The organism is Aquincola sp. J276 (assembly GCF_024700035.1).
GTDB classification, from domain to species: Bacteria; Pseudomonadota; Gammaproteobacteria; order Burkholderiales; family Burkholderiaceae_C; genus Aquincola; species Aquincola tertiaricarbonis.
In genome coordinates this window covers 2203231-2316862 of record NZ_JAJONC010000001.1, presented here as the reverse complement: position 1 = coordinate 2316862, position 113632 = coordinate 2203231, and the positions used below count along the sequence as shown (strand labels likewise).

Below are 113632 nucleotides of genomic sequence, written 5' to 3'. Positions count from 1 at the left end.
CACTTTCTGCGGGCCGCCGCCGGGCAGGTCGTCGCACTCGCCGGTGATGCTCATCAGGCCGCCCAGGCCCTGGATGGCGTAGTCGTAGCCAGCGCGCTCGCTGTATGGGCCGGTCTGGCCGAAGCCGGTGACCGAGCAGTACACCAGCCGCGGGTTCAGCTGCAGCAGCGTGGCCGAATCCAGCCCGTAGCGGGCCATGTCGCCCACCTTGTAGTTCTCGACGAAGACGTCGCAATCGGCCACCAGCCGCCGCACCAGCCCCTGCCCGGCGGCCGAGGCGATGTCGATGGTGATCGAGCGCTTGTTGCGGTTGGCGCCCAGGTAGTAGGCGGCTTCGGCGGTGTCCTGGCCTTCGCGGTTCTTCAGGAAGGGCGGACCCCAACCGCGGGTGTCGTCGCCGCCCGGGTGGCGATCGCCGGGCGGGCGCTCCACCTTGATCACGTCGGCGCCCAGGTCGGCCAGCGTCTGAGTGCACCAGGGGCCGGCCAGCACGCGGGACAGATCGAGCACGCGCACGCCGTTGAGCGCGCCGGCCGGGGCAGGAGAAGGAACAGCTTGGGTCATGGCCTGATGCTAAGCGGCCACCCGGGATAATGTGCCGTGACCTTCCTCCGTTCCTCCCTGCGCCTGGCGGCCGCGCCGCTGGCTGCCGCCGTGGTGCTGGCGGCTTGTTCCCCCTCGCTGAACTGGCGGCAGTGGCGCCCGGAGGGCGCGCCCTTGCTCACCCTGTTTCCCTGCAAACCCAGCGGGCCGACCCGCAACGTGCCGCTGGCGGGCGCGCCGTCTGCGGTCACCGTGGTGTCGTGTGATGCGCAGGGCATGACCTTCGGCCTCACCTTCGCCGACGTCGGTGATCCGGCTCGGGTGGGCCCTGCGCTGGAGGCGTTGGCGTCCGTTGCGGCAGGCAACGTCGGTGCGCCGGTGCCTGCCGCGCCGGCGTCGGCTGCCGTGCCAGGCGCGACGCCGAATCCTCGCGCCGGCCGTCTGAGCCTGGCCGGCCGCCGACCGGATGGCGGAACCATCCAGGTGCAGCTGGTGCTTTTTGCGCATGGCACGCAGGTATTTCAAGCGACGGTGCTGGGCAGCCGGCTGGATGCGGAAGCGGTGGATACCTTCTTCGGCGCGCTGCAGCTCGGCGGCTGAAGGCGGCCTGGCGAATGTCGGCGATGCGCAGGCCGCTAGCGTTTCCAAGGATCCTGTGCCGCCCCCACGTGGCTACGCCGCCCCGGTCCCCCTTGTCTTGACGGGTTTGCACCTAGCCTGATGGTGCTCAGTGCAATCCCGAGTACGCTCCACCCCCCATGATTCCCGGTCTCGTCATCCTCGCCCACGCGCCGCTGGCCTCCGCGCTGCGCGCCGTGGCGCAGCACACTTTCCCGGAGTGCGCCGCCCGCATCGAGGTCGTCGACGTGACGCCCGACATGTCACCGGATGAGGCGGAAGGCCTCGCACGGGCGGCACTGGCCCGGGCGCGCACGCCGCAGGCCCTGATCTTCACCGACGTCTTCGGGGCAACGCCTTGCAACGTGGCCCAGAAGCTGTCCGACGGCGTCCAGGTCCGGGTGGTCACCGGCGTCAACGTCCCCATGCTGTGGCGCACGCTCTGCTACGGGGAAGAGCCGCTGGAGAACCTCGTCACGCGCGCCCTGGCAGGCGCGACGCAGGGTGTGATGCCGGTGGGAAACACCCGTCCGCAGAACCAGGCTCATCCAACCCACTCAGATGCTCAAGACCAAGCTCATCATCAGCAATAAGCTGGGCCTTCACGCCCGTGCTTCGGCCAAGCTCACCAAGCTGGCCGGCAGCTTTGCCAGCGAAGTCTTTCTTTCCCGCAATGGCCGACGGGTCAACGCCAAGAGCATCATGGGCGTGATGATGCTGGCCGCCGGCATGGGCGCCGAACTGGAGCTGGATGTGGAAGGCCCCGACGAGCAGCAGGCCGTCGACGCCATCACGGCGCTGGTCGACGACAAGTTCGGCGAGGGTCAGTAAGCACTTCCCTTGCGCCTACGGCGCGGCATTGGCCGCGACGTCGCCCCCAGGGCTGATACCAGCTTCGCCTGGCATGGCCGCTGCTACATTCGTTGAATGAGCATCCAGGTGTTCGGTTTGCCGGTATCCCGAGGCGTTGCCATCGGGCGCGCGGTGTTGGTGGCGTCGAGTCGCATCGACGTTGCCCACTACTTCATCGAAGCTTCGCAGGCCGATGCGGAGGTCGAGCGCCTGCGCGTCGCGCGCGACCAGGTCGCCGCCGAACTCACTGCGTTGCAGCGCGATCTGCCGCCGGATGCGCCGGCCGAGCTTTCCGCCCTGCTCGACGTTCACCTCATGCTGCTGCACGACGACATGCTGGCGTCCGCCACCAAGCACTGGGTGCGCGAGCGGCACTACAACGCTGAATGGGCGGTTTCTGCCCAGCTCGAGGTACTGGCCCGCCAGTTCGATGAGATGGAGGACGACTACCTCCGTGAGCGCAAGGCGGACATGGAGCAGGTCACGGAGCGCTTGCTTCGTGCGCTGGCCCGCAAGAGTGCGTCCGGCGTCGTCGCGCCGCCACAGGGCGTGCGTGATTTCGGCGGCGAGGATCCGCTCGTGCTGGTGGCCAGCGACATCGCGCCTGCGGACATGCTGCAGTTCCGCCGCAGTGTCTTCACCGGCTTCGTCACCGATGTCGGTGGCAAGACCTCGCACACCGCCATCGTTGCCCGCAGCATGGACATTCCGGCCGTCGTCGGCGCCCGGGAGGCCAGCCGTCTCATCCGTCAGGACGACTGGGTGGTGATCGACGGCGACAACGGTGTCGTCATCGTCGACCCGTCTCCGATCGTCCTGGAGGAGTACCGCTTCCGGCAGCGCCAGAGCGAGCTGGAGCGTGCCCGGCTGCACCGGCTGCGTCACACGCCGGCGGTCACGCTGGACGGCCAGGCCATCGACCTTCTCGCCAACATCGAGCTGCCGAGCGACGCCGCGGCCGCCGTCGAGGCGGGTGCCGTCGGCGTCGGCCTGTTCCGCAGCGAGTTCCTGTTCATGAACCGCGCTCCGAACGACCTGCCCGGCGAGGACGAGCAGTACGAGGCCTACCGCGATGCCGTGCTCGGCATGAACGGGCTGCCCGTGACCATCCGCACCGTCGACATCGGCGCCGACAAGCCCATCGAGCGCATGAGCGTCAACGAACTGCGGCATGAGCACGTGCTGAACCCCGCCCTCGGCCTGCGCGCCATCCGCTGGAGCCTCGCAGAGCCCGCCATGTTCCGCCAGCAGTTGCGCGCCATCCTGCGCGCAAGTGCACACGGCAAGGTGAGGCTCCTCATCCCCATGGTTGCCCACCTGTCTGAAATCCGACAGACGTTCGAGTCCATTGCACGCGCAAAGCAACAGCTCACCGATGCCGGCAAGCCGTTCGTTGATGTCGAAGTCGGCGCGATGATTGAAGTGCCCGCGGCGGCGCTGATGCTCAAGCGCTTCCTGAAGTACTTTGACTTCGTGTCGATCGGCACCAACGACCTCATCCAGTACACCCTGGCCATCGACCGAGCCGACGAGCACGTGTCTCATTTGTACGACCCTTGGCATCCCGCGGTGCTGAAGCTGGTGGCGGACAGCATCGCCATCGCCAACGCGGCCGGCAAGGATGTGAGCGTCTGCGGGGAAATGGCCGGTGACGTCGCCTTCACGGAGCTGTTGCTGGGCATGGGTCTGCGCAGCCTGTCGATGCATCCTGCGCAGATCGCCTCCGTGAAGCACAGGGTTCTCCGCGCAGACACACGGCGCTTGGCAGCTGGGCTGGACGCGGTGCTCCATGCTGACGATCCCATGCAGGCGGCACAGGAGGCGTTCAAGCGCGTCGAGGTCGCTGCCGTGCCGCCTGCCGTGTCGCTGCCGCTGCAGTAGGTTTCTAAAGCTCAACGCAAAAAGTTGACCGCCTCAAAAATCCCATGCTATAGTGCAAGGCTTCGCTGATCACAGCGCGGTTGTTTCGAAGGAAGCGGCGGCGAATGGCAAGCGAAGCGGATCGAAAGACCCGGCAGTTGACAGGGATTTAAAAAGAACGTCATAATCACTGTCTTCGCTGATTACTGCAAACGAAATCAGCAGCGACCTGCAAGGGCCGCAGTTCTTTAAAAAGTTACAGCCGATAAGTGTGGGCGTTTGAAGGCGAGCACCGTCAAGCCGCAAGGCAACGGGGTTTTCGGACCTCAAACGCTCATGGAAGTGAAGTTCACTTCAATTCTTTGAGTGATTAAACAAGATCGAACTAAAGAGTTTGATCCTGGCTCAGATTGAACGCTGGCGGCATGCCTTACACATGCAAGTCGAACGGTAACGCGGGGCAACCTGGCGACGAGTGGCGAACGGGTGAGTAATGCATCGGAACGTGCCCAGAAGTGGGGGGATAGCCCGGCGAAAGCCGGATTAATACCGCATGAGACCTGAGGGTGAAAGCGGGGGATCGCAAGACCTCGCGCTTTTGGAGCGGCCGATGTCAGATTAGCTAGTTGGTGGGGTAAAGGCCTACCAAGGCGACGATCTGTAGCTGGTCTGAGAGGACGACCAGCCACACTGGGACTGAGACACGGCCCAGACTCCTACGGGAGGCAGCAGTGGGGAATTTTGGACAATGGGCGCAAGCCTGATCCAGCCATGCCGCGTGCGGGAAGAAGGCCTTCGGGTTGTAAACCGCTTTTGTCAGGGAAGAAACGCTCTGGGCTAATACCCTGGGGTAATGACGGTACCTGAAGAATAAGCACCGGCTAACTACGTGCCAGCAGCCGCGGTAATACGTAGGGTGCAAGCGTTAATCGGAATTACTGGGCGTAAAGCGTGCGCAGGCGGTTATGCAAGACAGATGTGAAATCCCCGGGCTCAACCTGGGAACTGCATTTGTGACTGCATGGCTAGAGTGCGGCAGAGGGGATGGAATTCCGCGTGTAGCAGTGAAATGCGTAGATATGCGGAGGAACACCGATGGCGAAGGCAATCCCCTGGGCCTGCACTGACGCTCATGCACGAAAGCGTGGGGAGCAAACAGGATTAGATACCCTGGTAGTCCACGCCCTAAACGATGTCAACTGGTTGTTGGGAGGGTTTCTTCTCAGTAACGAAGCTAACGCGTGAAGTTGACCGCCTGGGGAGTACGGCCGCAAGGTTGAAACTCAAAGGAATTGACGGGGACCCGCACAAGCGGTGGATGATGTGGTTTAATTCGATGCAACGCGAAAAACCTTACCTACCCTTGACATGTCTGGAATCCTGAAGAGATTTGGGAGTGCTCGAAAGAGAGCCAGAACACAGGTGCTGCATGGCCGTCGTCAGCTCGTGTCGTGAGATGTTGGGTTAAGTCCCGCAACGAGCGCAACCCTTGTCATTAGTTGCTACGAAAGGGCACTCTAATGAGACTGCCGGTGACAAACCGGAGGAAGGTGGGGATGACGTCAGGTCCTCATGGCCCTTATGGGTAGGGCTACACACGTCATACAATGGCCGGTACAGAGGGCTGCCAACCCGCGAGGGGGAGCCAATCCCAGAAAACCGGTCGTAGTCCGGATCGCAGTCTGCAACTCGACTGCGTGAAGTCGGAATCGCTAGTAATCGCGGATCAGCTTGCCGCGGTGAATACGTTCCCGGGTCTTGTACACACCGCCCGTCACACCATGGGAGCGGGTTCTGCCAGAAGTAGTTAGCCTAACCGCAAGGAGGGCGATTACCACGGCAGGGTTCGTGACTGGGGTGAAGTCGTAACAAGGTAGCCGTATCGGAAGGTGCGGCTGGATCACCTCCTTTCTGGATAGTCTGGTGCTTTAATTCTTGCGCCCACGCTTATCGGCTGTACTTGACGGCAGATTGGGGTCTGTAGCTCAGTCGGTTAGAGCACCGTCTTGATAAGGCGGGGGTCGTTGGTTCGAATCCAACCAGACCCACCACCTATTGGGGGGTGTAGCTCAGCTGGGAGAGCACCTGCTTTGCAAGCAGGGGGGTCATCGGTTCGATCCCGTTCACCTCCACCAATGAAGATTGTTCAGGCCAAGAACTGATGAGTTCTTGGCCTGTGCGATCCGTGTGGTTGCCTGTCGTTCTTTAACAATTCAAAGAGTCGAAATCAGTAATTGTTGTCGACGCATTGGATGCAGTGAAAGCTGTTTCCGAAGCGAAGGTGACGTTCAATGATTGCGTCAAAACAAACTTCAAGAATTGAAGTTCGGCATAACGCGTAAATACTCAAAGTCAACAGATAGTTGATTTTCAGTCCTTGACGACGCCTCAAGCGTGAGGTGTCAAAGTTATAGGGTCAAGTGACTAAGTGCATGTGGTGGATGCCTTGGCGATTACAGGCGACGAAGGACGTGATAGCCTGCGATAAGCTTCGGGGAGCTGGCAAATTAGCTTTGATCCGGAGATTTCCGAATGGGGAAACCCACCCTTAGGGGTATCGCATGATGAATACATAGTCATGCGAGGCGAACCGGGTGAACTGAAACATCTCAGTAGCTCGAGGAAAAGACATCAACCGAGATTCCGAAAGTAGTGGCGAGCGAAATCGGAAGAGCCTGCACGTTTTAGCAGCTCACTTATCAGAACAGTCTGGAAAGGCTGGCCATAGCGGGTGATAGCCCCGTATGAAAAAAGTAGGCTGTGGAACTAGGCGTGCGACAAGTAGGGCGGGACACGTGAAATCCTGTCTGAAGATGGGGGGACCATCCTCCAAGGCTAAATACTCGTAATCGACCGATAGTGAACTAGTACCGTGAGGGAAAGGCGAAAAGAACCCCGGGAGGGGAGTGAAATAGATCCTGAAACCGCATGCATACAAAAAGTCGGAGCCGCAAGGTGACGGCGTACCTTTTGTATAATGGGTCAGCGACTTACATTCAGTGGCGAGCTTAACCGAATAGGGAAGGCGTAGAGAAATCGAGTCCGAATAGGGCGTTCAGTCGCTGGGTGTAGACCCGAAACCAGGTGATCTATCCATGGCCAGGATGAAGGTACCGTAACAGGTGCTGGAGGTCCGAACCGACTAGTGTTGCAAAACTAGCGGATGAGCTGTGGATAGGGGTGAAAGGCTAAACAAACCTGGAGATAGCTGGTTCTCTCCGAAAACTATTTAGGTAGTGCCTCAAGTATTACCATCGGGGGTAGAGCACTGTTATGGCTAGGGGGTCATGGCGACTTACCAAACCATTGCAAACTCCGAATACCGATGAGTACAGCTTGGGAGACAGTGCACCGGGTGCTAACGTCCGGACACAAGAGGGAAACAACCCAGACCGCCAGCTAAGGTCCCTAAAATTGGCTAAGTGGGAAACGAAGTGGGAAGGCTAAAACAGTCAGGATGTTGGCTTAGAAGCAGCCATCATTTAAAGAAAGCGTAATAGCTCACTGATCGAGTCGTCCTGCGCGGAAGATGTAACGGGGCTAAGCCAGTTACCGAAGCTGCGGGTGCATCGCAAGATGCGCGGTAGGAGAGCGTTCTGTACGCCTGTGAAGGTGGATCGTGAGGTCTGCTGGAGGTATCAGAAGTGCGAATGCTGACATGAGTAGCGTTAAAGGGGGTGAAAAGCCCCCCTCGCCGAAAGCGCAAGGTTTCCTACGCAACGTTCATCGGCGTAGGGTGAGTCGGCCCCTAAGGCGAGGCAGAGATGCGTAGCTGATGGGAAACAGGTCAATATTCCTGTACCGACGTGCAGTGCGATGTGGGGACGGAGAAGGTTAGCTCAGCCGGGTGTTGGATATCCCGGTTCAAGCATGTAGGCGTGCCCTCTAGGCAAATCCGGAGGGCTTAGCTGAGGTGTGATAACGAGGAGGCTTGCCTCCGAAGTGAGTGATACCCTGCTTCCAGGAAAAGCCACTAAGCTTCAGCTGCACGCGACCGTACCGCAAACCGACACTGGTGCGCGAGATGAGTATTCTAAGGCGCTTGAGAGAACTCTGGAGAAGGAACTCGGCAAATTGACACCGTAACTTCGGAAGAAGGTGTGCCTTTAGTAGGTGAACCATTTACTTGGGGAGCCCAATGAGGTTGCAAAGAATCGGTGGCTGCGACTGTTTATTAAAAACACAGCACTCTGCAAAGACGAAAGTCGACGTATAGGGTGTGACGCCTGCCCGGTGCTGGAAGATTAAATGATGGGGTGCAAGCTCTTGATTGAAGTCCCAGTAAACGGCGGCCGTAACTATAACGGTCCTAAGGTAGCGAAATTCCTTGTCGGGTAAGTTCCGACCTGCACGAATGGCGTAACGATGGCCACACTGTCTCCTCCAGAGACTCAGCGAAGTTGAAATGTTTGTGATGATGCAATCTCCCCGCGGAAAGACGGAAAGACCCCATGAACCTTTACTGTAGCTTTACATTGGACTTTGAACAGATCTGTGTAGGATAGGTGGGAGGCTTTGAAACCCAGTCGCTAGATTGGGTGGAGCCGACGTTGAAATACCACCCTGGTGTGTTTGAGGTTCTAACCTTGGCCCGTGATCCGGGTTGGGGACAGTGTATGGTGGGCAGTTTGACTGGGGCGGTCTCCTCCCAAAGTGTAACGGAGGAGTTCGAAGGTACGCTAGGCACGGTCGGAAATCGTGCTGATAGTGCATTGGCATAAGCGTGCTTGACTGCGAGACTGACAAGTCGAGCAGGTACGAAAGTAGGACAAAGTGATCCGGTGGTTCTGTATGGAAGGGCCATCGCTCAACGGATAAAAGGTACTCTGGGGATAACAGGCTGATACCGCCCAAGAGTTCATATCGACGGCGGTGTTTGGCACCTCGATGTCGGCTCATCTCATCCTGGGGCTGTAGCCGGTCCCAAGGGTATGGCTGTTCGCCATTTAAAGAGGTACGTGAGCTGGGTTTAAAACGTCGTGAGACAGTTTGGTCCCTATCTTCCGTGGGCGCTGCAAGATTGAGAGAGCCTGCTCCTAGTACGAGAGGACCGGAGTGGACGCACCTCTGGTGTATCGGTTGTCACGCCAGTGGCATTGCCGAGTAGCTAAGTGCGGAAGAGATAACCGCTGAAAGCATCTAAGCGGGAAACTCGTCTCAAGATGAGTCTTGCCGGGGCCTTGAGCCCCCTGAAGAGTCGTTCGAGACCAGGACGTTGATAGGCTGGGTGTGGAAGCGCAGTAATGCGTTAAGCTAACCAGTACTAATTGCTCGTGAGGCTTGACCCTATAACTTTGACAACACGACCGTCAAAGATCACGTTATGCCAAACCTTGGCGCAATCGTTGAATACTGATTACACTCTTTGAATTGGCTGGGCTGACCCAACAGGCGTCAACCCGGCAACCCGTCAAGCCTGATGACCATAGCGAGGTGGTCCCACTCCTTCCCATCCCGAACAGGACAGTGAAACGCCTCAGCGCCGATGATAGTGCGGGTTCCCGTGTGAAAGTAGGACATCGTCAGGCTATTTACCCAGCGCATGCCCCCGCATAACGAATAGTTGTGCGGGGGTTTTGCCTTTGGGGGACGAGACATTCCTGGCTCCGACAAAGAAAACGGCCCCGAAGGGCCGTTTGGCGTTATACGACGACTGAATCAGTCGGCGTACTGACCTGCAGCCTTGATAACCGGCGTCCATTTGTCGATTTCGGCTTGCACAAACTTCTTGTGCTCGGCAGAACCCACACGGTTGTCGGTGACGACGACGGCGCCCAGCGCTTCTTGGCGCTTGACGAAGTCAGCGTCCTTCAGCGCGGTGCGCAGCGAGGCGTTGACCTTCTCCAGGATGGCGGCCGGAGTGCCCTTGGGGGCATAGAGGCCGTGCCAGATGGTGACGTTGAAGCCCTTCAGGCCGGATTCATCCAGAGTAGGCAGCTTGGACAGCGCCGGCGTCGTGAGGCGCTGCGTGGTGGTGACGGCAAAGGCCTTGACCTTGCCGGCCTCGATCTGGCCCGAGGTGTTGGTGGTCTGGTCGCACATGATGTCGACCTGGCCGCCCAGGATGTCGTTCATGGCCGGCGCGGTGCCCTTGTAGGGCACGGTGGTCATGTCGCTCTTCATCGTCGACTGAAGCAGCAGACCGCACAGATGCGAGGCCGCGCCCAGGCCGGCATTCGCCAGGTTGACCTTGCCCTTGTTCGACTCCAGCCACTTCACCAGCTCGGCGTAGTTGTTGGCCGGCAGAGTGGGGCGGCCGATCAGGGTCATCGGCACCTCGTTGACGAGACCGAGGTACTCGAAGTCTTCCATCGTCTTGTACGGCAGGCTGCGGTACAGGGCGGGCGAGGTGGCCATGCCGATGTGGTGCAGCAGCAGGGTGTAGCCGTCCGGTGCGGCCTTGGCGACCTTGGCGGCGCCCAGCGTGCCGCCGGCGCCACCGACGTTTTCAATAATGATGGTGCCGCCCAGCGGCTTGCGCAGGGCTTCAGCGAGGTCACGCGCCACCTTGTCGGTGGGGCCACCGGCGGTGAACGGGACGATGATCGTCACCGGGCGGGTGGGGTATTGCGCAAACACTGCGGCGCTCACCGCAGCCAATGCGCCGCCAATCAAAAACTTTTTCATCATGGAACGAAGCTCCTTGGTTCGAGGTGCATGCGCACGGTGCGTGATGCTAGACAAGCACGCGCCGCCGGGTCGTCGGGGACTACGTAGGGAGTGGCCCGATGTCCACCCCTCATGCGACGAAATCCGCACCTTGCGCTGCGCTCAGCGGTAGCTTCGCTTGTCCTCGATGACCACACCGTCGTTGGGCAGGCTGCCGTCGGCCACCAGCTGCACATCGGCGCGCAGCTTGGTAACGTCGCGCACGCTGGCCGCCAGCTGTTCGGCCAGCGGGCCGCTGGGCCCCCTCCTCGGTCACCTCGGCATGCAGCGTCATGCGGTCGTTGGCCATCTCGCCCTCCACCACCAGCCGCGCGCGGCCCACGGCGGGGTGGCGCCGCAGCACCTCGGCCACTTGGCTGGGATGCACGAACATGCCGCGCACCTTGGTGGTCTGGTCGGCACGTCCCATCCAGCCGCGGATGCGGGTCTGGGTGCGGCCGGTGGGACAAGGGCCGGGCAACACCGCGCTCAGGTCGCCGGTGCCAAAGCGGATCAGCGGATAGTCGGCGTCGAAGGTGGTGACCACCACCTCGCCCACCTCGCCGTCGGCCACCGGGTCACCGGTGCCGGGCCGCACGATCTCGACGATGACCTCTTCGTCCAGCACCAGGCCTTCCCGCGCCTCGGTTTCATAGGCGATGAGGCCCAGGTCGGCAGTGGCATAGCACTGGAAGGCCGCCACGCCGCGTTCGTGCAGCCAGTCGCGCAGGGACGGCGGAAAGGCCTCGCCGCTGACCAGTGCCTTGCGCAGCGACGGCAACGCCAGCTGCTGCTCGGCGGCCTTCTCGAGCGCGATCTTGAGGAAGCTGGGCGTGCCGCAGTAGCCATGAGGCCGCAGCTCGGCCATCGCCTGCAGCTGCAGCTCGGTGTTGCCGACGCCGCCAGGGAACACGGTGCAGCCGAGCGCCAGGGCACCTTCTTCCATCATGGCGCCGGCGGGGTGTGAGGTGGTAGCTGAAGCTGTTGTGCACCAGGTCGCCGGCGCGGAAACCAGCCGCATGCATCGCACGCGCCAACCGCCAGGAATCGCTGCCGCGGCCCTGGGGCTCGTAGAGGGGGCCGGGCGACTGGAACACCCGCTTGGCCGGGCGAGGCAGGCGCAGGCCGTTCCAGCCCGCAGCGGCAAAGCCGGCGAAGGGATCGCCCGCCGCCACACCGTCCGCAAGCGCATCGGGCCGCGCCTGGCGGTGAGCCTGCTGCAATGCCAGCAGTTCATGCTTGCGCAGCACCGGCAGGCGGGCGAGTGCCTCGCGCGAGGTCACCGAGGCGGCGTCGATGCCGGCCAGCCGCAAAGCCTGGGCCGGGCTTTGCGCTTTCGCCTGCGCCAGGTGCGCGGGCAGCGCGGCCATCAGCGCGGCTTCGCGCTCGGCAGGGTCGCGTGTTTCCAGTGCGTCGAAATGCTCGGCAGCCTTCATTCGTCGTCGCGCCAGCGCGCCAGTTGGGATTTCACGTGGTCGACGAAGCGCCGCACGTCGGCGCTGGACGCCAGCCGGTGCGTCGTCCACTCGGGCGTGCGGGCGGGCCGCCTGACCAGGCGCGCTTCCAGGGTGGTGTCGGTGGCGGCCAGCTCGGCCACGGCCAGGCCGGCCAACTCGTAGCGGTCGCCGCGTTCGGTCAGGCGCAGGTCGCGCAGCTGGCGCTTGAGCTGCACCAGCGCCTCCGCCGGCTTGAAGGCCGGCAGGGCGAAGAAGTCGGGGGTGTCGGACATGGGCTGCAGCCCTCCAGGAAAGTTCAGGCCAGCCAGCGCTTGCGGCGCTTGTAGCTCTTGACGTCGCGGAAGCTCTTGCGCCCCTCGCCGCCGGTGCCGAGGTAGAACTCCTTCACGTCCTCGTTCTCGCGCAGCGAGGCGGCGGGGCCGTCCATCACCACGCGGCCGCTCTCTAGGATGTAGCCGAAGTCGGCATAGCGCAGGGCCATGTTGGTGTTCTGCTCGGCCAGCAGGAAGGTGACGCCTTCCTTGGTGTTGAGGTCCTTCACGATCTCGAACACCTCTTCCACGATCTGCGGCGCCAGGCCCATCGACGGCTCGTCCAGCAGCACCATGCGCGGGTTGGCCATGAGCGCGCGGCCGATGGCGCACATCTGCTGCTCGCCGCCCGAGGTGTAGGCGGCCTGGCTGGTGCGGCGGGTCTTGAGTCGCGGGAAGTAGGCGTAGACCTTCTCCAGCGTCTCGGCCACCGCGGCGCGGCCGTCGCGCCGGGTGTAGGCGCCGGTCATCAGGTTCTCCTCGATGGTGAGGTGGGCGAAGCAGTGCCGGCCCTCCATCACCTGGATCACGCCACGGTCCACGAGGCTGGCTGGCGTGAGGTTCTCGATGCGCTCGCCGCGCAGCGCGATCGAGCCCTTGGTGACCGCGCCGCGCTCGGCATGCAGCAGGTTGGACACCGCGCGCAGCGTGGTCGTCTTGCCGGCGCCGTTAGCGCCCAGCAGCGCGACGATGGCGCCTTCCTCCACGCGCAGCGACACGCCCTTCAAGACGAGGATCACATGGTTGTAGATCACCTCGATGCCGTTGACGTCGAGGAAGTCGCGGCGGCCGGCTTCGGCCTGGGGCATGGCTGCGGGTTGCATGCGATGGCGCTCAGCAGCTGCGGGGCTTGATGTTCTTGTCCTTGGCGTACTTGGCGGACATCTCCTTGACCAGCGGGTCGATCAGCGATTGATCGGCCTGGTACCAGTCGGAGGTGATGTTCCACTTGCCGCCGTCCCACTGGACGATGCGGGCCCAGTCGGTGCCCATGTGGTTGCTGCACGAGGTCTTGACCGGCCGCATGATCTCGCCGAAGCCCAGGGCCTTGAGCCGGTCGGCGCTGAGGTCCAGGTTCTCGAAGCCCCACTTCACCTGCTCGGGCGTCAGCGTCTTGCCCTTGCCGTACTTCTCCTGGGCGGTGCGGATGGCTTCCACCTGCAGCATCGAGATCATCATGCCGCGGGTGTGGGCCATCACGCCCACGCTGCTGTCGTTGCTGGCGGTGCCCTGGCCCTTCTCGTAGACGAACTTCTTCAGGTCGTCGTGCACCTTGTCGCGGGCCGCGCTGTTGTGCACGGTGATGGCGTTGTAGCCCTTGGCACCGGCACCGATGTCCTTCACGTCGTGGTCGGAGCCGGCCCACCAGATCGCGTACATCTTCTCCCGCGGGAAGCCGCTGGCCTGCGCCTCGCGGATGCCGGCGGGCGTCATCACGCCGGCCGACCAGAACAGCACATAGTCGGGCCGCTGCTGGCGGATCTGCAGCCAGGTGGACTTCTGCTCGACGCCGGGCGGCGTGACGGGGAACAGCGCCAGCTCGAAGCCGTCCTTGGCGGCGCGCTTCTGCAGCAGCGGGATCGGTTCCTTGCCGTAGGGCGAGTCGTGGTAGACGAGGGCGATCTTCTTGCCCTTGAGGCTGCCCATCTCCTTCTTCAGGATGTCCTGGATCATCACGTCGGCGGCCGTCCAGTAGGTGCCCAGAAGCGGGAAGTTCCACTCGAACACCGTGCCGTCCACCGACTGCGACAGGCCATAGCCCAGCGTCTGGATGGCCACCTTGTCGTTGAAGGCCTTGTCGGTCACCGCGAAGGTGATGCCGGTGGACTGCGGGTCGAAGCCCGAGGCGCCGGTGCCCTTGGTCTTCAGCCGCTCGTAGCACTCCACGCCCTTGGCGGCGTCGTAGGCGGTCTCGCATTCCTCGAACACCAGCTTCACGCCATTGACGCCGCCGTCACGTGCATTCACCAGCTTCAGGTAGTCCTGCTTGCCGTCGGCCCAGGGAATGCCCAGCGGCGCGAACTGGCCGGTGCGGTAGACCAGCAGCGGCACGAACTGCTCGGCTGCCTGCGCCTGCACGGCGGTGGGTGCGGTGCCAAGCGACAGAGCGGCAGCGAACGCCGCAGCGGTGAGGGAGAAGGAAGCGAACTTCATGGTGGTCGGTCTCCGGTGTGTGTCTGTTATGGGTCTGGCAGGAATCAATGGGGGAAGGGCCACAGGCGCAGCTTCTCGCGGGCGGTGAGCCACAGGCGCGCCAGCCCGTGCGGCTCCACGATCAGGAAGAACACGATCAGCGCGCCGAAGATCATGTGCTCCAGGTGCGAGGCGGTGGCGGTGGACAGCGGCAGCCCCAGCCAGTGCGGCACGTAGTTCAGCAGCAGCGGCAGCAGCACGATGAAGGCCGCGCCGAAGAAGGCGCCCGAGATGGAGCCCAGCCCGCCGATGATCACCATGAACAGCAGCTGGAACGAGCGGTCGATGCTGAAGGCGGCCGGCTCCCACGAGCCCAGGTGCACGAAGCCCCACAGCGCACCGGCCACGCCGACGATGAAGCTGCTGACCGCAAAGGCCGACAGCTTGGCGTACACCGGCCGGATGCCGATCACGGCCGCGGCCACGTCCATGTCGCGGATGGCCATCCACTGGCGGCCGATGGCGCCGCGCACCAGGTTCTTGGACAGCAGCCCGAACACCACCACGATGGCCAGGCACAGCAGGTACTTCTGCGCCGGGGTCTCGATGGGCATGCCGAGGATGGACAGCTCGCGCACGCTGACCGAGCCGGACGACGAGTTGTTGGTGACCCAGGGCACGCGGTTGGTGAACCAGTCGGTGAAGAACTGCGCCGCCAGCGTGGCCACCGCCAGGTACAGCCCGCGGATGCGCAGGCTGGGGATGCCGAACAGCACGCCGAACACCGTGGCGCACACGCCGCCGCCGATCAATGCCAACAGCAAGGGCATGCCGTCGATGCGCACCTGCAGGTTGTAGGCGGCATAGGCCCCGATGGCCATGAAGGCGCCGGTGCCCAGCGAGATCTGGCCGCAGTAGCCCACCAGGATGTTCAGGCCCATCGCCGCCAGCGACAGGATGAGGAAGGGGATGAGGATGGCGCGGAAGGCGTAGTCGCTGGCGACGAAGGGCACCGCGACGAAGGCCAGCACCAGCAGCAGCTGGATCGCCACCTTGTCCTGCAGCACGGGGAAGATCTGCAGGTCGGTGCGGTAGGTCTGCTTGAACTGACCGTTCTCACGATAGAGCATGGAGGTCTCCGGTGGGGGTCAGACGCGGTCGATGATCTTGTCGCCGAACAGGCCTTGCGGGCGGACGAGCAGGAAGCCCAGCGCCAGCACGTAGGCAAACCAGTTCTCGATGCCGCCGCCGAGGAAGGGTCCGAGGTAGATCTCGGACAGCTTCTCGCCCGAGCCGATGATCAGGCCGCCCACGATGGCGCCGGGCACCGAGGTGAGGCCGCCGAGGATCACCACCGGCAGCGCCTTCAACGCCACCAGCGAGATGCTGAACTGCACGCCCAGCTTGCTGCCCCAGATGATCCCGGCCACCAGTGCGACGATGCCGCCGATGGACCACACGATGACCCAGATGCGCGACAGCGGGATGCCGATGGACTGTGCGGCCTGGTGGTCATCGGCCACGGCACGCAGCGCGCGGCCGGTGGCCGTCTTCTGGAAGAACAGCGACAGGCAGGCCACCAGCACCGCCGACACCAGCGCGGCATACAGGTCTTCCTTGCTGAGCAGCAGGCCGCCCTGGAACGTGTTCTCGAACAGGATCATCGGGTCCTTGGGCATGCCCACGTCGATCTTGTAGGTGGCGCTGCCAAAGATCAGCTGGCCCGCGCCGTCGACGAAGTAGGTGATGCCCAGCGTGGCCATGAGCAGCGCGATGGGCTCCTGCCCGACCAGTTGCCGCAGGGCCAGCCGCTCGATCAGCCAGGCCAGCACGATCATCACGCCGATGGACACGATGATGGCCAGCACGTTGGCCAGCAGCGCGCTGCTGAAGCCGAACCACTGCGGCAGCCACTCCGAGAAGCGCGCCATCGACAGCGCCGCGAACAGCACCATCGCGCCCTGCGCGAAATTGAACACGCCGCTGGCCTTGAAGATGAGCACGAAGCCCAGCGCCACCAGTGCGTACAGCATGCCGGCCATCAGGCCGCCGAACAGCGTTTCAAGAAAGAAGCCCATGCCTACTCCTGGCAGAACGAGCGTTGACCAAGCGGCCGCCGCGGAGCCGGCTTTGCCGGGCCGCTGGCGGCGCCCCCATGAGGGGTGCGCCGAAGGCGCTACGGGGGTGGTTCATCAATGGGAGGTGCCGAGGTAGGCACGCACGACGTCCTCGTTGGTGCGCACCTCGTCGGGCGTTCCGTCGCCGATCTTCTTGCCGTAGTCCAGCACCACCACGCGGTCGGAGATGTCCATCACCACGCCCATGTCGTGCTCGATCAGCACGATGGTGGTGCCGAACTCGTCGTTCACGTCGAGGATGAAGCGGCACATGTCCTGTTTCTCCTCGACGTTCATGCCGGCCATCGGCTCGTCGAGCAGCAGCACCTGCGGCTCCATCGCCAGCGCGCGGCCCAGGTCCACGCGCTTCTGCAGGCCATAGGGCAGGCGGCCCACCGGCGTCTTGCGCCAGGCCTGGATCTCGAGGAAGTCGATGATGCGTTCCACCTTCTCGCGGTGGGCGATCTCCTCGCGCTCGGCCGGGCCCCAGCGCAGCGCCTGCAGGAAGATGTTGCTCTTCATGCGCAGGTTGCGGCCGGTCATGATGTTGTCCAGCACGCTCATGCCCTTGAACAGGGCCAGGTTCTGGAAGGTGCGGGCCACGCCCATCTCGGCCACCTGGCGCGAGTTCATGTGCTTGAAGGTCTGGCCGCGGAAGGTGATGGCGCCTTCCTGCGGCTGGTACACGCCGTTGATGCAGTTGAGCATCGAGCTCTTGCCGGCGCCGTTGGGGCCGATGATGGCGCGCACCTCGTGCTCGCGCACGTTGAAGCTGATGTCGGTGAGCGCCTTCACGCCGCCGAAGCGCAGGCTGATGTTGCGCACGTCCAGGATGACCTCGCCGATGCGGCGGCCGCCGGTGTCCGTCGGCTGCTGCGCCGCCGGCAGCGCGCCGCTGCCTTGTGCGGGCGGCTGCGTGGTGAACATCGCACCCGGTTCGATCGCTTGTGCCGCGTGGCTCATCAGGCTGCCTTTCCAACGGGTGCGAAGGTCTTCGCGTCGATGATCTTCAGGGTGGCCGAGACCACGCCGGTGCGCCCGTCCTCGTACTTCACCGCCGTCTCGATGAACTGCTCGGACTTGCCGCCGTACAGCGCATCCACCAGCACCGCATAGCGGTCGGCGATGAAGCCGCGGCGGACCTTCCGGGTGCGCGTCAGCTCGCCGTCGTCGGCGTCCAGCTCCTTGTGCAGCACCAGGAAGCGGCTGATCTGCGAGCCGGCCAGGCGCTCGTCGCTGGCCAGGTCGGCATTGACCTTCTCCACGCAATCGCGGATCAGCTCCGTCACCTCGGGCTTGGCGGCCAGGTCGGTGTAGCCGGCATAGGGCAGGTTGCGCCGCTCGGCCCAGTTGCCCACCGCCTCAAAGTCGATGTTGATGAAGGCGCACACGCGGTCGCGGCCATCGCCGAAGGCCACCGCCTCCTTGATGTGCGGGAAGAACTTCAGCTTGTTCTCCACGTACTTGGGCGCGAACATCGCGCCGTCGTTGGGGCCGCCGGCAATGCGGCCCACGTCCTTGGCGCGGTCGATGATCTTCAGGTGGCCGCCGGCGTCGATGAAGCCGGCGTCGCCGGTGCGGTACCAGCCGTCCGGCGTCAGCACCTCCGCGGTGGCGGCGTCGTTCTTGTAGTAGCCCTTGAGCAGCCCGGGCGAGCGCACCAGGATCTCGCCGCTGGGCGTCACCTGGATCTCCACGCCATCGATGGGCACGCCCACGGTGTCGGCCTTCACCTCATGGTCGGGCTGCAGGCACACGAACACGGCGGTCTCGGTGCTGCCGTACAGCTGCTTCAGGTTGATGCCGATCGAGCGGTAGAAGCTGAACAGGTCGGGCCCGATGGCCTCGCCCGCGGTATAGGCCACCCGCACCCGCGACAGGCCCAGCGTGTTGCGCAGCGGGCCGTACATCACCAGGTCGCCCAGCTTGTACTTGAGCTTGTCGAGCGCGCCCACGGGCTGCCCGTCCATCAGCGCCGGGCCCACGCGCTTGGCCAGGGCCAGGCAGCGGTGGAACAGCCAGCGTTTGAGGCGGCCGGCGTCCTCCATGCGGATCATCACGCTGGTGAGCAGGCCTTCGAAGATGCGTGGCGGCGCGAAGTAGTAGGTGGGGCCGATCTCCTTCAGGTCGATCGTCACCGTGGCGCTGGACTCGGGACAGTTCACCACGTAGCCGCAGGCCAGCCACTGCGCATAGCTGAAGATGTTCTGGCCGATCCAGGCGGGCGGCAGGTAGGCCAGCACCTCTTCCTGCGCCGTGAGCTTGTCGAAGCTCTGGCCGGCACGCGCGCGGTCCAGCAGCGAGGCATGCGTGTGCACCACGCCCTTTGGATTGCCGGTGGTGCCGGAGGTGAAGAACATCGCGGCCACGTCGGTGGCCTGTGCCTGCGCCACCTCGGCATCGAAGAAGGCAGGCTGGCGCTGGTTGAAGTCCTGCCCTTCGGCCAGCAGATCGTCGAGCGAGGCCATGCCCGGCTCGGCGTAGCTGCGCAGGCCGCGCGGGTCGTCGAACCACAGGCGGGTGAGCTGCGGGCACTGGGGGCGGATCTCGATGAGCTTGTCGAGCTGCTCCTGGTCTTCCACCACCGCGAAGGCGATCTCGGCGTTGTTGATCGGGAAGACGAACTCCGCGCCCACCGCGTCCTGGTACAGCGGCACCGGCACCGCGCCGATGCTCTGTGCGGCCAGCATGCTGGCATACAGCCGCGGCCGGTTCTCGCCGATCACCACCAGGTGCTGGCCGCGGCGCAGGCCGGCCGCATGCAGGCCCGCGGCCAGCGCACGCACCATGTCGGCCAACTGCTGCCAGGTGAGCGTCTGCCAGATGCCGTATTCCTTCTCGCGCAGCGCCGGCGCCGTGGGGCGCTGGCGTGCGTGTCCGAGCATCAATCGCGGAAAGGTGTCTTCCAAGGCATGTCTCCTTGTGTTGAATGCACTGTAGGAAAGAAATTGACGCCCGCTTGTCGTTCTGACGACAATCCTAGGGACAGCCCGCCCCGGTGCTTTCCCGCATGAACCCGTCCAGCGCCCACCATCGCCCCGGCTCCGCCTTGCGTGCCCGCGCCCGCGCCGCGACCGCGGCCGAGCTGTCGATGGTGCCGTGGCTGCAGGTGCTGGATGACCAACACCGCGCCCGCGTGGTGGCCGACCTGGAGGTGGCCGATGCCGACCCCGGCGACCTGGTGTGCAAGATCGGCCGCCGCGCCAACTACTGGTTCGGCGTGGTGGATGGGCTGCTCAAGATGACCAACGACGCCTCGGTGGAGGCCGCCATCACCTATTCCGGCCTGCCGCCAGGCGCCTGGTTCGGCGAGGGCACGCTGCTCAAGCGCGAGAGCTACCGCTACAACATCGAGACGCTGCGCCGCAGCGTGGTGGCCGGCCTGCCGATCGACACCTTCGAGTGGCTGCTGGAGCGCAGCATTCCCTTCAACCGCTACTTGATGAACCAGCTCAACGAGCGGGTGAGCCAGTTCATCGCCGCGCGCGAGACCGACCGCCTGACCGACCCGGACAGCCGCGTGGCACGCAGCCTGGCCGGGCTGTTCCACCCGGTGCTGTTTCCCGGCGTGGGCACGCTGCTGCGCATTACGCAGCAGGAGCTGGCCTACCTGGTGGGCCTTTCGCGCCAGCGGGTGAACGAGGCGCTGCGCGTGCTGCAGGCCGCCGCGCTCATCCGCGTGGAATACGGCGGCGTGCAGGTGCTGGACCTGGAGGCGCTGCGCCGCTACCGGCGCTAGCCCTGCAGCCCGTACTTGCGGATCTTGTCGTTCAGCGTGGTCTTGGCCACGCGCAGCGCCTTGGCGCTGTGGGCGATGTTGCCGCCGTTGCGGGCCAGCTCGGCCGCGATCAGGCTGCGCTCGAAGCCCTCCACCATCTCCACCAGCGACGCACTGGCGTCCGCATGCTCGCCAACTGCGGCGGGGCCGGCGCCCAGCACATCCTTGCGGATGCCCAGCACCAGGCATTCGGCCACGTTGCGCAGCTCGCGCACGTTGCCCGGCCAGGAATGAGCCATCAGCCGCTGCATCTGCTCCACCGTCACCGGCGGCTGGGTGCGGCCATAGCGGCTGGCGGCCAGCAGCATGAAGTGCTCGGTCAGCAGCGGGATGTCCTCGCGCCGCTCGCGCAGCGGCGGCAGCTCGATCTGAACCACGTTCAGCCGGTAGTACAGGTCGGCGCGGAAGGCGTTCTCGCTGGCGCGCTGCAGCAGGTCGTCCTTGGTGGCGGCCACCACGCGCACGTCCACCGGCACGCTGTGGTTGCTGCCCAGCCGCTCGATGCGGCGGTCCTGCAGCACGCGCAGCAGCTTGATCTGCATGCCGATGGGCATGCTCTCCACCTCGTCCAGGAACAAGGTGCCGCCGTTGGCGTATTCGATCTTGCCCACGCGGCGCTTCTGCGCGCCGGTGAAGGCACCCGCCTCATGACCGAACAGCTCGCTGTCCAGCAGGTTGTCGGGCATGCCGCCGCAGTTCAGCGCCACGAAGGGGCCTGCCTTGCGCACCGACATCTCGTGCAGGCTCTGCGCCACCACCTCCTTGCCGGTGCCCGTCTCGCCATGGATCAGCACGTCCACCGGGCTGTCGGCCACCTCGCGGATCAGCTGGCGCACCCGCTCGATCTGCGGTGAGCGGCCCATCAGCCGGCCTTCCAGCCCGCTACGGGTGTCCAGCATGCGGCGCAGCGTGGCCACTTCCATCGTCAGCGCGCGCTTTTCCATCGCGCGGCGCACCACCTCGGTCAGCGTCTCTGGCGAGAACGGCTTGGGGATGAAGTCGTAGGCGCCGCTGCGCATGGCCTCCACCGCCAGGCTCACGTCGCCGTGGCCGGTGATCATGATGACCGGCAGGCCGTCGTCGATCTCCCGGCAATGCCGCACCAGGGACAGGCCGTCGGCGCCGGGCAGGCGCATGTCGGTGACGATGACGCCGGCAAATCCTTCCTGCACACGCTGCAGCGCGGCCTCCGCGTTGTCCACCGCATTGACCGGCAGGTCGGCCAGCTGCATGGCCTGCACGCAGCCCAGCTGCACATGCGGATCGTCCTCGACGATCAGAACGGATAGATCGTTGGTCATGGAATCGATGTCTCCTGCACGGTGGCAGCGGCCGGCAGCCGCAGGCTGAAGCACGCACCGCCGTCCGGGTGGCCGTGGGCCACGATGTCGCCGCCGAACTCGCGGGCAATGTCCCGCGAGATGGCAAGCCCCAGGCCCAGCCCGGCGCCTTGTGTCTTGGTGGTGAAGAAGGGCTCGAACAGATGCGACAGGATGGCGGGGTCCAGCCCCGCGCCGCTGTCGATCACGTCGATGCGGGCCCAGCGCTCCACCGCATCGCCGGGCGCCGCTTCCTCGTAGCCGGCGGCCAGCGTCAACGTCTTCACCGGCTGGCCGTCCATCGCGTCGATGGCATTGCCCACCAGGTTGATCAGCACCTGCTCCAGCCGGTTGGCGTCGCACCAGGCGGTCACCACGCCGGTCTCGCAGAGGTTGACCACCTCCACATGTTCCTTGCGCAGCCGCAGGCCGAACAGGAACAGCGCATTGCCGATGGCCACCGCCACGTCGGTGCGCGCCGGCAGCGGCTCCGACTTGCGGGCGAAGCCCTTGAGCGGATGGATGATGCCGCCCATCTGGTCGGCCAGCCGGGCGATGATGCCCAGGTTGCCCGACAGCGTGTTCATGTCGCCGCGCTTGAGGAACTCGATGGCATTGCCCGACAGCGTGCGGATGGCGCCCAGCGGCTGCGTCAGTTCATGCGTGATGCCGGTGGCCAGCTGGCCCAGCACGGCCATCTTGCCGGCATGCACCAGCTCGCTCTGCGTGGCGCGCAGCGTCTTCTCGGCCTGCTCGCGGTCGGCCACCTCCTTGCGCAGCCGGTCGTTGGCTGCGGTGAGGTCCAGCGTGCGCATGGCCACCTTCTGCTCCAGGTCGGCATTGGCACGCTCCAGCAGCGCACGCGACTCCAGCCGTTGGCGCTGGATGCGCCGGCGCTGCGCGATGAACAGCGCCAGCAGCAGCAGGAAGGCCGCCACCACCGAGGCCATCATGCCGTTGAGCGCGGCGGCGGTGCGCACTTCGCGCAGGTCCAGGAACAGCATCACCCGCCAGTCCATGCCGTCCAGCGGGCGGCTCATCACCAGCATGCCGGTGCCGGTGGCCCGTCGCAGCATCTGCTGCTGGCCGCCGGTGCCCGGGCCGTCCAGCAGCTGGCCGTCCTCGCCGATCCACAGCATCGGCGACAGGGGAAACGCCCGGATGCGCATGCTGTTGTACATGCGGGTGAGCAGCAGGTCCACGCGCCGCTCCACTGGCAGATCCACCAGCGCGGTGTAACGCCAGCCGGGTTGGGACGAGTGGATCACCACCTGGTTGGCATCGGCCAGCAGCGCCGGTGCGCCCACCATCTGCCAGGTCTGGTCGATGGGCTCGAGGCTGATCTTGATGGCGGCCACGCCGATGACGCGCGCGCCGTCGCGGATGGGATGGGACACGAAGTAGCCCGGCTCGCCGCGAACGCCGATGGCGAAATGCCGGCCGACACGGCCGGACAGGGCTTCCAGGAAATAGGGGCGGAAGGACACGTCCTCGCCCACCCGGCTGTCGTCGCTGCGGTCGGCGTTGCTGGAAGCCAGCACCACGCCGCGGTCGTTCAGCACGAAGGCCGACATGCTGCCCACGTGGGCATTCAGCCGGCGCAGGTAGCTGTCGGCGGCCTGCACGCGGCGCGGGTTGCCCGGCTCGCGCAGCAGGTTCAGCACGTCATGGCTGAGCTGGATGGTGGCCGGCACATGCTCCAGCCGCTTGACCATGCCCTCCACCGCGGAGGCGAACAGGTCCAGCCGGTGGTTGGATTCGGCACGCAAGGTGGCAATGCCGCGGTTCTCGCTCAGCGTGAAGCCGAGCCAGGCACTGCACACGATGAGGCCGACGGCCACCGCACCCCACAACAATCGGCGCCATACCGGCAGGACGAGCCTGCCAGGCGCCTCGGGTCCGATCACTTCTCTGCGTACTCTTCCATCGGCTTGTCATTCGGATTGGCCCATGCCGCCTTGGTGGCATCGGATGCCGGCAGGCCCACCTTGGTGTTGGTGGGCGGGATCGGCTGCATGAACCACTTGTCGTACAGCTTGGCCACGTCGCCCCGGGCGATCTGGGCCTTGATGCTGTCGTCGACCGCCTTCTTGAAGGCCGGGTCGTCCTTGCGGATCATGATAGCGATCGGCTCGACCGACAGCACTTCACCCACGATCTTGAAGTCGGCCGGCGCCTTGGACTTGCTGATGTTGCCCGCCAGGATCTGGCCGTCCATCACGAAGGCATCGGCGCGGCCCGATTCCAGCAGCAGGAAGGAGTCGGAGTGGTCCTTGCCCATCACCTCCTTGAACTCCAGCCCGCTGGCGCGGCGGTGCTTGCGCAGCGTCTGGACCGAGGTGGTGCCGGTGGTGGTGGCGATGGTCTTGCCCTTCAGGTCCTCGATCTTGTTGATGCCCGAGTTGGCCTTGACGGCGATGCGCACCTCTTCCACGTAGGTGGTGACGGCGAAGGCCACGTCCTTCTGGCGCGTGGCATTGTTGGTGGTGGAGCCGCACTCGATGTCCACCGTGCCGTTGGTCACCAGCGGGATGCGGTTCTGCGAAGTGACGGGCTGGTACTTGATGTCCAGCTTGCTCATGCCCAGCTGCTTCTGCACGTCCGCCAGCACGTTCTGGCAGATGTCGTAATGGAAGCCGGTGTACTTGCCGTCGCCCAGCGTGAAGGCCAGCGCGCCGGACGACTCGCGGGTGCCGACGGTCACCGTGCCGGTGTCCTTGATCTTCTTCAGCGTGTCGGCGTGTGCGGTGCCCAGCGCCAGCAGCGCAGCGATCGCGAACAGGGTCTTGGTCATGGGAGTCTCTTCTTTCGTCTCAGGGGTCGGTGGAGGGGGTCACAGGGGCTTGTCCGACGGGGATCGGTACAGCTCCAGCAGGGCATCGGAAGGCGGCCAGTTGAGGTTCAGCCCCTTGGGTGGAATGGGCCGCTGGAACCAGCGGGCGTAGATGCGCAGGGCCTCGCCGTCCCGCATCAGGCGGGTGAGCTCGCGGTCGACGATGCGCTTGAGCGTCACGTCGCCCCGGCGCATCATGCAGCCATAGGCCTCGGCGGACATCGGCGTGCCGACCACGATCCAGTCCTCGGGATGCTGGGCCTTGGCCCGCTCGCCGTAGAGCAGCGCGTCGTCCATCATGAAGGCCTCGGCACGGCCCACCTCCAGCAGCTGGAAGGACTCGCCATGGTCCTTGGCCACCACGATGTTGATGGTGCCGCCCAGCCTCTCGTTGTAGGTGCGCAGCAGCCGCTCGGAGGTGGTGGCGGCGGTGACCACCACGCTGCGCCCGGCCAGGTCGGGGAAGTCCTTGATGCCGGAGCGGCGGTTGGTCATCAGCCGGGTGCCGATTACGAAGATGGAGGTGGAGAACGCCACCTGGCGCGCCCGTTCCTCGTTGTGGGTGGTGGAGCCGCATTCGATGTCCACCGCGCCGTTCTGCACCAGCGGTATGCGGTTCTGCGGCGTCACCGGCACCAGCTTGATCGTGAGCGCCGGCAGCTTCAACTCGGTCTTGATGGCGTCCAGCAGCTGCAGCATCAGCTCGTGCGAGTAGCCCACCACCTGGCGCTTGCCGTCGTAGTACGAGAAGGGCACCGACGACTCGCGGTGGCCCAGGCTGATGGTGCCGGTCTCGGAGATCTTGGCCAGCGTGTCGTTCTGCGCCCGCAGCGGCAGGGCCAGGGCCCATCCACAGCACAACACCAGCACGGCACGAAAGACGGTTCCAGACATCGACGACACGACCACGGCAGCTCAAACCCACGACGGACGCATTGTGTGCACGAGGCGTGCCAGCGCCGGGCGGGGGGACATGAAGCCGCTTTCCCAGGGATATCCCTTGGCTGCCGACCGCCATGCCGGCCCAGGCGGCACGACCTGCTCTGCGGCGGCCGCGCGGGCCGGACGGAAATCCGTCGCGCCCTGGCGGCAGGTGTCGGAAAACCGCCTGAGGCACGCCGCCGGTAAAGGCCGGCCGGCAAGGCCTGCCAAGGCATCCGGGGCCGCCGCAAGCGGCCGGCCCTGCAGCCCGCCTGTCACTTGGCTGTCATAGGCAAACAGGGTGTGCAGTGCCCGAGTTGTCTAGACAAGTGGAGCGGCACTGCTGCGATGCAGCGTGAAGGCGCTGTGAAGCATCGTGAAGCACTTGGCACAGTTCGAGCAATGCAGTGCCCATCGGCCGCCCGGCCGTCGATGCCGTTGCGGTGTCGTTCCATAGCCTTGGAGATGGGAACTGATGTTCAAGCCGACCTGCCCCTCGAAGCTGTCCGCAGCGCTGGCGCTGGCCTTTGCCAGCATGGCGATGCCGGCGCACACCGCGGACTCGCATGCCCATGACGACGGGGGTGCGGTCCTGTCGATCATCGTGCCGTATGCCAACGAGAACCAGCTGGCCTTCGCCACCAAGCTGCTCGACCATCCGTACGTCGACCAGAAGAAGATGCAGATCCATGCCGAGGTGGCGCCGGCCGAGATGGAGGCCTTGAAGGCCGCCGGCATGGCACCGCAGATCAACGAGGCCGAGACCGCCCGCATCCAGCACTTCATCCAGTCGCGCGCCCAGGACGTGAAGTCCGGCGGCATCGCGCGCGCGCTGGGCGTGGCCAAGCCGAGCAGCATCGCCAACGGCGTGCATGCCTGCTACCGCACGGTGGAGCAGATCTACCAGACCTACGACGAACTGGCGGCGAAGTACCCCAAGCTGGTGAAGATCCAGACGCTGGGCAAGAGCTGGATAGGCACGGAGCAGGACAAGTCGGCTACCAGCCGGCCTACCTTCTACGACCTGCTGACGAAGTACCTTCCCGAGTCCGCGCTTGCGTTGTTCGACAAGGCCTTGCTGCCCGCCGATGCGAGCCCGATCAAGGCCATCATCGTCGGCAACTTCGAGAAGCAGGACGCGCAGACGGAGCGGCCGCCAAACATGGTGTGGACCGGCGGCATCCACGCGCGTGAATATGCTCCGCAGGAAGTTGGCATGAAGTTCATCGAGTGGCTGCTGGCCAACTACGAGTCCGATGCCAATGCCCGCATGATGGTCGACACCAACCGCTACCACTTCATCGTGCATAACCCTGACGGCCGCAAGTTGGCCGAGCAGGACGCGAACGCCCGTCAGCGCAAGAACATCAATTACGAAACAGCGGAATGCACAACGGCGGGTAGCGACGGGATCCCGAGGACCCTTGATTCGGGCGTCGATCTCAACCGCAACTATCCATTCGGTTGGGCCACGGGCGGAACAGGCGGCTCGGACAGCAATGTGTGCGGCGCCACTTACCGCGGCGTCACCCCGGCTTCCGAGCCCGAGACCCAGGCCGTGCTGAACTACATGCGTGGCACGTGGAACCAGGCGGCCTGCAAGTGGGAAGGCGGCGCGCTGCCCGACGGCCGACCGAAGAGCGCGGAGTACTGCAACCCCGAGAACCGCAGCAGCAACACCGGCGAGCTCGACTGGAAGACCGGCGCCAGCGACGAGTACGGCGGCGGCGTGTTCATCGACCTGCACAGCAATGCCCGCGCGGTGCTGTGGCCCTGGGGCGTGGAGCGCACCGAGAACGACTTCAACACTCACACGCCCAACAACAAGGGCATGGCCGTCATCGCGCAGCGCCTGGCGTACCACAACAACTATTCGTCGCAGCAGCTGCTGAGCTACAACACCGAGGGCACCACCAAGGACGCTGCCTACGGCTACCTGGGCGCGCCGGCCTACACGGTGGAGATGGGTCGCTCCTTCTACGAGGACTGCGGCGTCTTCGAGCGTGAGACCTACCCCGAGAACTTCAACGGCTTCCACTACCTGAGCCGTGTGCTGCACCGCGTGTACAAGCTGCCCTTCGGCCCCGACACCGTCAACGTGGTGATGGGTGCCAGCTCGGTGCAGTCCGGCAACAAGGTGGCGGTGACCGCCACCGTGGACGACAACCGCTACCGCTACAGCAACGCCGGCCAGTCGACCATCAAGCCGCCGCCGTATCCGGTGGTCTACAACATCGCCAGCGCCAAGGCCTACGTCAACAAGCTGCCGTGGGAAGCCGGCGCCGTGGGAGTGGAGATGAAGCTGAGCGAATCCGCCCAGGCCCGCTCCGACTTCCCCGATGCCACCAAGACCGCCACCGGCGAGATCGACACCACGGGCCTGCCTGCGGGGCGACACATGGTCTACGTGCAGGGCACCAATGCCGACGGCAAGCCCGGTGCGGTGTCGGCCGCCTTCCTCGACGTGACGGCCGCGCCGGCCGACGCGGATGACGACGACAGCGGCGGTGGTGCGCTGGGCTGGTTCGACCTGGCCGCCCTGGCCGCCGGCCTGGGCGCGATCGCCGGCCTGCGTCGCCGCCGCAACCACTGATCTCCAAGAACACGAGGACAAGCCATGAATCTGACGAACAAGCGCCTGCTGAACGCGCTGTGCCGCGCATCGGTCGCCGCTTCCGTGCTGTCGCTGGCCGCCTGTGGTGGCGACGGCGATGACGACAACAACACCGCACCGCCGCCGCCTGCGCCCACCGCGCAGCTCAGCGGCGTGGTGCTGGACGGCGCGCTGGCCAATGCCAAGGTGTGCCTGGACCTCAACGACAACCGCGCCTGCGATGTCGACGAGCCCAGCACCACCACCGCCGCCGACGGCAAGTTCACGCTGACGGCCGAGGAGGCGAAGCTGCCGCTGCACACGGTGCTGGCCGTGGCCACCGCCGGCACCACTACCGATGCCGACTACGGCGCCATCACCCAGGGCTACACCCTGGCGGCGCCGGCCGGCAAGGGCGCGGTGATCACGCCCTACACCACGCTGCTGGTGTCCGAGCTGGACGGCGGCCGCGCCGAGAACCTGGTGCAGGCCGAGCGCGACCTGCTGGACCGCATGGTGGGCATCGCCGGCGACGTGGGCGGCCTGACGGTGTACGACAGCTTCCTGCCGGTGGCCGACGAGGTGGCGGCGCAGGCCACCAAGCGGGCCAAGATGTATGGCGTTGCACAGCTGCTCGCACGCGGCTTTGCCGAGACAGCGGCCACCTCCGGCCTCACCGGCAAGGCCGCCAGCGGCGCGCTGGGCATGGTGGCCACCGGCTCGCTGCAGCAGGTGGCGGCGCAGGTGTCGGCGCCGCTCACGGCCGAGCAGCGCGGCACGCTGTTCACTGCGGTGAAGGACAGCCTGGTGCCCACGCCTGCCACGCTGGCCGCCAGTGCGGCCGCGGCCGCCAAGACGGCCGCCGCGCCGATCGAAGGCGCCTGGACGGGCACCAGCACGCTGCCCACCGGCGAGAGCGTGAAGGAGCTTTATGTGTTCGCCGGCGACGGCACCTACGTGCATCGCGTCATCGAAACCAGCGCGCCCACCACGGCCACGCAGTTCGACAACGGCTTCGGCTACCGCTATGGCCGCTACACCTATGCGGCCGGCACGCTCACCACCACGGTGATCGAGGCGCAGGAGGTATCGGGCCCGAAGGCGGGCGCCGTCACCGGCGTGACGGTGGCCGGCGACACGCTCACCGGCCCCAATGGCCTGAGCCTCACCCGCGTGGCCAGCGCCACCGATCCGCTGGTGGGCGCCTGGGTGCGGCCGGACGGCAGCAGCGAGCCCGAGGTGCTGGTGATGTTCGGTGACGGCACCTACGTGCACAGCACCTTCTACTACCAGAACGATCCGCAGACCGGCACCGCCAGCCCGCTGGAGACCGCCAAGTCGGCCGGCATGCGCAAGGGCGCCTATGCCCGCGAAGCGGCGGGCAGCACGGTGGTGAACTTCGGCGAGACCACGGTGGCCTTCAACGGCAACCTGGCCATTCCCAGCAACCCGGGCGTGGGCACGGTACAGCCGGACGGCAGCTTCTCCATGACCGGCCTGCGGCTGGTGAAGCTGGGCACGCCCGCCGGCGCCAAGGCGGTGACGGGCCTGTCGGAAGCCACGCGTTCGCGCCTGTGGTCGGGCCGGTACTTCAGCCGCACCGTGAGCGTTGGCGGCGCCAACCGGCTGCAGTTCCTGTACGTGCGGGGACCCAACGACGTGCTGGGCTTCTTCCAGGCGCCCACCGGCAGCGACCTGACGGCAGCCTGCAACACGGCGGCCGACAACGGCGCGGTGCGTGACTTCACCTCGGTGGACCCGGCCGACGGCAAGCTCAAGCAGTTCGTCATCGGCAGCAGCGTGAATGCCTCGGCCGGCTATGACCAGCGCCGGCTGAACGTGGGCGTGCCCGGCAGCGTGGTGAGCTACACGCCGGTGGCCCGGCCCACGGCCGCCGCCACGGGCAACAACACCGCGCGCTGCGTGGCACCGGTCTAGCTTGTCTAGACAGGCTCGGGCGGCCGCACCAGCGTGGCGCCCGGCAGCGGCGCCACCAGCAGGTTGGTGACGCCCGACGCCACGTGCCCCGCCGGCACGTGGCTCGCCGCGTTCTCGATGTGGCCGGTCTGGTCGTCGAAGAAGAAGTCGGGCTCGAACTCGCGCAGGAACTCGCCCTTGGGCAGCCCGCCGAGGAACATCGCGGCATCGACATCGATGTGCCAGTCCATCAGCGTGCGGATGGCACGTTCATGCGCCGGCGCACTGCGCGCCGTGACCAGCGCGGTGCGGATGCGCATGCCGGTGGCCGGCGCCTGTTGCTGCAGGTTCTGCAGCGCCATCAGCAGCGGCTTGAACGGGCCGGCGGCCAGCGGCGTGACCGCATGCTCGCGCTCGTGCAGCTGGAAGGCGTGCAGCCCGCCGTCGCGGAACACCCGCTCCGCCTCGTCGGAGAACAGCACCGCATCGCCGTCGAAGGCGATGCGCACCTCGTTCGGATGGGCGTCGGAAGCGCGCTTCGAATGCGGGAACACCCGCGCCGCCGGCACGCCGGCTTCCAGGGCCGAGCGCACGTCCGCCTCGTTGGTCGACAGGAACAGGTGGGCGTTGAGCGGCCGCAGGTAGCGCCAGGGGCTCTCCCCGCGGGTGAACACGCCGCGCTCGATGGGCAGGCCGTAGTGCTGCGCCGAGCGGAACACCCGCATGCCCGAGACGGGATCGTTGCGCGAAAGGATGACGACCTCGGTCAGCCGCCGCGTGGGATCGTCGCCATTGAAGGCCAGCAGCTTGTGCACCAGCGAGAAGGCCACGCCGGGCCGCGCCGGCTGCTCCAGCCGCTCGAGCTGCAGCTGCATGTAGGCGCGGTCGTCGTGCGCCTCGAAGATGCGGTTCTCTTCCTCGAAGTCGAACAGCGCGCGGGAGGAAAGGGCCACCACCAGGCGGCCGTCGAGGGTGGCAGGCATGGCGTGATCATAAGGACCACGCCATGTGCGCAGGCGCCTAGTGGTGGAAGCCGATCGGCGCGCGGCGCGGGTTGGCGCCGGGCAGGTCGCGCAGCTCGATGCGGTCGCGCTTGTCCAGCCGGGCATTGCCGAAGGCGGCCATCCAGGCGCGGCGCATCTCGCGCGGCGCCATCTCCGACATGCGCTCCAGCACCGCGTCGATGGGCTCCGGCTCGAAGCGCCTGCCCCAGTCGTGCGCACCGCGGATGCCGGTGTACAGCCGCAGCGCGATGCTGCGTGCCGCATCGCGGTCGGGCGCCTGCACCTCGTACACGTTCATGCGGTTGAGGATAGGCTCGGGGATGGCGCGTTCGTCGTTGGCGGTGGCCACCCAGATCACCTGGCTGGCGTCGATCGGCACCTCGGCGAACTCGTCGGTGAAGCTGTGCGCGGTATCGTGCTCCAGCAGGCCGTAGAGCGCGCCCAGCGGGTCGTAGGCATGCTCGCCGCGGGCCTTGTCGATCTCGTCGACCACCATCACCGGGTTGGCATAGGCGCCGTCCACCAGCGTCTCGAATACCTTGCCCGGCCGCGCACCCTTCCATTGCGACGAGGCGCCGGACAGCACCCAGCCGGCGGTCAGGCTGCTCATGGAGACAAAGCCCATGCCGGTGCCCAGCAGCTGCGCCACCTCCCGCGCGAAGTGGGTCTTGCCCACGCCCGGCGGGCCCAGCAGCAGCATCGGCATGATCTCCAGCGCGTCGCGGCTGTCGTGGCACAGGGCCAGCTGGCGCTTCACGTCGTCCAGCGCGTCATGGAAGTTGGGCAGCTCGCCGTACAGGTGTTCCATCGCCGGCAGGCCGGACGGTTTCACCTGGAAGCGCTGCGCGCCTTTTTCCAGCATGCGCTCGTAGGTGGAGCGCAGGCTTTCATGCTCCTTGGCGGGCAGCTTGGCCAGCTTGCGTTCCACGTCGTCGACGCGGTAGACGCTGCGCATCTGCGCGAGCGGGATCGATGTTCCGGACGGGACCGGAACCAGGTCGGTGGCGGGTGACAGATCGCCCATGGAAGCCTCCTTGCTGTGCAGCTTGATTGCAGCGCAGCCGAGACCACCCCAGGGGGCGATCAACGGCGCAAACACACCGCAATTGCCTTGTTGCTGGGAGCAAGTATCGCGCCCGGTGTTCCGCGGCGCTTCAGGTCCCCACCCGATTGCGCCCGGCCTGCTGGGCGCGGGACAAGGCCTGCTCGGCCTGCTCCATCAGGTCGTCTACCGAATCGGCGTTCCCGGCCACGGCGGTGGCCACGCCCACTGTCACCCGCAGGGCGGGCGGCTCGGCCACGCCGGCCAGCGGCAGCACCAGGCCGGCGACGGCGGTGCGCACCCGCTCGGCGATGGTCACCGCGGTGTCGCTGCCGGTGTGCGGCAGCAGCACGGCGAAGCTGTCGCCGCCGTGTCGGGCCAGGGTGTCATAGTCGCGCAGGTCGCCGCGGCAGGCGCCGGCCACGGCCAGCAGCACCTGGTCGCCGGCGGCATGGCCATGCGCATCGTTGATGTGGCGAAGGCCGTCGAGGTCGATCACCAGCACCGACATCGGCACCTGCGCGCGCCGGCTGCGCGCGAATTCGGCTTCCGCGAACTGGAAGAACTGGCGGCGGCTGGCCACGCCGGTCAGCGGGTCGATCAGTGCCAGCCGCTCGGCTTCGCCGCGGGCCTCTTCCAGCTCATGCAGCAGCCGCACCAGCAGGCGGGCGGCCGAGGGCGCGGCCAGTGTGGCGGGCAGGGCGGCGCCCAGCAGCGGCCAGGCCCAGGCGTCCACCGGCACCCGGGCCAGGGCCAGCACGGCGGCGGCGATCAGGGCGGCCAGCGGCGCGGCCAGCAGCACCGCCAGCAGCGCCGCGCCGCGCGGGCCCAGGCGCAGCAGCCAGTGCCGGTACGGGCTGGCGGCCGCGGCGCTCACTTGACCCAGGTGTTGAGCTGGATGATGGGCAGCAGCACCGCCAGCACGATGAGCATCACCACCAGGCCCATGGCCACGATGAGCAGCGGCTCCAGCAGCGTGGCCAGCGCCATGGCGCGGCGCTGCACCTCCGCGCTCATCTGCGCGGCGGCGCGGCCCAGCATGGCGGGCAGGGTGCCGGTCTGCTCGCCCAGGCGGGCGAACATCGACAGCAGGCCGGGAAAGCGCTTCTTGCCGGCCATGGCCGAGGCCAGCGGCGCACCTTCGCGCACCCGCACCAGCGCATCCATCGCATCGGCGCGCATCGCGCGGTTGGACAGCGTCTCCGCCGCCGCCTGCAGCGCCTTCAGGATGGGCACGCCCGCGCCGGCCAGCATGGCCAGCGTGCTGGCGAACCGCGCGGCGTTGTAGCCGCGGGAAAGCCGGCCGATCAGCGGCAGCGTGAGCCAGCCGGCATCGAAGCGCTCGCGGAAGCCCTCGTTGCGCAGCGCCACGAACAGCGCGCCGGCGCCGCCCAGCAGTGCCAGCAGCGCGATCCAGCCCTGGTGGCGCACGAAGTCGCTGATGGCCAGCATGGCCACCGTCAGGCCCGGCAGCGCCCGCTTGCTGTTGGTGAACACGGAAGCCACCTGCGGCACCACGTAGGTCACCAGGAAGATGACGATCACCACCGCGATCAGCGACACGATGGCCGGGTACAGCGCCGCGCCGATGAGCTTGGCGCGCAGTGCCTGGCGTTCCTCCAGGTCGTCGGCCATCTTCTCCAGCACGATGCCCAGCGCGCCGCTCTGCTCGCCGGCGGCCACCACGGCGCGGTACACGTCGTCGAAGTCCTTGGGCGCGCTGGCCAGCGCGCGGGCGAAGCTGGCGCCGGCATTCACCTCGCTCTTGAGGTGGGCCACCAGCTCGCGCTGGCGGTTGTCGTCGGCCTCGTCGGCCAGCGCGGTGAGCGCGCGTTCCAGCGGCAGGCCGGAGCCCACCAGGCCGGCCAGCTGGCGCGTCCACACCGCCAGGCCGGTGCTGTTGAACACCCGCCGGCCGGCCCGCGCGCCGCCGCCTTCCAGCGTGGAGGTGGTGGCCTGCGCACCCACCTGCGTGACGGCCAGCGGCACCAGCTGCTGCGCCCGCAGCTGCGCACGCGCGGCGCGGGCGTTGTCGGCCTCCAGCAGGCCGGTGGACTGCTTGCCGGCGGCGTCCAGCGCCTCGAAGCGGTAGGCAGGCATCGGTGCTACGAGCGCGTGACGCGCACCACTTCTTCGGGCGAGGTGATGCCCGCAGCCACCAGCCGGTCGCCGTCCTCGCGCATGGAGCGCAGGCCGGTGGTGCGCGCAGCGGCGGTGAGCTCGCTCTCGGCGGCGCGCTCGTGGATCAGCGCGCTCACCTTGCCGTCGGCGGCCATCAGCTCGTACACGCCGGTGCGGCCCTTGTAGCCGCTCATGCTGCAGGCCGAGCAGCCCACCGGGTGCCACTGGCCATGCTCGTCCTGCCGCTTGCAGGCCGGGCACAGCTTGCGCACCAGGCGCTGGGCCAGCACGCCCAGCAGGCTGGAGCTGAGCAGGAAGGGTTCCACGCCCATGTCGGTCAGGCGGGTGACGGCGCTGGGCGCGTCATTGGTGTGCAGCGTGGCCAGCACCAGGTGGCCGGTGAGCGAGGCCTGGATGGCGATCTGCGCGGTCTCGAAGTCGCGGATCTCGCCGATCATGATCACGTCCGGGTCCTGGCGCAGGATGGCGCGCAGGGCCTTGGCGAAGGTGAGGTCGATCTTGGCGTTGACCTGCGTCTGGCCGATGCCCGGCAGCTCGTATTCGATCGGGTCTTCCACCGTCAGCACGTTGGTGGTGCTGGTGTCCACGCGGGCCAGCGAGGCATACAGCGTGGTGGTCTTGCCCGAGCCGGTGGGGCCCGTGACCAGCACGATGCCGTGCGGCTGCTTGATCAGGCGGTCGAAGGCCGAGAGCACGTCGCCGCTCATGCCCAGGCCTTCCAGCGTGAACTTGGATTCGGTCTTGTCCAGCAGCCGCAGCACCGCGCGCTCGCCGTGGGCGCTGGGCAGGGTGGACACCCGCACGTCGATGGCGCGGCCGCCGATGCGCAGGCTGATGCGGCCGTCCTGCGGCATGCGCTTCTCGGCGATGTCCAGCTCGGCCATGATCTTCAGCCGCGAGATCAGCGCCGCATGCAGCGCGCGGTTGGGCTGCACCACCTCGCGCAGCGTGCCGTCCACCCGGAAGCGCACCGAGCTGCTGCGCTCGTAGGGCTCGATGTGGATGTCGCTGGCGCCGTCCTTGGCGGCCTGCGTCAGCAGCGCATTCAGCATGCGGATGATGGGCGCGTCGTTGGCCGCTTCCAGCAGGTCTTCCACCGCGGGCAGGTCCTGCATCAGCCGGCTCAGGTCGACCGCGCTTTCCACTTCGCCCACCACCGTGGCGGCGCTGGATTCGCCGCCGGCATAGGCGCTGGCGATGCGCTGCGACAGCGTGGCGCTGGGCTCGCGCTCGAAGGCGGCGATGTCGTACAGCCGCACCACTTCCGACAGCGCGGTGGCCGGCGAGGTGTCGCCGCAGTACAGCGTCAGCTGCTCGCCGTTGTCTTCGAGCAGCAGCGTATGGGCCTTGGCAAAGGCATACGGAAGGGGGTGCCTCGCGCTCATCGCGACTCCTTGATGTTCAGCGCGGCGCGGAGGCCGCGCCTTCCGGCGGCAGCACGCCCTGGCCCAGCGGTGCCGGCACGGGGCGGCCGGCTGCGGCGGCAAGGCGGGCAGCACCGGCGCCTCGTTCACCGGGATCACCACGCTGGGCGTGGGCTGGCCGCTCTGCTGCAGCGCGCGGATGGATTCGTAGCGGTCGATGGTCAGCGAATTGGCAGTGGCCTGGTCGCGGATGACCACCGGGCGCAGGAACACCATCAGGTTGGTCTTCACGCGCTTGCGCTGCTCGTTGCGGAACAGGTTGCCCACCACCGGCAGGCCGCTCAGGCCGGGGATGCGGTCCTCGCCGTCGGTGTACTCGTCCTTCAGCAGGCCGCCCAGCACCATGATCTGGCCGTCGTCCACCACCACGCTGGTCTCGATGCTGCTCTTGTCCGTCGTGGGGCCGGCGGTGGAGCTGGTGGACAGCACCGACGAGTTCTCCTGGTAGATCGTCATGCGGATGGTGCCGCCTTCGCCGATCTGGCTCTTGATGCGCAGCGTCAGGCCCACGTCCTGCCGTTCGATCGTCTGGAAGGGCGTGACCGTGCTGCTGCCGCCGGTGTTGGCATAGGTGCCGGTGACGAAGGGCACGTTCTGGCCGATGACGATCTTGGCCTCTTCGTTGTCCAGCGAGATCAGGTTTGGCGTCGACAGCAGGTTGGCGCCCACGTTGTTCTCGAGGAAGTGCGCCACCGCGCCCAGCGTGAAGGTGCTGCCGATCTTGCGGATCACGCCGACGTTCAGGCCGCTGGCAATGGAGCCCACCGCACCCGCCACGCCCTGCACGCCGCCCGCGGTGGCCGCCGTCAGCGCCAGGATGTTGTTGCCGCCCACCGAGGAGTTGGTGCCCAGGCCCAGCAGCGTGCTGTCGCCCGTGTTGCCGAACAGGTGCTGCCACTGCACGCCGAACTGGCCCAGCTTCTCGGCATTCACCTTCACGATCATCGACTCGACGTAGATCTGCGCGCGGCGCGAATCCAGCTGGTCGATGGCCGCGCGCACCTGTCTGTACAGGGGCTCGGGCGCCGTGATGATCAACGAGTTGGTCGACGGGTCGGCCTGGATGAAGCCGCCGGTGGAAGGCCCCTGGGAGGCCTGCAGCGGCGCCGTGGCCGCGGAGTTGCCCAGGCCACCGCTGCTGCCGCTGCTGCCGCCGCCGAGGCTGTTGCTGCTGGACAGGCCGCCGGTGTTCTGCAGGCCGCTGAGTGCGCCGGTGCCGGCATTGCCGGTGTTGGACAGGCCGCTGCTGCCGCCACCGCCGCCGCTGTTGGGCGAGAAGGCGGCGCGCAGCACCGTGGCCAGCTTCACCGCGTCGGCATTCTTCAGGTACACCACCCAGATGTTGCCGGCGGGGCCGCCGCTCTTCATCGGCTGGTCCAGGCGCTGGATGATGGAGCGGATCTGCGCCAGCTTCACCGGGTTGGCCGCCCGCACGATCAGCGAGTTGCTGCGCGGATCGGCCAGCACCGAACCGCTGCCGGCACCGGCGCCGCCGGGGGCCACCGGCACGCCCGGCACCGCCGCGCCGCCGCCGCCGTCGGCCAGCCGCTGCACCAGCGCCGCCATGTCGCTGGCCACCGCATGCTGCAGCGGCACCACTTCGATGTCGGTGTTGGCCGGCTGGTCCAGCGCCGAGATGATGCGGCCGAGCCGCTGCAGGTTGTCGGCGTAGTCGGTGATGACCAGCGTGCTGTTGCTGGGGTTGGCGTTGATGGTGTTGTTGGCGCTGATCAGCGGCCGCAGGATGGCCACGAGGTTGTTGGGGTTCTCGTGGCTCAGCTTGAAGATCTGCGTGATGACCTGGTCGCCGCGCGGCTGGCCCTGGCCGATGGTGACGGTGCCGGTCTGCAGCTTGGCATCGGCCTCCGGCACCACCTTGAGCAGGCCGCCGCTTTCCACCACCGCGAAGCCCAGGCCGCGCAGCGCGGCCAGGTAGTTCTGGTAGGCCACGGTGACGGGCACCGGCTGGTCGCTGTAGACGGTGATGGTGCCCTTGACGCGCGGATCCACCAGGAACTGGCGGTCCAGGATGGCGCCGATGGCGCGGGTCACCGCCTCGATGTCGGCATTGACGAAGTTCAGCGTGACGGGCGTGCTGGCCCGCGCGGCGGCGGCCGAAGCGGGGCGGGTGGGCTGCTGGGCCAGCAGCGGCGGCGGCAGCACCATGCCGGCACAGGCCAGGGCGCCCACCAGCGCGTGGACTCGATAATTCATGAAGTCATCCGATCGAGATGACGGACGACGCACCTTGGCGTCGCCCGACGATGTTCAGCAGATTGGACAGCGCCCCCTCCTGGCCTTCGGCAGCCCGGAGTTCGCCGCGAAAACGCAGCCGCCCTTCGCCCCACTGCCCCTGGCCGCTGGCCTGCAGCGCGCCTTCGAGCGTGGTGAGCGTGATTGTGGACGCGGCGCCGCTGGCGGCGTCGCCGCGCAGCAGCACCTGGTAGCTGCCCAGCGTGTCCAGCGGGGCCAGCGGCGTGGCCGCATTGCCCAGTTCCAGCGTGGCTTCGCCGGTGAAGCGGGTGCGGCCGGCCACCTGTTCGATGGTCAGGCCCGGTGTGCGCAGGCGCACGGTGCCGCTGAGCTGCACCGCGTTCCAGGGCGTGCCCAGGCCGGCCAGCCAGGCCGCCGGCCATTGGCCCACCAGGCCGCCGTTGGGCGGCGGCAGCACCGTCACCTGCATCTGTCCCAGGCCGGGGCGCAGCTGCAGCACCAGCGGCGCGGCCAGGCAGCAGGGCTGGCGCACCTGCAGCTCCAGCGTGCGGCCGCGCCAGTGCAGCGACCATTCCAGCCGGCCGGGCAGCGACAGCGCGGTGCGGCTTTCCGGCCCGGCGGTGAACACCGGCAGTGCGCTGCCGGACCACACGGTGCCGCGGGTCTGCGTCAGCAGTAGGTGCTCGTCGGTGGCCGATGACAGGGCCCGCGACAGCCAGGCCGCCGGCGCGAAGGCCACCACGCCGGCCAGCAGGCCCAGGGTGGCGCCCAGCACCGCCCAGCGGCGCGCGCGGTGCGGCCGGCCGGTCTCGGGCATGGCCAGCGTCGCCGGCAGGCGGGCGGCGCGGCGTGGACGAAGCGCGTTCCAGCGCGTCATGGATTGCTGCCCGGCAGCGCCACCACCAGCGTGCCGGAATGGCCTTGCGGGCCACGGGTTAGGTTCGCTTCCACCGGCCGCGCGCGGGCGCCGCTGCGGGCCTCGGCCAGCCAGCGCCGCAGCTGCTCGCCGTTGGCATTGGCCAGCGTGAGCGTGGCGCGGTCGCCGATGACCTGCAGCTTGCCCACGTCGCCCAGCCGTTCGGTGCTGGCGCGTAGGGCTTCGCTGGCCTGCGCCAGGTTCAGCCGGGGCGCGGCGCGCAGCTGCTCGCTCTCGGCGGCCTCGCGGCGCATCTGCTGCAGCTGGGCTTCCAGCCGGTCGATCTCGGCCGGCGCGGTGCGCAGCGTGGTCCAGGCCGGCTGCACGAACAGCAGCCACACCAGCGCCACGCCAACGACCAGCGCCAGCGCGGCGATCAGCCGGCGCTCCCGCTGCCCCAGGCTGCGCCAGCGCGCCCGCAGCTGTGCACGCACCGCGGCCAGGCCGCCTTGGGCGGGGGTGAGGACGGCATTCATGACGTCTGCCTCCCGCTCGGGGAGAAGCCGGGCCGCCCAAGGGCCCTGAGGCGGATGTGGCTCATGACGTGCGCCCCGTGGGTGCGCGGCTGACGGTGAGGGTGCCGGCGGACTCTTCCACCTGCCAGCCCGCGGGCCGCAGCTGGCCGCGGAACTCCTCGATTTGCTGCGGGCCCCAGTCCAGCGCGGTGAAGCTGAGCCGGCCGGGCTCGAAGCGCAGCGAAGCGGCGGGCGCCGCGCCCACCGGCCAGGCCGATGCCGCCACGTTCAGCAGGCCCTCCAGGTCGGTCTCGCCCGGCTTGCCTGCGGCCACGCGCAGTTGCTCGGTCTCGCGCGCCATCTGCAGCGGCGCATCCAGCACCGCCCGCACCTGCGGATGCGCGGTGCGCAGCACCTGCAGCATCGCCAGGCGGCGGCTTTCGATCTCTCCCCCGTTCATGCCAGGCCCACAGGTTCAGGCCCACGATCTGCACCACCACCAGCGATGCCAGGCCCCAGCGCACCGGCCGGAAGGCGGGGCTCATGAAGCGGCGCCACGCCTCCCGCACAGCCTGCATGCCGCGGTGCCGGGGCGCCAGGTCGAACTGCCGCAGGTTCCAGCGGGAGCGCACCGCCTGCAGCGCACGCTCGTCGTCCGACAGCACCTGCACCGGCGCGCCCAGCCATTGCTCGGCGGCGCCGGCAGCGCCCGGCGTGGCACTCCAGCGGGCCGCGGTGGCCTGCCATTGCGGCAGCATCTGCCGTGCGAGGCCGCCGTTCAGGCCCAGGGTGAGCACGCCATCGGCATCGGCCCAGGTGAGCACCGGCGCGGCATCGGCATCGCCCTGCAACGGTTCCGCCAAGTGGCCCAGCGCCGCTTCGTCGGGCCAGGCCGCCGGCAGCACCCGCTCCACGCTGAGGCCCGCGGTCTCCAGCGTGGCCAGGTGCAGCGCCAGCCAGGCACGCGGCATGGCCGCGATCCAGGTGGGCTGGCCGGCGGCCGCGCCGGGCGCCACCGCCAGGTGCAGCGCCTCGGCATCCTCCAGCAGGGCTTCCTCCAGCACGCCCACCAGCGCGGCGCGCAGGCGGGCGGCCGGCGCACGCGGCAAGGTGATGCGCTGCCAGCTCACGTCGGTGTCGGCCAGCACGGCCACCACGGTGTCGGCCTTGGGCAGCAGCGCCGGCGCACAGCGCCCGGCACCGGACACGGCCAGGCCATCGCTGCTCAGCACGTAGGCGTATTCACTGGCCGTTCGCTCCACCGGCTCGGCGCGCCCCGGCTGCAGACGGTCGCGGGGCGGGATCTTGACAACAAGAATGGACATGGGTGCCTGAGGCTAACGTCTTTGAATGACAGCAGCAATTGGAAAAGGAAAGCGATTCCGTTTCTGCTTGGTGCTCGCCGCAGCGTGCATCATGAGCCGAAGGTCTCGTCGAGGGCCCGGCGTTCCTCGCGGCGCACGACCACCGTGCGCGGCGTGCGCTCGAGCAGCCATGCCTGGCGGGAGTATTCGTCGCCGATGCGCAGGGAGGCATCCACCTCGAACCAGTTGGACTTCACATCCAGTGCGATGGTCTTTTCCAGCACCTCCTTGCCCAGGATCTCGGTGATGCGCGCGGTGTTCTCGAACCCTTTGTTGCCTGGCGAGCGGCTGCGTTCCTGCTCCAGCCGCTGCGCGCTGCCGATGTCGATGTTGAGCGCGGCACTCAGCACCATCGCCGGCGCTGTGTTGATGTTCAGCGACGTGCGCACCGGCAGGATGTCCACCCAGGGCCGCAGCGCCTTGATGGCGCCGGGCTCCACGCCCAGCCAGCTCAGCTGCGACAGGTGCACCGGTGCCACCGCTGCATCCGGCTGCACCGCCTGCTGCGACCAGGCCCGCAGCAGGCCTTCGGCGATGCGGTCGGCCATCTCGGCCGGCAGCCCCGCGTTGCTGCAGAGCCGCCGCAACGCGTTGTGCTGCAGCGGGTCCAGCTCGTTCTTGTCGGTCACCAGGTTGTAGAGGTTCAGCCGGCCCTGCACGTCGGTGATGCCGCCACGCACGAAGGCACGCATCACCGGCTGCTCGGTGGGCGAGCGGTCGTTGCCGGCGATCAGGGACGACAGCTCCGTCTCGGGCAGCCGGGTGGCCCAGCCTTCGCCCAGGTGGTCGGTGGCCGCGCTGCTCACCGTGTCGCGGCGCAGGATCCAGCGTGCCATCTCCAGCGCACCGCGCGCGACGCGGGCCGTCTGCTCATGTGCCCGCTCGGCGGCCTCCACCCGGATGGCGCGGTCCTGCTGGTACATCATGCCGGCCGCCAGCGTGGCCACCAGCGTGAGGATGATCATGGCCATCAGCAGCGCCGCGCCATGCTGGCGGCGGCGCGGTTGTCTAGACAGGTGGCGGAGCGGCGGCTGGCGCATGGTCAGTTGGTGGCTTGCACGCCCGGCAGCGGAATGCGCGGCAGCGCAGTGTCGCGCGTCACCTGGCCGCTCAGCTCGCCCTGCAGCTGCATCTCCAGCCGCACCGCCAGCGGCACCGCCGATTCCTGCGTGGATTCGCAGTTGTTCAGGCCCGGGCCGCCGTCGCTGCAATAGGTCTGCCAGCGGGCGACGCCCTCCAGCAGCGTGAGCTGGGCGCTCTCGTTGCCCATCAGCTGCTGGCTGCGCAGCCAGTACTCCTGCAGCTCGGCCACCCGCGTGGTGGAAGGGCTGGCCCAGCGCTGCAGCCGGCCGGCACGCACCTGCCACACCACCACCTGCACGCCGGTGGGCGTGGTGCGCGCGAAGCGGGCCACCTGGTTGGCCAGGTACAGCGGCGGAATGCTGCGGGTGGCATGCAGCGCCTGCAGGTCGGCCTGCCACTGCGCCAGCACTGTGCCCAGGCGCAGCGTGCGGTCCACGCTGGCCTGCGCCACGGTGCGCGAGCGGGAGATGGCGTCCACCCCCTGCCACGCCATGCCCGCCATCACGGCCATGATGAACATCGCCACCAGCACCTCCACCAGGGTGAAGCCGCGCTGGCCGAGGGCAGGCCGGGTGCAGTGGCGCCGCATGGTCAGTACCGGTACATGCCGGTGGACAGCGTGACCAGCGGGACGTCGTTCTCGTTGGCCACCACCGCCTCCACCACCCGCAGGTCGGCATTCATGGTGGCGCGCACCACCAGCCTGCCGCGGTACACGCGGCCCAGCTGCTCGCATTCGAACCGCGTTTCGCCGATGCCCGGATAGGAGCCGGTGCGGGTGGTGATGGTGACCAGCTGGTTGTCCGCGCACCATTGCGCGGCCATCACCTCCGACAGCCGCTGCGCGTTGTCGGTCAGCGAGGCCGCGGCCTTCAGGCCGGTGCCCACCGCCACCGCGACGATCACCAGGGCCACCAGCACCTCGATCAGCGTGAAGCCGCGCTCGGCGCGCCGGTTCATGGTGCCGCGTCCGTTGCGATGGCAAAGGGGCCCAGGCCGTCGGTGGCCAGGGTGATGCGCTGGTCTTCCAGGCCCAGCACGATGCGCTGGGCGCCGATCAGCGGCTCCGGGCCCAGCACCACCACGCGGCTGCCCACGATGTCGGCGGTGACGCCCGGCGTCATCCAGCGCATCTCGCGCACCCGCTCGCGCGGATCGCCGGGCAGGTTCACGAAACGGAAGTCGGTGCCATCCGCGTTGGGGCCGCTGCTCAGTTCCCAGCGCACCGCCAGCTGGCCGGCACGGGCCTGGGCGCGCGCGCCCTCCAGCAGCGCGGCCAGGCGCTCGGCCTCGCGCTCCAGCCGCACCTGTGAGCCATCACGCAGCGCCAGGCTGGCCACGCCCACGGCGATGGCGATCAGCGCCACCACCACCATCAGCTCGATCAGCGTGAAGCCGCGTGCGCGAGCGGCCCGGCGTTGCCGTGCCATGCCGGGCTCACTGCCAGGAGCCGATGTCGGCGTTGTTGCCGTCACCGCCGGTCTGGCCGTCGGCGCCGTAGCTGAAGACGTCGATCTCCGACTTCACGCCCGGGTTGACGTACTGGTAGGGCCGGCCCCAGGGGTCGTTGGGCAGCTTGTCCAGATAGGGCTTCCAGTTGTTGGGGATGGTGCCCACGGTAGGCTTGCGCACCAGCGCTTCCAGGCCCTGCTCGGCGGTTGGAAAGCGCTGGTTGTCCAGCTTGTAAAGCTTGAGCGCCTGCATCAGGTTGTTGACGTCGGTGCGGGCGGCCGTCACGCGGGCGTCGTCGGCCCGGTCCAGCACGTTGGGGACGATCAAGGCGGCCAGCACGCCGATGATCACCAGCACGACCATCAGCTCGATCAGCGTGAAGCCGCGGCCGGCACGGCGGCGGTGGAGGTGGGAACGCAGGGTCGGGGGCATGACTTCCAAAGGGCCGGTGACGGCGCACGAGGCGAAAAACCGATCGATCATAATCGCCGCATGACGGCACGACTGTTGGCCTTTGCAATCTGGGCAGCCACCGCAGCCACCGCGGTGTTCTGGGGCATGCGGGTATTCGTGGCCACGCCGCAGGTGCCGGGCCATGCCCAGCCGGCCGACGGGGCTTCGTTGCCGCCGGCCGACCTGTCCCGCGTGCTCGGCCAGGAGCCGGTGATCGTGGAAGCCGCACCCCTTGCGCCCGAGGTGGCCAGCCGCTTCCAGCTGGTAGGCGTGGCCGCGCCGCGCAGCACCGACCGACCCGGCGGCGTGGCCTTGATCGCGGTCGACGGCAAGCCGGCCCGCGCCTACCGCGTGGGCACGGCCATCGAGGCCGGTATCGTGCTGCAGGCGGTGCACGCCCGCGGCGCCGTGCTGGGCCCGCGCGGCGAGCCGCCGCAGGTGCGGCTGGAACTGCCGCCGCTGCCGCCGCCCAACACCGGCACGCTGCCGGTGGAGGACTACGGCGCCACCACGCTGCCTTCGGTGCCGCAGCCGCCGGGCGGCATGCCCGCTGCCACCTTCCGTCCGCCGCCGATGACCGGCGCGCCGATGATGCCGGGCCAGCAGCCCTCGCGCATGCCCTTGCCGCAGCCGGTGCCCGCGCAGCCCATCCAGCCGGCGCAGGAAGCGCCCGAAGGGCAGCAGACGAACTGAGTCGGCCGCCTGGCGCTTACAGCGGCAGGTCCGGCGCGTCCAGCGGGCCGGGGCGGGTGGCGTCGTCGCCCGGCACGGTCAGCGGGCCTTCCGCAGTGACCATCACCTGCGGGCGGGAAGGACCCGGGTCCTCCCCTTCGGCCACCTCCGTCAGCAGGGCCGCGGCAGCACGCAGCAGCGGCCAGGCCACCGTGGCACCGGTGCCGTCGGTGCTTTCCATGCCCAGCTCCAGCAGCGCGGAGGCGCGGAACAGCGCCAGCGCCTGGTCCAGCCCCTGGTGCGAATGGCTGCGGCAGAACACGCAGTAGTCGGTCACCGGCGCGGCGATGCGCGAGGCGACCATCAGCGCCGCGCAGGCGGCCATGCCGTCCACCATCACCAGGTGGCGCTTGCTGGCCGAGACCAGCATCACGCCCACCATCATCGCGATCTCGAAGCCGCCGAAGGCGGCCAGCACCTCGACCGGGTCGCTCGTCTCGCGGTGGCGGCCCTGCGCGCCCTGCACGATGGCCATCAGGTGTGCCAGGTCGTCCTGGTTCATCTGCGGGCCTTCGATCAGCAGCTCGCGTATCGAGGAATCGCTCAGCCGCGACAGCACCAGCGCGGCACTCTCGTGGCTGCCCACGCCAATGCCGGCGCAGGCCACCAGGTTGCCTCGCAGCGCATCGCCGATCTCCATGCCCGCGCGGATGGCGGCATGCGCCTGCTCGGTGGTCATGGCCGGGCCGACCCGGGAATTGCGCGTGCCGTGCGCGATCTTGCGCATCAGCAGGCGGTCATGCGGCAACAGCGTCTCGGCCACGCCGCAGTCCACCACCGACAGCTCCATGCCCTGGATGCGTGCGAACACCGCCACCGGCAGCTGCGCGCTCAGCAGCTGCAGCACCTGCTCGCGCGTGCTGCGCAGGTGGGGATGGTGCAGGCCGTCCACCGCCAGGCCGTGGTCGGAGGCAAACAGCACCACCTGCGGATCGCGCAGCCGGGGCTTCAGCGTGTTCTGCATCAGCCCCAGCCGCACCGCCAGCGGCTCCAGCTCGCCGAGGCTGCCGGTGGTCTCGCTGCGCCGCAGCAGCTTGTCGCGCAGGGCACTTTCCAGCAGGGCACTGGAGGTGGGCGAGATCAGCGAGCGGTTGACGGGCATGGGCCCAGTTTAAGCACGCCTACCGCAGGAACATCCGGTACACCGGGTTGTCGGTTTCGTCGACGAAGGGGTAGCCCAGCCCATCGATGAATTCGCGCAGCGCCTTGCGGTCGGCCTTGGGCACCTGCAGGCCCACCAGGATGCGGCCGTAATCGGCGCCCTGGTTGCGGTAGTGGAACAAGCTGATGTTCCAGTTGGGGTGCATGGCCGCGAGGAAGCGCATCAGCGCCCCGGGCCGCTCGGGGAACACGAAGCGGTAGAGGTGCTCGTCGCGGGCCAGCTCGGTGCGGCCGCCCACCATGTGCCGCACGTGCTGCTTGGCCAGCTCGTCGTCGGTGAGGTCCAGCGTCTTGAAGCCCTGGCGCTCGAAGCTGCGCGCCAGCGTGGCGGCTTCTTCGCGCTTCTGGGTGGACACCCCGACGAACACGTGCGCCGTCTCGGCGTCCGAGATGCGGTAGTTGAACTCGGTGACGCTGCGCGGGCCGATCAGCTCGCAGAAGCGCTTGAAGGAGCCGCGCGCTTCGGGGATGGTGACGGCGAACACCGCTTCGCGCTCCTCGCCCACTTCCGCGCGTTCGGCGACGAAGCGCAGGCGGTCGAAGTTCATGTTGGCGCCGCAGGTGATGGCCACGAAGGTCTTGCCCCTGGGCTTGTGCGTGTCCACGTACTGCTTGATGGCGGCCACGCCCATCGCGCCGGACGGCTCCAGGATGCTGCGGGTGTCCTGGAACACGTCCTTGATCGCGGCGCAGACGGCGTCGGTGTCCACCACGATGAAGTCGTCCACCAGCTCGCGCGCCAGGCGGAAGGTTTCCTCGCCCACCAGCTTGACCGCGGTGCCGTCGGCGAACAGGCCCACGTCGTTCAGCGCCACGCGCTTGCCGGCCTTGACGGAGCGCACCATGGCGTCGGAGTCGGTGGTCTGCACGCCGATCACGCGGATTTCCGGCCGCACCGCCTTGATGTACGAGGCCACGCCCGAGATCAGCCCGCCGCCGCCGATGGCGACGAACACCGCGTCGATCGGCCCTTCGTGCTGGCGCAGGATCTCCATCGCGATCGTGCCCTGGCCGGCGATCACGTCCGGATCGTCGAACGGATGGACGAAGGTGAGGCCGCGTTCGGCCTGCAGCTGCTTGGCGTGCTCGGCGGCGTCGGAGTAGCTGTCGCCGAACAGCACCACGTCGCCGCCCAGCGCCTTGACCGCGTCCACTTTCACACGGGGCGTGGTCACCGGCATCACGATGACGGCCTTGGCGCCCAGCTTCCGGGCGCTCAGCGCCACGCCTTGCGCATGGTTGCCGGCCGAGGCGCAGATGACGCCGCGGCCCAGCTGCTCGGCCGATAGGTGCGCCATCTTGTTGTAGGCGCCTCGCAGCTTGAAGCTGAACACCGGCTGCTGGTCCTCGCGCTTGAGGAAGACCTGGTTGCCCAGCCGCTTGGACAGGCTGCGCGCGGCATCCAGCGGCGACTCGATCGCCACGTCGTACACACGCGCGGTGAGGATCTTGCGCAGGTAATCGGGGTGGGGGGAGGAGGTACTGCCGCGAGAGGGTCGCTGGGGGCGGGCGCCGGCCATGGTGACGGTCGTCTTTCTTATGATGCGGCGCCGCATGATAAAGAAAAAGGCCCCGAGGCTTGCGCCTCGGGGCCGAATCCACCAATGGAGGAGGTGGAGGAGACAACCGGTGGGTTCAGCACTCACTGAACCGGTGGAAGTCACTCTAGCAAAGGACTTGCTGCACTGCAATATGGCGGCGACGGAAAATTGCCGTTCCGGTCGGCGCGGCGTCGGTTCGCGTTGCAAAATCAACATCACATAGGCACTAATGCACCGCCCAGGTGCAAAACAGCGATGGAATGCACGATCAACTGGATGCCCGCTACGGGCATGGGCTTCGTGGCCGAGACGGGCAGTGGCCATCTGCTGACGATGGACGGCGCACCCGACGGCGGCGGCCGCAACCTGGCGCCGCGGCCGATGGAAACGCTGCTGGCCGGCGCCGGAGGCTGCACCGCGTATGACGTCGTGCTGATCCTCAAGCGAGGCCGCCACGAGGTCACCGGCTGCGAGGTGAAGATGCAGGCCGAGCGCGCGCCGGCGGACCCCAAGGTGTTCACCCGCATCCACCTGCACTTCAAGGTGAGCGGCCGCAACCTGCCGGAAGCCGCGGTGGCGCGCGCCATCGAGCTGTCGCACGAAAAGTACTGCTCGGCCACCATCATGCTGGCCAAGACGGCGGAGATCACCACCGGCTTCGAGATCGTCGCGGCCTGACCAGCCGCGAGGGCGCGCCGCTGCTAGATGCGGTGAGCGGTGAAGGTCATCACCTTGCTGGCCGCCCGCATCAGCCCGGTGACGGCGCGCGGCAGCCTCTGGGCGCCGGCTTCCTCGGCATGCTGGGCGTGGCGGGCCTCGTCGATCTTCATCTGCGCGACGATGGCGCGCGACCGTTCGTCGTGCGCCGGCAGCCGGTCGAGGTGGCCGTCCAGGTGCTGTTCCACCTGGCGTTCGGTCTCGGAGAGAAAGCCCAGGCTTACCGCGTCGCTGGCGCGGCCGGCCACCAGGCCGATCGCGAACGCGCCCGCATACCAGAGCGGATTGAGCAGGCTGGGCCGGTCGCCCAGCTCCTGCAGGCGCTGGCTGGTCCAGGCCAGGTGGTCGATCTCCTCACGCGCCGCGCGATTCATCGCCTCGCGCAGCGCCGGGTCTCGCGCGGTGAGGGCCTGCGCCTGGTAGAGCGCCTGCGCGCAGACCTCGCCCACGTGGTTGACGCGCATCAGCGCGCCGGACAACCGGCGCTCTTCCGGCGTGAGCTCGCGGCCCGCGGCCTCCGGCACGTCGGGCGCGGGTCGGGCGGCACGGGCGCCGCCCGACAGGGTGCGCAGCGCGGTGTCGGCGGCGTTCAGCAGGGCATCGGCTTGGATCATGATGGGGCCAAGCATAGCGAAACCGGGTGTTGCAGCCGCCGCGCCCGCCGTCGACGGCCGTTGCGCGCAGCCAACACAAGCTGGCTTTCCGTGGTCAATTCTTTGCATCGCACCGGGTGGTCTGGTGCAATCCGCCCAGCTTCCGCAAAGGAGGTTGGCCTGCGCGGCAGTCTTGATTCACGTGATCGGGCAGAAGTCGTGAGCGGGACCTCTTGTTCAACTTAGGAGATCGATGCAATGAAAAAATCTCTGTTCGCTCTGGCCGTTCTTGGCGCCTTCTCGGGCATGGCCGCTGCGCAATCGTCCGTCACGCTGTTCGGTATCGTTGACGCCAACGTCCGCTGGACCGACAACAACGGCACCAAGCTGACCGAACTGGGCAACAGCGGCCTGGCTTCGAGCCGCCTGGGCTTCCGTGGCGTCGAGGACCTCGGCGGTGGCCTGAAGGCCGGCTTCTGGCTGGAATCGGCCGTCAACAACGACGACGGCACCAGCAACGCCACCCGCTTCTGGCATCGTCGTTCGACCATCAGCCTGATGGGCGGCTTCGGTGAAGTGCGTCTGGGCCGCGACCTGGTCCCGACCTTCACGGGCTACGCCGACTTCGATCCGTTCGGCACCAACGGCGTCGCTGACGTCGGCCGTCTGCACACCAACCTGGCTTCGCTGCCCGCCGCTTCGCGTCCGGCTGTCGACACCCTGGTGCGTGCCGACAACATGGTCAGCTACTTCCTGCCCAGCACGCTGGGTGGCTTCTACGGCCAAGTGTCCGTCGCCGCTGGCGAAGGCACCGTCGGCAAGAAGTACATCGGTGGCCGTCTGGGCTACTCGGCTGGTCCCCTGAACGTCGGCGGCTTCTACGGCCAGACCGAATCGACCGGCGACGAAGACTTCAAGACCGGCGGCATCGCTGCCATGTACGACTTCGGCGCCTTCAAGCTGAACGGCATCGTGTCGGAAAACAAGTTCCTGTCGGCCAAGGAGCGTCATTTCACGTTCGGTGGCTCGGTGCCCGTGGGCGCTGGCCTGATCCGCGCTTCCTACACCAAGGTGCAGGGCCGTGGCTCGATCGACGGCAGCGACGCCGACCAGTTCGCGCTGGGCTATGTGCACAACCTGTCCAAGCGGACCGCCGTGTACACCACCGTGGCCATCATCAAGAACGATGGCAACGCGACCTACAGCGTCGGCGGCCGCAACACGGCCCTGGTGCGTGGCGGCGAAGACGACTCGAAGGGTTTCGAACTGGGTGTTCGTCACTCGTTCTGATGGACCGGCTGCCGACAGGCAGCTTGTTCTCAGTCAAAAAGCCGCCTTCGGGCGGCTTTTTCGTTTCCGGGTAACGCAGGTGACAGGGTTGATAGGGGTTTTTTCCTGTGCAAGGCCTGCAACAGAGCGACGCGTGAGATTCACGTGCTGGCAATAATGGCCCACGCTGAGTGACAGACAGGCGAATCCATTCGCTGCACGGAGAAACTAAATGAAGCAAACGATTCTTGCGGCCGCCGCCGCTGCGACGATGCTGGCCTTTCCGGCGCATGCACAGTCCACGGTGGAAATCTACGGCACGCTGGACATGGCGGTGGATACCACCGACCGCACCACCGGTGTGTCCTCCGTGCTGCCCAGCCGGGTGGGGCGGCAGGAGCGCCTGGCGCCCAGCATGGCATCGATCAGCGCGCTGGGCTTCCGCGGCACCGAGGACCTGGGCGGTGGCCTGAAGGCCGCCTTCGTGCTGGAAATGCAGCCGACGCCGGACACCGGCACCCTGGGCAACGACGGCCGCGCCTGGGGCCGCCAGGCCTATGTGTCGCTCACCACGCCTTACGGCGAGATCCGCCTGGGCCGCCAATATGCGCCGTTCTTCTACGCCAAGGCGTTCTCCACCACCGAGCGCCTGGCCGGCACCGACCTGTTCACCGGCCTGCTCACCATCAACCAGCTGCAGGTGCGGCAGGACAACCAGGTGAGCTACTGGGCACGGGTGGGCCAGTTCACCGCCAGCGTGGCCGCATCGCCGAATGCCGGCGTGAGCCGCTCCGGCGTCACCGGCGCCGCACGCGGCGTCACCAACGGTGGCGCCCAGATCCTGGGTGGCCAGTCGGCAGGTGCCGAGGGCGCCGGCCGCACCTGGGGTGCGTTCGTCAACTGGGCGCAGAGCCCGCTGCCGGGCGGCCCGGGCGCCAGCGTCTCGGCGGCCTACCACACCAACCGCTTCAACGTGCCGCTGTTCCTCGGCGCCACGCCGCTGGCGGTGCTGGACGACTATCGCAGCTACGTGGTGTCGGGCCGCTACATCTCCACGACCGGCTGGGCAGTGGCCGCCGCCTACGGCGAGGGTTCCTACGACGTGAAGTCGACGCCCATCGCCGCCCTGCGCGACGGCATGGACATCCGTTCGTTCGCCGTCGGTGCCCGCTACCTGATGGGCAACTGGCAGGTGGGCGCGATGTACGGCGTGCAGCAGTTCAAGAACTTCACCGAAGGCAAGGACACCGCCTTCGTGCTGGGCGCCGACTACATGCTGAGCAAGCGCACCATGCTGTACACCCGCCTGGGCTGGCTGAAGGACGACGAGGGCAATTCCATCCTGGTGGGCCCGGGCGCCCGCCTGAACGGTGGCCCCGAGCCCTTCCTGGTGGCCACCGGCCTGCGTGAGGTGCCGGTGTGGAACGGCGTCGGCGTGAACTCTGGCGGCAAGTCCAACACCATCGGCATCGGCATCCGTCACACCTTCTGATCTTCTCGGCGGCCTGTCCGCCGAATCCAAGCGATACCGGCCCCGTGCCGGTATCTTCGTTTCAGGCATTCGGACTTACCCGCCTTGGCGGGCGGCACGCATTTTGCGGATGATCCGGGCTCTTTACTTTCCAGGAGTGCCCAAGGTGGTGCAATTCAAGACATCGGCGCTGGCGCCGGTGGTGCTCGCGGCTGTATTTGCAGCGCTGCCTGTTCAGGCCAAGACTTTGAAATGGGCCAGTGCCAGTGATATCCCTACCTGGGATATTCACTCCCAGAACAATGCGCTGGCCAACGGCGTGCACGCGTCGGTTTACGAATCACTCTTTTATTACAACGCCAAGTTCGACCTGGAACCGATGCTGGCCACGGGCTGGCAGCAGGTCAGCCCCACGCAGGTCCGCATCAAGCTGCGCACCGGCGTGAAGTTCCACGACGGTGCGGCCTTCACCGCCGACGACGTGGTGTTCTCGCTCACCCGCGCGATGGAGAAGACGTCGAACTACGGCGTGTTCACCCAGGGCATCGACAAGGTGGTGAAGGTGGACGACTTCACCGTCGACATCCTCACCCGTGGGCCCAACCCGGTGCTGCTGCGGCAGCTGACCGAGCTGCGCATGATGGACCGCGACTGGGCCGAGAAGAACAAGTCGCTGCAGCCCAAGGACATCAAGACCAAGGAAGAGAACTTCGCCCACCGCAACGCCAACGGCACCGGCCCCTTCATGCTCAAGAGCTGGGACCCGGACGTGAAGCTGGTGCTGGTGAAGAACCCCAACTGGTGGGGCAAGTCCGAGAGCAACCTGACCGAGATCGTCTACACCCCCATCAAGGCCGAGGCCACGCGCGTGGCCGCGCTGCTGTCGGGCGAGGTGGACATGGTGCTCGACCCTTCTCCCGCCGACCTGCCGCGCCTGCGCAGCGCCGGATCGCTCAAGGTGCTGGACGGCGCCGAGAACCGCACCATGTTCCTCGGCATGGACCAGTTCCGCGACGAACTCGCCGGCTCCAACATCAAGGGCAAGAACCCGCTGAAGGACGTGCGGGTGCGCAAGGCGCTGTACCAGGCCATCGACATCAACACCATCCAGCGCGTGACCATGCGCGGCCTGGCCCAGGTCACCGGCACGCTGATCGCGCCGCAGGTCAACGGCTGGACCAAGAAGGTGGACGCACGCTGGCCCTACAGCCCGGACGAGGCGCGCAAGCTGCTGGCCGAGGCCGGTTATGCCGACGGCTTCGAGGTGGACTTCGCCTGCCCCAACAACCGCTACATCAACGACGAGGAAATCTGCCAGGCGATCACCGCCATGTGGGCGCGCGTGGGCGTGAAGGCCAAGCTGCGCACGCTGCCGCTGGTGACCTACTTCCCGATGATCCAGCGGTATGAGGCCAGCATCTACATGCTGGGCTGGGGCGTGCCCACCTTCGACGCGCTGTACTCCCTGCAGTCGCTGGTGCGCAGCGTGGGTGCGCAGGGCGACGGCAACTACAACGTCGGCCGCTACAGCAACCCGCAGATGGACGCGCTGATCGAGCGCATCAAGAAGGAAGTGGACCAGAAGAACCGCAACCTGCTGATCGAGCAGGCGCTGCAGCTGTCGCACGACGACGTGTCGCACATTCCGCTGCACAACCAGGTGATTCCCTGGGCGATGAAGAAGAATGTGAACATGGTCCATCGGGCGGACAACCGGATCGACATGCGCACCGTGCGCATCGACTGACCGCCCTCCACCCCAGCGCCGCGGCGGTTCCAGGATGCAGCCGAAGGAACCTGCCGCCGGCCCGCCTGCCCGGCGCCCACCGTACCGCACCTGAAGGATTGCCGGCCCCTCGCAGGGCCCATGCAACACGCTGCACATGCTTGTTTTCATCTTCCGCCGCCTGCTGCAGGCCATCGTCGTCATGCTGACGGTGGCCTTCATCGCGTTCATGCTCTTCCAGTACGTGGGAGACCCGGTCACCAACCTGCTCGGCCAGGACGCCACGCCCGAGCAGCGCCAGCAACTGCGCGCCGACCTCGGCCTGGACAAACCCTTCCCGGTGCAGTTCGCCGCCTTCGTCGGCAATGCGGTGCAGGGCGAGTTCGGCCTCAGCCTGCGCCAGGGTCGCAAGGTCTCGTCGCTGATCGCCGAGCGCTTCCCGGCCACGCTGGAACTGGCGCTGGCCGCGGCCGTCATCGCGCTGGTCATCGGCGTGCCGATGGGGGTGTATGCGGCGCTGCGGCGCGGCAACTTCCTCAGCCAGGCGCTGATGACGTTCTCGCTGCTGGGCGTGTCGCTGCCCACCTTCCTGATCGGCATCCTGCTGATCCTGGTGTTCGCGGTCACGCTCAAGGTGCTGCCCAGTTTCGGCCGTGGCGAGGTGGTGTCGCTGGGTGGCTGGACCACCGGCTTCCTCACCGTGGACGGCCTCAAGCACCTGGTGCTGCCGGCCATCACGCTGTCCATCTACCAGCTCACGCTGATCATGCGCCTGGTGCGCTCCGAGATGCTGGAGGTGCTGCGCGCCGACTACATCAAGTTCGCCCGCGCCCGTGGCCTGCACACCCGCGCGGTGTACTTCGGCCATGCGCTGAAGAACACGCTGGTGCCGGTGATCACCATCACCGGCCTGCAGCTGGGCGGCCTGATCGCCTTCGCCATCATCACCGAGACGGTGTTCCAGTGGCCCGGCATGGGCCTGCTGTTCATCCAGGCGGTGCAGTTCGCCGACATCCCCGTGATGGCGGCCTACCTGTGCCTGGTGGCCCTGATCTTCGTCCTCATCAACCTGCTGGTCGACCTGCTGTACTTTGCAGTCGACCCGCGCCTGCGCATCGACGGCAGCACCGCTGGCCATTGAGCGTTTTCCGTTTCCCTCAGGAAGTCATCACCATGCAGTTCAAGCCCACCCTGATCGCCGCCGCCCTGGCCCTGGCCTGCGGCCTGGCCCACGCCGTCACCTTGCGCGTGGCCGACGTCGGCGACGTGCAGTCGATGGACCCGCACTCGCTGAACGAAACCCTGCAGCTGAGCTTCACGCAGAACATCTACGACCCGCTGGTCAGCCGCGGCAAGGACATGTCGCTCAAGCCCGGGCTGGCCACCAAGTGGACCCAGACCTCGCCCACCGTGTGGCGCTTCGAGCTGCGCAAGGGCGTCACCTTCCATGACGGCACGCCGTTCACGGCCGACGACGTGGTGTTCTCCTTCAAGCGCGGCGCCTCCGAAGGCTCCGACATGAAGGGCTACACCAACCCCATCAAGGAAGTGCGCAAGGTCAACGACTTCGCGGTCGACATCGAGACCACTGCGCCGCTGCCCATCCTGCCGGACACGCTGACCAGCCTGTTCATCATGAGCAAGAAGTGGTGCGAGGAGAACAAGGCCGAGCGCCCGGTGGACCGCCGCAAGGGCGTCGAGAACTACGCCAGCTTCAAGGCCAACGGCACCGGCCCCTACCGCCTGAAGGAGCGCCAGCCCTCCACCCGCACGGTGATCGTGCGCAACAACAACTACTTCGAGAAGTTCGAAGGCAACGTCGACGAGGTGGTGTTCACCCCCATCGGCAACGACGCCACCCGCGTGGCCGCGATGCTGTCGGGCGAGGTGGACGTGATGGAGCCAGTGCCGCTGCAGGACGTGGATCGCCTGAAGGCCGGCGGCTTCACCGTGCTGCAGGGCCCCGAGCTGCGCACCATCTTCCTGGGCATGGACCAGAAGCGAGACGAGCTGCTGTTCTCCAACGTCAAGGGCAAGAACCCGTTCAAGGACGTACGGGTGCGCAAGGCCTTCTACCAGGCCATCGACATCGACGCCATCAAGTCGCGCGTGATGCGCAATGCCTCGTCGCCCACCGCGCTGATGGTGGGCCCGGGCATCCGCGGCTTCCAGGCCGACATGAACAAGCGCCTGCCCTACGACGTAGAAGCCGCCAAGAAGCTGATGGCCGAGGCCGGCTATCCCAACGGCTTCGAGGTGGGCATGAACTGCCCGAACGACCGCTACGTGAACGACGGCCCGATCTGCCAGGCCATGGCCGCCAGCCTGGCGCGCATCGGCGTGAAGGTGAATCTGCAGACCGAGACCAAGAACACCTATTTCCCGAAGATCCTGCGCCGCGACACCAGCTTCTACCTGCTGGGCTGGACGCCGAGCACCACCGACTCGCACGACGCGATGTCGGCGCTGATGGCCACGCCCACCGACAAGGGCCAGGGCCAGTTCAACCTGGGCAGCTACAGCAACCCGAAGTTCGACGAGCTGGCCGCCAAGGTGGCCGCGGAAATCGACGACACCAAGCGCAATGCCTACATCCGCGAGGCCTTCAAGATCCACGCGGACGACGTGGGCCACATCCCGCTGCACCAGCAGGCGCTGGCCTGGGCCATGCGCAGCAACGTGAGCCTGGTGCAGCTGCCCGACAACCGGATGTTCTTCAAGTGGGTCACGGTCAAAGCCAAATGAGCACAGCCCCTGCAGCCGCCCCCGCCTGGTGGCAACGCGCGCTGGACAGCGATGTCTGGTTCAGCTTCCGCAGCTCGCCGATGGCCATCGCGGCGGCCTTCATCGCCGCGGTGTGCCTGTTCTGCGCGTTGTTCGCCGACGTGGTGGCGCCGTACAACCCGTTCGACCTGGCGTCGCTGGAGCTGTCGGACGCCCGGCTGCCGCCGGCCTGGCAGGAAGGCGGCAGCAGCAAGTACCTGTTCGGCACCGACGACCAGGGCCGCGACATCCTGTCTGCGCTGATGTATGGCGCGCGCATCTCGCTGCTGGTGGGCATCGCCTCCGTGCTGCTGTCGGTGGTGCTGGGCGTGGGCCTGGGGCTGCTGTCGGGCTTCGTGGGCGGCAAGATCGACGCCTTCATCATGCGGGTGTGCGACGTGATGCTGTCCTTCCCGTCCATCCTAATCGCGCTGCTGATCGACGGTGTGGGCCGGGCGATGTTTCCGAACGCGCATGACACGCTGGCCTTCGCGGTGCTGATCCTCGCCATCGCCATTCCGGGCTGGGTGCCGTATGCGCGCACGGTGCGCGGCTCCACCATGGTGGAGCGCAGCAAGGAATATGTGCAGGCGGCGCGGGTCATCGGCGTCAGCTCCAGCCGCATCATGTGGAAGCATGTGCTGCCCAACGTGATGGGGCCGGTGCTGGTGCTGGCCACCATCCAGGTGGCACTGGCCATCCTGACCGAATCCACGCTCTCGTTCCTGGGCGTGGGCGTGCCGCCGACGCAGCCTTCGCTGGGCACGCTGATCCGCGTGGGCAACGACTTCCTCTTCTCCGGCGAATGGTGGATCACCATCTTCCCCGGCGCGATGCTGGTGCTGATCGCGCTGTCGGTGAACCTGCTGGGCGACTGGTTGCGCGACGCGCTGAACCCGCGCCTGCGCTGAATGTTTTTCATCCATGACGGCACCCTTGCTTGAAGTACGCCACCTGCGGGTGGAATTTCCTACCCGGCGCGGCAACCTGCTGGCGCTGGACGACATCTCGTTCGAGATCCGCCCTGGCGAGATCCTGGGCGTGGTCGGTGAATCCGGCGCCGGCAAGTCGCTGACCGGCGCGGCCATCATCGGCCTGCTGGAGCCGCCGGGCCGCATCGCCGGCGGCGAGATCCTGCTGGACGGCAAGCGCATCGACAACCTGCCCTACGAGCAGATGCGCGCCATCCGCGGCCGGCAGATCGGCGCCATCTTCCAGGACCCGCTGACCTCGCTGAACCCGCTGTACACCATCGGCCGGCAGCTCATCGAGACCATCCGCACCCACCTGCCGCTGAACGAGTCGCAGGCCCGAGAACGGGCCATCCAGCTGCTGCGCGACACCGGCATCCCGGCGGCCGAGGCCCGCATCGATCAGTTCCCGCACCAGTTCTCCGGCGGCATGCGCCAGCGGGTGGTGATCGCGCTGGCGCTGGCGGCCGAGCCCAAGCTGATCGTGGCCGACGAACCGACCACGGCGCTGGACGTGTCCATCCAGGCGCAGATCATTTCGCTGCTCAAGCGCATCTGCAAGGAGCGCGGCGCGGCGGTGATGCTGGTGACGCACGACATGGGCGTGATCGCCGAAACCTGCGACCGCGTGGCGGTGATGTATGCCGGCCGCGTGGCCGAGATCGGCCCCGTGCACGACGTGATCCACAGTCCCTCCCACCCCTACACCTATGGCCTGATGGGCTCGATTCCCGCGATGGACGAAGAGCGTGAACGGCTGCTGCAGATCGACGGCTCGATGCCGCGGCTGACGTCCATCCCCAAGGGCTGCGCCTTCAATCCGCGCTGCCCCAAGGTGTTCGACCGCTGCCGCCAGGAGCGGCCCGGCCTGATGGATGCCGGCGCCACGCAGGCCGCCTGCTGGCTGGTGGACGGTGCCGAGCGGAGGGCCGCGGCATGAGCTTGGTGGAAGTGAGCGACCTGGCCAAGGTCTTCGATGTGTCCGCGCCCTGGCTCAACCGGGTGGTGGAGCGCAAGCCGCGGCAGTTCGTGCATGCGGTCGATGGCGTCAGCTTCTCGATCGAGCGCGGCAAGACGCTGGCGCTGGTGGGTGAATCCGGCTGCGGCAAGAGCACCGTGGCGCGGCTGCTGGTGGGGCTGTACGGGCCCACGCGCGGCTCGGTGCAGTTCGACGGGCAGGACACCCGAACCGTGTTTGCCTCATCAGGCGCACGGGCGCTGCGCCGCCGCATGCAGATGATCTTCCAGGATCCATATGCCAGCCTGAACCCGCGCTGGAAGATCATCGACATCGTGGGCGAACCGCTGCGCGAGCACGATCTGGTGACCGACAAGGACACGCTGCGCCAACGCGTGAGCGAGCTGCTGCAGCAGGTGGGCCTGAGCGCGGCCGACACCGAGAAGTTCGCGCACCAGTTTTCCGGCGGGCAGCGGCAGCGCATCTCCATTGCACGCGCGCTGGCCACGCAGCCCGAGTTCCTCGTGTGCGACGAGCCCACCTCGGCACTGGACGTGTCGGTGCAGGCGCAGGTGCTCAACATCATGAAGGACCTGCAGCGCGAGCGGGGCCTGACCTACCTGTTCATCTCGCACAACCTGGCGGTGGTGCGGCACGTGGCCGACCAGGTGGGCGTGATGTACCTGGGCCGGCTGGTGGAGCTGGCGGACAAGGCCCAGCTGTTCGGCCAGCCGCGGCATCCGTACACCCGCATGCTGCTGGACGCGATTCCCGACATCCACATGACGGGCCGGTCGCGCACACCGGTGCAGGGCGAGGTGCCCAACCCGCTGAACCCGCCGACCGGCTGCGCCTTCCATCCGCGCTGCCCGCATGCCAATGCGCGCTGCAAGAGCGAGCGGCCGGCGTTGATCCACTTCCAGGGCATCCGCGTGGCGTGCCATGCGGTGGAAGAGGGCAGGATTTGATGACAGCCCCCAAGGCGGGCCTGAACGGCCCACCGCCCCCCCGAGGGGGATCAAACGAACCTTGGGGCGGCCCGGCGGTTCGTTTGCTTGCCTAGCGCCTGATCAGCCGCTCGCCGGCGAACAGCTGCGGCACCTGCTCGCGCTCGCGGATGAGCGAGACGGTGCTGCCGTCCACCATCACTTCGGCGCCGCGCGGGCGGGTGTTGTAGTTGCTGGCCATCGTCATCGCATAGGCGCCGCAGGACAGCACGGCCAGGCGGTCGCCGGGCTTGACGGCCAGCTCGCGCTCGCGGCCCAGCCAGTCGCCCGATTCGCACACCGGGCCCACCACGTCCCACGGGCGCGTGGGCTCGTGGCGCGGCTTGCAGGGCACGATGCCCATGTAGGCCTCGTACATCGCGGGGCGCACCAGGTCGTTCATCGCCGCATCCACGATGCAGAAGCTCTTGGCGCCGGGCTTGAGCACCAGCACTTCCGTCACCAGCACGCCGGCATTGCCCACCAGCGAGCGGCCCGGCTCGAAAAGCAGCTCGCGGTGGCCGTGGCCCCGCGCGTCCAGCCGCTTGAGCAGCTCGGCGATCAGCGCGCCCGCTTCGGGCGGCTCCTCGTCGGTGTAGGTGATGCCCAGCCCGCCGCCCACGTCGATGTGGCGGATCGGCATGCCGGCCAGCTCGACCGCTTCCACCAGGTCGAGCAGCCGGTCCAGCGCATCCAGGTAGGGCGACAGCTCGGTGATCTGGGAGCCGATGTGGCAATCGATGCCCACCACGCGCAGCCCCGGCAGCGAGGCCGCATGCCGGTAGGCCGACAGCGCCTGGGTGTGCGCGATGCCGAACTTGTTGCCCTTGAGGCCGGTGGAGATGTAGGGATGCGTCTTCGCATCCACGTCAGGGTTGACGCGCAGGCTCACCGGCGCGCGCACGCCCATGGCCACCGCCACCGACGACAGCGTGTCCAGCTCCGATTCGCTTTCCACGTTGAAGCAGCGCACGCCGGCCTGCAGCGCCTGGCGCATCTCGGCGCGGGTCTTGCCGACGCCGGAGAACACCACCTTGGCCGGGTCGCCGCCCGCGGCGATCACGCGGGCCAGTTCGCCGCCCGAGACGATGTCGAAGCCGCAGCCGGCCTCGGCGAAGGTCTGCAGCACGGCCAGGCTGGAGTTGGCCTTCATGGCGTAACACACCAGGTGCGGCCGGCCGGCCAGCGCATCCTGGTAGGCCGCGGCGGCCGTGCGCATGGCATTGCGCGAGTACACGTACAGCGGCGTGCCGTATTCCTCCGCCAGGCGGTTGACGGGCACGTCCTCCACCACCAGCTCACCGTCGGTGTAGGCGATCCAGGGGCTGCCAGGCAGGTTCGCCGATGCACCCTCCCGCTGCGCGGAATCCCTCCAGGACGGACGAGCGCCGCCTTCGGGTGGCCGGGCGGTGGCGCTCATCGCGCCACCCCGGAGGCCGCGCGCGGTGCGGGCGGCAGCTCCAGCGGCCCCTTCTGGCCGCAGCCGGCCAGGCCCAGCCCCATCGCGCACAGCAGGGCCGTTATCAGGGGCCGAAGGCGCGCCGCTACACTCGAATCAGTTGTTGCATTCATGTCAAAGATTCTAGCCAGCACCATGTCACACACCGACCTCAGCGATCTGGAATACCACCGCCTCGCCGGCGCGGTGCTGGCCACCATCGAAAGCACCGTGGACGCCTGGCTGCAGGACGACGTCATCGACATCGACGCCAGCCGCACCGGCGGGCTGCTGGAGCTGGCCTTCCCCAACGGCAGCAAGATCGTGGTGAACACGCAGCCGCCGCTGCAGGAGCTGTGGGTAGCCGCGCGCGCTGGCGGCTACCACTTCAAGTACGTGGACGGCGCCTGGCGGGACCGCGAGGGCCACGAGTTGTTCGCGCTGCTCTCGGCGCGCGCCAGCGAGCAGGGCGGCAAGCCGCTGCAGTTCCGGCCCGCCTGATCGCAGCCGCCGGCCGCCCGCCGCTCAGCGGCGGAACAGGTCGAGGATGCCGCGCTTCTCGTCCTCGGTGGGTGCCTGCGGCATGCGGTCTTCCAGGCCCAGGCTGCTCACGCCGGCACCCTGGCCGAACTCCTCGAACACCCACTGGCCGCCGACGTTCACCACGCCCGAGGGCGCGCTGGCCTCCGTCACCGGCACGTTCTTGATGGCCTGGCCCATGAACTCGGTCCAGATCGGCAGCGCCAGGCCGCCGCCGGTCTCGCGGTCGCCCAGCTTGCGCGGCTGGTCGTAGCCGACCCACACCACCGCCACGGTGGACGGTTGCCAACCGGCAAACCAGGCGTCCAGCGAATCGTTGGTGGTGCCGGTCTTGCCGAACAGGTCCGGCCGCTTCAGCGTGCGCGCCGCCAGGTTGCCGGTGCCCGAGCGCACCACCTCCTGCAGCAGCGTGCCCATCACGAAGGCATTGCGGGCGCTGATGACCCGGGCGGATTCATCGGGCGGCGCCAGCTTGCGTTCCTGCAGCGTGCGACCGCGTGAATCGGTGATGCGGGAAATCAGCACCGGCGGCACGCGGTAGCCACCGTTGGCGAACACGCTGTAGGCGCTGGCCATCTCCATCGGCGTGACCGAGCCCGCGCCCAGCGCCATCGTCAGGTAGGCCGGGTGCTTCTCGGCCTCGAAGCCGAAGCGGGTAAGCCAATCTTGTGCGAAGGGCGCGCCGATGGACTGCAGCACCCGGATGGACACCATGTTCTTCGACTTGGCCAGCGCGGTGTGCATCGCCATCGGGCCGTCGAACTTGCCGTCGTAGTTCTTGGGTTCCCACGGCTGGCTGCCCGTGCTGCCGGCATTGAAGAAGAGCGGCGCGTCGTTGACCACCGTCACCGGCGTGAAGCCCTTTTCCAGCGCGGCCGAGTAGATGAACGGCTTGAAGCTGGAGCCCGGCTGCCGCCAGGCCTGGGTCACGTGGTTGAACTTGCTCTTGCGGTAATCAAAGCCGCCCACCAGCGCGCTGATGGCGCCGGTGGTGGGTGACATGGCGATGAGCGCGCCTTCCACCTCGGGCACCTGGGTCAGCGCCCATTCCTTGCCCACCTGCACCGCACGCACCACCGCGCCGCGGCGGATCTGCTTCTGCGGTGCGGCCTTGTCGCTCAGGCCGGAGGCCACCGGCTTCAGGCCGTTGCCAGTGACGGTGATGGATTCGCCCGACTGCAGCACCGCCACCACCTTGCGCGGCGAGGCCTCCAGCACCACGGCGGCCTTCAGGTCGTCGTTGTCGGGATGGTCGGCCAGCGCCTCGGCGATGTGGGTGTCGATGTCGGCCGGGTCGGTGGGCAGCACCACGTAGGCCTCGGGGCCGCGGTACACCTGGCGCCGCTCGTACTCGATCAGGCCGCTGCGCAGGGCGCGGTAGCCGGCCATCTGCTCCGGTGCCTTGAGGGTGAGGTAGACGTTCAGTCCGCGGGTATAGGCGTCATTGCCGTACTGGTTGTAGACCAGCTGGCGGGCCGCCTCGGCCGCGAACTCGGCATGCACCGGCACTTCCGACGGCGCGCGGTAGCGCAGGGGCTGGGCCGCGGCCTCGCGCGCCTGGTCGGCATTGATGAAGCCGTTGTCGCGCATGCGCTCGATGATGTACTGCTGCCGCGTGGTCGCCCGCTTGGGGTTGACGATGGGGTTGTAGGCCGAGGGCGCCTTGGGCAGGCCGGCCAGCATCGCGGCCTCGGCCACCGTCACCTCGCGCAGCGGCTTGCCGAAGTAGATCTCGCTGGCCGCCGCGAAGCCGTAGGCCCGTTGTCCCAGGTAGATCTGGTTCATGTACAGCTCCAGGATCTGGTCCTTGCTGAGCTGCCGCTCGATCTTCAGCGCCAGCAGGATCTCGTAGATCTTGCGGGTGAAGGTCTTCTCGGTGGACAGGTAGAAGTTGCGCGCCACCTGCATGGTGATGGTGGAGGCGCCCTGGCTCTTGGCCTCGCTGAACTGCGCCAGGCCGGCGCGCAGCACCCCCAGGTAGTCCACGCCGCCATGCTGGTAGAAGCGCGCGTCCTCGATGGACAGCACCGCGTTCTTCATCACCGTGGGCATCTCGCCGATGGGCACGAAGTTGCGGCGTTCCTCGCCGTATTCGGCCAGCAGCACGTTGTCGCCCGAGTAGATGCGCATCGGCAGCTTGGGCCGGTAGTCGGTCAGGCCGCTGATCTCGGGCAGGTTGGGGTAGGCCACCGACAGTGCGATGGCCAGCAGCACCAGCACCGCGATGCCGCCGGCCGCCGCCAGGCCGAACAGCCAGGCCACGATGCGGCCGACCGACGCGGCCCAGCTGGAGCCGGCAGGCGTGGGTGGAGCAGGGCGGGGGGCGCGGGGAGCGGGCGGCGGCGTCTTGCCGTCGGTCTTGGGCATGAAGGTTTCCGAAGGCGGGGACGCTTGAATTATAGAAACCGGGGCGCCGCCACCCCGTGTCCGCCGGTGACGGCTGCTTGGCCCGCGGCAGCGCCCCTGAACTGGGGATTTCCCTCGTGCGGCGTGTGTGTTGGCGTGCCGCCGAGCAAGCGGGCATTTACCCGGCTTTTCCCATCTTGCACAAAGGCTTTACTGCTAGCATTGAAGTAACTTCTTAACAATCGCTGAAGTGTGCGGTGCGCAAGCGCCACACGTTGGGAGAACCCGGTGAGCTTTCTGGACGCGCTGCTGGGCCGCAAGCACCCGCCAACGATCGGCCTCGACATCAGTTCGTCCAGCGTCAAGCTGGTGGAGCTGGGGCAAAACAAGTCTGGCGACTATGTGCTGGAACGGTTTGCGTCCGAACCCTTCGAGAAGGGTTGGATCACCGACGGCCAGATCGAGAAGTTCGACGAGGTGGCCGAAGCCGTGCGCCGCGTGGTCGCGAAGAGCGGCAGCCGCACCAAGCAGGTCGTGATGGCGATGCCGCAGTCGGCCGTCATCACCAAGAAGATCATGCTGCCGGCCGGCCTGCGCGAGGAGGAACTCGAGGTGCAGGTCGAGTCCGAGGCCAACCAGTACATCCCGTTCTCGCTGGACGAGGTGAGCCTGGACTTCTGCGTCATCGGCCCCAGCCCCACGTCCATGGGCGACGTGGAAGTGCTGATCGCCGCTTCCCGGAAAGACCGCGTGCAGGACCGCCAGGGCCTGGCCGAGGCCGCCGGCCTCAAGCCGGTGGTGCTGGACATCGAATCGCATGCCTCCCGCCTGGCGATGAGCCGGGTGATCCATGCGCTGCCCAACGAGGGCAAGGACGCGCTGGTGGCGCTGTTCGAGATCGGCGCCGACGTCACCAGCCTCAAGGTGCTGCGCGACGAGGAGATGCTCTACGACCGCGACCAGGCCTTCGGCGGCTCGCAGCTCACGCAGCTCATCTCCCGCCAGTACGGCTTCTCGTTCGAGGAGGCCGAGCAGAAGAAGCTGTCGGGCGACCTGCCGGAGGACTACGAGTCCACCATCCTCAACACCTTCGTCGACAGCCTCTCGCAGGAAATCGGCCGCGCACTGCAGTACTTCTTCACCAGCACGCCGCACCACAAGGTGCACTACGTGATGCTGGCCGGCGGCACCGCCACGCTGCCGGGCCTGAAGGAGCGGGTGACCGACCTGACCGGCTTCGCCTCCATGGTGGTGAATCCGTTCGACCAGATGAAGCTCGGGTCCGCGGTGCGCGAGGCCAAGGTGCGCCGCGAGGCGCCGTCGTACCTCACCGCCTGCGGGCTGGCGATGCGGAGATTCACGCAGTGATCCTGATCAACCTGCTTCCTCACCGGGAAGCGCGGCGCAAGCGCCGCAAGGCGGCGTTCTTCGCCGGCCTGGGCATGTCCGCGCTGGTGGGCCTGCTGGTGGTGGTGCTGTGGTACCTCGGCCTGCAGCAGCTGAAGGCCGGGCAGGACGAGCGCAACTCGTTCCTGCAGCGCGAGATTGCGCTGCTGGAGGGCCAGATCAAGGACATCGCCACCCTGCGCGCCGAGATCGACAGCCTGAAGGCCCGGCAGAAGGCCGTGGAAGACCTGCAGACCGACCGCAACGTGCCGGTGCACCTGCTCAACGAGCTGACGCGCCAGACGCCCGAAGGCGTGTACCTCACGTCCATCAAGCAGACCGATTCGGTGATCGCGGTCACCGGCATCGCGCAGACCAACGAGCGGGTGTCGGAGCTGCTGCGCAACGCGCTCTACAACTCCGAGTGGCTGGAGCGGCCCGAGCTGGTGGAGATCAAGGTGGCCACGCTGAAGCCGGCCGACAACCGCGAGCAGCGCCGGCTGTTCGACTTCTCCATGCGCGTGTCCATCAAGCGGCCGGCGGCTCCCGCCGGCGCCGCCAGCGCCGCTTCGGCGCCGCGCGTGGCTTCCTGAGGCGGCGGCGATGGCAACCTCCTCCAAGCGCATGAGCATCGACATCAACGAGTCCTTCGAACGGGCCGCCGCCCAGTTCCGCGGCCTGGACATGAAGGAGCCCGGCCAGTGGCCGCTTCTGCCCCGCCTGGCGGCCTGGGCGGTGGTCACGCTGATCGCCGTGGCGCTGGGCTGGGTGCTGCTGCTGTCGGAAGAAGCCGACCTGCTGCAGGCCGAGCGCGACCGCGAGCCGGCCCTCAAGGCCGACTACCGCGCCAAGCTGAACCAGGCCGTTAACCTGAGCGAGCTGCGCAAGCAGAAGTCGCAGGTCGAGGAATACGTGGTGCAGCTGGAGAAGCAGCTGCCCGGCAAGGCCGAGATGGACGCGCTGCTGTCCGACATCAACCAGGCCGGCCTGGGGCGCGGGCTGCAGTTCGAGCTGTTCCGTCCTGGCCAGGTGGTGGTCAAGGACTACTACGCCGAGCTGCCCATCGCCATCCGCGTGAGCGGCCGGTACCACGACATGGGCTCCTTCGCAGCCGACGTGGCCAACCTGTCGCGCATCGTCACCCTGCACGACCTGAGCATCAGCACCCCGGTGCGTGATGCCAACGGCGCGCTGGCCATGGAGGCCACCGCGCGCACCTACCGCTACCTTGACCCGGCCGAGATCGAGGAACAGCGCAGGGCCCGTGCGGCAGCCAAGGCCGCGGGGGCCAAGAAATGAAGCGCCGCCTGATACCCACCGGCGCCGCATGGCTGGCGCTGGGCTTGTTGGCCGGCTGCGGCGCCGACGACACCGAGCTGAACGCCTGGATGCAGCAGCAGAAGAACGAGGTGCGCCCCAGCGTGCAGCCGCTGCAGCCGCCCAAGCGCTTCAACCCGCAGGCCTACAACGGCGGCGACGCGGTGGAGCCCTTCAGCACCCAGAAGCTCAGCGTGGCCCTGAAGCAGGAGGCGCGGCAGCCGAGCAGCCTGCTGGCCGCCGAGCTGAACCGCCGCAAGGAGCCGCTGGAGGCCTTTCCGCTGGACAGCATGAGCATGGTGGGCAGCGTGAGCCGCCTGGGCGCGCCCTACGCGCTGCTGCGGGTGGACAACCTGCTGTACCAGGTCAAGGCCGGCGACTACCTCGGCCAGAACTACGGCCGCATCACCCGCATCACGGAAACGGAAGTGACGCTGCGCGAGATCGTGCAGGACGCTTCCGGCGAATGGACAGAGCGCAGCACCAGCCTGCAGCTGCAGGAAGGCAAGCGATGACGAAGAACCAGGAGAAGCGCACTATGACCCGTTGGAAGGCCTGGGGCACGGCCATCGTGCTGGCCATGGGCGTGCCCATCGCCGCATTGGCGCAGGGGGTGATCCAGTCGATCACCAGCACCCAGCAGGCCGGCAGCGAGGTGGTGCGCATCGAGATGAGCGAGCCGCTGGCCGCGGTGCCCGCGGGCTTCGTGGTGCAGGCGCCGCCGCGCATCGCCATCGACCTGCCCGGCGTGAGCAGTGCGCTGCCGCGTTCCATTGTCGAGCTGAACCAGGGCAACCTGCGCTCGGTGAACGTGGCCCGCGGTGGCGACCGCACGCGGCTGGTGCTCAACCTGAAGCAGGCCGCCACCTACCGCGCACAGCTGGAAGGCAAGGCCCTGCTCATCGTGGTGGACAGCGGCGGGCCGGCCGACGCGACCATGGCTGCAGCCGCCACGCCGCCCGGCACTGCGCCGGCCGCGCAGCAGGCAGCCGCGCCGGTGCACTTCGCGCCCAGCCAGAACACCGATCCGCTGTCGCTGCGCGACATCGATTTCCGCCGCGGCCAGGACGGCGCCGGCCGCGTGGTGGTGGACCTGCCCAACAGCCAGGTGGGCGTGGACATCCGCCAGCAGGGCCAGCAGCTGGTGGTGGAGTTCCTGCGGTCCACGCTGCCGGACCGGCTGCGTCGCCGCCTGGACGTGGCCGACTTCGGCACGCCGGTGGGCGCCATCACCACGGTGCAGACGGGCGACCGCGTGCGCATGACCATCGAGCCGCGCGGCGCCTGGGAGCACAGCGCCTACCAGAGCGACAACCAGTTCGTGGTGGAAGTGCGGCCGATGGTGATCGACCCCAACAAGCTGGTGCAGGGCCCCGGCTACTCGGGCGAGAAGCTGTCGCTCAACTTCCAGAACATCGAGGTGCGGGCGCTGCTGCAGGTCATTGCCGACTTCACCAACTTCAACGTGGTCACCAGCGACACCGTGACCGGCACCGTCACGCTGCGGCTGAAGGACGTGCCCTGGGACCAGGCGCTGGACATCATCATGCAGGCCAAGGGCCTGGGCCTGCGCAAGAACGGCAACGTGCTGTGGATCGCGCCGAAGGACGAGCTGTCGGCCAAGGAGCAGGTGGAGCTGGAGGCGCGCAAGAAGATCGCCGACCTGGAGCCGGTGCGCACGCAGTCCTTCCAGCTGAACTACACCAAGGCCGAGGAAGTGGCCAAGGGCCTGACCGGGCAGAGCACCGGCAGCCAGCCGGGCGGCCAGGGCGGCGGCGCTGCGGTGGCCACGCGCATCCTGTCGCCGCGCGGCAGCGTGATCTTCGAGACGCGCACCAACCAGCTGTTCGTGTCCGACATCCCCAGCAAGCTGGAGGAGGTGCAGGCCATCATCGCCAAGATCGACATCCCGGTGCGCCAGGTACTGATCGAGGCGCGCATCGTGGAAGCCGACGACACCTTCGGGCGGGCGCTGGGCATCAAGCTCGGCGGCTCCGACCTGCGCGGCGTGCAGGGCGGCATCCCGGGCTGGAGCGTGGGCGGCGGCAACTACGTCACCGTGGGCGGCGGCTACAACGCCGTGAACGGCCAGACCGGCCAGAGCCCGAGCACCGACGTCAACCAGCTCAACAGCGACACCGGCCGCTACAACAACCAGTTCATCAACCTGCCGGCCAACGTCACCAACCTGGGCGGCTCGCAGGCGGCCACCTTCGCGCTGTCGCTGTTCAGCGCCTCGGCCAACCGCTTCCTGAACCTGGAGCTGTCGGCCCTGGAGGCGGACGGCAAGGGCAAGATCGTGTCCAGCCCGCGGGTGGTGACGGCCGACCAGATCAAGGCCGTGATCGAGCAGGGCGAGGAGATCCCCTACCAGGTGGCCACCTCCAGCGGCGCCACGTCCATCCAGTTCAAGAAGGCGAGCCTGAAGCTGGAAGTGGTGCCGCAGATCACGCCGGAGGGCAACGTGATCCTGACGGTGGACGTCGCCAAGGACAGCCGAGGCGCGGCCACCACGGCCGGCCCGGCCATCAACACCAAGCATGTGAACACGCAGGTGCTGGTGGAGAACGGCGGCACGGTGGTGCTGGGCGGCATCTTCACGCAGGAAGAGCGCAACGACGTCAACAAGGTGCCGCTGCTGGGTGACATCCCGGTGGTGGGCCACCTGTTCAAGAACACGGTCCGGTCGAGCAACAAGACCGAGCTGCTGGTATTCATCACGCCGAAGGTGGTGACCGACCGCGTGACCGCGCGGTAACGGGCACTTCGGCCAAAGCAAAGCGAGATGACGACGATGATGCGAATGTTGAAGGCATGGCTGTCCGTGGCGGCACTGTCCCTGGTGGCAGCCTGCGGTGGCGGGGGCGGCAGCTCGGGGGATCCGGTGCTGGGGGGTGGGACGGGGGCACGCCAGGCCCGATTGGGCCGGTGGCTGCCGAACTGGTGCTCACGCTGTCTTCAGCGAGTGTGTCGAACAGCGGCAGCGAGACGGTGACCGCCACCGCCACTGCGCTGGACGACAAGCGCAATGTGCTGGCGGAAGTGCCGGTGGCCATCACTGCCGACAGCAATGCCATCGTTGAACCTTCCGGTGCGACCACGGGTACCGACGGCAACGTGTCGGCCGTCGTTCGCATCGGGGCCGACCGCAGCAGCCGCACGATCACGGTCACGGCCAACAGCGGAAGCCTCTCCCGCACCGCCACCTTCAGCGTGGGTGTGGCGACGACGACCGCTGCGTCAGACCTGGTGCTGGTGCTGTCGGCCACCACTGTTAGCAACAGCGGTGACGAGGTGGTGACGGCAACGGCGACGGCTCTGGACGCCAACCGCAATGTCATGTCCGGCATTCCCGTCGTGATCACCGCCAACAGCAATGCCTTCGTGACCCCCAGTGGCACGGTCACCGGCACCTCGGGCGCGATTTCCGGGGTGATCAGCATCGGCGCCGACACCAGCGCGCGCAGCATTACGGTGACTGCGTCGGCAGGCGCGTTGCAGCGTTCACAAACCTTCCAGGTGGCGTCGGGCAGCATCTCCGGCCAACCGACGCTGAGCCTCTCGCTGGGCAGCACCATCGTCACGTCGTCCAGCCCGGCCACTGTCACCGCTACCGTGAGGGACAGCCGGGGCGCCCTGCTTTCCGGCCGCGTGGTCAAATTCTCGACCGTCGGCAACCTCGGCGCGTTCAACGCATCGTCGGCGCTGACTGATGCCAACGGCCGTGCAGTGGTGGCGCTGTACCCGGCGGTGGGTGCCAACAGCGGCGCCGACGAAGTCCTGGCCGAGGTCGACCTCGCCGGGGCCACTCTGCAGGCGACCCAAGGCTTCCAACTGTCCGCGACCAGCGTGGGCATCGGCAGCTTTGCATCCGATGTGCCTGCCGGCAGCCGTCTGAGCGCCTACGGGCAGGCGAACCTTACCGTGGCGCTGACCGGCACTTCACCTGGCACGCCTGTCGCGCTATCGGTCACGTCCACATGCGTCACCAAAGGCAAGGCTACGCTTGTGCCAGCCACCACCACCACCACCAACGGCACCGCTAGCTTCACCTACAAGGATGCCGGGTGCGGCGCCACGGACGGTGCGGACGCGCTGCAGGTAGCTATTTCAGGCGGCACGGCCAATGCGTCGCTGAGCCTTCCGCTGCAGCCGCCTACGGTGAGCAGCCTCGCGTTCGTTTCCGCCACGCCGCAGCAGATCTACCTGAAGAGCGCCGGCTTTGACGAAACCTCGCAGGTGGTGTTTCAGGTGCGCGACCAGTCGGGCAATCCGCTGCCGAACCAAGCGGTGACGCTGAGCGCCACCACACGTGCTGGCGGACTCACGCTGGATGGCGTGGCTGACAGCGATGTAAACCCGGTTTCCAAGCTCAGCGACTCCGATGGCCGGGTTACCGTGCGCATCAACTCAGGCACCGTGCCCACGCCAGTCCGGGTGCGCGCTAGCCTGGCGGTGGGTGGCGCAACCATCACGACGGTGTCCAGCAACCTCAGCGTAGCGGTAGGCCTGCCCTCCCAGCGCAATTTCTCCCTGTCGCAGGGCACGCTGAATATCGAAGGCCTGAATATCGACGGCATTGCCAACACCTACCAAGTGATCGCATCGGACCGGTTGGGGAACCCGGTGCCCGCCGGCACTTCGATTAACTTTGTCAGCGAAGGTGGCCAGGTGCAAGCCGTGAGGCAGATCACTACCGGCGCGGATGGCCTCAGCCGCACTGTTGCGAACTTCGTTTCGGCTTCGCCGAAGCCGGCAGACGGCCGCATTACCGTGCTGGCCTATGCGCTGGGCGAGGAATCGTTCCTCGACGTCAACGGTGACAACGTCTTCTCGGCCAATGAAGCGTTCCAGGACCTTGGCGACGTGTTCATGAGCCGTGATTTCTCCGCGACCTATGACGCCATCAACGACCAGTTCATTGCATTGGGCTTGCAGGGAAGTGCCGCTTGCGCTGCCGTCGATCCGGCAAAGGACCCGCTGAGCCTCCTAAGGGTCAGCCGAAGCATCCCTTCTGTCGGCAGTTCCACCTGTGACGCTGGCTGGGGCAGGGCCTACGTCCGCCGCGCGGTTGAGACGGTGTTGTCCAGCTCCACCGCACGCCCGCTGTGGGGCCTGTCCAAGCCGGGTACCGGCACGCTCAGCAATTCGTGTGCGAAGGTCAGCCTGCCGCGCGGGCCGAGAGGGTCCGACGTTGCCGACTACTACCTGTTCGGCGCTGGTGACCTGTACAACATGCCTGGCGCAGGGTCGCTCAGCTTCATCGTGGCCGATGACAATGACCAGCGCCTGAACCCGATGGCGGCAGGAACCGTGGTGACGGTGTCGGCCACCACGGGCATCAATGTGCAGCTGCTCGGTGGATCCCCGGTGGCCAACACCAGCGAAGCAACATTCGCTGCAGTGGGCTACACCTTCGACAGCGTATCCGCCGGCACCATCACGGTCACACTGCGGTCACCCAGCGGTGCGGGCACCTCGTTCTCCGTGAACGTGACAACCGCCAACGTGGGCAGCCCTTGCACGCTTTGACCACGACGCGCAGCGTTCCGTGGCGCCGTTGATCTCCCTCGTCGGCATGCCCGGCGGTGGCAAGTCCACCGTCGGCCGGCACCTCGCGCGGCAGCTCGGGGTGCCGTTTGTCGACACCGACCATGTGATCGAGGAACGCATCGGCGGCTCGATCCGCGACTACTTCGCGCAGCACGGCGAGGCGGTGTTCCGCAACCTGGAAGAGCAGGTCATCGACGAGTTGACCCGCAACGGCACCGGCGTGCTGGCCACCGGCGGTGGCGCGGTGCTGCGCGAAGCCAACCGGCAGGCGCTGCATTCGCGCAGCACCGTCATCTACCTGCGGTCGTCGGCCGAGGAGATCTACCGCCGGCTGCGGCACGACACCCACCGGCCGCTGCTGCAGGTGCCCGATCCGCTGCGCAAGCTGCGCGACCTGCACCGCGAGCGCGACCCGCTCTATCGCCGCAGCGCGCACTTCGTCATCGAGACTGGCCGCCCCTCGGTGCCGGCCCTTGTCGGCATGGTGCTGATGCAGCTGGAACTGGCCGGGCTGGTGGATGCGTCGGTCGTGCCTTCGCCGGTCGATCGCGCCAGGCTCGAACCGTAAACTCGGGCGCATGACCGCGCCCGCTACCCGTTCCGCCTCTGCCGCTGCCGCCCCTTCCGTCACGGTGCCCATCGCGCTCGGCGACCGCAGCTACGACATCCGCATCGGCGCCGGTCTGCTCGACGGCCCCACCTCCTGGCAAGGCCTGCCGCGGGCCGCGCTGGCGGCCATCGTCACCAACACGACCGTGGCGCCGCTGTATGCCGAGCGGCTGGCGGCCGCGCTGGCCCCGCATTACCGCCAGGTGCTGCGCATCGAGCTGCCCGACGGCGAGGCGCACAAGGACTGGCAGACCCTCGACCTGATCTTCAGCCAGCTGCTGGCCGCCGGCGCCGACCGCAAGACGGTGCTGTTCGCGCTGGGCGGCGGCGTGGTGGGCGACATGGCCGGCTTCGCCGCCGCCAGCTACATGCGCGGCGTGCCCTTCGTGCAGGTGCCCACCACGCTGCTGGCGCAGGTGGATTCGTCGGTGGGCGGCAAGACGGCCATCAATCATCCGCTGGGCAAGAACATGATCGGCGCGTTCTACCAGCCGCAGCGGGTGCTGTGCGACCTGGCCGTGCTGGACACGCTGAGCGACCGCGAGCTGAGTGCCGGCCTGGCCGAGGTGATCAAGTACGGGCCCATCGCCGACGAGGCCTTCCTCGGCTGGATCGAGGACAACCTGGACGCGCTGCTCGCCCGTGACCGCGTCGCGCTGGCGCATGCGGTGCAGCGCAGCTGCGAGATCAAGGCCTGGGTGGTGGGCCAGGACGAACGCGAGGGCGGGCTTCGCGCCATCCTCAACTTCGGCCACACCTTCGGCCATGCCATCGAGGCCGGCCTGGGTTACGGCGAATGGCTGCACGGCGAGGCCGTGGGTTGCGGCATGGTGATGGCCAGCGACCTGTCGGTGCGCCTGGGCCTGATGCCGCCGGCCTTCCTCGAGCGCATGCAGCGGCTGGTCGACCGCGCGCGGCTGCCGGTGCGCGGCCCGGCCCTGGGCGCCGATCGCTACCTGGAGCTGATGCGCGTGGACAAGAAGGCCGAAGGCGGCGAGATCCGCTTCGTGCTGGTCGACCGCCTGGGCAGCGCGGTGATGCGGCCGGCGCCCGACGCGCTGGTGCGCGAGACCCTCGCCGCCCACGCCGGCTGAACCGCCCACGCCGATGCTCGCGCCCTACGCCTGCGATCCCGCCCAGTCGCGCGGCCGGCGAGTGCCGGAGCCGGCAGCGCCGACGCGCAGCGCTTTCCAGCGCGATCGCGACCGCATCGTGCACAGCACCGCCTTCCGGCGGCTGGTCTACAAGACACAGGTGTTCCTGAACCACGAGGGCGACCTGTTCCGCACGCGGCTCACGCACTCGCTGGAAGTGGCGCAGCTGGGCCGGTCCATCGCCCGTTCGCTGGGGCTGAACGAAGACCTGGTCGAGGCCATCGCGCTGGCGCACGACCTCGGCCACACGCCGTTCGGCCACGCCGGGCAGGACGCGCTGCACGACTGCATGCGCGAGCACGGGGGCTTCGAGCACAACCTGCAGAGCCTGCGCGTGGTCGACAAGCTGGAGCTGCGCTACCCGCAGTTCGACGGCCTGAACCTGTGCTTCGAGACACGCGAGGGCATCCTCAAGCACTGCGCGCGCCGCAACGCGCTGCTGATCGAGGCCGATGAGCCCGGCGGCGTGGCGCGGCGCTTCCTGGACGGCACGCAGCCCGGCCTGGAAGCGCAGCTGTGCAACCTGGCCGACGAGATCGCCTACAACGCGCACGACATCGACGACGGCGTGCGCTCGGGCTTGCTGACGATGGAGCAGCTGGAGGCGGTGCCGCTGTTCACCCGCTACCGGGACGAGGCGTTGGCCGAATACCCCTCGTTGGCCGGGCAGGGCCGCCGCCTTCTGTTCGAGGCGATCCGCCGCATGCTGTCGGACCAGGTGTACGACGTGATTGCCACCACCCGCATGGCCATCGATGCGGCCGCGCCGGGCTCGGCCGACGAGGCGCGCCAGGCGCCGCCGCTGGTGGGCTTCAGCCCCGTCATGCGGGAGCAGAGCACCGCGCTCAAGCGCTTCCTCACCCGCGAGCTGTACCGCCACCCGCAGGTGATGGACACCACCGACCGCGCCCGCCGAGTGGTGCGTGAGCTGTTCAGCGCCTACCTGGCCGCGCCCGGCGAGATGCCGGCCGACTATGCCGCCGCGCCCGACCGCCACCGTGCCGTGGCCGACTACATCGCCGGCATGACCGACCGCTTCGCACTGCGGGAGCATGTGCGCCTGGGCGGCCAGGCGCTGTTCGGCCCGGCCTGACTCGCGCCGCGGAAAATGAGGGACGGGTTTCTTAGAATCCGCCCATGGCCCGCCTCGCACGGCTCTCCATCGAGGGAGAACTCCACCTGATCCTGCAGCGCGGCAACAACGCGCAGCCGGTGTTCCAGGACGATGCCGACCGCGCCAGCTACCTGCAGACGCTGGCCGCGGCCGCGCCCGCCTGCGGGCTGGCGGTGCACGGCTATGCGCTGCTGCACAACCAGGTGCACCTGCTGGCCACGCCGGCCGCGGCCGACAGCCTGAGCAGTTGCATGCAGACGCTGGGCCGCCAATACGTGGCGCGCTTCAACCGACGGCACGGCCGTACCGGCACGTTGTGGGAGGGTCGCTTCCGTGCGACGGTGATTGAGGCCGAGCGCTGGTTCCTGGATGCGCTGGTATTCGTCGACTCTGCCGCCGAGCGCGCCGGCCTGGGTGCGGTGTGGCCATGGTCCAGCACCTTGCACCATCTTGGGCTGCGCCGCGACCCGGTGATCACCGAGCACCGCGCCTTCTGGGCGCTGGGCAACACCCCGTTCGACCGCGAGGCGGCCTTCCGTGCGCAACTGTCGCGCGGGCTGTCGTCGGCCCGGGTGGAAGAGCTGTCGCAGGCGCAGCACAAGGGCTGGGTGCTGGGATCGCCCGCCTTCCTGGCCACGATGGCCCAGCGCACCCCGCGACCACTGGCGCCGCGTCCGCGCGGGCGGCCGCGCAAGACAGACGCAGCCGGCGCCGCGCAAGGGTCTGGCACCGACTAGGCCCTCAACGGGCAACGGGGAGCGCGTCCGGGGGCCGGCACGCCCTATGCATCGTCGGCAGGTCGCGAGCCCTCAGACCTGTCCCTATTTGAAAATGAGGACACGTGTGCGGATTAATAATGTGCACCTGACCCTATTTGTTGTAGTTGTTTCCCCTGCTGCACTGCATTAAATTCACGGTCCTTCTCTTCCCTCTCACGTGGAGCGCGCCATGACGACGCCTGCCAACAGCCCTGTGCCGAGCATGACCACCCCTGCAGACGTCGACGCGCTCCGCCGCGAAGGCCTGTACGACCCCGCCAACGAACACGATGCCTGCGGCGTCGGCTTCGTCGCCCACATCCGCGGCGAGAAGGCGCATTCCATCGTCGAGCAGGGCCTGAAGATCCTGGAGAACCTGGACCACCGCGGTGCCGTGGGTGCGGACAAGCTGATGGGCGACGGCGCGGGCATCCTCATCCAGATCCCCGACGACTTCTATCGCGCCGAGATGGCGGAGCAGGGCGTGGAACTGCCGCCCCCGGGCGAGTACGGCGTCGGCATGATCTTCCTGCCGAAGGAGCATGCGTCCCGCCTGGCCTGCGAGCAGGAACTGGCGCGTGCGGTGAAGGCTGAAGGCCAGGTGCTGCTGGGCTGGCGCGAGGTGCCGGTCGACCGCGAGATGCCGATGTCGCCGGCGGTGCGCGCCACCGAGCCCATCATCAAGCAGATCTTCATCGGCCGCGGCCCCGACGTGATCGTGCCCGACGCGCTGGAGCGCAAGCTCTACGTCATCCGCAAGACGGCCTCCAGCGCCATCCAGGCGCTGAAGCTCAAGCACAGCCGCGAGTACTACGTGCCCAGCATGAGCTGCCGCACCATCATCTACAAGGGCCTGCTGCTGGCCGACCAGGTGGGCAAGTACTACCTCGACCTGCAGGACCCGCGCGTGGTGTCGGCCCTGGCGCTGGTGCACCAGCGTTTTTCCACCAACACCTTCCCCGAGTGGCCGCTGGCCCACCCGTACCGGATGGTGGCGCACAACGGCGAGATCAACACCGTCAAGGGCAACTTCAACTGGATGCGCGCGCGTGAGGGCGTGATGAGGTCGCCGGTGCTGGGCGACGACCTGCCCAAGCTGTACCCGCTGAGCTTCGAAGGCCAGAGCGACACCGCCACCTTCGACAACGCGCTGGAGCTGCTCACGATGAGCGGCTACCCGTTGGCCCATGCCGCGATGATGATGATCCCGGAGGCGTGGGAGCAGCACACGCTGATGGACGAGCGCCGTCGCGCCTTCTACGAGTACCACGCCGCCATGCTGGAGCCGTGGGACGGCCCGGCCGCCGTGGTGTTCACCGACGGCAAGCAGATCGGCGCCACGCTGGACCGCAACGGCCTGCGCCCCGCGCGCTACATCGTCACCGACGACGACCTGGTGGTGATGGCGTCGGAGTCGGGCGTGCTGCCCATCCCCGAGAACCGCATCGTCAAGAAGTGGCGCCTGCAGCCGGGCAAGATGTTCCTGATCGACTTCGAGCAGGGCCGCATCGTCGACGACGAGGAGCTGAAGAACCAGTTCGCCTTCGCCAAGCCCTACCGGCAGTGGATCGAGAACGTGCGCGTGCGGCTGGACGCCATTGACGCGCCGGAAAGCGCCGGCCCGGCCGAATCGAAGGAGACCCTGCTCGACCGCCAGCAGGCCTTCGGCTACACGCAGGAAGACCTGAAGTTCCTGCTGAGCCCGATGGCGCAGGCGGGGGAGGAAGGCATCGGCTCGATGGGCAACGACTCGCCCCTGGCCGTGCTCAGCGACCGCAACAAGCCGCTGTACAACTACTTCCGGCAGATGTTCGCGCAGGTGACCAACCCGCCGATCGACCCGATCCGCGAAGCCATCGTGATGTCGCTCAACAGCTTCATCGGGCCGAAGCCGAACCTGCTGGACATCAACGCCGTCAACCCGCCGATGCGGCTGGAAGTGACGCAGCCCATCCTCGACTTCGCCGACATGGCCCGCCTGCGCAACATCGCGCAGCACACCAACGGCAAGTTCAAGAGCTATGAGCTGAACATCACCTACCCGCTGGCCTGGGGCAAGGAAGGCATCGAGGCGCAGCTGGCCTCGCTGTGCGCCGAAGCCGTGGACGCCATCAAGGGCGGCCACAACATCCTCATCATCACCGACCGGCATGTGGACCGCGAGCATGTGGCCATCCCGGCGCTGCTGGCGCTGTCGGCCATCCACCACCACCTGGTGCGCGAAGGCGTTCGCACCACCGCCGGCCTGGTGGTGGAAACCGGCTCGGCGCGCGAGGTGCATCACTTCGGCGTGCTGGCCGGCTATGGCGCCGAGGCCGTGCATCCCTACCTGGCGATGGAGACGCTGGCTGCGCTGCACAAGGAGCTGCCGGGCGAGCTGTCGGCCGACAAGGCCATCTACAACTACGTGAAGGCGGTGGGCAAGGGCCTGTCCAAGATCATGTCGAAGATGGGCGTGTCCACCTACATGAGCTACTGCGGCGCCCAGCTGTTCGAGGCCATCGGCCTGGACAAGCCGATGGTGGAGAAGTACTTCCGCGGCACCGCCACGCAGGTGGGCGGCATCGGCGTGTTCGAGGTGGCCGAGGAAGCGCTGCGCATGCACCGCGTGGCCTTCGGCGAAGACCCGCTGCTGGCCAGCATGCTGGACACCGGCGGCGAATACGCCTGGCGTGCCCGCGGCGAGGAGCACATGTGGACGCCTGACGCCATCGCCAAGCTGCAGCACGCCACGCGCGCCAACAAGTTCGAGACCTACAAGGAATACGCGCAGCTCATCAACGACCAGAGCCGCCGCCACATGACGCTGCGTGGCCTGTTCGAGTTCAAGCTCGACCCGGCCAAGGCCATTCCTCTGGAGGAGGTGGAATCGGCGGCCGACATCGTCAAGCGCTTCGCCACCGGCGCGATGTCGCTGGGCTCGATCTCCACCGAGGCGCACTCCACGCTGGCGATCGCCATGAACCGCATCGGCGGCAAGAGCAACACCGGCGAAGGCGGCGAGGACCCGGCGCGCTACCGCAACGAGATGAAGGGCATCCCCATCGTGGCGGGCACCAAGGTGTCCGACATCGTGGGTGGCAAGGTGATGGAGTCGGATTACGAGCTGCAGGCCGGCGACAGCCTGCGCAGCCGCATCAAGCAGGTGGCGTCGGGCCGCTTCGGGGTCACCACCGAGTACCTGGTGTCGGCCGACCAGATCCAGATCAAGATGGCCCAGGGCGCCAAGCCCGGCGAGGGCGGCCAGCTGCCGGGCGGCAAGGTCACCGACTACATCGGCTTCCTGCGCTACTCGGTGCCGGGCGTGGGCCTCATCAGCCCGCCGCCGCACCACGACATCTATTCGATCGAGGACCTGGCGCAGCTGATCCACGACCTGAAGAACACCAACCCCAAGGCCAGCGTCAGCGTGAAGCTGGTGTCGGAAGTGGGCGTGGGCACCATCGCCACCGGCGTCACCAAGTGCAAGGCCGACCATGTGGTGATCGCCGGCCACGATGGCGGCACCGGCGCTTCGCCGTGGTCGTCGATCAAGCACGCAGGCTCGCCCTGGGAACTGGGCCTGGCCGACACGCAGCAGACGCTGGTGCTGAACCGCCTGCGCGGCCGTGTGCGCGTGCAGGCCGACGGCCAGATGAAGACCGGCCGCGACGTGGTGATCGGCGCGCTGCTGGGCGCTGATGAATTCGGCTTCGCCACCGCGCCGCTGGTGGTGGAGGGCTGCATCATGATGCGCAAGTGCCACCTGAACACCTGCCCGGTGGGCGTGGCCACGCAGGACCCGGTGCTGCGCAAGAAGTTTGCCGGCAAGCCCGAGCACGTCGTCAACTACTTCTTCTTCGTGGCCGAAGAGGCGCGCCAGATCATGGCGCAGCTGGGCATCCGCAAGTTCGACGAGCTGATCGGCCGATCCGACCTGCTGGACATGAAGAAGGGCATCGAGCATTGGAAGGCGCGCGGCCTGGACTTCAGCCGCGTGTTCCACCAGCCGGCCGCGCCGGCCGACGTGGCCCGCTTCCACGTGGAGGAGCAGGACCCTGGCCTGGACAAGGCACTCGACCGCAAGCTGATCGAGAAGTGCCGCCCCGCCATCGAGCGCGGCGAGAAGGTGCAGCTGCTGGAAGCCGCGCGCAACCTCAACCGCAGCGTGGGCGCCATGCTGTCGGGCGAGCTGATCCGCCACAAGCCCGAGGGCCTGCCCGACCACACCATCTTCATCCAGATGGAAGGCACGGGCGGCCAGAGCTTCGGCGCCTTCCTGGCCACCGGCATCACGCTGTACCTCATCGGCGATGCCAACGACTACACCGGCAAGGGCCTGTCGGGTGGCCGCGTGGTGGTGCGCCCGAGCCTGGACTTCCGGGGCGACGCGGGCAAGAACATCATCGCCGGCAACACCGCGCTGTACGGCGCCACCAGCGGCGAGGCCTTCTTCCGCGGCGTGGCGGGCGAGCGCTTCGCGGTGCGGCTGTCCGGCGCCACCGCGGTGGTGGAAGGCACCGGCGACCACGGCTGCGAGTACATGACCGGCGGCACCGTGGCCGTGCTGGGCAAGACCGGCCGCAACTTCGCCGCCGGCATGAGCGGCGGCGTGGCCTACGTGTACGACGAGGACGGCCAGTTCGCCAAGCGCTGCAACACGGCGATGGTGTCGCTGGAGAAGGTGCTGCCGGCCGCTGAACAGGCGGGCATCGACCAGCCTGCCGGCCTGCACCGCAACCAGGCCGACGAGGTGACGCTGAAGAAGCTGATCGAGGAGCACCACCGCTGGACCGGCTCGCTGCGCGCCCGCGAGCTGCTCGACCACTGGGCCGATTCGCGCGCCAAGTTCGTCAAGGTGTTCCCGAACGAGTACAAGCGCGCGCTGGCCGAGATGGCCACGCGGGCCGCTGCCATCTCACCCGCCTCCGACGAAGCATCCCAAGCCGCCGCCGCGGCAGCCAACGCCAAGGCTGCCGGCAAGCAGGGCAGCAAGACCGTTCCGGCCAAGTGAACTGACGACACGAAAGAAGAGCAATCGCCATGGGCAAAGTCACCGGCTTTCTGGAATACGGCCGCCTGGAAGAGGGCTATGCGCCCGTCGAGGCGCGGGTCAAGCACTACAAGGAATTCGTCATCGGCCTGACCGCCGAGCAGGCGCAGGTGCAGGGCGCACGCTGCATGGACTGCGGCACGCCGTTCTGCAACAGCGGCTGTCCGGTCAACAACATCATTCCGGACTTCAACGACCTCGTGTACCGCAACGACTGGCACAACGCCATCACCGTGCTGCACACGACGAACAACTTCCCGGAGTTCACCGGCCGCATCTGCCCCGCGCCCTGCGAGGCGGCCTGCGTGCTGAACGTCAACGACGACCCGGTGGGCATCAAGTCCATCGAGCACGCCATCGCCGACCGCGCCTGGCAGGAGGGCTGGGTCCAGCCCGTGCCGCCGAAGACGCTCACCGGCAAGAAGGTGGCGGTGGTGGGTTCCGGCCCCGCCGGCATGGCCGCGGCACAGCAGCTGGCGCGCGCCGGTCATGAGGTCACGCTGTTCGAGAAGAACGACCGCGTGGGCGGCCTGCTGCGCTACGGCATCCCCGACTTCAAGATGGAGAAGACCCACATCGACCGCCGCGTGGAGCAGATGAAGGCCGAGGGCGTCAAGTTCCGGCTGGGCGTGCTGGTGGCCGGCGACAAGGGCATGGGCGAAGGATCCAAGGTCACCAACTGGGCCAAGGAAACCGTCTCGCCCGAGCAGCTCAAGGCCGAGTTCGACGCGGTGCTGCTGACCGGCGGCGCCGAGCAGTCGCGCGACCTGCCGGTGCCGGGCCGCGACCTGGACGGCGTGCACTTCGCGATGGAGTTCCTGCCGCAGCAGAACAAGGTGAATGCCGGCGACAAGGTCAAGGGCCAGCTGCGCGCCGACGGCAAGCACGTCATCGTCATCGGTGGCGGCGACACCGGCAGCGACTGCGTGGGCACCAGCAACCGCCACGGCGCCGTCAGCGTCACCCAGTTCGAGCTGCTGCCCCAGCCGCCCGAGGAGGAGAACCGCCCGCTGACCTGGCCGTACTGGCCGATCAAGCTGCGCACCAGCTCCAGCCACGAGGAGGGCTGCCAGCGCGAGTTCGCGATCGCCACGAAGGAATTCATCGGCGAGAAGGGCAAGGTCACCGGCCTGAAGACGGTGCGCCTGGAGTGGCAGGGCGGCAAGATGACCGAGGTGGCCGGCAGCGAGCAGATCCTCAAGGCCGACCTGGTGCTGCTGGCCATGGGCTTCGTCAGCCCGGTGTCGCCGGTGCTGGACGCCTTCGGCGTGGACAAGGACAACCGCGGCAACGCGCGCGCCACCACCGACGAGCGCGGCGGCTACAGGACCAACGTCGACAAGGTGTTCGCCGCCGGCGACATGCGCCGTGGCCAGTCGCTGGTGGTGTGGGCCATCCGCGAGGGCCGGCAGGCCGCGCGCGCGGTGGACGAGTACCTGATGGGCGCCAGCACGCTGCCGCGCTGAATACGCGGGCTTCACACTGGGGAAGCGCGCCGGCAATTGCGGGAATCCCTTGCGTGCGAGAATGATTTCTCCCGCTCCCCAGCCATTTGAAGACGCGCCGCAATGCCTGCAGGCGCGCTGCCCGCCCGATGCCCGACACATTCATCGAGATCGATCATGTGACGTTCGGTTATGACCCGAGCCGCAAGATCCTCAGCGACATCAGCCTGAGGTTCGAGCGGGGCCGCATCACGGCAATTCTCGGGGGCTCGGGCTGCGGCAAGACCACCTTGCTGCGGCTGATCGGCGGCCTGGTGGGCGCCAACTCGGGCCGGGTGGTGTTCGACGGGCAGGTGGTCAACGCCCGCGACAAGGAACAGCTGCTGGAGATGCGCCGGCGCATGGGCATGCTGTTCCAGTTCGGCGCGCTGTTCACCGACCTCAGCGTGTACGACAACGTCGCCTTCCCGCTGCGCGAGCACACCAACCTGTCCGAGCCGCTGATCCGCGACATCGTGCTGATGAAGCTGCATGCCGTGGGCCTGCGCGGCGCGGCCAGGCTGATGATCTCCGAGGTCTCGGGCGGCATGGCGCGGCGCATCGCGCTGGCCCGTTCCATCGCGCTCGACCCCGCGCTCATCATGTATGACGAGCCCTTCGCCGGCCTCGACCTGGTGTCCATGGGCGTCACCGCCAACCTCATCCGCAAGCTGAACGACGCCACCGGCGCCACCTCGCTGCTGGTGTCGCACGACGTGGCCAAGTGCATGGAGATCAGCGACCACGTGGTGCTGCTGGCCACCGGCGGGCGCATCGTGGCCCAGGGCACGCCCGAGGAGCTGATGGGTTCGCGCGACCCCGAGGTGCGGCAGTTCGTGCGTGGCGAGCCCGACGGGCCCGTCAAGTTCCACTATCCCGCACGGCCGGTGGCCGAGGAGTTCGGCGCATGATCGACGGCATCGCCTGGCTGGGCGCGCAAACCCTGCGCCAGCTGCGTGGCCTGGGCCATGCGGCTTTCTTCTTCATCGACCTGCTGCTGTTCGCGCCGGCCGCGTTGCGCCGCTTCGGGCTGGTGCTGGCGCAGGTCTACCAGATCGGCTACCGCTCGCTGCTCATCATCCTGGCCTCCGGCATGGCGGTGGGCTTCGTGCTGGCGCTGCAGATGTACTACGCGCTGACCACCTACGGCGCGACCGAATCGCTGGGCCTGATCGTCAACCTGTCGCTGGTGCGCGAGCTGGGGCCGGTGGTCACCGCGCTGCTGTTCGCCGGCCGCGCCGGCACCTCGCTCACTGCCGAGATCGGCCTGATGAAGGCGGGCGAGCAGCTGTCGGCCATGGAGATGATGGCGGTGGACCCGCGCAGCCGCGTGCTGGCGCCGCGCTTCATTGCCGGCGTGGTGTCCATGCCGCTGCTGGCCGGGCTGTTCTCCGCCATCGGCATCCTGGGCGCCTACGTGGTGGGCGTGATGCTCATCGGCCTGGACGCCGGCAACTTCTGGGGCCTGATGCAGGCCAGCGTGGATGTGTGGCGCGACGTGGGCAACGGCATCGTCAAGAGCTTTGCCTTCGGCATCATCTGCACCGCCGTGGCGCTGTACCAGGGCTACGAGACGCAGGCCACGCCCGAAGGCGTGGCGTTCGCCACCACGCGCACGGTGGTCATCTCTTCGCTGGCGGTGCTGGCCACCGACTTCGTGCTCACGGCGATGATGTTCTCCACGCCCTGAGCGGCGTTCACCGATCGATAGTCATGAACAAAAAACGCATTGAAATCTTCGTCGGCCTGTTCGTGCTGCTGGGGCTGGCCGGCCTGCTGTTCCTCGCCCTGAAGGCTGCCAACCTGGCCAGCTTCGGCCGCAGCCAGACCTACACCGTCACCGCCGCCTTCGACAACAGCGGCGGCCTGAAGCCGCGCGCCGCCGTGCGCAGCGCCGGTGTGGTGGTGGGCCGCGTCACCAGCATCAAGCTGGACAACAAGAGCTACAAGGCCGTGGTGACGATGGAACTGGTGGAAGGCGTGACCTTCCCGGAGGATTCGTCGGCCAAGATCCTCACCTCCGGGCTGCTGGGCGACCAGTACATCGGCATCGAGCCCGGCGGCAACGAGAAGAACCTGGTGGCCGGCAGCGCCATCAAGGAAACGCAATCCGCAGTGGTGCTGGAGGACCTGATCAGCCAGGTGCTGTTCAGCAAGGCCGCCGATGCCGGCACCGCCGCACCCCCAGCCTCGACGGGAGTCTGAAGTAATGCCTGACCGCAAATCCCTGGCCCTGCTGGCCGCCGCCACGCTGCTGGCTGCCGCCGCGCCGCTGGCCGTGGCCCAGACCACGCCGCCCGCCACCCAGCCTGCCGGCCCCGGTGGCACGCTGCCCGAGACCACCGCCGATGCGGATGCCGCCGCCGCGCGGGTCAACGATCCCTTCGAGGGCTTCAACCGCGGGGTGTTCGGCTTCAACGACGCGGTGGACCGCGCGGTGCTCAAGCCGGTGGCCACCGGCTACCAGAAGGCCGTGCCCGAGATCGTGCGCACCTGGGTCGGCAACTTCTTCGGCAACCTGGACGATGCCTGGTCGCTGGTGAACCTGGTGCTGCAGGGCAAGCCCCGCCAGGCCTACGACATGACGGTGCGGGTGACCACCAACACCGTGCTGGGCCTGGGCGGCTTCCTGGACATCGCCAGCGAGGCCGGCATCACCCGCCATGAGGAAGACTTCGGCCAGACGCTCGGCTGGTGGGGCCTGCCCGCGGGCCCGTACCTGGTGCTGCCGCTGCTGGGTCCGTCGCAGATCCGCGAGACTGCGGCGCTGCCGCTGGACATGGGCTGGGACTCTTCCTTTGTGCAGCACGACCCCACGCGCTACTCCATCACCGCGCTGGAAGCGATCGACGCGCGAGCCACGCTGCTCAATGCCACCGGCCTGCTGGACAGCGTGGCGCTGGACCGCTACAGCTTCGTGCGCGACGCCTATGTGCAGCGCAGGCAAAGCCTGGTGTGGGACGGCAACCCGCCGAACTGAGCCGCCCGGCGGCCGCGCCGCGCCGCGCTGCAGCGCGTTGATACAACCGGCCAGGCGCCGGGCAGAACTTGCCTGCCGGGCGCCGGTCTGACGAACACAAGCCGCGGGCCCTCCCGCGGCGCAGAGAAAGGGTCCGATCCATGTTCAAGCCGTTCATTGCCACCCTCGTCACCAGCGTGTCCATGGTGGGTGCGTTCGCGCAGCAGGCGCCCGATGCCTTCGTGAAGGACCTGGCCAACGACGTGGTGGATGCCGTGAAGGCGGACAAGGCCATCCAGGCTGGCGACATCAGCAAGATCAATGCGCTGGTGGACACCCGCGTGATGCCGCACGTCAACTTCGAGCGCATGACCTCGCGCGCCGTGGGCGAGCAGCGCTGGAATTCGGCCAGCGCCGACCAGAAGGCCAAGCTGCAGGCCGAGTTCAAGACGCTGCTGGTGCGCAGCTATGCCGGCGCCCTGCGCGAGGTGAAGCCTGCCACCACCGTGGCGTTGAAGCCCTTCCGCGGCGCGGCCACCGACAAGGAAGTGGAAGTGCAGACCGAGGTGCGCGGCGCCGGCCAGCCGAGTGGCACTGAACTACCGCCTGGAAAACGGCAACGGTGGCTGGAAGATCTATGACGTGAACGTGGCCGGCTTCTGGCTGGTGCCCAACTACACCAAGCAGTTCGCGCCCATCCTGCAGCAAGGCGGCGTGGACGGCCTGCTGGGCAAGCTCGGCGAGCTGAACAAGTCGGCCGCGGGCGCCAAGAGCTGAGGCCCGCATGCTGCCCCTGCCTTCGCGCCTGACCTTCCCCGACGCCTGCGGCGTGCTCACGCAGCTGGAATCGACGCTGGAATCCAAGCCGGCTGGCGTGTTGCAGATCGACGGGTCGGCACTGCAGGTGTTCGATTCGTCGGCCATCGCCGTGCTGCTGGAGTCGCGCCGCGCGGCCCTGGCGGCGGGGCACGGCTTCGAGGTCACCGGCCTGCCGGCTCCGCTGGTGGAGCTGGCGGGCCTGTATGGCGTGGCCGAGCTGCTTCAGCCGCCCGGCGCCGCATAGCGCTTGGCGCGCAGGTTGCGCTTGATCTCCTGCAGCATCGGCCGCAGCTGCGGCCCCAGCCGCAGCGCCACGCCGGTGGTCAGGATGTCGATGATCAGCAGGTGCAGCAGCCGCGACACCATCGGGCTGTAGCGGTCGTGGTCTTCCGGGTGGTCGGCCGCCAGCAGCACCTGCTGGCTGGCCGTGGTCTGCTGGGCCAGCGGTGAATCGCTGGCCGTCACCACGATGGTGATGGCGCCCTTGCGGCGCGCGATCTCGGCCACGTCGATCAGGTCGCGGCTGCGGCCGGAGTTGCTGATGATCACCGCGCAGTCGCCCGGCTGCAGCATGGTGGCGCTCATCACCTGCACATGGCCGTCGCTCACCGCGGTGGCGTACACGCCCAGGCGGAAGAACTTGTGCTGGGCATCCTGGGCCACGATGCCCGAGTTGCCCACGCCATAGAACTCGATGCGCCGGCCTTCGCGCCCGGCCTGCGCCAGCGCCGCGATGGCCCGCTCGAAGGCATGGCTGGCGGCCGCGTTGCGGTAGTGCAGGAAGGCACTCACCGCGTTGTCGATCACCTTCACCACGATGTCGCCGGCCTTGTCGTCCTCGTCCACCGCGCGGTGCACGAAGGGCACGCCCTCGTTCACCGTGCCGGCCAGCTTGAGCTTGAAGTCGGCCAGGCCGTCATAACCCACGCTGCGGCAGAAGCGCACCACCGTCGGCTTGCTGACGTGGGCCCGCTCGGCCAGCTCGGTGACCGGCAGGCTGGAGAAACTGCGGGGATCGGCCAGCACCAGGCGCGCCACGCGCTGCTCGGCCGGCGGCAGCGCGGGAATCGAAGCCTTGATGCGGTCGAGCATCACTGTTCCTCGGCCCAGGCGTAGCCGTCGCGCGCCACCAGCGCGCTGGAAGCGGGCGGACCCCAGCTGCCGGGGGCATAGGGGCGCGGGCCGCCATCGTCGCGGGCCCAGGCTTCCAGCACCGGCTCCACCCAGCGCCAGGCCTGCTCCTGCTCGTCGCTGCGCACGAAGAGGTTCAGCCGGCCGGCGATGGCGTCCAGCAGCAGGCGCTCGTAGGCGCCCACGCGCTCGCTGGAAAACGCCTTGTCGAAGTCCAGGTCCAGGAACACCGGCGACAGCGATTCGGCCTGGCCGGCGCCCTTGGCGGCCATCAGGTGCAGCTCCAGGCCGTCTTCCGGCTGCAGCTTGATCACCAGCTTGTTGGCCACGTTGGCACCCGGAAAGATCGGGTGCGGCACCGGCCGGAAGTTGACGACGATCTGCGCATCCCGCGCGGCCAGCCGCTTGCCGGTGCGCAGGTAGAAGGGCACGCCGGCCCAGCGCCAGTTCTGGATCTCGGTGCGCAGCGCCACGAAGGTCTCGGTGCGGCTGCCGGCGGGCACCTTGTTCTCTTCCAGGTAGCCGGGCACGGGCTTGCCGCCGACGATGCCGCCGCGGTACTGGCCGCGCACCACGTCGCGCACCACGCTGTCGGGCGTGAAGGGCTTGAGCGAGCGCAGCACCTTCAGCTTCTCGTCGCGGATGGCGTCGGCATCATTGCTGGCGGGCGGCTCCATCGCCACCATGGTCAGCAGCTGCAGCGCATGGTTCTGCACCATGTCGCGCAGGGCGCCGGTCTGGTTGTAGAACTCGCCGCGGGTGCCCACGCCGATCTCCTCGGCCAGCGTGATCTGGATGTTGGCGATGCTCTCGCGGCGCCACAGCGGCTCGAACAAGGCATTGCCGAAGCGCAGCGCGGACAGGTTCTGCACCGAGGGCTTGCCCAGGTAGTGGTCGATGCGCAGCGCCTGTTGCTCGGTGAACGAAGCCGCGACCGCGCGGTTGATCTCCTGTGCGCTGGCCAGGTCGTGGCCCAGCGGCTTTTCCAGCACCACGCGCACGTTCGGGCCGTTCAGCTGGGCCGCGCCCAGTTGCGCGCAGATCTGCGTGAACAGGTGAGGGCTGGTGGCCAGGAACAGCACCACGGTGTCGGCCGGCGTGGTGCGGCCTTCCTCGGCGGTGGGCTGCTCGATCCAGCGCTTCAGGCCGGCGTAGTGCTCGGGCTGCGACAGGTCCATGCGCCGGTAGTGCAGCAGCTGGGCGAAGCGGTCGAACTCGGCATCGGTCGGGCGCTTGGCGCTTTCCACCTCGTTGAAGCGCTCGCGGATGAAGTCGCGGTAGGCGTCGTCGCTGCGCTCGTCACGGGCCACGGCCAGGATGCGGCCGCCGGCCGGCAGCTTGCCATGGCGGAAGGCCTGGAACAGCGCAGGCATCAGCTTGCGCCAGGTGAGGTCGCCGGTACCGCCAAAGAGCACGAGATCGAAGGACATGGCTCGCAGATGTAATTAAGTTACGGTGCGAACTATGACGCGGTTTCTTGGGGCGGTCAAATCCGCTGGGTCTGGCGGCGCATGGGGTTTGTACGGTGTGCCAAGCGGCAAAAACGCACGGTTTCATGGCTAGGATGCATTTTTGCGTTTATGACATTGCGATGAATCTCAGCCACAAGATCGCCCGTACCCTGCGCCGCACCGCCGGCTTGGCGCTGTTCGCCGCCACCGGCGCCTACGCCCAGCAAGGGCAGGTCAATGTCATCTGCTCAGTCCAGGCCGAGTGGTGCAACATGATCCAGACGGTGTTCACCAAGTCCACCGGCATCAAGGTGAACATCGTGCAGAAGGGCTCCGGCGAGGCGCTGGCCCAGCTCATCGCCGAACGCGCCAATCCCAAAACCGACATCTGGTTCGGTGGCACCGGCGATCCGCACCTGCAGGCAGCGGAGCAGGGCCTGACGCTGGAGTACAAGTCGGCCGCGCTGCCGCAGCTGTATCCCTGGGCGCAGCAGCAGGCCGAGCAATCGGGCTGGCGCACGGTGGGCGTGTACTCGGGGCCGCTGGGCTTCGGCTACAACACCGAGCTCATCGCCAAGAAGAAGCTGCCTGTGCCGCGCAGCTGGGCCGACCTGCTCAGGCCCGAGTACAAGGGCGAGATCCAGGTGGCCAACCCGGCGTCCAGCGGCACGGCCTACACCATGATCGCCACGCTGGTGCAGCTGATGGGCGAGGACCCGGCCTTCGACTACCTGAAGCAGCTGCACAGGAACATCGGCCAGTACACCCGCAGCGGCACCGGCCCCATCAAGGCCGCTGCGCGCGGCGAGACCACGGTGTCCATCAGCTTCGTGCATGACGCACCGGCCGAGAAGATGCAGGGCTTTCCGGTGGAGACGGTGACACCTTCGGAAGGCACCGGCGCCGAGATCGGGTCCATGTCCATCATCAAGGGCTCGCGCAACCTGGAGGCGGCCAAGAAGTTCTATGAATGGGCGCTCACGCCGCAGGCCCAGCAGTTCGGCGCGGCGGCCAAGCAGTTCCAGCTGCCTTCCAACAAGGCCACGCCGGTGGACCCGCGGGTGCCCGACTTCCAGAAGATCAAGCTCATCAAGTACGACTACAAGAAGTACGGCGCCAGCGCCGAACGTCGGCGGCTGATCGCGCGCTGGGAGAAGGACGTCAACTCGCTGCCGCGCTGACCGCCCGGTGATGAGCAAGCTCCAAGCCGCGCGCACCGGGCGCGTGTTGGCGCTGTGGTGCGCGCTGGGTGCGGCCGCCTTCGTGCTGCTGCCCTGGTACCTGCCGCAGAACCTCTCCTTGCTGCAGTCGATCGGCGGTGTGTTCGGCGGTACCGACACCGCCAGCGGCGCGGTGCACGCGCTGCGGCATGGCCGGCCCTGGCTGCTCATCGGCGCCGTTGGCCTGTTGATGGCGGCGGTTTCGCTCGTGCTGCTGCCCGCCGGCCGCGCGCAGGGCCGAGGGCTGGTGCTGGGCGCTGCGCTGGGCTTGGCGGGCTTGCTGGGCAGCGGCTTCGCCATCGGCGCCACCGGATGGGCCTTCGAGGCCTTGAACACCCGCTTCGGCGAGCTGCCGCAGGGCCAGTACGGCATCGGCCTGGGCGGCGCACTGGTGCTGCTGAGCCTGCTGGTGCTGCTGGGCGCGGGCCTGGCGCGCATGGGCGCCTTCCGCGGCGACGTGTTCGTGGCCGCGGCCGTGGTGTTCTGCGGTGCGCTGCTGGCGCTGTTCGTGGCACTGCCGGTGCTGCGCGCGCTGTCGGGCGCGGCGTTCACCGAGGATGGCGCGCTGTCCGCGCAGGCCATCGTCGAGCGCATCGGCAACGAGCGCGTGTGGGGCCTGGGCTGCCTGGCCGGCGGCGGGCGCTGCGGCGTCGCCTGGAACACGCTGTGGCTGGCGCTGCTCACGGCCGCGGGCACCACGGTGATGGGCACCGCCATCGCGCTGCTGTCCGAGCGTGGCGCGCGCCGGCTGGGCAAGCCGCTGAACGTGCTGGCCTTGCTGCCCATCATCACGCCGCCCTTCGTGGTGGGCCTGGGGCTGATCCTGCTGTTCGGCCGCGCGGGGCTGGCCAACCAGTTCATGGAATGGGCCTTCGGCATCGAGCCGACGCGCTGGTTCTACGGCGTGTTCGGCATCTGGCTGGCGCAGATGTTCGCCTTCACGCCCATCGCCTTCATGATCATGCGCGGCGTGGTGCAGGGCATCGCGCCTTCGCTGGAGGAAGCGGCGCAGACCCTGCGCGCCAGCCGCACCCGCACCTTCATGACGGTGACGCTGCCGCTGCTCAAGCCCGGGCTGGCCAATGCCTTCCTGGTGGGCTTCATCGAGAGCATTGCGGACTTCGGCAACCCCATCATCGTGGGCGGGCAGTACGCGGTGCTGTCCACCGAGATCTTCTTCGCCATCGTGGGCGCGCAGTACGACCAGGGCCGCGCCGCCTCGCTGGCGCTGATCCTCACCGTGTTTGCCTTGGCGGTGTTCGTGCTGCAGCGCAAGGTGCTGGGCACGGCCAGCTACACCACCGTGTCGGGCAAGGGCGACGCAGGCCTGCCCATGCCGCTGCCCACGCCGGTGCGCCGCAGCGTGGTGGCGCTGGCGCTGCCCTGGCTGGCTTTCACCGTGGTGGTGTACCTGTTCGCCTTCGCCGGCGGCTTCGTCCAGACCTGGGGGCGCGACTACACGCCCACGCTGGCGCACTTCCGCACCGCCTTTGACCTGCAGTGGGGCGAGCACGGCCTGGTGTGGGCCGGCAGCGCCTGGAACTCGCTGTTCACCACGCTGAAGTTGGCTGGCGTGGCCGCGCCGATCTGCGCCTTCATCGGGCTCCTGATCGCGTGGCTGCTGGCGCGCACGCAGTTCCGCGGGCAGGGCGCGTTCGAGTTCGGTGCGCTGCTGGCCTTCGCCATCCCCGGCACGGTCCTGGGCGTGAGCTACGTGCTGGCCTTCAACGTGCCGCCGTTCGAGCTGACGGGCACCGGCCTGGTCATCGTGCTGTGCTTCGTGTTCCGCAATCTGCCGGTGGGCGTGCGGGCGGGCACGGCGGCCTTCAAGCAGCTCGATCCCTCGTTGGACGAAGCCTCGGCCGTGCTGCGCGCCGGCACCTTCACCACGCTGCGCCGGGTGGTGCTGCCGCTGCTCAAGCCCGCGCTGGTGGCCGCGCTGGTCTACAGCTTCGTGCGCTCGATGACCACGGTGTCGGCCGTGATCTTCCTGGTGACGGCCGAGAACGAGCTGGCCACCACCTACATCATTGGCCGCGTCGGCAACGGCGACTACGGCGTGGCGCTGGCGTACTGCACCGTGCTCATCGTGCTGATGTCGCTGGCCACCGCATTGATCCAGGCGCTGGTCGGCGAGCGCAAGCTCGGCCGCCGCGCCGCCTGAAGGAGCGCCGCATGAACGGCATCGAATTCCGCAACGTCAGCAAGCGCTATGGCGCGCCCGGCACGCCGCTGGTGGTGCAGGGCATCAGCTTCACGGTGCCCAAGGGCACGCTGACCACCATCCTCGGCCCCTCCGGCTGCGGCAAGACCACCACGCTGCGCATGATCGCCGGGCTGGAGACGCCGACCGGCGGGCAGATCCTGATCGACGGCCAGGACGTGACCACGCTGGGCCCGGCCGAGCGCAACGTGAGCATGGTGTTCCAGAGCTATGCGCTGTTTCCGCACATGAGCGTGATCGAGAACGTCGGCTACGGCCTGAGCGTGAGCGGCGTGCCGCGCACCGAGCAGCTGCAGCGCGCACGCATCGCGCTGCAGACGGTGGGCCTGACCGGTTATGACGACCGGCTGCCGAGCGCGCTGTCGGGCGGCCAGCAGCAGCGGGTGGCGCTGGCGCGTGCGCTGGTGCTGGAGCCGGCGGTGCTGCTGTTCGACGAGCCGCTGTCCAACCTCGATGCACGGCTTCGCCGCTCGATGCGCGAGGAGATCCGCAGCCTGCAGCAGCGGCTGAAGCTGACCGTGGCCTACGTGACGCACGACCAGGCCGAGGCGCTGGCGGTGAGCGACCAGATCATCGTGATGGACCGCGGGGTGGTGGCGCAGGCCGGCACGCCGCAATCGCTGTACGAGCTGCCGGCCACCGAGTTCGTGGCCGGCTTCATGGGCGAGGCGATGCTGTTCCCGGCCACTGCTGCGCAGGACGGCACGGTGGCGCTGGGGCCGCTGCGCTTTGCATCGCGCCACCCGGTGGCGGCCGGCGCGGTGCAGGTGGCGGTGCGGCCCGAGGCCTGGGCGCTGGGCGACCTGCCCGGCGAGCCGGGCCACACGCTGGCCGGCACGGTGAGCAAGAGCGCCTACCTCGGCAGCGTGCTGGAGCTGACGCTGGCCACCGAGCTGGGCGACATCTTCGTGGTGACGCCGCAGGTGGAGCGCGGCTGGCGCCCCGGCGAGGCGGCCTGGCTGCGGCTGCAGGGCCATGGCGTGTCGGTGGTGGCCGCGGGCACGTAACACGCTTGACGCAGGGTGCGGCCACAGTCGGGTTTTAATGACGCCAAGGCGCCGCTGGCGCGCCAGGAGCGAATCACCATGAACCAGCTCGATCAACTCAAGCAATTCACCACCGTCGTCGCCGACACCGGCAACTTCAAGCAGCTCGCGCAGTTCACCCCGCGCGACGCCACCACCAATCCGTCGCTGATCCTCAAGGCCGTGCAGCATGCGGACTATGCGCCGCTGCTGCAGGAAGCCGTGGCCGCGCACCGCGCCGAGCCGCTGGCCGACATCGTGGATGAAGTGCTGGTGCGCTTCGGCCAGGAGATCCTGAAGGTGGTGCCCGGCCGCGTCAGCACCGAGGTGGACGCGCGCCTGAGCTTCGACATGGCCTGCACCATCGCCCGCGGCCGCCGCCTCATCCAGCTGTACGAGCGTGCCGGCATCGGCCGCGACCGCGTGCTGATCAAGGTGGCCGCCACCTGGGAGGGCATCCAGGCGGCCAAGGCGCTGGAGCACGAAGGCATCCACTGCAACCTCACGCTGCTGTTCGCCTTCTGCCAGGCCGTGGCCTGCGGCGAGGCGGGCATCACGCTGATCTCGCCCTTTGTCGGCCGCATCTACGACTGGTACAAGAAGCAGGCCGGCACCGGCTGGGACGAAGCCGCGATGGCCGGCGCCAACGACCCGGGCGTGCAGTCGGTGAGCCAGATCTACACCTACTACAAGCACTTCGGCATCGAGACCGAAGTGATGGGCGCCAGCTTCCGCAACGTGGGCCAGATCACCGCGCTGGCCGGCTGCGACCTGCTCACCATCAGCCCCGAATTGCTCGCCCAGCTGCAGGCGGGTGATGCGCCCGTGGCCCGCCGGCTCGATGCCGCCGCGGCCCAGGCGGCCAGCATCCATGCAGTGACGTACAACGAACCCGAATTCCGCTACGCACTGAACGAGGACGCGATGGCCACCGAAAAACTCGCCGAAGGCATCCGCGGCTTTGCCGCCGACGCCATCAAGCTGGACAAGCTGATCGAGGAGCTGCGCAAATGAGCACGGCCCCCCGCTGCGACCGCACCGTGGCCTGGGGTGCGCTCAAGGGCCACTTTGAGGCCCATGGCCGCGACCTGGATCTGCGCGAGGCCTTCGCCCGCGACCCGGGCCGCTTCGCCAGCTTCGCGGTGCAGGCGCCGCAGGTGTTCGCCGACCTGTCGAAGAACCGCTGGGACCTGGCCACCCGCCAGCTGCTGCTCGACCTAGCGCGCGAATGCGGCCTGGAAGCCCGCCGCGACGCGATGCTGGCCGGCGAGCCGATCAACACCACCGAAGGCCGCGCCGTGCTGCACACCGCGCTGCGCGCGCCGGCCGGCCAGGGCCCCTTCAGCACCGAGGTGCACGAGGTGCTGAACCGCATGCTGGCCTATGCCGAGACGGTGCGCGACACCGCGGCCAGCGGCATCCGCCATGTGGTGAACATCGGCATCGGCGGCAGCGACCTGGGGCCGCAGATGGTGGTGCCGGCGCTGGACGCCTTCGTGCACCCGGCCATCACCATGCATTTCGTGAGCAACGTGGACGGCCACGACATCACGCCGGTGCTGCGCGGGCTGAAGCCGGCCGAGACGCTGTTCATCATCGCCTCCAAGACCTTCACCACGCAGGAGACGATGGCCAATGCGCAGGTGGCGCGCGACTGGTTCGTGGCCAACGGCGGCACCGACGTCGACAAGCACTTCGTGGCCACCACCACCAACATCGAGGCCGCGGCCAAGTTCGGCATCGGCACCACGTTCGGCTTCTGGGACTGGGTGGGCGGGCGCTATTCGCTGTGGAGCGCCATCGGCCTGCCCATCGCCATCGCCATCGGCTCGGAGCATTTCCGCGCGCTGCTGGCCGGCGCGCATGCGATGGACCGTCACTTCGCCACCGCGCCGCTGAACGAGAACCTGCCCGCGCTGCTGGGCCTGCTGGACGTCTGGTACCGCAACTTCCACGGCTTTTCCAGCCGCAGCGTGGCGCCCTACCACCAGGGCCTGAAGCGCCTGCCCGCCTACCTGCAGCAGCTGGAGATGGAAAGCAACGGCAAACAGGTGGACCTGGCCGGCGAGCCGCTGCCCTTCGGCACCAGCCCGGTGGTGTGGGGCGAGCCCGGCACCAACGGCCAGCATGCCTACTTCCAGATGCTGCACCAGGGCACCGACGTGATTCCGGTGGAATTCATCGCGGTGAAGACGCCCACCCATGCCCATGCCGACCTGCACCGCAAGCTGCTGGCCAACTGCCTGGCACAGAGCCAGGCGCTGATGCTGGGCAAGACCACCGACGCCGCCCGGGGGAGAAGGCGCCCACCGCCTCGGCGGAGCTGGACGCGCAAACGGTGGCCCGCCACCGCACCTTCCCCGGCAACCGGCCCAGCACCACGCTGGTGTTGGACCGGCTGACGCCCGAATCGCTGGGTGCGCTGATCGCGCTGTACGAGCACCGGGTGTTCACCAGCGGCGTGGTGTGGGGCATCAACAGCTTCGACCAATGGGGTGTGGAGCTGGGCAAGGCCTTGTGCAACGACCTGCTGCCGCGCCTGTCCAGTGGCGAGACGCAAGGGCTCGATGGCTCCACCGCCGGCTTGCTGAAGAGGCTCACCGCGGCATGAGCGAAGCGCGATCCACGATCGACACGGTGGTGTGGGACTTCGGGGCGGTGCTGTTCCGCTGGCGGCCGCGGGTGCTGCTGGCGGCCAGCCTGCCCAGCCGCGTGAAGGACGACATCAGCGCCGCGCACTGGCATGAGCAGTTCTTCCAGAGCTTCGGCGGCGACTGGGCCGAGTTCGACCGCGGCACGGTGGAAGTGCCCGAGCTGGCCCGCCGCATCGCCCGGCGCACCGGCCTGAGCGAGGCCGAGGCGCTGGCCGTGATCGACGCCGTGCCGCACGAGCTGCAGCCGCTGCCGGACACCGTGGCGCTGCTGCACGGCCTGCATGAGCGCGGGCTGAGGCAGTTCTACCTGTCCAACATGCCGGCGCCCTATGCGGACCACCTGGAGCGCGAGTACGCCTTCGTGCGCGACTTCCAGGATGGGCTGTTCAGTGGCCGGGTGCAGCTGATCAAGCCCGACGCCGCGATCTTCGCGCTGGCCGAATCCACCTTCCGGCTGGTGCCTGAGCGCACGGTGTTCATCGACGACCATCCGAAGAACGTCGAAGCCGCCCGTGTGCGTGGCTGGCAGGCCGTGCTGGCCACCAATGGCCCGGCCATCCGCCAGGGCCTGGTGGAGCTGGGCCTGGTGGCGTAGTCAGGCCGCGGCGCCGCGCGCCCGCGTGCGGGCCCGGCGCCACTGCCGCGGCGAGCTGAAGCCAGCCGCCTCGCTGGCCGCCTGCACGGCCAAGCCGCTGCGCAGCGCTTCCTGCGCGAGTGCGCTGCGCACCTGTTCCACGTAGGCCCGCGGCGAGGTGCCGACGAACTCGCGGAACAACCGGCCCAGGTGGCGCGGCGTCACATGCGCCACCCGGGCCATGGCCTCGGCCGACCAGGCCGCGCCGGGCTTGTCGCAGATGGCGTCCTGCACCCGGTGCAGCGCGGGATGCAGGTGGTTGCGGCCGCTGAGCAGCGGCGACAGCTCCGGGTCGTCCGCACCGCGGCGCAGGTACATCACCATGTTGCGTGCGATGGCGCTGGCCGTGGCCTCGCCGCATTCCCGCGCCACCAGGTGCAGCGCCAGGTCGATGCCGGCGGTGATGCCCGCGCTCGATGCCACCGGGCCCTGCTCCACGAAGACGCGGTTGCCCACCACGTCGGCCGCAGGCGCCAGGCTGCGCAATACATCCACCACCTCATGGTGCGTGGTGCAGCGCTGGCCGGGCCGCAGCAGGCCGGCATCGGCCGCCAGCAGCGCACCGGCGCAGATGGTCACGAGGCCGGCGCCGGCCTGTGCATCGCCACCGGTGGGCAGGGCGCTGCCCAGTGCAGGCGCGATCACCTGCGCCAGCCACTGCCGGGTGGTGAACCACTCGGGCGCCTGCAGCATCGGCCGCTCCGAAGGCTGGCCCATCAACACCACCCAGGTGGGGCCGGCCAGCCGAGCCGGCAGCGGTTCCACTGCGGCCAGGGCCAGGCCCACCGAGCTGTCGGGCCGCCGCGCCGGGCCTACGAAGCGCAGGTGGAAGCGCGGCGGCTGGCCCAGCCGCTGCAGCCGCTGGTTGGCCATGCGCAGGGCCTCGGCCGGGCCTGCCAGGTCCAGCAGCAAGGTGCCGGGCAGCACCACGAACCAGACCTCGACCATGGCCTCAGGCTGCGCGTTCCAGCACCTGGGTCACGCTGCACAGCGTGGCGAAGCGGCCGGCCAGCACGGTCTCGGTGCGCTCGCGGATGGCCGCCGCGCCAAGGGGCGCGCCGGCGGGCGTGGTCATGTCGAAGGTGAGGGTGGCCTCGCCGACGAAGTCCACCTCCCAGCCTTCATCGGAGGCATGGCGGGTGGTGGTCTCGCAGCACTGCTCAGTGCGGATGCCGGCCACGATCAGGCGGCGGATGCCCTGCTGGTGCAGCCACACGGGCAGGCCGGTGCCCACCAGCGCGCTGTGGCGGTGCTTGTGCACCGTCAGCGCGGCGTCGAACGGCGCCAGGCCATCCAGCGGGCGGATGTGGCCGCTGGCCAGGGCAAAGGGGTTGTCGGCGCTGTCGGGGCCGTCGGTGTGGAACACCCGCACCACCGGAATGCCGCGGGCCATCGCGCCTTGCAGCAGGGCGTTGGTGGCGGTCAAAAACGGCTGTGCGGCTGCTTCCTGCCAGTAGGGCCGGTGGCGGAAGGATTGCTGGACGTCGATCAGGAGCAGGGCGGTGTGCATGGCAGCGGTCTCGGGGTGGAAGGTGCTGCCATCGTGCCGGCGCATCAGCCGGTGCGCAGTGTCGCCGATGGACCGGTTGCGGTCGTTTCCGGACATGGCAGCACCAGCGCACGGGCGATCGCCTCGGCATTCATCTGTGCCCAGCGTGCGTACTGCACCGGGCCCGGATGGAAGCGGTCCTGCGACATCTCCCGCGGGTCGGCCCAGTGAAGCGACAGGTAGCGCAGCCTGCCTTCCTTCTCGCAGAAGTACTGCAGCTCCTGGTCCAGCCGGCGGGCGCACTGGCCCAGGTACCAGCGCAGCGGCTGCGGCGCGGCGGGCAGCTGGTGCAGCGGCGGCACGCCCGAGACGATGCCGATGCGCGCACCGGTGCGGCGCCGCACGTCGCGCAGCAGCTGCTTGTACTGGCGCACGAACAGGGCGGGCGGGGTCTGCGAGGTGACGTCGTTGACGCCCAGCGCCGAGACGATCACGTCGGCCGGCTGCAAGGGCACGGTGCGCAGGAACTGACGCGCCTGCACCGTGTCCAGGCCGGAGCGGGCGGCCAGCTGCCAATGCACGGTACAGCCGGTGCGCTGCGCCAGGGCCACGGCGATGGGCCCGGCCAGCGCCTCCTGCTGGTGCTCCACCCCGACGCCGGCCGCCGACGAATCGCCGATCACCAGCACCCGCACCGCGCGGTCGCCGGGCGTGCCGGCCACCACGCCGCTGCGCTCGCCTTCCGGCTCCGGCAGCCGCAGCGCGGTGCGCCGCAGTCGGCTGCCCTGCCACAGCAGGGCGGGTGCGAGGGTGGCCTTGTAGAGCAACAGCATGGCGCGAAGTATGGCGCGCCAGGGACTGGTGTCTACGGCCTGCGTGCGGCGGGCCCGTCGCCGGCGCCCGCCTCCAGCCGGTATCCCATGCCGCGCAGCGTGTGGATCAGCGGCTGGGCATGGCCATCGTCGATCTTGCTGCGCAGCCGGCGGATGTACACGTCCACCACGTTGGTCAGCGGATCCTCGTGGGTACCCCAGACGTTGGCCAGGATGCGCTCGCGGCTGAACAGGCGCCCGGGCGCGGACATCAGCAGCTCCAGCAGCGCCAGCTCGCGGGCGGTGAGCTGCAGCGGCTGGCCGGCACGGCTAGCGCGCATGGTGTCGCGGTCCAGCACCAGGTCGGCCACCACCAGCCGCGGGGCCGGCGGCGGCGCCTGCTCGCGCGCGCGGCGGGCCAGGGCATCGATGCGGGCGAGCAGTTCGTCGAACTCGAAGGGCTTGACCAGGTAGTCGTCGGCGCCCAGCCGAAGACCGGCCACGCGGTCCTCCAGGCCGCCCAGCGCGGTGAGCATCAGGATGGGCAGCTGCACGCCGGAAGCCCGCAGCGCCTGGCAGACCTCCAGCCCGCTCATGCCGGGCAGCATCACGTCCAGCAGCACCAGGGTGCGCGTGCCTTCGGCCTCGTCCTGGCGCGCGGCGTCCTGCGCCAGGGCCACGGCCTCGGGGCCGCTGGTGGCCAGCCGCGTGCGGTGGCCTTCGGCGCGCAGGCCCCGCTCCAGGAAGCCCGAGATGCGGGCATCGTCCTCCACGATGAGGATGTTCATTCGTTGTCCTTGGGCAAGGCGGGCAGCCGCAGCAGCGCGGTGGTGCCCTGGCCGGGCTGCGACTGCAGCGTGATCTGCCCGCCATGCGCGCGGGCCAGCGCGGCGCCGATGCCCAGGCCCAGGCCGGTGCCGTCGGCCCGGTGGCGGCGTGCGGCTTCGCCGCGGAAGTTGCGCTCGAACACGCGATGCAGCTCCAGCGGCGCAATGCCGATGCCCCGATCGACCACCTGCAGCAGCCAGTGCGCGGGCTCCTCGTCGCCGGCGGCGGCAGGCTGCCATGCCAGCGTGGCCTGCACCACGCCGCCAGGGTGGGAGTACCGCACCGCGTTGTCCAGCAGCAGGGCCGCCAGCTGGCGCAGCCGCGCGGCATCGCCCATCACCGGCGCCGGCTGCGGCGGCAGCGTGGCCTGGATGCGCACGTCGCGCTCATAGGCCAGCGCGCGGGCCTGGGTCAAGGCTTCGGCCAGCGGCTGGCGCAGGTCGGTGGGCTGGCGGTTCAGGGCCAGTGCATCGATGTCGCTGCGCGCCATGGTGAGCAGGTCATCGATCACCAGCGCCAGGTCGCGCGAGGTGGCCACGATGCGCTGCAGCGCGGCCTTGTAGTCGGCCAGCGGCTTGTCGGCGCCGCGCAGCGTCACTTCCGCCTCGCCGCGGATGGCGGTGGTGGGCGTGCGTAGCTCATGGCTGATGTCGGCGAACAGCCGGCGCCGGCGCGCATCCACCTGCTGCAGGGCTTCCAGCGCGCCCTGCAGCTCGCCGGTGCGCGCATGCACCAGCGCTTCGAGCTCGTGGCGGGCGCGGGCTTCGCGCTCGCGGTGCTGCTGCAGCTCGGCGGCCATGCTGTTCACGCTGGCGGCCACGGCCGCGAACTCGTCGGCGCCACGGATGCGGATGCGGTGCTGCAGATCGCCGCGCTGCAGTGCGGCCGCACCTTCGCCCAGGCTTGCCAGCGGCTGCCGCAGCGCGCGGGTGAAGTGCGCGCCCAGCAGCAGCGCGGCCAGGGCCAGCGTGGCCGCGGCGCCCAGCCACAGGCCGCGCATCCAGCGCAGGCTGGCATCGGCGGCGGCGCGCTCGCGCACCACGGCGGCCGATTCGCGCTCGATGCTTTCGCGCAGCAGGCTGCGCAGGTCGCGGCCCCGCGAGATGTCGAACAGCTGCGACAGCGCGGCCCAGGCCGCACGCGCATCGGTGCCCGGCACCAGCGGCCTGGCGCTGTCCACCGCGGCCTGCAGGTCGTGCAGGCTGAGGCTCAGCACCTCCAGTGCATCCAGCCGCTGCAGGTGCTCGACGGGGTCGGCCGCATCGCCTTGGCCATCGAGTGCACGGGCGCGCTCGGCCAGGTGCTTCAGGCGCTCCAGCGTGTTGCGCATGTCGGCCTGCAGCCGGTCGCGCTGGGCCGGGTCGGCGCCCGCATCGAGCTGCATCTGCGAGACCCAGGTTCGCAGCCGCTGCTTGCTGGCCGAGAGTTCGACGAAGCCGAGCTGGATGTCGCTGACCACGCGGCCGCGCTGCACCTGCCTGTCGGCCACGCCGAGCGCCCACAACGCAAGCACGCCTTCCAGCACCGCGGCGGCGGCCAGCAGGGCGAGGGCGATGGTCAAGCGCTGGCGGAACGGCATAGGCGCCGGATTCTCGGGCGGCACCGGCATGCGCTGCATGAACGCCAGATGAACGCGGCGCACTGTCATCTGCGGTTCATGAACGGTTCAGGCGCTGCTCATCGGGGCTTCATGCCAGGTTCAGTGCAGGCGGCTGCAATGAGGGCATCGCAACCCACCAGGAGCCGACATGCAACCTGCACCGAACCTGATCACCACGCCTTGGCGCGCCGCGGCCGCGGCTGCCCTGGCCCTGGCGGCCGCCCTGCCGGCAGCGGCCAAGGTGCCGGTGGTCAACACCACCATCAACGAGGCCGAGGTGCTGGCCGCCCAGCAGGCCTGGGGCGAGGCGCTGGTGGCCATCGGCAAAGCGCATGAGACGCAGGGGCCGGCCGCGGCGCGTGCACTGGCCGGCCAGGTGATCGACAGCGCCTACGGCTACCAGTTCGGGCCGGTGCTGTTCAAGCCCACGCTGACGGTGGCGCCGCAGACCTTCCGCATCACCCGCGAAGGCGCGCTGGCGTACTTCGTGGGCGGCGACGCGGCCTATCCGCAGGACACCGGCTTTGCGCTGAAGGGCTGGCGGCAGGTGGAGGTGCGCAACGCGGCCATGTTCATCGCGGCCGACACGGCCACCACCATGGGCCACGTCACCTTCACCGACCGCGACGGCAAGCGCACCACGGTGGACAAGACCTGGAAGTTCCTCAAGGACGACAGCGGCAAGCTGCGCATCGTGGTGCATCACTCGTCGCTGCCCTACGTCGGGCCCTGAGGCTGTGGGTCGAGGCTGACGAATACGCCGGCCTCGTGCTGGCCGGCTGCCGCGGCCATCGACATGAAATGCTTGAGCGCCCGCAGCGAGGCATCGTCCTGCGGCGCGCTGGCCATGTCGGCATCCACCCGCGGTGCATGCCGGTCGTCCAGGTAGCCCAGCGCACCGGCCAGCAGCCGGGCCTGCGTGGGCAGCAGGCTGCCCGCATGCAGCGCCAACTGCAGCAACTGGCTGGAGGTGACGACGGTGCGGCCGCTGAAGCGCCCACCCCAGCGCCGGCGCAGCGGCCGCCGCAGCTCGTAGTGGCGGTGCAGCGGGCGCAGCCTGTCCACTTCGCGGCCATCGGCCTGCGGCGCCTGCAGGCCGGCCAGCAGGCCACGGGCGGCCGGCGCGTCCAGGTCGTCGGGCAAGCGCTGCAGCAGCCAGTGCTCGGCCGCGGCGGTGATGGGGTGGCGGATGACGCCGGCGCATCCCAGGTCGCGCAGGCCCAGGTGAAAGGGGCAGTGCCGGCAGGCCTGCGACAGCTCGGCCAGCGTGCCGTCGCGTGGTGGCGCGGGGGCGTGCTGGGCGGCGATGCGCAACTCCATCAGCCGGCCATCGCCCAGCCGCTGACGTGCCGCGCAGGGCAGGGATGCACAGAAATGGACGGCCATGGCGCCTCCAACGGTGGCAACTGCCGGGGGCATCGGAACCACTATCGTCAACACCGAGGCCGCCCTGTTCGCCTGGACGGTGGCGTGGATCTCTTGTACCCAGTGCGGGCCAGGGCCGGTTTGCGTTGGATCAAGCCGCGCCGGCCGGCGTGTGGATGTGGGCGAACAGCAGCATGTCGTGGAAGCGCCCGCCCCAGCGCGCACCGTCGCGCAGGCGGCCTTCCTGCTGGAAGCCCAGCCGCCGCAGCAGGGTGATGGAGGGCTGGTTGTCGGGATGCACGATGGCTTCGATGCGGTGCAGTTGCCGGTGCTCGTGGCCCCAGCCGATGGCGGCCTGCAGGGCTTCGTGCATCAGGCCGGCGCCCTGATGGCGGGGCAGCAGCTCATAGCCGATGGTGCACTGACGCCAGCCGGCGTTCCAGCCGAACAGGCCGCAGGTGCCGATGAGCCGGTCGTCCTCCCGCAGGCACAGGCCCCAGCGCGTGCCGGGATGCGGCAACGTGCGGTAGCCGGTCAGTGGCGTGGCTCATCATCAGCCCATCGGCGTGCACAGCTCCACCAACAAGCCGTCCGGGCAGCGCAGGTAGGAAACGGTCTGGCCCCACGACTTGCGCTGCGGCGCGGCCAGCTCCGTGGCGCCTGCCGTCAGGGCGACTGCATGCGCGACGGGCACGTCGTCGGTGGCCAGGGCGATCTCGAAGCCCAGCGGTTGCGGGGAACTGTGGGCCGCGACATGGCCCCCTGGGAAGTTTGCGTGCCCCAATGCGTGATCGGCGAACGCCAGCGTGGTGCTGCCGGTGTCGAGCTCGCCGTAGGTGCCTGACTCGTGCAGGAAGCGGCGGCGCAGTCCGAAGGCTCGCTCGAAGAAGTGCAGCGGGGCCGCGACGTCAGGAACGTAGAGGATGGTGTAAGCGAGTCTCATGCGGGTTGGGCTCCAGGCCGATGGCCACCAGCAGCCCCAGGTGCTCAAACAGCAGGCCCAGGCACAGGCCAGCGAAGAGCGTGTGCGCCATGTACAGCCCGCGCGCGAGGCGTGTCGACGCCAGCAGTGCGGTGCGGGCATGGGCCAGCAATTCGGCCGGGTGCCGCCAGGCCATGACGGCCAGCGCGGCGATGCAGAAGAGGGCGCAGGTGGTGGCCTGCCGTGCCAGTCCCACCTTGGGCCGGACAGCGCCGCTCACGCCGCCGCCTTGCACACCGCCTCGATGGCATGGCCGGCCGGGTCGATGACGAAGGCGGCGTAGTAGTGCTCGCCGTAGTCGGGGCGCAGGCCCGGCGGGCCGTTGTCACGGCCGCCGTGGGCCAGCGCGGCGGCGTGGAAGGCCTGCACCGCGGCGCGGGTGGCGGCGCTGAAAGCCAGGTGGAAGCCCGGGCCCGGCGCGCTGGCACCGGGCCGCAGCTTCAGGCACAGCAGGTCTTCGCCGTCATGGAAACCGTAGCCGATGGCCTCGTCGTCCTCGAACACCCGGCGCAGGCCCAGCGCGCCCAGGGCGGCGTCGTAGAAGTGGCCGGCCTGGGCCAGGTCGGCCACGCCGAAGGAGAGGTGGTGGAGCGGATGCATGGCCGCAGTGTGCCGGCGGCGCGGCCGGCGCTGACCGGCCGGTGCATCTTCACCGGGCGCCGTGTCAACCGGGTAGCGGCGGCTCGCTGCTGCCGTGCGCGTGATGCGGCAGCTGCGCATCCGACGGCGCCCAGGCGACGCGGTCCGCATGGAAGATCTCGCGCGTGGGCGGGCAGCGGTCGGGTTCATCCAGCGTGCCGGTGGTCAGCTCGATTTCACCGGGCGAGTCGGCGTGCTGGTAGCTCAGCGGGCTGCCGCAACGGGCGCAGAAGCCGCGTGTGACGCCGGGCGAGGAGTTGAACAAGGCAGGTGCACCCTGCAGCCACCGGAAGTGCTGGCGCGCCACCACCACCCAGCCCACGGGCGTGGCGCCGCTGGCCAGCCGGCAGCTGCGGCAGAAGCAGTTGCTGCTGGACAGCGGCAGGCCGTCGAAGCGGTAGCGCACGGCGCCGCACAGGCAGCCGCCTTCGAAGGTCGGGGTGGTTTCGGCAGCGGTCATCACGGGCCTTTCAGGCAGCGGGCGCAAAGCGCCACACCCCATCATCATCACGCCGCCGCTGCAGCTGACCGCCATGCCACAGCATGTGCAGGTGGGCCAGGGATTCGGCCATCGCGAAGGTGGTCTGGTGCGCGTCCAGCTCGCGGCGGAACAGCACCGGCAGCATGTCGGCGGCGCTGCCGGGGCGCTGGGCCAGGGCGGCCATCACGTCGGCCAGGCGGTCGTCGTGGTGGCGGCGCAGCTGGCTCACGCGGGTGTGCAGGCCCTTGAAGGGCCGGCCGTGGGAGGGCAGCACCAGCGTGTCCTCGGGCAGCTCGGCGGCGGTGCGGGCGATGGAGGCCAGGTACATCGGCAGCGGATTGCCTTCGGGTTCATTGCCATGCACGCCCACGTTGGTGCTGATGCGCGGCAGCACCATGTCGCCGGCGATCAGCACGCCGGCCTGCGCATCGTGCAGCGAGATGTGCTCGGGCGCATGCCCATGGCCCGCGATGCAGCGCCAGCGCGCATCCGCCACCTGCACGACCATGCCGTCCAGCAGGCGCCGGTAACTGGTCGGTAGCGCCGGCACCAGCTGCGCGAAGTGGTCGCTGCGGTGGCGGATGAGCTCCAGCGTCTGCGCATCCGCGAGCCCGTGTGCAGCCAGGAAGTCGGCGTTCTCGTCGCCGCCATGGCCGGTGCCGCTGCGCGCCAGCTGGGCCACGCCGAAGTCGGTGGCGCTGATCCACATGCGGCACTGCCAGCGCTCGGTCAGCCAGTGCGCCAGGCCGATGTGGTCGGGATGCATGTGGGTGACGATCACCCGCAGCACCGGCTGGCCCTGCAGCGCGGTGTCGAACACCTGTTGCCAGGCGGCGCGGGTCTCGGGGCTGTCGATGCCGCAATCGACGATGGTCCAGCCCTCGCGCCCGTCCTGCCGGTCGCGCAGCAGCCACAGGTTGATGTGGTCCAGCGCGAAGGGCAGCGGCATGCGCAGCCAGTGGATGCCTGGCGCCACCTCCAGCGTGCTGCCGGGTTCGGGCAGGCTGTCGCCCAGGGGATAGACAAGCTGCAGTTCGTCGGGGTTGGCCATGAGCTTGGTGCGCGGCCCGGGCCGCATTACATTTACGTTTACGTCAACGTCAGTGTAGACATGCCCGCTGCCCCCGCCCCGCCCCGGAAGGCAAGACCTTCAGCATCACCGAGCTTTCGCAGGAGTTCGATGTCACCCCGCGTGCCATCCGCTTCTACGAGGACATGGGCCTGCTGGAGCCGGAGCGCCGCGGCATGAACCGCATCTACAGCCACCGGGACCGCACGCGGCTCAAGCTCACGCTGCGCGGCAAGCGGCTGGGCCTGAGCCTGACGGAGGTCAAGCAGCTGGTGGACATGTACGAGTCGCCGTCCGACACCACCCAGCAGCTGGAAGCCTTCCTGGCCATGCTGCAGTCGCACCGGCAGCAGCTGGAGCGGCAGCTCGACGACCTGCAGCTCACGCTGGCCGAGATCGGCCAGCATGAGGCGCGCTGCCGCCGCATGCTCACCGAGGCACGCCGATGCGAGCCCGGCGCCAAGCGGCCCGCCGCGCGCAAGCCGGCGGCGGCCAAGCGCCCCGCGTCCAGCCGGCCCGCCCGCAAGATCAAGGAGACGACATGACCCCCCGATCACCGCTGCCCACGCTGGTGGGCCAGCGCTGCACGCTGCGCGAGCTGGTGCCGGCCGATGCGCCCAGCCTGCAGCGCAATGCCGACGACGTGGAGGTGTGGCGCAACCTGTTCGAAGGTTTCCCGCATCCGTACACCATGGCCGATGCCATCGCCTGGTGCGACGGCGGCGCGCATGACTCCGCCTACGGCCATGTGTGGGGCATCGACGTGCGCGGCGAAGTGATCGGCTGCGTGAACGTGGCGCCCCAGCAGGGCCCGCTGCGCTGCAATGCCGAGGTGGGCTACTGGATCGGCCAGCCGCACTGGCGCCACGGCATCGCCACCGAGGCGCTGGGCCTGGTCACCGCCTGGGTGTGGCAGGAACTGCCCGACATCACCCGCCTGTTCGCGCCCATCTTCGCGTGGAACACCGGCTCGCAGGCCGTGGCCCGCAAGTGCGGCTACGTGAAGGAGGCCGACATGCCGCGCAGCGCCATCAAGGACGGCCGCGTGATCGACCGGGTGCAGTTCGCCATCTACCGGCCTTGACGCCACCCTCCCGTTCCACAACTTCAGTCATCAACATGAGTTCGCATTCCCTTGACGACCTGCTCGGCAAGAACCGCAAATGGGCGGCCGACGTGGAGCAGCGCCAGCCCGGCTTCTTCAGCAGCCTGCTCAAGCAGCAGGAGCCGCAATACCTGTGGATCGGCTGCGCCGACAGCCGCGTGCCGGCCAACGAGCTGGTGGGCCTGGCGCCCGGCGAGCTGTTCGTGCACCGCAACGTGGCCAACGTGGTGGCGCACTCCGACCTGAACTGCCTGTCGGTGGTGCAGTTCGCGGTGGACCAGCTCAAGGTGCAGCACATCATGATCGTCGGCCACTCCAACTGCGGCGGCGTGCGCGCCGCGCTGTACAACAAGCGCGTGGGCCTGGTGGACAACTGGCTGCGCCATGTGCAGGACGTGCGCAGCCGCCACCAGGCCTGGCTGGACACCGTGCCCGAGGCCCGCAAGGTGGACGCCCTGTGCGAGCTGAACGTGCTGGAGCAGGCCCGCAACGTGTGCGAGACCACCGTGGTGCAGGACGCCTGGCAGCGCGGCCAGATGGTGGTGATCCACGGCTGGTTCTACGGCCTGCACAACGGACTTCTGCAAGACCTTCGCATCACCGTCGGTAGTTCGGACGACGTGAACGGCGCCTATGAAGCCAGCCTCGCGGCCCTTCAGCAGCGCTACGCCCTCACCCCCTGACAGCGTGCTCCGCTTCCACCGAACATGTTCCCGCACCAGCTCACCGACGGCCGTGCCTTCCACATCGCCCAGGCCCTGCGCGATGGCTTCAACCGCCACTACACCCTGTTCCGCCAGACCAGCGCGGAAGCCAAGCAGCGCTTCGAGCGGGCCGACTGGCAGGGCCAGCAGCGGGCCCAGCGGGAGCGCATCGAGTTCTACGACCTGCGGGTGGACGAGGCGGTGGAGCGGCTGCAGACCGAGTTCGATGCCAACAGCCTGCCGATGGACGTGTGGCAGCAGGTCAAGCTGCACTTCATCGGCCTGCTGACCGACCATCACCAGCCCGAGCTGGCCGAGACCTTCTTCAACTCGGTCACCACCCGGGTGCTGCACCACAGCTACTTCCTCAACGACTTCATCTTCGTGCGCCCGGCGCTCAGCACCGAGTACATCGAGAACGACGAGCCCGCCGCCACGCCCACCTACCGCGCCTACTACCCCACGCGGGAGACGCTGCACGAGACCATGGTGCGCGTGGTGCACAACTTCCAGCTGCAACGGCCCTTCGTCGACCTGGAGCGCGACATCACCCGCGTGCTGGAGGTGCTGGAGCCCGAGATGGGCATGTCCCGCCTGCGGGCCAACTTCCAGATCCAGGTGCTGGCCTCGCTCTTCTATCGCAACAAGGGCGCCTACCTGGTGGGCAAGGTGATCAACGGCTTCCGCGAGCTGGGCTTCGCGCTGCCCATCCTGCATGACGACGACGGCCGGCTCATCATCGACACCGCGCTGCACGGCGAGGACGACCTGCAGATGCTGTTCAGCTTCGCGCGGGCCTACTTCATGGTGGACATGGAGATCCCCAGCGCCTACGTGCAGTTCCTGCGCTCGCTGATGCCGCGCAAGCCGCGCGCCGAGATCTACAGCGCCCTGGGCCTGCAGAAGCACGGCAAGAACCTGTTCTACCGCGACTTCCTCTACCACCAGCGCCACAGCAGCGACCGCTTCCGCATCGCGCCCGGCATCAAGGGCATGGTGATGCTGGTGTTCGACCTGCCCTCGTTCCCCTACGTGTTCAAGTGCATCAAGGACTTCTACCCGCCGCAGAAGGAAACCACGCGCGAGCAGATCCAGGGCAAGTACCAGCTGGTGAAGACCCACGACCGCGTCGGCCGCATGGCCGACACGCTGGAGTACAGCAACGTGGCCTTTCCGCGGGCGCGGTTCGAGGATGAGCTGATCGCCGAGCTGAAGCACTTCTGTCCCAGCCTGATCGAGGAGGACGGCGACTGGCTCGTCATCCGCCACGTCTACATCGAGCGGCGCATGATCCCCCCTGAACATCTTCCTGCAGGAAGCCACGCCCGAGCAGATCGAGCATGCGGTGCTGGAGTACGGCAATGCCATCAAGGACCTCGTGGCGGCCAACATCTTCCCGGGCGACATGCTGTGGAAGAACTTCGGTGTCACGCGGCACGGCAAGGTGGTGTTCTACGACTACGACGAGATCGAGTACCTGACCGACTGCAACTTCCGCCGCGTGCCCGCGCCGCGCAACGAGGAGGACGAGATGTCCGGCGAGGTCTGGTACTCGGTGGGTCCGCGCGACGTGTTTCCCGAGACCTTCGAGCCCTTCCTGCTGGGCAACCCGGCGGTGCGCAAGGTGTTCATGGCCCACCATGCCGAGCTGCTGGACGCTTCGTTCTGGCAAGCCCACAAGGAGCGCATTGCCGCCGGGCATGTGCACGATGTCTTCCCCTACGAGCCCGAGCGCCGCTTCCATCTCCGTCATGCTGTTTGAAAGGACGAACCCATGAGCAACGATTCCATCGTCATCGTCTCCGCCGCCCGCACGCCCATCGGCGGCCTGCTGGGCGACTTCGCCGCGGTGCCCGCCTGGGAGCTGGGCGCGGTGGCCATCCGCGCCGCGGTGGAGCGTGCCGGCGTGCCGGGTGACGCCGTCAACGAGGTGCTGTTCGGCAACTGCCTGATGGCGGGACAGGGCCAGGCGCCGGCCCGCCAGGCCGCGCGCAAGGCCGGCCTGCCCGATTCGGCCGGCGCCGTCACGCTGAGCAAGATGTGCGGCTCGGGCATGCGGGCCATGATGTTCGGCCACGACATGCTGGCCGCGGGCAGCGCCGACGTGGTGGTGGCCGGCGGCATGGAGAGCATGACCAATGCGCCGCACCTGATGTTCGCGCGCAAGGGCATCAAGTACGGTGCCTCGGCCGTGTACGACCACATGGCGCTGGACGGCCTGGAAGACGCCTACGAGCGCGGCAAGGCGATGGGCGTGTTCGCCGAGTCCTGCGCTGCCAAGTACCAGTTCACCCGCGAGGCGATGGACCAGTTCGCCATCGCCTCCACCCAGCGCGCCAAGCAGGCCAACGAAGACGGCAGCTTCGACTGGGAGATGGCCGCGGTGACGCTGCCGGGCAAGGCGGGCGACGTGCAGGTCACGCGCGACGAGCAGCCCTTCAAGGCCAAGCTGGACAAGATCCCCGGCCTGAAGCCGGCCTTCAAGAAGGACGGCACCATCACCGCCGCCACCTCGTCCAGCATCAGCGACGGCGCCGCCGCGCTGGTGCTGATGCGCGAGAGCGATGCGGCCCGCCACGGCGCCCAGCCCATCGCCCGCATCGTCGCGCACAGCGTGCATGCGCAGGCACCCGAGTGGTTTGCCACCGCGCCCGCCGGTGCCATCGACAAGGTGCTGAAGAAGGCGGGCTGGCAGCCCGGCCAGGTCGATCTGTGGGAGGTGAACGAGGCCTTTGCCGCGGTGACCATGGCCGCGATGGCCGAGTTCAAGCTGCCGCATGAGATCGTCAACGTGCATGGCGGCGCGGTGGCGCTGGGCCATCCCATCGGCGCCTCGGGCGCGCGCATCGTCGTCACACTGCTGGGCGCGATGAAGAAGCGCGGTGCCCGGCGCGGCGTGGCCTCGCTGTGCATCGGCGGCGGCGAGGCCACCGCCATGGCCATCGAGATGCTGTGAAGGAGCAGCGCATGAAGGTGCTGGTGATCGGTGCTTCGCGCGGCCTGGGCCGCGAGCTGGTGCGGCAGTTCATCGCCGATGGCGCGCAGGTGACGGCCACCGCGCGCAGCGACGACGGCGTGGCCGCGCTCAAGGCCATGGGTGCAGAGGCCTTTGCGCTGGATGTGAACGATGCGGCCAGTGCCTCTGGCATCGCCTGGCGCTGCGACAACGCAGGCTTCGACCAGGTCTGGCTGGTGGCCGGTGTGTACGGCCCGCAGACGCAGGGCCTGCAGACGCCCACCGTCGAAGACTTCGACGCGGTGATGCATACCAACGTACTGGGCGCGATGCGCGTGCTGCCGCAGCTGGCCGATGCGCTGGCACCGGGCGCCCGGGTGGCGGTGCTGTCGTCGCGCATGGGCTCCATCGGCCTGCGCACGGCCAGCGCGGGCTGGCTGTACCGCGCCTCCAAGGCGGCGCTCAATTCGGTGCTGAAGGACGTGTCGCTGGCCTGGGCCGGCCGTGCCACCTGCGTGGCGCTGCACCCGGGCTGGGTGCAGACCGACATGGGCGGCGCACAGGCCGACCTCACGCCGGAGAAGAGCGCTGCCGACCTGCGCCGCACCGTCGGCGCGCTCACGCCGAGCGACAACGGCGGCTTCTTCAACCACGACGGCACGCCGCTGTCCTGGTAAGGCCGGACAAGGAACGAGAGGAGACGACCGCCATGCATCTGTCCGAAGACCACCGCGCGATCCAGGATGCCGTGCGCAGCTATGTGCAGGACCGCATCGCCCCGCAGGCCGCGCAGTGGGACAAGGCCCATCTCTTCCCGGCGGCCGAGCTGCGCGGCCTGGCCGAGCTGGGCTGCTATGGCGTGGCCGTGCCCACCGATTACGGCGGCGCGGGGTTGGACTACCTGTCGCTGGCGCTGATCCTGGAAGAGATTGCGGCTGGCGACGGCGGCACCTCCACCGTGGTCAGCGTCAACAACTGCCCGGTGTGTTCGATCCTGATGGCCTGGGGCACTGAGGCGCAGAAGCGGCAATGGCTTGCGCCGCTGGCCAGCGGCCAGATGCTGGGCGCCTTCTGCCTGACCGAGCCGCACGTGGGCTCGCAGGCCGATGGCCTGAAGACCACCGCGGTGCGCGATGGCGACGGCTATGTGATCAACGGCGTCAAGCAGTTCATCACCAGCGGGCAGAACGGCGACGTCGCCATCGTGATGGCGGTGACCGACAAGGCCGCAGGCAAGAAGGGCATCAGCGCCTTCATCGTGCCCACCAGGACGCCCGGCTACACCGTGGCGCGGCTGGAGGACAAGATGGGCCAGCACAGCAGCGACACCGCGCAGATCCTGTTCGAGAACTGCCGCGTGCCCGAAGCCAACCGCATCGGCGACGAAGGCCAGGGCCTGAAGATCGCGCTGTCAGGCCTGGAAGGCGGGCGCATCGGCATCGCCTCGCAAAGCGTGGGCATGGCGCGCGCGGCCTTCGAGGCGGCGCTGGCCTACAGCAAGGACCGCGTGGCCTTCGGCCAGCCGATCTTCGAGCACCAGGCGGTGCAGTTCCGCCTGGCCGACATGGCCACGCAGATCGAGGCGGCGCGCCAGCTCATCTGGCATGCGGCCAGCCTGAAGGACGCCGGCCAGCCCTGCCTGAAGGAAGCCGCGATGGCCAAGCTCTTCGCCAGCGAAATGGCCGAGCGCGTGTGCAGCGCCGCCATCCAGACCCTGGGCGGCTACGGCTACGTGAGCGACTTTCCGCTGGAGCGCATCTACCGCGACGTGCGGGTGACGCAGATCTACGAGGGAACGTCGGACGTGCAGAAGATCCTGATCGGGCGGGCGTTGGCCACCTCCGCCGGCTGAAGCGGCGGCCGGCAGGGATTCCGCCGAGGCGCCCGCCCGGCGGTGCGTGATACGGTCAATCCACCATGAACGCCGCCTCGCCCATCGCCTTCTACTTCGACTTCTCGTCGCCGTACTCGTACATCGCCTCCGAGTGGATCGAGGCGCTGGCGGCCCGGCATGGTCGCACGGTGAAGTGGCATGCCATCCTGCTGGGTGCCACCTTCCAGCACACTGGCCTCAAGCCGCCGGTGGACTACCCGCTCAAGCGCGAATACGCCCTGCGCGACTTTGCCCGCTCGGCGCGGGCCGAGGGCATTCCGTACACGCAGCCCGAGCACTTCCCCATCCCTACGCAGAACGCGGCGCGCATCTTCTACTGGCTGCAGTCGGAAGACCCGGCGCGCGCCGCGGCCTGGGCCCATGCCGGGTTGCGTGGGTACTTCACCCGCGGCGTGCGGCTGGACGATCCGGCGGCGCTGAAGTCGCTGGCCGAGGCTTCGGACATCGACCCGCAAGCCGCTGAAGCCGCCTGGGGCGACACGCAGTGGAAGCTGCGCCTGAAGCAGGCGAACGACGATGCCATCGCCGCCGGCGTGTTCGGCACGCCCTGGTTCGTGGTGGACGGCGAGCCCTTCTGGGGCAACGACCGCAAGTCGCAGATCGAGCGCTGGCTGTCCGGCAATCCGTTCTAGCCCGTTCCAGCGTTCAACGAGGTGCCCGCATGGACCTGCCCCGCCACCTGTCCATACAAGCCCACGCCAACCGGCTGGCCAACCACAGGCTGCACCAGGCCATGGGCGTGCTGGGCCGCGACGAGTTCCATGCGCCGCGCACCAGCTTCTTTCCCAGCCTGGCGGCCACGCTGAACCACCTGCTGGCCGTGGACCTGTACTACATCGGCGCGCTGTACGGCGAGCCGGGTGGCGCCCAGGCCTTCGAGCAATTCAAGCCTGCCGACACGGTGCTGGAACTGGCGGAAAGGCAGGCCGCGAGCGACCAGCGCCTGATCGACTACTGCCTGCGCCTGACGCCGGCCGGCTGCGATGCCGAGGTGGCGATGGACCGCGGCGACCATGTGCAGCGTGATGCCGCCGGCCATGTGCTGTCCCACCTCTTCATGCACCAGACGCACCACCGCGGCCAGGCGCATGCCATGTTGAGCGGCACCGCCATCAAGCCGCCGCAGCTCGACGAGTTCCTGATGCCCAGCGATGCGCACTACCGCGTGACGGACATGCAGCTGCTGGGCTGGCGCGAGGAAGACGTCTACCGCCAGGCGGCTGCCACCACCGGTTCGTAGGCCTGCTTCATCCGCTGGAACGACGACCAGAACGGCCGCGGCGTGCGGCCGGCCAGGCGGTCCACCAGCACGCCGATGTGCGTGTGCCAGCCACCCGACACGCTGAGCATCGAGCTGCGCGACGCCAGCCGGCTGTGGGTGATGGTGAGCCGAACTTGGTCGCCCTCGGCCGGCGCCAGCTCGAACACCACCTGCGATGGCGGTGCCCCGGCAGGCTCGGGCCAGCTCAGCACCAGGCGCTGCGGCGGCTGCCATTCCAGCACCGTGCCGCCGTGCTGCCCGATGTCGCCATCGCTGCACAGCTCGGCGGGCGCGGGTGCGGGCTCCACCGTGGGCGAGAGGTCTTCGTGCTTGAAGTGCAGCGTGTAGCGGCCGCCGGCGCGCGGCTCCATCGGGCCGCCGGCAAGCCACAGCGCCCGCTGGTCGGATTCGACGAGGTAGGACCACAGGCGCTCGGGCGTGCCGGGCAGCAGCCGTTCGATGCGCACGGTGGCCGGTGCGGTCACCTGGCCCATCGGCTCCGCGTCGGCATGCGGGTCCTGCAGGGGGGCGGGGGGAGGGGGAAGGGTTCATCGGGCTTTTCCTTTGGCGGGTCGGCGCGCCTTCTTGGCTGGCGCAGGGGCGGGTCTGGCGGCCGCGGCTGCAGCGGCGTCTTCTGCCTGCAGCGCGGCTTCCAGGGCATCGAGCCTGCGGGACCAGAAGGCCTGCTGCTCGTGAATCCACGCGCTGGCCTGGGCCAGCGGCGCGGGGTCGAAGGACAGGATGTGCTCGCGCCCCACCACCCTGCGGCGCACCAGTTGCGCGCGCTCCAGGATGCGGATGTGCTTGGACACCGAGTTCAGAGAGATGTCGAAGGGCGCTGCCAGCTCGGTCACCCGTGCCTCGCCCAGCGCCAACCTGCGAAGGATGGCGCGACGCGTGGCGTCGGCCAGCGCGGTCATGGTGTCATCGAGCATGTCCAAATCATTCACCTTTGTGGGTGAATATAGAGCCTGCCGCGCAGCTGTCAAGGCCGCTAAGCTGGGCACATGACATCGCCAGCCCACACCCCATGCTTCTTCGCGGCCCGTGCCGTGTTCCTCGGCCTGGCCATGGCGGCCGCGGCCGCCGTCCAGGCCGAGCCCATCGGCGAGGTGGACACGGTCTTCAAGTTCATCGGGCCCGACCACAAGATCGTGGTCGATGCCTACGACGACCCCGGCGTGGCCGGCGTCACCTGCTACGTGTCGCGCGCCAAGACGGGCGGCGTGAAGGGTGCGCTGGGCCTGGCCGAAGACAAGGCC

At 68.3% G+C, this 113632-nt stretch carries 100 protein-coding genes, 2 tRNA genes, 3 rRNA genes and 4 pseudogenes (2 of these 109 running past the window's edge); 59 read left to right on the top strand and 50 right to left on the bottom strand.

Annotated elements, in window-relative coordinates; translation table 11 throughout:
* Positions 1–564: the beginning of a CaiB/BaiF CoA-transferase family protein gene (locus LRS14_RS10580; RefSeq protein ID WP_257799496.1), read on the bottom strand. The gene continues 699 nt to the left of window position 1, outside the view; 564 of the gene's 1263 nt are visible here — the first part of the coding sequence; its start codon is at positions 562–564; its stop codon lies beyond the left edge, outside the window.
* Between the two features lie 36 nt (positions 565–600).
* Here LRS14_RS10580 and LRS14_RS10575 point away from each other — a divergent pair, with 36 nt between their 5' ends.
* The 9 genes from LRS14_RS10575 (at position 601) to rrf (ending at position 9401) form a co-directional block, all read left to right on the top strand.
* Complete coding sequence (locus LRS14_RS10575; RefSeq protein WP_257799495.1) at positions 601–1143, top strand: hypothetical protein; 543 nt, start codon at positions 601–603, stop codon at positions 1141–1143.
* Positions 1144–1304: 161 nt separating this feature from the next.
* On the top strand, positions 1305–1754 hold the full coding sequence (locus LRS14_RS10570) for a PTS sugar transporter subunit IIA (protein ID WP_046112892.1): 450 nt from the start codon (positions 1305–1307) through the stop codon (positions 1752–1754).
* Positions 1723–1992 carry an HPr family phosphocarrier protein gene (locus tag LRS14_RS10565; RefSeq protein WP_046112695.1) on the top strand — a complete coding sequence of 90 codons (270 nt, stop codon included), beginning with the start codon at positions 1723–1725 and terminating at the stop codon, positions 1990–1992. Before LRS14_RS10570 ends, LRS14_RS10565 begins: the two co-directional genes overlap by 32 nt.
* Before the next feature lie 96 nt (positions 1993–2088).
* The gene (gene ptsP / locus LRS14_RS10560; protein ID WP_257799494.1) at positions 2089–3894 is read left to right on the top strand and encodes a phosphoenolpyruvate--protein phosphotransferase; all 1806 of its coding nucleotides are present in this window, start codon (positions 2089–2091) and stop codon (positions 3892–3894) included.
* A 361-nt stretch (positions 3895–4255) separates the two neighbouring features.
* Positions 4256–5784: ribosomal RNA gene (locus LRS14_RS10555) — 16S ribosomal RNA — on the top strand.
* A 63-nt stretch (positions 5785–5847) separates the two neighbouring features.
* Positions 5848–5924 (top strand) — tRNA-Ile (locus LRS14_RS10550).
* A 7-nt stretch (positions 5925–5931) separates the two neighbouring features.
* A tRNA-Ala gene (locus tag LRS14_RS10545) sits at positions 5932–6008 on the top strand.
* A 279-nt stretch (positions 6009–6287) separates the two neighbouring features.
* Positions 6288–9161 (top strand): 23S ribosomal RNA (locus LRS14_RS10540).
* Between the two features lie 127 nt (positions 9162–9288).
* A 5S ribosomal RNA gene (gene rrf, locus LRS14_RS10535) occupies positions 9289–9401 on the top strand.
* Together the 16S, 23S and 5S rRNA genes with 2 tRNA genes alongside form the textbook arrangement of a ribosomal RNA operon.
* 130 nt (positions 9402–9531) lie before the next feature.
* On the opposite strand, the gene LRS14_RS10530 is transcribed toward rrf, so the two are convergent.
* The 9 genes and pseudogenes from LRS14_RS10530 to LRS14_RS10490 all read right to left on the bottom strand — a co-directional run bounded on the left by LRS14_RS10530 (position 9532) and on the right by LRS14_RS10490 (position 19448).
* Positions 9532–10500 carry a tripartite tricarboxylate transporter substrate-binding protein gene (locus LRS14_RS10530; RefSeq protein WP_257800451.1) on the bottom strand — a complete coding sequence of 323 codons (969 nt, stop codon included), beginning with the start codon at positions 10498–10500 and terminating at the stop codon, positions 9532–9534.
* 144 nt (positions 10501–10644) lie between these two features.
* A pseudogene (locus LRS14_RS10525) lies at positions 10645–11957 on the bottom strand (phenylacetate--CoA ligase family protein).
* Positions 11954–12250: a hypothetical protein gene (locus tag LRS14_RS10520; RefSeq protein ID WP_046114077.1), complete on the bottom strand. Its 297-nt coding sequence runs from the start codon at positions 12248–12250 to the stop codon at positions 11954–11956. The pseudogene LRS14_RS10525 and the gene LRS14_RS10520 overlap by 4 nt, the downstream one beginning before the upstream one ends.
* A 23-nt stretch (positions 12251–12273) precedes the next feature.
* Positions 12274–13113 (bottom strand): ABC transporter ATP-binding protein, encoded by an 840-nt coding sequence (locus LRS14_RS10515; RefSeq protein ID WP_232315395.1) that lies wholly within the window; start codon positions 13111–13113, stop codon positions 12274–12276.
* Between the two features lie 10 nt (positions 13114–13123).
* Entirely contained in the window at positions 13124–14443 is a 1320-nt protein-coding gene (locus LRS14_RS10510; RefSeq protein WP_257799493.1) for an ABC transporter substrate-binding protein, read from the bottom strand.
* 44 nt (positions 14444–14487) lie between these two features.
* Entirely contained in the window at positions 14488–15552 is a 1065-nt protein-coding gene (locus LRS14_RS10505; protein WP_046114080.1) for a branched-chain amino acid ABC transporter permease, read from the bottom strand.
* Between the two features lie 18 nt (positions 15553–15570).
* A complete protein-coding gene (locus tag LRS14_RS10500; protein ID WP_046114081.1) occupies positions 15571–16500 on the bottom strand; it encodes a branched-chain amino acid ABC transporter permease in 930 nt (309 codons plus the stop codon).
* Between the two features lie 114 nt (positions 16501–16614).
* Positions 16615–17466 carry an ABC transporter ATP-binding protein gene (locus tag LRS14_RS10495; protein ID WP_257799492.1) on the bottom strand — a complete coding sequence of 284 codons (852 nt, stop codon included), beginning with the start codon at positions 17464–17466 and terminating at the stop codon, positions 16615–16617.
* A gap of 35 nt (positions 17467–17501) precedes the next feature.
* Entirely contained in the window at positions 17502–19448 is a 1947-nt protein-coding gene (locus LRS14_RS10490; RefSeq protein ID WP_257799491.1) for a long-chain fatty acid--CoA ligase, read from the bottom strand.
* A gap of 101 nt (positions 19449–19549) precedes the next feature.
* On the opposite strand from LRS14_RS10490, the gene LRS14_RS10485 reads away from it, so the two are divergent.
* On the top strand, positions 19550–20278 hold the full coding sequence (locus tag LRS14_RS10485) for a Crp/Fnr family transcriptional regulator (RefSeq protein WP_257799490.1): 729 nt from the start codon (positions 19550–19552) through the stop codon (positions 20276–20278).
* Here the strand turns inward: LRS14_RS10485 and LRS14_RS10480 are convergent.
* From LRS14_RS10480 to LRS14_RS10465, 4 genes are all read right to left on the bottom strand, one after another.
* The gene (locus LRS14_RS10480; RefSeq protein ID WP_257799489.1) at positions 20275–21618 is read right to left on the bottom strand and encodes a sigma-54 dependent transcriptional regulator; all 1344 of its coding nucleotides are present in this window, start codon (positions 21616–21618) and stop codon (positions 20275–20277) included. The two genes, LRS14_RS10485 and LRS14_RS10480, sit on opposite strands and share 4 nt — an antisense overlap.
* Positions 21615–23477, bottom strand: coding sequence for an ATP-binding protein (locus LRS14_RS10475; protein ID WP_198156971.1), 1863 nt, complete (start codon positions 23475–23477; stop codon positions 21615–21617). The genes LRS14_RS10480 and LRS14_RS10475 overlap by 4 nt, the downstream gene beginning before the upstream one ends.
* Positions 23478–23539: 62 nt before the next feature.
* Positions 23540–24430, bottom strand: coding sequence for an amino acid ABC transporter substrate-binding protein (locus LRS14_RS10470; protein ID WP_046114084.1), 891 nt, complete (start codon positions 24428–24430; stop codon positions 23540–23542).
* 39 nt (positions 24431–24469) lie between these two features.
* Positions 24470–25363, bottom strand: coding sequence for a transporter substrate-binding domain-containing protein (locus LRS14_RS10465; protein WP_046114085.1), 894 nt, complete (start codon positions 25361–25363; stop codon positions 24470–24472).
* Between the two features lie 502 nt (positions 25364–25865).
* Between LRS14_RS10465 and LRS14_RS10460 the strand changes: the two genes are divergently transcribed.
* Together LRS14_RS10460 and LRS14_RS10455 are read left to right on the top strand one after the other, a co-directional pair.
* On the top strand, positions 25866–27983 hold the full coding sequence (locus LRS14_RS10460) for a M14 family zinc carboxypeptidase (protein WP_257799488.1): 2118 nt from the start codon (positions 25866–25868) through the stop codon (positions 27981–27983).
* Positions 27984–28007: 24 nt separating this feature from the next.
* Entirely contained in the window at positions 28008–29921 is a 1914-nt protein-coding gene (locus tag LRS14_RS10455; protein ID WP_257799487.1) for a hypothetical protein, read from the top strand.
* Positions 29922–29926: 5 nt separating this feature from the next.
* On the opposite strand, the gene LRS14_RS10450 is transcribed toward LRS14_RS10455, so the two are convergent.
* From LRS14_RS10450 to gspG, 14 genes and pseudogenes are all read right to left on the bottom strand, one after another.
* Complete coding sequence (locus LRS14_RS10450) at positions 29927–30883, bottom strand: 5'-nucleotidase (RefSeq protein ID WP_046114087.1); 957 nt, start codon at positions 30881–30883, stop codon at positions 29927–29929.
* 37 nt (positions 30884–30920) lie between these two features.
* Positions 30921–31928 (bottom strand): AAA family ATPase, encoded by a 1008-nt coding sequence (locus LRS14_RS10445; RefSeq protein WP_257799486.1) that lies wholly within the window; start codon positions 31926–31928, stop codon positions 30921–30923.
* Positions 31929–32058: 130 nt separating this feature from the next.
* Positions 32059–32823, bottom strand: coding sequence for a GGDEF domain-containing protein (locus LRS14_RS30240; RefSeq protein ID WP_257799485.1), 765 nt, complete (start codon positions 32821–32823; stop codon positions 32059–32061).
* Positions 32820–34046: a type II secretion system inner membrane protein GspF gene (gene gspF / locus LRS14_RS10435; RefSeq protein ID WP_046114089.1), complete on the bottom strand. Its 1227-nt coding sequence runs from the start codon at positions 34044–34046 to the stop codon at positions 32820–32822. Before gspF ends, LRS14_RS30240 begins: the two co-directional genes overlap by 4 nt.
* 5 nt (positions 34047–34051) lie before the next feature.
* Positions 34052–35473: a type II secretion system ATPase GspE gene (gspE, locus tag LRS14_RS10430; protein ID WP_257800450.1), complete on the bottom strand. Its 1422-nt coding sequence runs from the start codon at positions 35471–35473 to the stop codon at positions 34052–34054.
* 258 nt (positions 35474–35731) lie between these two features.
* Positions 35732–37678, bottom strand: a pseudogene (gspD, locus tag LRS14_RS10425) (type II secretion system secretin GspD); the annotation flags it as partial.
* Between the two features lie 52 nt (positions 37679–37730).
* Positions 37731–38603 (bottom strand): type II secretion system protein N, encoded by an 873-nt coding sequence (gene gspN, locus LRS14_RS10420; RefSeq protein WP_257799484.1) that lies wholly within the window; start codon positions 38601–38603, stop codon positions 37731–37733.
* Complete coding sequence (gspM, locus tag LRS14_RS10415; protein ID WP_046114091.1) at positions 38600–39118, bottom strand: type II secretion system protein GspM; 519 nt, start codon at positions 39116–39118, stop codon at positions 38600–38602. Before gspM ends, gspN begins: the two co-directional genes overlap by 4 nt.
* Positions 39115–40422 (bottom strand): type II secretion system protein GspL, encoded by a 1308-nt coding sequence (gene gspL, locus LRS14_RS10410; protein ID WP_257799483.1) that lies wholly within the window; start codon positions 40420–40422, stop codon positions 39115–39117. Before gspL ends, gspM begins: the two co-directional genes overlap by 4 nt.
* 89 nt (positions 40423–40511) lie before the next feature.
* Positions 40512–41501: a type II secretion system minor pseudopilin GspK gene (gspK, locus tag LRS14_RS10405; protein WP_257799482.1), complete on the bottom strand. Its 990-nt coding sequence runs from the start codon at positions 41499–41501 to the stop codon at positions 40512–40514.
* A gap of 2 nt (positions 41502–41503) precedes the next feature.
* The gene (locus tag LRS14_RS10400; protein ID WP_257799481.1) at positions 41504–42133 is read right to left on the bottom strand and encodes a type II secretion system protein J; all 630 of its coding nucleotides are present in this window, start codon (positions 42131–42133) and stop codon (positions 41504–41506) included.
* A gap of 2 nt (positions 42134–42135) precedes the next feature.
* Positions 42136–42504, bottom strand: a complete 369-nt coding sequence (gspI, locus tag LRS14_RS10395) for a type II secretion system minor pseudopilin GspI (RefSeq protein WP_046114095.1) — start codon at positions 42502–42504, stop codon at positions 42136–42138.
* Positions 42501–42974, bottom strand: coding sequence for a Tfp pilus assembly protein FimT/FimU (locus LRS14_RS10390; RefSeq protein WP_046114096.1), 474 nt, complete (start codon positions 42972–42974; stop codon positions 42501–42503). The genes gspI and LRS14_RS10390 overlap by 4 nt, the downstream gene beginning before the upstream one ends.
* Positions 42975–42981: 7 nt before the next feature.
* A complete protein-coding gene (gene gspG / locus LRS14_RS10385) occupies positions 42982–43428 on the bottom strand; it encodes a type II secretion system major pseudopilin GspG (RefSeq protein WP_046114230.1) in 447 nt (148 codons plus the stop codon).
* A gap of 60 nt (positions 43429–43488) precedes the next feature.
* Between gspG and LRS14_RS10380 the strand changes: the two genes are divergently transcribed.
* Positions 43489–44142 (top strand): type II secretion system protein N, encoded by a 654-nt coding sequence (locus tag LRS14_RS10380; protein ID WP_157039603.1) that lies wholly within the window; start codon positions 43489–43491, stop codon positions 44140–44142.
* Positions 44143–44158: 16 nt separating this feature from the next.
* On the opposite strand, the gene LRS14_RS10375 is transcribed toward LRS14_RS10380, so the two are convergent.
* Positions 44159–45283, bottom strand: a complete 1125-nt coding sequence (locus LRS14_RS10375) for a nicotinate-nucleotide--dimethylbenzimidazole phosphoribosyltransferase (RefSeq protein ID WP_046114097.1) — start codon at positions 45281–45283, stop codon at positions 44159–44161.
* A 19-nt stretch (positions 45284–45302) separates the two neighbouring features.
* On the bottom strand, positions 45303–46862 hold the full coding sequence (ilvA, locus tag LRS14_RS10370; RefSeq protein WP_046114098.1) for a threonine ammonia-lyase, biosynthetic: 1560 nt from the start codon (positions 46860–46862) through the stop codon (positions 45303–45305).
* A gap of 276 nt (positions 46863–47138) precedes the next feature.
* Here ilvA and LRS14_RS10365 point away from each other — a divergent pair, with 276 nt between their 5' ends.
* Positions 47139–47561 carry an OsmC family protein gene (locus tag LRS14_RS10365; RefSeq protein WP_257799480.1) on the top strand — a complete coding sequence of 141 codons (423 nt, stop codon included), beginning with the start codon at positions 47139–47141 and terminating at the stop codon, positions 47559–47561.
* A 23-nt stretch (positions 47562–47584) separates the two neighbouring features.
* On the opposite strand, the gene coq7 is transcribed toward LRS14_RS10365, so the two are convergent.
* Positions 47585–48214 carry a 2-polyprenyl-3-methyl-6-methoxy-1,4-benzoquinone monooxygenase gene (gene coq7 / locus LRS14_RS10360; protein ID WP_046114232.1) on the bottom strand — a complete coding sequence of 210 codons (630 nt, stop codon included), beginning with the start codon at positions 48212–48214 and terminating at the stop codon, positions 47585–47587.
* A gap of 237 nt (positions 48215–48451) precedes the next feature.
* On the opposite strand from coq7, the gene LRS14_RS10355 reads away from it, so the two are divergent.
* The 8 genes from LRS14_RS10355 to LRS14_RS10320 all read left to right on the top strand — a co-directional run bounded on the left by LRS14_RS10355 (position 48452) and on the right by LRS14_RS10320 (position 58319).
* Entirely contained in the window at positions 48452–49483 is a 1032-nt protein-coding gene (locus tag LRS14_RS10355) for a porin (protein WP_046114100.1), read from the top strand.
* A 211-nt stretch (positions 49484–49694) separates the two neighbouring features.
* Complete coding sequence (locus LRS14_RS10350; protein ID WP_046114101.1) at positions 49695–50954, top strand: porin; 1260 nt, start codon at positions 49695–49697, stop codon at positions 50952–50954.
* A gap of 109 nt (positions 50955–51063) precedes the next feature.
* Positions 51064–52680, top strand: coding sequence for an ABC transporter substrate-binding protein (locus LRS14_RS10345; RefSeq protein WP_083440678.1), 1617 nt, complete (start codon positions 51064–51066; stop codon positions 52678–52680).
* A gap of 136 nt (positions 52681–52816) precedes the next feature.
* The gene (locus LRS14_RS10340) at positions 52817–53800 is read left to right on the top strand and encodes an ABC transporter permease (protein WP_046114102.1); all 984 of its coding nucleotides are present in this window, start codon (positions 52817–52819) and stop codon (positions 53798–53800) included.
* A 32-nt stretch (positions 53801–53832) separates the two neighbouring features.
* Complete coding sequence (locus tag LRS14_RS10335; RefSeq protein ID WP_257799479.1) at positions 53833–55404, top strand: ABC transporter substrate-binding protein; 1572 nt, start codon at positions 53833–53835, stop codon at positions 55402–55404.
* Positions 55401–56333, top strand: coding sequence for an ABC transporter permease (locus LRS14_RS10330; RefSeq protein ID WP_257799478.1), 933 nt, complete (start codon positions 55401–55403; stop codon positions 56331–56333). Before LRS14_RS10335 ends, LRS14_RS10330 begins: the two co-directional genes overlap by 4 nt.
* Positions 56334–56346: 13 nt before the next feature.
* On the top strand, positions 56347–57333 hold the full coding sequence (locus LRS14_RS10325; protein WP_257799477.1) for an ABC transporter ATP-binding protein: 987 nt from the start codon (positions 56347–56349) through the stop codon (positions 57331–57333).
* Positions 57330–58319 (top strand): ABC transporter ATP-binding protein, encoded by a 990-nt coding sequence (locus LRS14_RS10320; protein WP_257799476.1) that lies wholly within the window; start codon positions 57330–57332, stop codon positions 58317–58319. The genes LRS14_RS10325 and LRS14_RS10320 overlap by 4 nt, the downstream gene beginning before the upstream one ends.
* 91 nt (positions 58320–58410) lie before the next feature.
* Here LRS14_RS10320 and lysA read toward each other — a convergent pair whose 3' ends face one another.
* Together lysA and LRS14_RS30665 are read right to left on the bottom strand one after the other, a co-directional pair.
* A complete protein-coding gene (gene lysA, locus LRS14_RS10315; RefSeq protein WP_257799475.1) occupies positions 58411–59757 on the bottom strand; it encodes a diaminopimelate decarboxylase in 1347 nt (448 codons plus the stop codon).
* The gene (locus tag LRS14_RS30665) at positions 59754–59840 is read right to left on the bottom strand and encodes an LPS translocon maturation chaperone LptM (RefSeq protein ID WP_404977580.1); all 87 of its coding nucleotides are present in this window, start codon (positions 59838–59840) and stop codon (positions 59754–59756) included. The genes lysA and LRS14_RS30665 overlap by 4 nt, the downstream gene beginning before the upstream one ends.
* A 91-nt stretch (positions 59841–59931) precedes the next feature.
* Here LRS14_RS30665 and cyaY point away from each other — a divergent pair, with 91 nt between their 5' ends.
* Positions 59932–60276 (top strand): iron donor protein CyaY, encoded by a 345-nt coding sequence (cyaY, locus tag LRS14_RS10305; RefSeq protein ID WP_257799473.1) that lies wholly within the window; start codon positions 59932–59934, stop codon positions 60274–60276.
* 24 nt (positions 60277–60300) lie between these two features.
* Here the strand turns inward: cyaY and LRS14_RS10300 are convergent, their stop codons facing one another.
* Entirely contained in the window at positions 60301–62682 is a 2382-nt protein-coding gene (locus LRS14_RS10300) for a penicillin-binding protein 1A (RefSeq protein ID WP_046114108.1), read from the bottom strand.
* Between the two features lie 267 nt (positions 62683–62949).
* Between LRS14_RS10300 and LRS14_RS10295 the strand changes: the two genes are divergently transcribed.
* The 19 genes from LRS14_RS10295 (at position 62950) to LRS14_RS10210 (ending at position 85090) form a co-directional block, all read left to right on the top strand.
* Positions 62950–64029: a pilus assembly protein PilM gene (locus LRS14_RS10295; RefSeq protein WP_046114109.1), complete on the top strand. Its 1080-nt coding sequence runs from the start codon at positions 62950–62952 to the stop codon at positions 64027–64029.
* Entirely contained in the window at positions 64026–64640 is a 615-nt protein-coding gene (locus LRS14_RS10290) for a PilN domain-containing protein (protein WP_046114110.1), read from the top strand. The genes LRS14_RS10295 and LRS14_RS10290 overlap by 4 nt, the downstream gene beginning before the upstream one ends.
* Positions 64641–64650: 10 nt before the next feature.
* Positions 64651–65346: a type 4a pilus biogenesis protein PilO gene (locus LRS14_RS10285; protein ID WP_046114111.1), complete on the top strand. Its 696-nt coding sequence runs from the start codon at positions 64651–64653 to the stop codon at positions 65344–65346.
* Entirely contained in the window at positions 65343–65879 is a 537-nt protein-coding gene (locus LRS14_RS10280; RefSeq protein ID WP_046114112.1) for a pilus assembly protein PilP, read from the top strand. The genes LRS14_RS10285 and LRS14_RS10280 overlap by 4 nt, the downstream gene beginning before the upstream one ends.
* On the top strand, positions 65876–68122 hold the full coding sequence (pilQ, locus tag LRS14_RS10275; RefSeq protein WP_046114113.1) for a type IV pilus secretin PilQ: 2247 nt from the start codon (positions 65876–65878) through the stop codon (positions 68120–68122). The genes LRS14_RS10280 and pilQ overlap by 4 nt, the downstream gene beginning before the upstream one ends.
* Before the next feature lie 170 nt (positions 68123–68292).
* Entirely contained in the window at positions 68293–70896 is a 2604-nt protein-coding gene (locus LRS14_RS10270; protein WP_257799472.1) for an Ig-like domain-containing protein, read from the top strand.
* A 19-nt stretch (positions 70897–70915) separates the two neighbouring features.
* Positions 70916–71485, top strand: a complete 570-nt coding sequence (locus LRS14_RS10265) for a shikimate kinase (RefSeq protein ID WP_257799471.1) — start codon at positions 70916–70918, stop codon at positions 71483–71485.
* 10 nt (positions 71486–71495) lie between these two features.
* Positions 71496–72620, top strand: coding sequence for a 3-dehydroquinate synthase (gene aroB / locus LRS14_RS10260; RefSeq protein ID WP_257799470.1), 1125 nt, complete (start codon positions 71496–71498; stop codon positions 72618–72620).
* A 13-nt stretch (positions 72621–72633) separates the two neighbouring features.
* Positions 72634–73773, top strand: a complete 1140-nt coding sequence (locus LRS14_RS10255; RefSeq protein WP_257799469.1) for a deoxyguanosinetriphosphate triphosphohydrolase — start codon at positions 72634–72636, stop codon at positions 73771–73773.
* Between the two features lie 44 nt (positions 73774–73817).
* On the top strand, positions 73818–74531 hold the full coding sequence (locus tag LRS14_RS10250; RefSeq protein WP_257799468.1) for a transposase: 714 nt from the start codon (positions 73818–73820) through the stop codon (positions 74529–74531).
* A 244-nt stretch (positions 74532–74775) separates the two neighbouring features.
* Positions 74776–79545 (top strand): glutamate synthase-related protein, encoded by a 4770-nt coding sequence (locus LRS14_RS10245; RefSeq protein WP_257799467.1) that lies wholly within the window; start codon positions 74776–74778, stop codon positions 79543–79545.
* 29 nt (positions 79546–79574) lie between these two features.
* Entirely contained in the window at positions 79575–81050 is a 1476-nt protein-coding gene (locus LRS14_RS10240; protein ID WP_257799466.1) for a glutamate synthase subunit beta, read from the top strand.
* Positions 81051–81178: 128 nt separating this feature from the next.
* Complete coding sequence (locus LRS14_RS10235) at positions 81179–81979, top strand: ABC transporter ATP-binding protein (RefSeq protein ID WP_046114121.1); 801 nt, start codon at positions 81179–81181, stop codon at positions 81977–81979.
* Entirely contained in the window at positions 81976–82758 is a 783-nt protein-coding gene (gene mlaE, locus LRS14_RS10230) for a lipid asymmetry maintenance ABC transporter permease subunit MlaE (RefSeq protein WP_046114122.1), read from the top strand. Before LRS14_RS10235 ends, mlaE begins: the two co-directional genes overlap by 4 nt.
* Before the next feature lie 23 nt (positions 82759–82781).
* Positions 82782–83273: an outer membrane lipid asymmetry maintenance protein MlaD gene (gene mlaD, locus LRS14_RS10225; protein ID WP_257799465.1), complete on the top strand. Its 492-nt coding sequence runs from the start codon at positions 82782–82784 to the stop codon at positions 83271–83273.
* A gap of 4 nt (positions 83274–83277) precedes the next feature.
* Positions 83278–84048, top strand: a complete 771-nt coding sequence (locus tag LRS14_RS10220; RefSeq protein WP_052736413.1) for a VacJ family lipoprotein — start codon at positions 83278–83280, stop codon at positions 84046–84048.
* Between the two features lie 140 nt (positions 84049–84188).
* Entirely contained in the window at positions 84189–84668 is a 480-nt protein-coding gene (locus LRS14_RS10215; RefSeq protein WP_404977545.1) for a phospholipid-binding protein MlaC, read from the top strand.
* On the top strand, positions 84616–84804 hold the full coding sequence (locus tag LRS14_RS30660) for an ABC transporter substrate-binding protein (protein WP_404977544.1): 189 nt from the start codon (positions 84616–84618) through the stop codon (positions 84802–84804). Before LRS14_RS10215 ends, LRS14_RS30660 begins: the two co-directional genes overlap by 53 nt.
* A gap of 7 nt (positions 84805–84811) precedes the next feature.
* Positions 84812–85090, top strand: coding sequence for a lipid asymmetry maintenance protein MlaB (locus tag LRS14_RS10210; protein WP_046114125.1), 279 nt, complete (start codon positions 84812–84814; stop codon positions 85088–85090).
* Here LRS14_RS10210 and LRS14_RS10205 read toward each other — a convergent pair.
* Together LRS14_RS10205 and zwf are read right to left on the bottom strand one after the other, a co-directional pair.
* Positions 85069–85938: a MurR/RpiR family transcriptional regulator gene (locus tag LRS14_RS10205; protein ID WP_257799464.1), complete on the bottom strand. Its 870-nt coding sequence runs from the start codon at positions 85936–85938 to the stop codon at positions 85069–85071. The genes LRS14_RS10210 and LRS14_RS10205 overlap by 22 nt on opposite strands.
* Positions 85938–87407: a glucose-6-phosphate dehydrogenase gene (zwf, locus tag LRS14_RS10200; protein WP_257799463.1), complete on the bottom strand. Its 1470-nt coding sequence runs from the start codon at positions 87405–87407 to the stop codon at positions 85938–85940. The genes LRS14_RS10205 and zwf overlap by 1 nt, the downstream gene beginning before the upstream one ends.
* 161 nt (positions 87408–87568) lie before the next feature.
* Here zwf and LRS14_RS10195 point away from each other — a divergent pair, with 161 nt between their 5' ends.
* From LRS14_RS10195 to LRS14_RS10170, 6 genes and pseudogenes are all read left to right on the top strand, one after another.
* Positions 87569–88609, top strand: coding sequence for an ABC transporter substrate-binding protein (locus LRS14_RS10195; RefSeq protein WP_046114128.1), 1041 nt, complete (start codon positions 87569–87571; stop codon positions 88607–88609).
* Between the two features lie 10 nt (positions 88610–88619).
* The gene (locus LRS14_RS10190) at positions 88620–90812 is read left to right on the top strand and encodes an iron ABC transporter permease (protein WP_257799462.1); all 2193 of its coding nucleotides are present in this window, start codon (positions 88620–88622) and stop codon (positions 90810–90812) included.
* Between the two features lie 11 nt (positions 90813–90823).
* Positions 90824–91879: an ABC transporter ATP-binding protein gene (locus tag LRS14_RS10185; RefSeq protein WP_257799461.1), complete on the top strand. Its 1056-nt coding sequence runs from the start codon at positions 90824–90826 to the stop codon at positions 91877–91879.
* A gap of 78 nt (positions 91880–91957) precedes the next feature.
* Positions 91958–92911: a transaldolase gene (tal, locus tag LRS14_RS10180; protein ID WP_257799460.1), complete on the top strand. Its 954-nt coding sequence runs from the start codon at positions 91958–91960 to the stop codon at positions 92909–92911.
* A pseudogene (gene pgi / locus LRS14_RS10175) lies at positions 92908–94508 on the top strand (glucose-6-phosphate isomerase). The gene tal and the pseudogene pgi overlap by 4 nt, the downstream one beginning before the upstream one ends.
* Positions 94505–95146 (top strand): HAD family phosphatase, encoded by a 642-nt coding sequence (locus LRS14_RS10170; protein ID WP_257799459.1) that lies wholly within the window; start codon positions 94505–94507, stop codon positions 95144–95146. The pseudogene pgi and the gene LRS14_RS10170 overlap by 4 nt, the downstream one beginning before the upstream one ends.
* Here the strand turns inward: LRS14_RS10170 and LRS14_RS10165 are convergent, their stop codons facing one another.
* From LRS14_RS10165 to LRS14_RS10145, 5 genes are read right to left on the bottom strand one after another with little or no spacing between them, the layout of a single operon-like run.
* The gene (locus tag LRS14_RS10165; protein ID WP_257799458.1) at positions 95147–96133 is read right to left on the bottom strand and encodes a GlxA family transcriptional regulator; all 987 of its coding nucleotides are present in this window, start codon (positions 96131–96133) and stop codon (positions 95147–95149) included.
* Between the two features lie 4 nt (positions 96134–96137).
* Positions 96138–96695 carry a cysteine hydrolase family protein gene (locus LRS14_RS10160; RefSeq protein WP_257800449.1) on the bottom strand — a complete coding sequence of 186 codons (558 nt, stop codon included), beginning with the start codon at positions 96693–96695 and terminating at the stop codon, positions 96138–96140.
* A 44-nt stretch (positions 96696–96739) separates the two neighbouring features.
* Positions 96740–97507, bottom strand: a complete 768-nt coding sequence (locus LRS14_RS10155) for an SGNH/GDSL hydrolase family protein (protein WP_257799457.1) — start codon at positions 97505–97507, stop codon at positions 96740–96742.
* 32 nt (positions 97508–97539) lie between these two features.
* Positions 97540–98274 (bottom strand): response regulator transcription factor, encoded by a 735-nt coding sequence (locus LRS14_RS10150; RefSeq protein ID WP_257799456.1) that lies wholly within the window; start codon positions 98272–98274, stop codon positions 97540–97542.
* Complete coding sequence (locus LRS14_RS10145; protein WP_257799455.1) at positions 98271–99962, bottom strand: ATP-binding protein; 1692 nt, start codon at positions 99960–99962, stop codon at positions 98271–98273. The genes LRS14_RS10150 and LRS14_RS10145 overlap by 4 nt, the downstream gene beginning before the upstream one ends.
* Positions 99963–100062: 100 nt before the next feature.
* Between LRS14_RS10145 and LRS14_RS10140 the strand changes: the two genes are divergently transcribed.
* The gene (locus tag LRS14_RS10140; protein WP_046114138.1) at positions 100063–100647 is read left to right on the top strand and encodes a hypothetical protein; all 585 of its coding nucleotides are present in this window, start codon (positions 100063–100065) and stop codon (positions 100645–100647) included.
* On the opposite strand, the gene LRS14_RS10135 is transcribed toward LRS14_RS10140, so the two are convergent.
* The 7 genes from LRS14_RS10135 to LRS14_RS10105 form a co-directional block, all read right to left on the bottom strand.
* Positions 100632–101300: a hypothetical protein gene (locus tag LRS14_RS10135; RefSeq protein ID WP_046114139.1), complete on the bottom strand. Its 669-nt coding sequence runs from the start codon at positions 101298–101300 to the stop codon at positions 100632–100634. The two genes, LRS14_RS10140 and LRS14_RS10135, sit on opposite strands and share 16 nt — an antisense overlap.
* A 130-nt stretch (positions 101301–101430) precedes the next feature.
* A complete protein-coding gene (locus LRS14_RS10130; protein ID WP_257799454.1) occupies positions 101431–101799 on the bottom strand; it encodes a GNAT family N-acetyltransferase in 369 nt (122 codons plus the stop codon).
* Positions 101800–101832: 33 nt separating this feature from the next.
* The gene (locus LRS14_RS10125) at positions 101833–102222 is read right to left on the bottom strand and encodes a VOC family protein (protein ID WP_257799453.1); all 390 of its coding nucleotides are present in this window, start codon (positions 102220–102222) and stop codon (positions 101833–101835) included.
* Positions 102188–102481, bottom strand: coding sequence for a hypothetical protein (locus LRS14_RS10120; RefSeq protein WP_257799452.1), 294 nt, complete (start codon positions 102479–102481; stop codon positions 102188–102190). The genes LRS14_RS10125 and LRS14_RS10120 overlap by 35 nt, the downstream gene beginning before the upstream one ends.
* Entirely contained in the window at positions 102478–102861 is a 384-nt protein-coding gene (locus tag LRS14_RS10115; RefSeq protein ID WP_257799451.1) for a VOC family protein, read from the bottom strand. Before LRS14_RS10115 ends, LRS14_RS10120 begins: the two co-directional genes overlap by 4 nt.
* Positions 102862–102925: 64 nt before the next feature.
* Positions 102926–103360 (bottom strand): GFA family protein, encoded by a 435-nt coding sequence (locus LRS14_RS10110; RefSeq protein WP_257799450.1) that lies wholly within the window; start codon positions 103358–103360, stop codon positions 102926–102928.
* A 10-nt stretch (positions 103361–103370) separates the two neighbouring features.
* Positions 103371–104432 (bottom strand): MBL fold metallo-hydrolase, encoded by a 1062-nt coding sequence (locus tag LRS14_RS10105; RefSeq protein ID WP_257799449.1) that lies wholly within the window; start codon positions 104430–104432, stop codon positions 103371–103373.
* Between the two features lie 104 nt (positions 104433–104536).
* Here LRS14_RS10105 and LRS14_RS10100 point away from each other — a divergent pair, with 104 nt between their 5' ends.
* The 9 genes and pseudogenes from LRS14_RS10100 to LRS14_RS10060 all read left to right on the top strand — a co-directional run bounded on the left by LRS14_RS10100 (position 104537) and on the right by LRS14_RS10060 (position 112349).
* Entirely contained in the window at positions 104537–104995 is a 459-nt protein-coding gene (locus LRS14_RS10100) for a MerR family DNA-binding transcriptional regulator (protein WP_257800448.1), read from the top strand.
* Positions 104992–105534 carry a GNAT family N-acetyltransferase gene (locus tag LRS14_RS10095; RefSeq protein WP_257799448.1) on the top strand — a complete coding sequence of 181 codons (543 nt, stop codon included), beginning with the start codon at positions 104992–104994 and terminating at the stop codon, positions 105532–105534. The genes LRS14_RS10100 and LRS14_RS10095 overlap by 4 nt, the downstream gene beginning before the upstream one ends.
* A 35-nt stretch (positions 105535–105569) precedes the next feature.
* Complete coding sequence (gene can / locus LRS14_RS10090; protein WP_257799447.1) at positions 105570–106238, top strand: carbonate dehydratase; 669 nt, start codon at positions 105570–105572, stop codon at positions 106236–106238.
* 24 nt (positions 106239–106262) lie between these two features.
* Positions 106263–108021: pseudogene (aceK, locus tag LRS14_RS10085) on the top strand (bifunctional isocitrate dehydrogenase kinase/phosphatase).
* 12 nt (positions 108022–108033) lie between these two features.
* Positions 108034–109215, top strand: coding sequence for an acetyl-CoA C-acyltransferase (locus LRS14_RS10080; protein ID WP_257799446.1), 1182 nt, complete (start codon positions 108034–108036; stop codon positions 109213–109215).
* A gap of 11 nt (positions 109216–109226) precedes the next feature.
* Complete coding sequence (locus tag LRS14_RS10075; RefSeq protein ID WP_046114149.1) at positions 109227–109892, top strand: SDR family oxidoreductase; 666 nt, start codon at positions 109227–109229, stop codon at positions 109890–109892.
* 32 nt (positions 109893–109924) lie between these two features.
* Positions 109925–111067: an acyl-CoA dehydrogenase family protein gene (locus LRS14_RS10070; protein WP_257799445.1), complete on the top strand. Its 1143-nt coding sequence runs from the start codon at positions 109925–109927 to the stop codon at positions 111065–111067.
* Between the two features lie 65 nt (positions 111068–111132).
* Positions 111133–111741, top strand: a complete 609-nt coding sequence (locus LRS14_RS10065) for a 2-hydroxychromene-2-carboxylate isomerase (RefSeq protein ID WP_257799443.1) — start codon at positions 111133–111135, stop codon at positions 111739–111741.
* A gap of 29 nt (positions 111742–111770) precedes the next feature.
* The gene (locus LRS14_RS10060; protein ID WP_257799442.1) at positions 111771–112349 is read left to right on the top strand and encodes a DinB family protein; all 579 of its coding nucleotides are present in this window, start codon (positions 111771–111773) and stop codon (positions 112347–112349) included.
* Here the strand turns inward: LRS14_RS10060 and LRS14_RS10055 are convergent.
* Both LRS14_RS10055 and LRS14_RS10050 read right to left on the bottom strand, forming a co-directional pair.
* A complete protein-coding gene (locus tag LRS14_RS10055; RefSeq protein WP_257799441.1) occupies positions 112316–112864 on the bottom strand; it encodes an SRPBCC family protein in 549 nt (182 codons plus the stop codon). The genes LRS14_RS10060 and LRS14_RS10055 overlap by 34 nt on opposite strands.
* A 54-nt stretch (positions 112865–112918) precedes the next feature.
* Positions 112919–113290: a metalloregulator ArsR/SmtB family transcription factor gene (locus tag LRS14_RS10050; protein WP_310740818.1), complete on the bottom strand. Its 372-nt coding sequence runs from the start codon at positions 113288–113290 to the stop codon at positions 112919–112921.
* Positions 113291–113440: 150 nt separating this feature from the next.
* Here LRS14_RS10050 and LRS14_RS10045 point away from each other — a divergent pair, with 150 nt between their 5' ends.
* Positions 113441–113632, top strand: partial view of a CreA family protein gene (locus LRS14_RS10045; RefSeq protein WP_046114240.1) — the beginning only. 246 nt of this gene lie beyond the right edge of the window; 192 of the gene's 438 nt are visible here — the first part of the coding sequence; the start codon lies at positions 113441–113443; the stop codon falls past the right edge of the window.

Coding starts and splice junctions, on each gene's coding strand:
- LRS14_RS10565 (WP_046112695.1), top strand. CDS start 1,723: ATGCTCAAGACCAAGCTCATCATCAGCAATAAGCTGGGCCTTCACGCC.
- ptsP (WP_257799494.1), top strand. CDS start 2,089: ATGAGCATCCAGGTGTTCGGTTTGCCGGTATCCCGAGGCGTTGCCATC.
- LRS14_RS10530 (WP_257800451.1), bottom strand. CDS start 10,500: ATGAAAAAGTTTTTGATTGGCGGCGCATTGGCTGCGGTGAGCGCCGCA.
- LRS14_RS10520 (WP_046114077.1), bottom strand. CDS start 12,250: ATGTCCGACACCCCCGACTTCTTCGCCCTGCCGGCCTTCAAGCCGGCG.
- LRS14_RS10515 (WP_232315395.1), bottom strand. CDS start 13,113: ATGCAACCCGCAGCCATGCCCCAGGCCGAAGCCGGCCGCCGCGACTTC.
- LRS14_RS10510 (WP_257799493.1), bottom strand. CDS start 14,443: ATGAAGTTCGCTTCCTTCTCCCTCACCGCTGCGGCGTTCGCTGCCGCT.
- LRS14_RS10505 (WP_046114080.1), bottom strand. CDS start 15,552: ATGCTCTATCGTGAGAACGGTCAGTTCAAGCAGACCTACCGCACCGAC.
- LRS14_RS10500 (WP_046114081.1), bottom strand. CDS start 16,500: ATGGGCTTCTTTCTTGAAACGCTGTTCGGCGGCCTGATGGCCGGCATG.
- LRS14_RS10495 (WP_257799492.1), bottom strand. CDS start 17,466: ATGTTCACCACGCAGCCGCCCGCACAAGGCAGCGGCGCGCTGCCGGCG.
- LRS14_RS10485 (WP_257799490.1), top strand. CDS start 19,550: ATGAACCCGTCCAGCGCCCACCATCGCCCCGGCTCCGCCTTGCGTGCC.
- LRS14_RS10480 (WP_257799489.1), bottom strand. CDS start 21,618: ATGACCAACGATCTATCCGTTCTGATCGTCGAGGACGATCCGCATGTG.
- LRS14_RS10470 (WP_046114084.1), bottom strand. CDS start 24,430: ATGACCAAGACCCTGTTCGCGATCGCTGCGCTGCTGGCGCTGGGCACC.
- LRS14_RS10465 (WP_046114085.1), bottom strand. CDS start 25,363: ATGTCTGGAACCGTCTTTCGTGCCGTGCTGGTGTTGTGCTGTGGATGG.
- LRS14_RS10460 (WP_257799488.1), top strand. CDS start 25,866: ATGTTCAAGCCGACCTGCCCCTCGAAGCTGTCCGCAGCGCTGGCGCTG.
- LRS14_RS10455 (WP_257799487.1), top strand. CDS start 28,008: ATGAATCTGACGAACAAGCGCCTGCTGAACGCGCTGTGCCGCGCATCG.
- LRS14_RS10450 (WP_046114087.1), bottom strand. CDS start 30,883: ATGCCTGCCACCCTCGACGGCCGCCTGGTGGTGGCCCTTTCCTCCCGC.
- LRS14_RS10445 (WP_257799486.1), bottom strand. CDS start 31,928: ATGGGCGATCTGTCACCCGCCACCGACCTGGTTCCGGTCCCGTCCGGA.
- gspF (WP_046114089.1), bottom strand. CDS start 34,046: ATGCCTGCCTACCGCTTCGAGGCGCTGGACGCCGCCGGCAAGCAGTCC.
- gspE (WP_257800450.1), bottom strand. CDS start 35,473: ATGAGCGCGAGGCACCCCCTTCCGTATGCCTTTGCCAAGGCCCATACG.
- gspN (WP_257799484.1), bottom strand. CDS start 38,603: ATGACGCGCTGGAACGCGCTTCGTCCACGCCGCGCCGCCCGCCTGCCG.
- gspM (WP_046114091.1), bottom strand. CDS start 39,118: ATGAATGCCGTCCTCACCCCCGCCCAAGGCGGCCTGGCCGCGGTGCGT.
- gspL (WP_257799483.1), bottom strand. CDS start 40,422: ATGTCCATTCTTGTTGTCAAGATCCCGCCCCGCGACCGTCTGCAGCCG.
- gspK (WP_257799482.1), bottom strand. CDS start 41,501: ATGCGCCAGCCGCCGCTCCGCCACCTGTCTAGACAACCGCGCCGCCGC.
- LRS14_RS10400 (WP_257799481.1), bottom strand. CDS start 42,133: ATGCGGCGCCACTGCACCCGGCCTGCCCTCGGCCAGCGCGGCTTCACC.
- gspI (WP_046114095.1), bottom strand. CDS start 42,504: ATGAACCGGCGCGCCGAGCGCGGCTTCACGCTGATCGAGGTGCTGGTG.
- LRS14_RS10390 (WP_046114096.1), bottom strand. CDS start 42,974: ATGGCACGGCAACGCCGGGCCGCTCGCGCACGCGGCTTCACGCTGATC.
- gspG (WP_046114230.1), bottom strand. CDS start 43,428: ATGCCCCCGACCCTGCGTTCCCACCTCCACCGCCGCCGTGCCGGCCGC.
- LRS14_RS10380 (WP_157039603.1), top strand. CDS start 43,489: ATGACGGCACGACTGTTGGCCTTTGCAATCTGGGCAGCCACCGCAGCC.
- LRS14_RS10375 (WP_046114097.1), bottom strand. CDS start 45,283: ATGCCCGTCAACCGCTCGCTGATCTCGCCCACCTCCAGTGCCCTGCTG.
- ilvA (WP_046114098.1), bottom strand. CDS start 46,862: ATGGCCGGCGCCCGCCCCCAGCGACCCTCTCGCGGCAGTACCTCCTCC.
- LRS14_RS10365 (WP_257799480.1), top strand. CDS start 47,139: ATGGAATGCACGATCAACTGGATGCCCGCTACGGGCATGGGCTTCGTG.
- coq7 (WP_046114232.1), bottom strand. CDS start 48,214: ATGATCCAAGCCGATGCCCTGCTGAACGCCGCCGACACCGCGCTGCGC.
- LRS14_RS10355 (WP_046114100.1), top strand. CDS start 48,452: ATGAAAAAATCTCTGTTCGCTCTGGCCGTTCTTGGCGCCTTCTCGGGC.
- LRS14_RS10350 (WP_046114101.1), top strand. CDS start 49,695: ATGAAGCAAACGATTCTTGCGGCCGCCGCCGCTGCGACGATGCTGGCC.
- LRS14_RS10345 (WP_083440678.1), top strand. CDS start 51,064: ATGATCCGGGCTCTTTACTTTCCAGGAGTGCCCAAGGTGGTGCAATTC.
- LRS14_RS10340 (WP_046114102.1), top strand. CDS start 52,817: ATGCTTGTTTTCATCTTCCGCCGCCTGCTGCAGGCCATCGTCGTCATG.
- LRS14_RS10335 (WP_257799479.1), top strand. CDS start 53,833: ATGCAGTTCAAGCCCACCCTGATCGCCGCCGCCCTGGCCCTGGCCTGC.
- LRS14_RS10330 (WP_257799478.1), top strand. CDS start 55,401: ATGAGCACAGCCCCTGCAGCCGCCCCCGCCTGGTGGCAACGCGCGCTG.
- LRS14_RS10325 (WP_257799477.1), top strand. CDS start 56,347: ATGACGGCACCCTTGCTTGAAGTACGCCACCTGCGGGTGGAATTTCCT.
- LRS14_RS10320 (WP_257799476.1), top strand. CDS start 57,330: ATGAGCTTGGTGGAAGTGAGCGACCTGGCCAAGGTCTTCGATGTGTCC.
- lysA (WP_257799475.1), bottom strand. CDS start 59,757: ATGAGCGCCACCGCCCGGCCACCCGAAGGCGGCGCTCGTCCGTCCTGG.
- LRS14_RS30665 (WP_404977580.1), bottom strand. CDS start 59,840: ATGGGGCTGGGCCTGGCCGGCTGCGGCCAGAAGGGGCCGCTGGAGCTG.
- cyaY (WP_257799473.1), top strand. CDS start 59,932: ATGTCACACACCGACCTCAGCGATCTGGAATACCACCGCCTCGCCGGC.
- LRS14_RS10300 (WP_046114108.1), bottom strand. CDS start 62,682: ATGCCCAAGACCGACGGCAAGACGCCGCCGCCCGCTCCCCGCGCCCCC.
- LRS14_RS10285 (WP_046114111.1), top strand. CDS start 64,651: ATGGCAACCTCCTCCAAGCGCATGAGCATCGACATCAACGAGTCCTTC.
- LRS14_RS10280 (WP_046114112.1), top strand. CDS start 65,343: ATGAAGCGCCGCCTGATACCCACCGGCGCCGCATGGCTGGCGCTGGGC.
- pilQ (WP_046114113.1), top strand. CDS start 65,876: ATGACGAAGAACCAGGAGAAGCGCACTATGACCCGTTGGAAGGCCTGG.
- aroB (WP_257799470.1), top strand. CDS start 71,496: ATGACCGCGCCCGCTACCCGTTCCGCCTCTGCCGCTGCCGCCCCTTCC.
- LRS14_RS10255 (WP_257799469.1), top strand. CDS start 72,634: ATGCTCGCGCCCTACGCCTGCGATCCCGCCCAGTCGCGCGGCCGGCGA.
- LRS14_RS10250 (WP_257799468.1), top strand. CDS start 73,818: ATGGCCCGCCTCGCACGGCTCTCCATCGAGGGAGAACTCCACCTGATC.
- LRS14_RS10245 (WP_257799467.1), top strand. CDS start 74,776: ATGACCACCCCTGCAGACGTCGACGCGCTCCGCCGCGAAGGCCTGTAC.
- LRS14_RS10240 (WP_257799466.1), top strand. CDS start 79,575: ATGGGCAAAGTCACCGGCTTTCTGGAATACGGCCGCCTGGAAGAGGGC.
- LRS14_RS10235 (WP_046114121.1), top strand. CDS start 81,179: ATGCCCGACACATTCATCGAGATCGATCATGTGACGTTCGGTTATGAC.
- mlaE (WP_046114122.1), top strand. CDS start 81,976: ATGATCGACGGCATCGCCTGGCTGGGCGCGCAAACCCTGCGCCAGCTG.
- mlaD (WP_257799465.1), top strand. CDS start 82,782: ATGAACAAAAAACGCATTGAAATCTTCGTCGGCCTGTTCGTGCTGCTG.
- LRS14_RS10220 (WP_052736413.1), top strand. CDS start 83,278: ATGCCTGACCGCAAATCCCTGGCCCTGCTGGCCGCCGCCACGCTGCTG.
- LRS14_RS10215 (WP_404977545.1), top strand. CDS start 84,189: ATGTTCAAGCCGTTCATTGCCACCCTCGTCACCAGCGTGTCCATGGTG.
- LRS14_RS10210 (WP_046114125.1), top strand. CDS start 84,812: ATGCTGCCCCTGCCTTCGCGCCTGACCTTCCCCGACGCCTGCGGCGTG.
- LRS14_RS10205 (WP_257799464.1), bottom strand. CDS start 85,938: ATGCTCGACCGCATCAAGGCTTCGATTCCCGCGCTGCCGCCGGCCGAG.
- zwf (WP_257799463.1), bottom strand. CDS start 87,407: ATGTCCTTCGATCTCGTGCTCTTTGGCGGTACCGGCGACCTCACCTGG.
- LRS14_RS10195 (WP_046114128.1), top strand. CDS start 87,569: ATGAATCTCAGCCACAAGATCGCCCGTACCCTGCGCCGCACCGCCGGC.
- LRS14_RS10190 (WP_257799462.1), top strand. CDS start 88,620: ATGAGCAAGCTCCAAGCCGCGCGCACCGGGCGCGTGTTGGCGCTGTGG.
- LRS14_RS10185 (WP_257799461.1), top strand. CDS start 90,824: ATGAACGGCATCGAATTCCGCAACGTCAGCAAGCGCTATGGCGCGCCC.
- tal (WP_257799460.1), top strand. CDS start 91,958: ATGAACCAGCTCGATCAACTCAAGCAATTCACCACCGTCGTCGCCGAC.
- LRS14_RS10170 (WP_257799459.1), top strand. CDS start 94,505: ATGAGCGAAGCGCGATCCACGATCGACACGGTGGTGTGGGACTTCGGG.
- LRS14_RS10165 (WP_257799458.1), bottom strand. CDS start 96,133: ATGGTCGAGGTCTGGTTCGTGGTGCTGCCCGGCACCTTGCTGCTGGAC.
- LRS14_RS10160 (WP_257800449.1), bottom strand. CDS start 96,695: ATGCACACCGCCCTGCTCCTGATCGACGTCCAGCAATCCTTCCGCCAC.
- LRS14_RS10155 (WP_257799457.1), bottom strand. CDS start 97,507: ATGCTGTTGCTCTACAAGGCCACCCTCGCACCCGCCCTGCTGTGGCAG.
- LRS14_RS10150 (WP_257799456.1), bottom strand. CDS start 98,274: ATGAACATCCTCATCGTGGAGGACGATGCCCGCATCTCGGGCTTCCTG.
- LRS14_RS10145 (WP_257799455.1), bottom strand. CDS start 99,962: ATGACAGTGCGCCGCGTTCATCTGGCGTTCATGCAGCGCATGCCGGTG.
- LRS14_RS10140 (WP_046114138.1), top strand. CDS start 100,063: ATGCAACCTGCACCGAACCTGATCACCACGCCTTGGCGCGCCGCGGCC.
- LRS14_RS10135 (WP_046114139.1), bottom strand. CDS start 101,300: ATGGCCGTCCATTTCTGTGCATCCCTGCCCTGCGCGGCACGTCAGCGG.
- LRS14_RS10125 (WP_257799453.1), bottom strand. CDS start 102,222: ATGAGACTCGCTTACACCATCCTCTACGTTCCTGACGTCGCGGCCCCG.
- LRS14_RS10115 (WP_257799451.1), bottom strand. CDS start 102,861: ATGCATCCGCTCCACCACCTCTCCTTCGGCGTGGCCGACCTGGCCCAG.
- LRS14_RS10110 (WP_257799450.1), bottom strand. CDS start 103,360: ATGACCGCTGCCGAAACCACCCCGACCTTCGAAGGCGGCTGCCTGTGC.
- LRS14_RS10105 (WP_257799449.1), bottom strand. CDS start 104,432: ATGGCCAACCCCGACGAACTGCAGCTTGTCTATCCCCTGGGCGACAGC.
- LRS14_RS10095 (WP_257799448.1), top strand. CDS start 104,992: ATGACCCCCCGATCACCGCTGCCCACGCTGGTGGGCCAGCGCTGCACG.
- can (WP_257799447.1), top strand. CDS start 105,570: ATGAGTTCGCATTCCCTTGACGACCTGCTCGGCAAGAACCGCAAATGG.
- LRS14_RS10080 (WP_257799446.1), top strand. CDS start 108,034: ATGAGCAACGATTCCATCGTCATCGTCTCCGCCGCCCGCACGCCCATC.
- LRS14_RS10075 (WP_046114149.1), top strand. CDS start 109,227: ATGAAGGTGCTGGTGATCGGTGCTTCGCGCGGCCTGGGCCGCGAGCTG.
- LRS14_RS10070 (WP_257799445.1), top strand. CDS start 109,925: ATGCATCTGTCCGAAGACCACCGCGCGATCCAGGATGCCGTGCGCAGC.
- LRS14_RS10065 (WP_257799443.1), top strand. CDS start 111,133: ATGAACGCCGCCTCGCCCATCGCCTTCTACTTCGACTTCTCGTCGCCG.
- LRS14_RS10060 (WP_257799442.1), top strand. CDS start 111,771: ATGGACCTGCCCCGCCACCTGTCCATACAAGCCCACGCCAACCGGCTG.
- LRS14_RS10055 (WP_257799441.1), bottom strand. CDS start 112,864: ATGGGCCAGGTGACCGCACCGGCCACCGTGCGCATCGAACGGCTGCTG.
- LRS14_RS10050 (WP_310740818.1), bottom strand. CDS start 113,290: ATGACCGCGCTGGCCGACGCCACGCGTCGCGCCATCCTTCGCAGGTTG.